Source organism: Photobacterium ganghwense (assembly GCF_003025595.1).
Taxonomy (GTDB): Bacteria; Pseudomonadota; Gammaproteobacteria; order Enterobacterales; family Vibrionaceae; genus Photobacterium; species Photobacterium ganghwense.
Map to the genome: position 1 here is coordinate 57,672 of NZ_PYMI01000002.1, position 115,343 is coordinate 173,014.

Annotated in this window: 108 protein-coding genes and 1 riboswitch (2 of these 109 cut by a window edge); of the genes, 52 read left to right on the top strand and 56 right to left on the bottom strand. The window is 51.3% G+C overall.

The features are described from left to right. The 17 genes from fliN to C9I92_RS06205 form a co-directional block, all read left to right on the top strand. Window positions 1-139, top strand: the final stretch of a protein-coding gene (gene fliN / locus C9I92_RS06125) for a flagellar motor switch protein FliN (protein ID WP_047885096.1). The gene continues 239 nt to the left of window position 1, outside the view; only the last 139 of its 378 coding nucleotides appear in the window; its start codon lies beyond the left edge, outside the window; its stop codon occupies window positions 137-139. A 60-nt stretch (window positions 140-199) separates the two neighbouring features. Continuing rightward, entirely contained in the window at window positions 200-940 is a 741-nt protein-coding gene (fliP, locus tag C9I92_RS06130; protein ID WP_047885171.1) for a flagellar type III secretion system pore protein FliP, read from the top strand. An 11-nt stretch (window positions 941-951) separates the two neighbouring features. Then, entirely contained in the window at window positions 952-1,221 is a 270-nt protein-coding gene (gene fliQ / locus C9I92_RS06135; RefSeq protein WP_047885095.1) for a flagellar biosynthesis protein FliQ, read from the top strand. Further along, complete coding sequence (gene fliR / locus C9I92_RS06140; protein WP_047885094.1) at window positions 1,221-1,997, top strand: flagellar biosynthetic protein FliR; 777 nt, start codon at window positions 1,221-1,223, stop codon at window positions 1,995-1,997. Before fliQ ends, fliR begins: the two co-directional genes overlap by 1 nt. Further along, window positions 1,994-3,121: a flagellar biosynthesis protein FlhB gene (gene flhB, locus C9I92_RS06145; RefSeq protein WP_047885093.1), complete on the top strand. Its 1,128-nt coding sequence runs from the start codon at window positions 1,994-1,996 to the stop codon at window positions 3,119-3,121. Before fliR ends, flhB begins: the two co-directional genes overlap by 4 nt. A gap of 145 nt (window positions 3,122-3,266) precedes the next feature. Beyond that, the gene (gene flhA, locus C9I92_RS06150; protein WP_047885092.1) at window positions 3,267-5,360 is read left to right on the top strand and encodes a flagellar biosynthesis protein FlhA; all 2,094 of its coding nucleotides are present in this window, start codon (window positions 3,267-3,269) and stop codon (window positions 5,358-5,360) included. Continuing rightward, window positions 5,353-6,162, top strand: a complete 810-nt coding sequence (locus tag C9I92_RS06155) for an EAL domain-containing protein (protein ID WP_047885091.1) — start codon at window positions 5,353-5,355, stop codon at window positions 6,160-6,162. The genes flhA and C9I92_RS06155 overlap by 8 nt, the downstream gene beginning before the upstream one ends. Window positions 6,163-6,479: 317 nt before the next feature. Beyond that, entirely contained in the window at window positions 6,480-7,352 is an 873-nt protein-coding gene (lafA, locus tag C9I92_RS06160; protein ID WP_047885090.1) for a lateral flagellin LafA, read from the top strand. Between the two features lie 552 nt (window positions 7,353-7,904). Next, a complete protein-coding gene (gene fliD / locus C9I92_RS06165; protein ID WP_047885089.1) occupies window positions 7,905-9,245 on the top strand; it encodes a flagellar filament capping protein FliD in 1,341 nt (446 codons plus the stop codon). 12 nt (window positions 9,246-9,257) lie between these two features. Further along, window positions 9,258-9,647, top strand: coding sequence for a flagellar export chaperone FliS (fliS, locus tag C9I92_RS06170; protein ID WP_047885088.1), 390 nt, complete (start codon window positions 9,258-9,260; stop codon window positions 9,645-9,647). Further along, entirely contained in the window at window positions 9,640-9,954 is a 315-nt protein-coding gene (locus C9I92_RS06175; protein ID WP_047885087.1) for a hypothetical protein, read from the top strand. The genes fliS and C9I92_RS06175 overlap by 8 nt, the downstream gene beginning before the upstream one ends. A 3-nt stretch (window positions 9,955-9,957) precedes the next feature. After that, window positions 9,958-11,166 carry a flagellar hook-length control protein FliK gene (locus C9I92_RS06180; RefSeq protein WP_053061812.1) on the top strand — a complete coding sequence of 403 codons (1,209 nt, stop codon included), beginning with the start codon at window positions 9,958-9,960 and terminating at the stop codon, window positions 11,164-11,166. Window positions 11,167-11,218: 52 nt separating this feature from the next. Further along, window positions 11,219-11,704: a flagellar basal body-associated FliL family protein gene (locus C9I92_RS06185; protein ID WP_047885086.1), complete on the top strand. Its 486-nt coding sequence runs from the start codon at window positions 11,219-11,221 to the stop codon at window positions 11,702-11,704. A 7-nt stretch (window positions 11,705-11,711) separates the two neighbouring features. After that, entirely contained in the window at window positions 11,712-12,440 is a 729-nt protein-coding gene (locus C9I92_RS06190; RefSeq protein WP_047885085.1) for a FliA/WhiG family RNA polymerase sigma factor, read from the top strand. An 8-nt stretch (window positions 12,441-12,448) separates the two neighbouring features. Beyond that, entirely contained in the window at window positions 12,449-13,306 is an 858-nt protein-coding gene (motA, locus tag C9I92_RS06195) for a flagellar motor stator protein MotA (RefSeq protein WP_047885084.1), read from the top strand. Beyond that, complete coding sequence (locus C9I92_RS06200) at window positions 13,306-14,436, top strand: flagellar motor protein MotB (protein WP_084712539.1); 1,131 nt, start codon at window positions 13,306-13,308, stop codon at window positions 14,434-14,436. Before motA ends, C9I92_RS06200 begins: the two co-directional genes overlap by 1 nt. Before the next feature lie 264 nt (window positions 14,437-14,700). Continuing rightward, window positions 14,701-14,991, top strand: coding sequence for a hypothetical protein (locus tag C9I92_RS06205; RefSeq protein WP_047885083.1), 291 nt, complete (start codon window positions 14,701-14,703; stop codon window positions 14,989-14,991). 128 nt (window positions 14,992-15,119) lie between these two features. Here C9I92_RS06205 and C9I92_RS06210 read toward each other — a convergent pair whose 3' ends face one another. The 13 genes from C9I92_RS06210 to flgB all read right to left on the bottom strand — a co-directional run bounded on the left by C9I92_RS06210 (window position 15,120) and on the right by flgB (window position 26,677). Beyond that, window positions 15,120-16,310, bottom strand: a complete 1,191-nt coding sequence (locus C9I92_RS06210; protein ID WP_047885082.1) for a sugar transporter — start codon at window positions 16,308-16,310, stop codon at window positions 15,120-15,122. Window positions 16,311-16,436: 126 nt separating this feature from the next. Next, window positions 16,437-17,492, bottom strand: a complete 1,056-nt coding sequence (locus tag C9I92_RS06215; RefSeq protein ID WP_047885081.1) for a hypothetical protein — start codon at window positions 17,490-17,492, stop codon at window positions 16,437-16,439. A 14-nt stretch (window positions 17,493-17,506) separates the two neighbouring features. Next, a complete protein-coding gene (flgL, locus tag C9I92_RS06220) occupies window positions 17,507-18,403 on the bottom strand; it encodes a flagellar hook-associated protein FlgL (protein WP_047885080.1) in 897 nt (298 codons plus the stop codon). Window positions 18,404-18,429: 26 nt separating this feature from the next. After that, window positions 18,430-19,797, bottom strand: coding sequence for a flagellar hook-associated protein FlgK (gene flgK / locus C9I92_RS06225; RefSeq protein WP_047885079.1), 1,368 nt, complete (start codon window positions 19,795-19,797; stop codon window positions 18,430-18,432). Window positions 19,798-19,802: 5 nt separating this feature from the next. After that, window positions 19,803-20,381: a rod-binding protein gene (locus C9I92_RS06230; RefSeq protein ID WP_047885078.1), complete on the bottom strand. Its 579-nt coding sequence runs from the start codon at window positions 20,379-20,381 to the stop codon at window positions 19,803-19,805. A gap of 9 nt (window positions 20,382-20,390) precedes the next feature. After that, a complete protein-coding gene (locus C9I92_RS06235) occupies window positions 20,391-21,524 on the bottom strand; it encodes a flagellar basal body P-ring protein FlgI (RefSeq protein WP_373689499.1) in 1,134 nt (377 codons plus the stop codon). Beyond that, on the bottom strand, window positions 21,524-22,201 hold the full coding sequence (gene flgH / locus C9I92_RS06240) for a flagellar basal body L-ring protein FlgH (RefSeq protein WP_047885077.1): 678 nt from the start codon (window positions 22,199-22,201) through the stop codon (window positions 21,524-21,526). Before flgH ends, C9I92_RS06235 begins: the two co-directional genes overlap by 1 nt. Before the next feature lie 10 nt (window positions 22,202-22,211). Further along, window positions 22,212-22,997: a flagellar basal-body rod protein FlgG gene (flgG, locus tag C9I92_RS06245; protein ID WP_047885076.1), complete on the bottom strand. Its 786-nt coding sequence runs from the start codon at window positions 22,995-22,997 to the stop codon at window positions 22,212-22,214. A gap of 197 nt (window positions 22,998-23,194) precedes the next feature. Beyond that, a complete protein-coding gene (gene flgF, locus C9I92_RS06250) occupies window positions 23,195-23,926 on the bottom strand; it encodes a flagellar basal-body rod protein FlgF (protein WP_047885075.1) in 732 nt (243 codons plus the stop codon). Window positions 23,927-23,953: 27 nt separating this feature from the next. Then, entirely contained in the window at window positions 23,954-25,150 is a 1,197-nt protein-coding gene (flgE, locus tag C9I92_RS06255) for a flagellar hook protein FlgE (protein WP_047885074.1), read from the bottom strand. A 41-nt stretch (window positions 25,151-25,191) separates the two neighbouring features. After that, window positions 25,192-25,875 (bottom strand): flagellar hook assembly protein FlgD, encoded by a 684-nt coding sequence (gene flgD, locus C9I92_RS06260; protein WP_047885073.1) that lies wholly within the window; start codon window positions 25,873-25,875, stop codon window positions 25,192-25,194. Next, complete coding sequence (flgC, locus tag C9I92_RS06265; RefSeq protein WP_047885072.1) at window positions 25,872-26,309, bottom strand: flagellar basal body rod protein FlgC; 438 nt, start codon at window positions 26,307-26,309, stop codon at window positions 25,872-25,874. Before flgC ends, flgD begins: the two co-directional genes overlap by 4 nt. Before the next feature lie 5 nt (window positions 26,310-26,314). Next, window positions 26,315-26,677: a flagellar basal body rod protein FlgB gene (gene flgB / locus C9I92_RS06270; protein WP_047885071.1), complete on the bottom strand. Its 363-nt coding sequence runs from the start codon at window positions 26,675-26,677 to the stop codon at window positions 26,315-26,317. 60 nt (window positions 26,678-26,737) lie between these two features. Between flgB and flgA the strand changes: the two genes are divergently transcribed. From flgA to C9I92_RS06290, 4 genes are all read left to right on the top strand, one after another. Continuing rightward, window positions 26,738-27,640, top strand: a complete 903-nt coding sequence (flgA, locus tag C9I92_RS06275; RefSeq protein ID WP_053061811.1) for a flagellar basal body P-ring formation chaperone FlgA — start codon at window positions 26,738-26,740, stop codon at window positions 27,638-27,640. Between the two features lie 203 nt (window positions 27,641-27,843). Then, window positions 27,844-28,125: a flagellar biosynthesis anti-sigma factor FlgM gene (flgM, locus tag C9I92_RS06280; protein ID WP_047885070.1), complete on the top strand. Its 282-nt coding sequence runs from the start codon at window positions 27,844-27,846 to the stop codon at window positions 28,123-28,125. Further along, on the top strand, window positions 28,118-28,603 hold the full coding sequence (flgN, locus tag C9I92_RS06285) for a flagellar export chaperone FlgN (protein WP_053061810.1): 486 nt from the start codon (window positions 28,118-28,120) through the stop codon (window positions 28,601-28,603). The genes flgM and flgN overlap by 8 nt, the downstream gene beginning before the upstream one ends. Beyond that, entirely contained in the window at window positions 28,603-29,685 is a 1,083-nt protein-coding gene (locus C9I92_RS06290) for a lytic transglycosylase domain-containing protein (protein WP_053061809.1), read from the top strand. The genes flgN and C9I92_RS06290 overlap by 1 nt, the downstream gene beginning before the upstream one ends. 11 nt (window positions 29,686-29,696) lie before the next feature. Here C9I92_RS06290 and C9I92_RS06295 read toward each other — a convergent pair whose 3' ends face one another. Both C9I92_RS06295 and C9I92_RS06300 read right to left on the bottom strand, forming a co-directional pair. After that, on the bottom strand, window positions 29,697-30,116 hold the full coding sequence (locus C9I92_RS06295; protein WP_047885069.1) for a GNAT family N-acetyltransferase: 420 nt from the start codon (window positions 30,114-30,116) through the stop codon (window positions 29,697-29,699). Between the two features lie 199 nt (window positions 30,117-30,315). Continuing rightward, window positions 30,316-31,053, bottom strand: coding sequence for a complement resistance protein TraT (locus C9I92_RS06300; RefSeq protein WP_047885068.1), 738 nt, complete (start codon window positions 31,051-31,053; stop codon window positions 30,316-30,318). A 767-nt stretch (window positions 31,054-31,820) separates the two neighbouring features. Between C9I92_RS06300 and C9I92_RS06305 the strand changes: the two genes are divergently transcribed. The 7 genes from C9I92_RS06305 (at window position 31,821) to C9I92_RS06340 (ending at window position 39,933) form a co-directional block, all read left to right on the top strand. After that, window positions 31,821-32,981, top strand: coding sequence for an endonuclease/exonuclease/phosphatase family protein (locus C9I92_RS06305; RefSeq protein WP_169776022.1), 1,161 nt, complete (start codon window positions 31,821-31,823; stop codon window positions 32,979-32,981). Between the two features lie 360 nt (window positions 32,982-33,341). After that, complete coding sequence (ectA, locus tag C9I92_RS06310) at window positions 33,342-33,881, top strand: diaminobutyrate acetyltransferase (RefSeq protein ID WP_242551929.1); 540 nt, start codon at window positions 33,342-33,344, stop codon at window positions 33,879-33,881. A gap of 23 nt (window positions 33,882-33,904) precedes the next feature. Beyond that, on the top strand, window positions 33,905-35,173 hold the full coding sequence (gene ectB / locus C9I92_RS06315; RefSeq protein WP_047885065.1) for a diaminobutyrate--2-oxoglutarate transaminase: 1,269 nt from the start codon (window positions 33,905-33,907) through the stop codon (window positions 35,171-35,173). A 9-nt stretch (window positions 35,174-35,182) separates the two neighbouring features. Further along, on the top strand, window positions 35,183-35,572 hold the full coding sequence (locus C9I92_RS06320) for an ectoine synthase (RefSeq protein ID WP_047885064.1): 390 nt from the start codon (window positions 35,183-35,185) through the stop codon (window positions 35,570-35,572). A 66-nt stretch (window positions 35,573-35,638) separates the two neighbouring features. Further along, window positions 35,639-37,090: an aspartate kinase gene (locus C9I92_RS06325; protein WP_047885063.1), complete on the top strand. Its 1,452-nt coding sequence runs from the start codon at window positions 35,639-35,641 to the stop codon at window positions 37,088-37,090. 294 nt (window positions 37,091-37,384) lie between these two features. Further along, window positions 37,385-37,554: riboswitch (Lysine riboswitch) on the top strand. An 84-nt stretch (window positions 37,555-37,638) separates the two neighbouring features. Next, the gene (locus tag C9I92_RS06335) at window positions 37,639-39,231 is read left to right on the top strand and encodes a Na+/H+ antiporter NhaC family protein (protein WP_047885061.1); all 1,593 of its coding nucleotides are present in this window, start codon (window positions 37,639-37,641) and stop codon (window positions 39,229-39,231) included. 285 nt (window positions 39,232-39,516) lie between these two features. Next, window positions 39,517-39,933, top strand: coding sequence for a hypothetical protein (locus C9I92_RS06340; protein WP_146149667.1), 417 nt, complete (start codon window positions 39,517-39,519; stop codon window positions 39,931-39,933). Window positions 39,934-40,080: 147 nt separating this feature from the next. Here C9I92_RS06340 and C9I92_RS06345 read toward each other — a convergent pair whose 3' ends face one another. Further along, a complete protein-coding gene (locus C9I92_RS06345; RefSeq protein WP_047885059.1) occupies window positions 40,081-41,436 on the bottom strand; it encodes a GntP family permease in 1,356 nt (451 codons plus the stop codon). Between the two features lie 316 nt (window positions 41,437-41,752). On the opposite strand from C9I92_RS06345, the gene C9I92_RS06350 reads away from it, so the two are divergent. From C9I92_RS06350 to C9I92_RS06365, 4 genes are all read left to right on the top strand, one after another. Then, the gene (locus C9I92_RS06350) at window positions 41,753-43,342 is read left to right on the top strand and encodes an acyl CoA:acetate/3-ketoacid CoA transferase (RefSeq protein WP_047885058.1); all 1,590 of its coding nucleotides are present in this window, start codon (window positions 41,753-41,755) and stop codon (window positions 43,340-43,342) included. 103 nt (window positions 43,343-43,445) lie between these two features. Continuing rightward, on the top strand, window positions 43,446-44,390 hold the full coding sequence (locus C9I92_RS06355; protein WP_047885057.1) for a LysR family transcriptional regulator: 945 nt from the start codon (window positions 43,446-43,448) through the stop codon (window positions 44,388-44,390). Between the two features lie 240 nt (window positions 44,391-44,630). Next, window positions 44,631-45,638 carry an HlyD family secretion protein gene (locus tag C9I92_RS06360; RefSeq protein WP_047885163.1) on the top strand — a complete coding sequence of 336 codons (1,008 nt, stop codon included), beginning with the start codon at window positions 44,631-44,633 and terminating at the stop codon, window positions 45,636-45,638. A gap of 31 nt (window positions 45,639-45,669) precedes the next feature. Further along, window positions 45,670-47,196, top strand: coding sequence for an MFS transporter (locus C9I92_RS06365; RefSeq protein ID WP_047885056.1), 1,527 nt, complete (start codon window positions 45,670-45,672; stop codon window positions 47,194-47,196). 32 nt (window positions 47,197-47,228) lie between these two features. On the opposite strand, the gene C9I92_RS06370 is transcribed toward C9I92_RS06365, so the two are convergent. Then, the gene (locus tag C9I92_RS06370; RefSeq protein ID WP_047885055.1) at window positions 47,229-48,152 is read right to left on the bottom strand and encodes a LysR family transcriptional regulator; all 924 of its coding nucleotides are present in this window, start codon (window positions 48,150-48,152) and stop codon (window positions 47,229-47,231) included. 75 nt (window positions 48,153-48,227) lie between these two features. Then, on the bottom strand, window positions 48,228-48,860 hold the full coding sequence (locus C9I92_RS06375; RefSeq protein WP_248827373.1) for a TetR/AcrR family transcriptional regulator: 633 nt from the start codon (window positions 48,858-48,860) through the stop codon (window positions 48,228-48,230). A 207-nt stretch (window positions 48,861-49,067) separates the two neighbouring features. Here C9I92_RS06375 and C9I92_RS06380 point away from each other — a divergent pair, with 207 nt between their 5' ends. Beyond that, on the top strand, window positions 49,068-50,213 hold the full coding sequence (locus C9I92_RS06380; protein ID WP_047885053.1) for an amidohydrolase: 1,146 nt from the start codon (window positions 49,068-49,070) through the stop codon (window positions 50,211-50,213). 375 nt (window positions 50,214-50,588) lie between these two features. Here the strand turns inward: C9I92_RS06380 and C9I92_RS06385 are convergent, their stop codons facing one another. From C9I92_RS06385 to C9I92_RS06470, 17 genes are all read right to left on the bottom strand, one after another. Then, window positions 50,589-50,978 carry a hypothetical protein gene (locus C9I92_RS06385; RefSeq protein WP_047885052.1) on the bottom strand — a complete coding sequence of 130 codons (390 nt, stop codon included), beginning with the start codon at window positions 50,976-50,978 and terminating at the stop codon, window positions 50,589-50,591. Between the two features lie 413 nt (window positions 50,979-51,391). Then, the gene (locus tag C9I92_RS06390) at window positions 51,392-52,117 is read right to left on the bottom strand and encodes a 3-ketoacyl-ACP reductase FabG2 (RefSeq protein ID WP_047885051.1); all 726 of its coding nucleotides are present in this window, start codon (window positions 52,115-52,117) and stop codon (window positions 51,392-51,394) included. After that, window positions 52,114-52,593, bottom strand: coding sequence for a hotdog family protein (locus C9I92_RS06395; RefSeq protein WP_047885050.1), 480 nt, complete (start codon window positions 52,591-52,593; stop codon window positions 52,114-52,116). The genes C9I92_RS06390 and C9I92_RS06395 overlap by 4 nt, the downstream gene beginning before the upstream one ends. Next, window positions 52,593-53,795 (bottom strand): beta-ketoacyl-[acyl-carrier-protein] synthase family protein, encoded by a 1,203-nt coding sequence (locus C9I92_RS06400; RefSeq protein WP_047885049.1) that lies wholly within the window; start codon window positions 53,793-53,795, stop codon window positions 52,593-52,595. Before C9I92_RS06400 ends, C9I92_RS06395 begins: the two co-directional genes overlap by 1 nt. Further along, window positions 53,795-55,387: an HAL/PAL/TAL family ammonia-lyase gene (locus tag C9I92_RS06405; RefSeq protein ID WP_047885048.1), complete on the bottom strand. Its 1,593-nt coding sequence runs from the start codon at window positions 55,385-55,387 to the stop codon at window positions 53,795-53,797. The genes C9I92_RS06400 and C9I92_RS06405 overlap by 1 nt, the downstream gene beginning before the upstream one ends. 98 nt (window positions 55,388-55,485) lie before the next feature. Next, on the bottom strand, window positions 55,486-55,878 hold the full coding sequence (locus C9I92_RS06410) for an ApeI family dehydratase (RefSeq protein WP_047885047.1): 393 nt from the start codon (window positions 55,876-55,878) through the stop codon (window positions 55,486-55,488). After that, window positions 55,875-57,602, bottom strand: coding sequence for an AMP-binding protein (locus C9I92_RS06415; protein ID WP_084712536.1), 1,728 nt, complete (start codon window positions 57,600-57,602; stop codon window positions 55,875-55,877). Before C9I92_RS06415 ends, C9I92_RS06410 begins: the two co-directional genes overlap by 4 nt. 452 nt (window positions 57,603-58,054) lie before the next feature. Then, complete coding sequence (locus C9I92_RS06420; RefSeq protein WP_047885046.1) at window positions 58,055-58,324, bottom strand: phosphopantetheine-binding protein; 270 nt, start codon at window positions 58,322-58,324, stop codon at window positions 58,055-58,057. Between the two features lie 58 nt (window positions 58,325-58,382). Further along, window positions 58,383-59,138, bottom strand: coding sequence for a beta-ketoacyl synthase chain length factor (locus C9I92_RS06425; protein WP_047885045.1), 756 nt, complete (start codon window positions 59,136-59,138; stop codon window positions 58,383-58,385). A 698-nt stretch (window positions 59,139-59,836) separates the two neighbouring features. Next, the gene (locus C9I92_RS06430; RefSeq protein ID WP_047885044.1) at window positions 59,837-61,078 is read right to left on the bottom strand and encodes an anhydro-N-acetylmuramic acid kinase; all 1,242 of its coding nucleotides are present in this window, start codon (window positions 61,076-61,078) and stop codon (window positions 59,837-59,839) included. Window positions 61,079-61,121: 43 nt separating this feature from the next. Then, the gene (locus C9I92_RS06435; protein ID WP_047885043.1) at window positions 61,122-62,132 is read right to left on the bottom strand and encodes a M23 family metallopeptidase; all 1,011 of its coding nucleotides are present in this window, start codon (window positions 62,130-62,132) and stop codon (window positions 61,122-61,124) included. 9 nt (window positions 62,133-62,141) lie between these two features. After that, entirely contained in the window at window positions 62,142-62,522 is a 381-nt protein-coding gene (locus tag C9I92_RS06440; protein WP_047885042.1) for a PilZ domain-containing protein, read from the bottom strand. 580 nt (window positions 62,523-63,102) lie between these two features. Continuing rightward, a complete protein-coding gene (gene fabV, locus C9I92_RS06445) occupies window positions 63,103-64,302 on the bottom strand; it encodes an enoyl-ACP reductase FabV (protein ID WP_047885041.1) in 1,200 nt (399 codons plus the stop codon). A 219-nt stretch (window positions 64,303-64,521) separates the two neighbouring features. After that, window positions 64,522-64,980 carry a methylated-DNA--[protein]-cysteine S-methyltransferase gene (locus tag C9I92_RS06450; protein WP_047885040.1) on the bottom strand — a complete coding sequence of 153 codons (459 nt, stop codon included), beginning with the start codon at window positions 64,978-64,980 and terminating at the stop codon, window positions 64,522-64,524. Then, a complete protein-coding gene (locus C9I92_RS06455) occupies window positions 64,980-66,401 on the bottom strand; it encodes a DNA-3-methyladenine glycosylase 2 family protein (RefSeq protein ID WP_047885039.1) in 1,422 nt (473 codons plus the stop codon). Before C9I92_RS06455 ends, C9I92_RS06450 begins: the two co-directional genes overlap by 1 nt. Before the next feature lie 229 nt (window positions 66,402-66,630). After that, a complete protein-coding gene (locus tag C9I92_RS06465; RefSeq protein WP_047885038.1) occupies window positions 66,631-68,394 on the bottom strand; it encodes a SulP family inorganic anion transporter in 1,764 nt (587 codons plus the stop codon). Window positions 68,395-68,802: 408 nt separating this feature from the next. Further along, window positions 68,803-69,255, bottom strand: coding sequence for an Lrp/AsnC family transcriptional regulator (locus C9I92_RS06470; RefSeq protein WP_047885037.1), 453 nt, complete (start codon window positions 69,253-69,255; stop codon window positions 68,803-68,805). Between the two features lie 111 nt (window positions 69,256-69,366). On the opposite strand from C9I92_RS06470, the gene rarD reads away from it, so the two are divergent. Continuing rightward, complete coding sequence (rarD, locus tag C9I92_RS06475; protein ID WP_047885036.1) at window positions 69,367-70,266, top strand: EamA family transporter RarD; 900 nt, start codon at window positions 69,367-69,369, stop codon at window positions 70,264-70,266. 561 nt (window positions 70,267-70,827) lie between these two features. Here rarD and C9I92_RS06480 read toward each other — a convergent pair. Genes C9I92_RS06480 through C9I92_RS06495 form a run of 4 tightly spaced genes read right to left on the bottom strand, consistent with a single transcriptional unit; the run spans window position 70,828 to window position 73,682 of the window. Beyond that, window positions 70,828-71,109 carry a SemiSWEET transporter gene (locus tag C9I92_RS06480; RefSeq protein ID WP_047885035.1) on the bottom strand — a complete coding sequence of 94 codons (282 nt, stop codon included), beginning with the start codon at window positions 71,107-71,109 and terminating at the stop codon, window positions 70,828-70,830. Continuing rightward, on the bottom strand, window positions 71,106-71,876 hold the full coding sequence (locus C9I92_RS06485) for an inositol monophosphatase family protein (RefSeq protein ID WP_047885034.1): 771 nt from the start codon (window positions 71,874-71,876) through the stop codon (window positions 71,106-71,108). Before C9I92_RS06485 ends, C9I92_RS06480 begins: the two co-directional genes overlap by 4 nt. Window positions 71,877-71,884: 8 nt before the next feature. Then, on the bottom strand, window positions 71,885-72,937 hold the full coding sequence (locus C9I92_RS06490; RefSeq protein ID WP_047885033.1) for a LacI family DNA-binding transcriptional regulator: 1,053 nt from the start codon (window positions 72,935-72,937) through the stop codon (window positions 71,885-71,887). Between the two features lie 4 nt (window positions 72,938-72,941). Continuing rightward, window positions 72,942-73,682, bottom strand: coding sequence for an MBL fold metallo-hydrolase (locus tag C9I92_RS06495; RefSeq protein ID WP_047885032.1), 741 nt, complete (start codon window positions 73,680-73,682; stop codon window positions 72,942-72,944). A gap of 181 nt (window positions 73,683-73,863) precedes the next feature. On the opposite strand from C9I92_RS06495, the gene C9I92_RS06500 reads away from it, so the two are divergent. From C9I92_RS06500 to C9I92_RS06520, 5 genes are all read left to right on the top strand, one after another. Beyond that, complete coding sequence (locus C9I92_RS06500) at window positions 73,864-74,871, top strand: ABC transporter ATP-binding protein (RefSeq protein WP_047885161.1); 1,008 nt, start codon at window positions 73,864-73,866, stop codon at window positions 74,869-74,871. 44 nt (window positions 74,872-74,915) lie between these two features. Then, complete coding sequence (locus C9I92_RS06505; protein ID WP_047885031.1) at window positions 74,916-76,064, top strand: ABC transporter substrate-binding protein; 1,149 nt, start codon at window positions 74,916-74,918, stop codon at window positions 76,062-76,064. 68 nt (window positions 76,065-76,132) lie between these two features. Further along, window positions 76,133-76,966 carry an ABC transporter permease gene (locus C9I92_RS06510; protein ID WP_047885030.1) on the top strand — a complete coding sequence of 278 codons (834 nt, stop codon included), beginning with the start codon at window positions 76,133-76,135 and terminating at the stop codon, window positions 76,964-76,966. A gap of 17 nt (window positions 76,967-76,983) precedes the next feature. After that, complete coding sequence (locus C9I92_RS06515) at window positions 76,984-77,829, top strand: ABC transporter permease (protein ID WP_047885029.1); 846 nt, start codon at window positions 76,984-76,986, stop codon at window positions 77,827-77,829. A 127-nt stretch (window positions 77,830-77,956) separates the two neighbouring features. Then, window positions 77,957-79,060 carry a hypothetical protein gene (locus C9I92_RS06520; protein ID WP_047885028.1) on the top strand — a complete coding sequence of 368 codons (1,104 nt, stop codon included), beginning with the start codon at window positions 77,957-77,959 and terminating at the stop codon, window positions 79,058-79,060. Between the two features lie 336 nt (window positions 79,061-79,396). On the opposite strand, the gene C9I92_RS06525 is transcribed toward C9I92_RS06520, so the two are convergent. Next, complete coding sequence (locus C9I92_RS06525; RefSeq protein WP_047885027.1) at window positions 79,397-81,376, bottom strand: alkyl/aryl-sulfatase; 1,980 nt, start codon at window positions 81,374-81,376, stop codon at window positions 79,397-79,399. Between the two features lie 182 nt (window positions 81,377-81,558). Between C9I92_RS06525 and C9I92_RS06530 the strand changes: the two genes are divergently transcribed. Further along, window positions 81,559-82,443 (top strand): LysR family transcriptional regulator, encoded by an 885-nt coding sequence (locus tag C9I92_RS06530; protein WP_053061805.1) that lies wholly within the window; start codon window positions 81,559-81,561, stop codon window positions 82,441-82,443. A 199-nt stretch (window positions 82,444-82,642) separates the two neighbouring features. On the opposite strand, the gene C9I92_RS06535 is transcribed toward C9I92_RS06530, so the two are convergent. The 3 genes from C9I92_RS06535 to C9I92_RS06545 form a co-directional block, all read right to left on the bottom strand. Further along, the gene (locus C9I92_RS06535; RefSeq protein ID WP_047885026.1) at window positions 82,643-84,211 is read right to left on the bottom strand and encodes an ABC-F family ATP-binding cassette domain-containing protein; all 1,569 of its coding nucleotides are present in this window, start codon (window positions 84,209-84,211) and stop codon (window positions 82,643-82,645) included. Window positions 84,212-84,731: 520 nt separating this feature from the next. Next, window positions 84,732-85,046 carry a YbjQ family protein gene (locus C9I92_RS06540; protein ID WP_047885025.1) on the bottom strand — a complete coding sequence of 105 codons (315 nt, stop codon included), beginning with the start codon at window positions 85,044-85,046 and terminating at the stop codon, window positions 84,732-84,734. Window positions 85,047-85,134: 88 nt separating this feature from the next. Beyond that, complete coding sequence (locus C9I92_RS06545) at window positions 85,135-85,875, bottom strand: dienelactone hydrolase family protein (RefSeq protein WP_047885024.1); 741 nt, start codon at window positions 85,873-85,875, stop codon at window positions 85,135-85,137. 238 nt (window positions 85,876-86,113) lie between these two features. On the opposite strand from C9I92_RS06545, the gene C9I92_RS06550 reads away from it, so the two are divergent. Continuing rightward, complete coding sequence (locus tag C9I92_RS06550) at window positions 86,114-87,088, top strand: glycosyl transferase family protein (RefSeq protein ID WP_047885023.1); 975 nt, start codon at window positions 86,114-86,116, stop codon at window positions 87,086-87,088. A gap of 195 nt (window positions 87,089-87,283) precedes the next feature. Here C9I92_RS06550 and C9I92_RS06555 read toward each other — a convergent pair whose 3' ends face one another. From C9I92_RS06555 to C9I92_RS06575, 5 genes are all read right to left on the bottom strand, one after another. After that, the gene (locus C9I92_RS06555; RefSeq protein ID WP_053061804.1) at window positions 87,284-89,302 is read right to left on the bottom strand and encodes a methyl-accepting chemotaxis protein; all 2,019 of its coding nucleotides are present in this window, start codon (window positions 89,300-89,302) and stop codon (window positions 87,284-87,286) included. Window positions 89,303-89,803: 501 nt separating this feature from the next. Continuing rightward, window positions 89,804-90,361 (bottom strand): GNAT family N-acetyltransferase, encoded by a 558-nt coding sequence (locus C9I92_RS06560; protein WP_047885022.1) that lies wholly within the window; start codon window positions 90,359-90,361, stop codon window positions 89,804-89,806. Window positions 90,362-90,475: 114 nt separating this feature from the next. Next, window positions 90,476-90,949, bottom strand: a complete 474-nt coding sequence (locus C9I92_RS06565) for a GrpB family protein (RefSeq protein ID WP_047885021.1) — start codon at window positions 90,947-90,949, stop codon at window positions 90,476-90,478. A 301-nt stretch (window positions 90,950-91,250) separates the two neighbouring features. Continuing rightward, complete coding sequence (locus C9I92_RS06570; RefSeq protein ID WP_047885020.1) at window positions 91,251-91,901, bottom strand: response regulator transcription factor; 651 nt, start codon at window positions 91,899-91,901, stop codon at window positions 91,251-91,253. A 118-nt stretch (window positions 91,902-92,019) separates the two neighbouring features. Next, window positions 92,020-94,386 (bottom strand): PAS domain-containing sensor histidine kinase, encoded by a 2,367-nt coding sequence (locus C9I92_RS06575; protein WP_047885019.1) that lies wholly within the window; start codon window positions 94,384-94,386, stop codon window positions 92,020-92,022. A 231-nt stretch (window positions 94,387-94,617) separates the two neighbouring features. Here C9I92_RS06575 and C9I92_RS06580 point away from each other — a divergent pair, with 231 nt between their 5' ends. From C9I92_RS06580 to C9I92_RS06610, 6 genes are all read left to right on the top strand, one after another. After that, complete coding sequence (locus C9I92_RS06580) at window positions 94,618-96,237, top strand: acyl-CoA synthetase (protein WP_047885018.1); 1,620 nt, start codon at window positions 94,618-94,620, stop codon at window positions 96,235-96,237. Between the two features lie 94 nt (window positions 96,238-96,331). After that, window positions 96,332-97,702 (top strand): solute carrier family 23 protein, encoded by a 1,371-nt coding sequence (locus C9I92_RS06585; RefSeq protein WP_047885017.1) that lies wholly within the window; start codon window positions 96,332-96,334, stop codon window positions 97,700-97,702. 143 nt (window positions 97,703-97,845) lie between these two features. After that, window positions 97,846-98,712 carry an MBL fold metallo-hydrolase gene (locus tag C9I92_RS06590; RefSeq protein WP_047885016.1) on the top strand — a complete coding sequence of 289 codons (867 nt, stop codon included), beginning with the start codon at window positions 97,846-97,848 and terminating at the stop codon, window positions 98,710-98,712. Between the two features lie 730 nt (window positions 98,713-99,442). Next, window positions 99,443-100,417 (top strand): TDT family transporter, encoded by a 975-nt coding sequence (locus C9I92_RS06600; RefSeq protein ID WP_047885014.1) that lies wholly within the window; start codon window positions 99,443-99,445, stop codon window positions 100,415-100,417. Window positions 100,418-100,554: 137 nt separating this feature from the next. Continuing rightward, complete coding sequence (locus C9I92_RS06605; protein ID WP_053061803.1) at window positions 100,555-100,941, top strand: DUF2799 domain-containing protein; 387 nt, start codon at window positions 100,555-100,557, stop codon at window positions 100,939-100,941. 367 nt (window positions 100,942-101,308) lie between these two features. Next, a complete protein-coding gene (locus tag C9I92_RS06610; protein ID WP_047885013.1) occupies window positions 101,309-101,614 on the top strand; it encodes a monooxygenase in 306 nt (101 codons plus the stop codon). 869 nt (window positions 101,615-102,483) lie between these two features. Here C9I92_RS06610 and C9I92_RS06615 read toward each other — a convergent pair. Both C9I92_RS06615 and C9I92_RS06620 read right to left on the bottom strand, forming a co-directional pair. Further along, entirely contained in the window at window positions 102,484-103,365 is an 882-nt protein-coding gene (locus tag C9I92_RS06615; RefSeq protein WP_047885012.1) for a bile acid:sodium symporter family protein, read from the bottom strand. Between the two features lie 73 nt (window positions 103,366-103,438). Beyond that, window positions 103,439-104,131, bottom strand: coding sequence for a Crp/Fnr family transcriptional regulator (locus C9I92_RS06620; RefSeq protein ID WP_047885011.1), 693 nt, complete (start codon window positions 104,129-104,131; stop codon window positions 103,439-103,441). A gap of 107 nt (window positions 104,132-104,238) precedes the next feature. Between C9I92_RS06620 and C9I92_RS06625 the strand changes: the two genes are divergently transcribed. From C9I92_RS06625 to C9I92_RS06635, 3 genes are all read left to right on the top strand, one after another. After that, the gene (locus C9I92_RS06625; RefSeq protein WP_047885010.1) at window positions 104,239-104,862 is read left to right on the top strand and encodes an HD domain-containing protein; all 624 of its coding nucleotides are present in this window, start codon (window positions 104,239-104,241) and stop codon (window positions 104,860-104,862) included. A gap of 117 nt (window positions 104,863-104,979) precedes the next feature. After that, window positions 104,980-105,729, top strand: a complete 750-nt coding sequence (locus C9I92_RS06630; protein WP_047885009.1) for a class II aldolase/adducin family protein — start codon at window positions 104,980-104,982, stop codon at window positions 105,727-105,729. Between the two features lie 247 nt (window positions 105,730-105,976). Beyond that, window positions 105,977-107,149 carry a PDDEXK-like family protein gene (locus C9I92_RS06635; protein WP_047885008.1) on the top strand — a complete coding sequence of 391 codons (1,173 nt, stop codon included), beginning with the start codon at window positions 105,977-105,979 and terminating at the stop codon, window positions 107,147-107,149. A gap of 81 nt (window positions 107,150-107,230) precedes the next feature. Here C9I92_RS06635 and C9I92_RS06640 read toward each other — a convergent pair whose 3' ends face one another. Genes C9I92_RS06640 through ltnD form a run of 6 tightly spaced genes read right to left on the bottom strand, consistent with a single transcriptional unit; the run spans window position 107,231 to window position 113,399 of the window. Next, entirely contained in the window at window positions 107,231-108,724 is a 1,494-nt protein-coding gene (locus C9I92_RS06640) for a GntP family permease (protein WP_047885007.1), read from the bottom strand. Beyond that, a complete protein-coding gene (gene denD / locus C9I92_RS06645) occupies window positions 108,724-109,692 on the bottom strand; it encodes a D-erythronate dehydrogenase (RefSeq protein WP_047885006.1) in 969 nt (322 codons plus the stop codon). Before denD ends, C9I92_RS06640 begins: the two co-directional genes overlap by 1 nt. Window positions 109,693-109,731: 39 nt before the next feature. Then, window positions 109,732-110,508: a 2-oxo-tetronate isomerase gene (otnI, locus tag C9I92_RS06650; protein WP_047885005.1), complete on the bottom strand. Its 777-nt coding sequence runs from the start codon at window positions 110,506-110,508 to the stop codon at window positions 109,732-109,734. Continuing rightward, entirely contained in the window at window positions 110,508-111,140 is a 633-nt protein-coding gene (gene otnC / locus C9I92_RS06655) for a 3-oxo-tetronate 4-phosphate decarboxylase (RefSeq protein WP_047885004.1), read from the bottom strand. The genes otnI and otnC overlap by 1 nt, the downstream gene beginning before the upstream one ends. Further along, a complete protein-coding gene (gene otnK / locus C9I92_RS06660; RefSeq protein ID WP_047885003.1) occupies window positions 111,133-112,392 on the bottom strand; it encodes a 3-oxo-tetronate kinase in 1,260 nt (419 codons plus the stop codon). Before otnK ends, otnC begins: the two co-directional genes overlap by 8 nt. A gap of 5 nt (window positions 112,393-112,397) precedes the next feature. Then, entirely contained in the window at window positions 112,398-113,399 is a 1,002-nt protein-coding gene (gene ltnD, locus C9I92_RS06665; RefSeq protein WP_340643636.1) for an L-threonate dehydrogenase, read from the bottom strand. A 175-nt stretch (window positions 113,400-113,574) separates the two neighbouring features. On the opposite strand from ltnD, the gene C9I92_RS06670 reads away from it, so the two are divergent. Further along, the gene (locus C9I92_RS06670; protein ID WP_047885001.1) at window positions 113,575-114,333 is read left to right on the top strand and encodes a DeoR/GlpR family DNA-binding transcription regulator; all 759 of its coding nucleotides are present in this window, start codon (window positions 113,575-113,577) and stop codon (window positions 114,331-114,333) included. Between the two features lie 879 nt (window positions 114,334-115,212). Then, a protein-coding gene (gene alr / locus C9I92_RS06675; RefSeq protein WP_047885000.1) for an alanine racemase crosses the window boundary here: on the top strand, window positions 115,213-115,343 show its beginning. It continues 949 nt past the right edge of the window; the window shows 131 of its 1,080 coding nt (coding positions 1-131); it begins with the start codon at window positions 115,213-115,215; its stop codon lies beyond the right edge, outside the window.

Consider the following 115,343-nt stretch of genomic DNA (forward strand, 5'->3'; position numbering starts at 1 on the left):
CAAACTGAATGGCGAACCGCTGGATGTGAAAGTCAACGGCTCGCTGATGGGACACGCCGAAGTGGTTGTGGTTAATGAAAAATATGGCCTGCGCCTGATTGATGTGGTGGATTCACCAATCAACTCCCTGGAACACTGATTGATGGCAACACCCACAATGACTCCTTTCAATGTCTCCCTTGCGGCCAAACGCCGCCTGATGATTGGCAGTGGTGTCCTGATCGGATTGCTGGCGCTGAGTGCCAGCTTTCCCACTCTGGCCGGTGACGGCGGCTTGTCCTTCCTAACAGTCACTGACGGACAAACTGAGCAGGAATACAGCGTTAAGCTGCAAATTTTGCTGCTGATGACGGCACTCAGTTTTCTGCCGGCTTTTTTGCTGATGGCAACCAGCTTCACCCGAATCATTATTGTTCTGGCGATTCTGCGTCAGGCATTGGGCTTGCAACAAAGTCCGCCTAACCGGGTACTGGTCGGGATTGCCCTGGCGCTGACCATACTGATCATGCGCCCGGTCTGGACCGACGTGTATCACAATGCATTTGTGCCATACGATCAGGGAGACATTACCCTGATGCAGGCTTTTGACAGAGCTGAGAAACCGGTCAGCGACTTTATGCTGCACCAGACACAGCAAAGTGCCCTTGAGCAAATGCTGCGAATTGCCAACGAGCCGCTTGATCAGAAAGCAGAGGACGTCTCATTTGCTGTCCTGTTACCAGCCTTTGTCATTAGCGAACTGAAAACGGCGTTCCAGATCGGTTTTATGCTGTTTATCCCGTTTCTCATCATCGATCTGGTAGTGGCCAGTGTGCTGATGGCAATGGGGATGATGATGCTGTCGCCATTGATCATTTCCCTGCCTTTCAAACTGGTGATTTTTGTCCTGGTCGACGGCTGGGCAATGACCGTGGGCACCTTATCCGCCAGTTTCGGCTGAGGGAGAATGACATGACGCCGGAACTTGCCGTTACCCTGTTTTCTGATGCTGTATGGGTCATTATCAACATTGTGCTGGTGCTGGTTTTGCCCGGCTTAGTGGTGGGGCTGCTGATTGCTGTATTTCAGGCGGCAACCCAGATTAACGAACAGACCCTGAGCTTTTTGCCTCGTCTGATTGTCACGCTGCTGATGGTGATTTTCGCCGGCCACTGGATGCTTCGTCGCCTGATGGAGCTGTTTGATTACCTGTTCCACAACATTCCCGGGATGATCGGCTGATGGTCATCACGTTCGCGGAATTCAATGCCTGGCTGGGCCAGTTCTGGTGGCCGTTTTTCCGAATTGGAGCAGCGTTGCTGGCCATGCCGTTTTTTGGGGATGCGCTCATCCCGTTATGGGTACGGGCATTATTCGCCTTGTCACTGGCGGTGATCACGGCGCCCTTAATGCCTGCCATGCCAGCCGTGGATCTGCTATCCCTGTCAGCCATTGCACTGGCGTTCGAGCAAATGATATGGGGCATTTTCTTTGGCCTGATCATCCATTTGCTGTTCACCGTACTTACAATGCTGGGGCAGATTGTCTCTCTGCAGATGGGGCTCGGCATGGCCATGATGAATGACCCGGTCAATGGGTTGTCAGTGGCGATTCTCGGGCGAATGTTTCTGATCTTCTCCACCCTGCTGTTCCTTGCGCTGGAAGGCCACTTGGTGGTGATCGATATTCTGGTGCAAAGCTTCTACCTTTGGCCGGTCGGCTCGGGACTGGCCATGCCGTCCCTGCACAATGTCGTTGATCTTATCACCTGGATGTTTGCTTCTGCGCTGGCGCTGGCGTTACCGGCCATCGTTTCCATGCTGCTGGCTAACATCAGTTTTGGTGTTATGAACCGTGCCGCACCCAGCCTCAATGTGTACGCACTGGGTTTTCCGATGACCATGATTCTCGGCCTGTTCAGTATCCTGCTGTCTGTCAGCGGGGTGCCGGGACGCTATACCGAACTGGTTCATACCACACTGGAACAACTCCAGCTGTTTGTGACGGGAGGCGTATGAGCGACCATTCAGCCCAGGACAAAACCGAAAAGGCATCTCCCCAGAAAATCCGCAAAGCCCGTGAGCAGGGACAGATTCCCCGCGCCAAAGATTTCACCACTGCAGTGATCTTTCTGGTGGTGGCCGTCTATTTTTCGACGCAACTGGCCGACATCTGGCAAAGCATGGCTGGCATCTTCCGTTTTAACATGGCACTCACCCATGCCGATCTGGAGAACCCATGGCAGGCCATCGAACAATTGGGTCAGAGTCTTGGTCTTATCATTGAGCTGTTGCTGCCGTTGTTTGCGGCCATCCTGGTGGCCACCTTCGCCAGTTCACTGGTACTGGGGGGATGGCTGTTTTACCCGGCCGGGGCACTGCCTAAACTCAGTAAGCTCAACCCACTGGCGGGTATCAAACGGATGTTTTCCAGCCGCTCGCTGGTTGAGCTGTTGAAATCAGCCCTGAAAGTGACGGTCATTTTTGCGCTGTTGTATTTCTATCTGGATCAGCACTTGGCTCAGTTGCTGGGGATGCAGTCACTACCGCTGGAGCAGGGCGTAGTTGCCATCATGGTCATCCTGTATGACGGGGTATTGCTGATGGGGCTGGCACTGCTGCTGTTTGGCTTGATTGATATTCCCTACCAGCGCTGGGAGCACCTCAAGCAGCTGAAAATGACCAAGCAGGAACTCAAAGAAGAATTTAAGAATAACGAAGGGCGTCCGGAAGTGAAGCAACGCATCCGCCAGATTCAGCAACAGTTCGCCCGCCGTAAGATTGAAAAAACCGTGCCGCAGGCGGACGTGGTGATCGTCAACCCGACCCATTATGCCGTTGCCATCAAGTATGACCCGGCGCTGGCAGATGCTCCCTTTGTGGTCGCCAAGGGAATCGATGAAACCGCCATGCACATTCAGCGTATCGCCCGCGAAAATGGGGTGGAGATTCTCAGCTCGCCGCCCCTAACTCGTTCGATTTACCACACTACCCAGCTGGAACAAGCAATTCCGAGTCAGCTGTATATTGCTGTCGCCCATATTCTCACTTATGTGTTGCAACTCAGGGCGTTCCGAACTGGCCAGGGCAATCAGCCTCAGCCGTTGCCGACATTTGTCATTCCAAAACATTTACAGCATTGACGCTTCCTGTCGTGCTTTACAGAGTGACCGACTTTGTTTGAACACCAACCACGTAACGCAACCAGATTAACGCAATTCAACCGGACAAGAGATAACAAGATGCTGACTTTGACTACAGCACGAAACGCCGTAAGAAGGACTACGCATGTTTAATTGGCTAACCCAACTCCGACAGTCGAGCAAAGGATATATCGGTATCCCGTTTGCTTTGCTCATGATCCTGGCTATGGTGATCCTGCCACTGCCACCGATGCTGCTCGATGCCCTGTTCACTTTCAACATTGTGCTGGCCATTCTGGTTCTGCTGGTCAGTACAACAGCCAAACGCCCGTTAGATTTCTCGGTTTTCCCGACTATCCTGCTGGTCGCAACGCTGATGCGTCTGACCCTGAACGTAGCCTCAACCCGGGTTGTCTTACTGGAAGGCCATAACGGCGGCGATGCGGCCGGTAAGGTCATTCAGGCATTCGGTGAAGTGGTTATCGGCGGAAACTATGTGGTCGGTATGGTGATTTTCGTCATCCTGATGATCATTAACTTTGTCGTGATTACCAAAGGTGGTGAACGTATTTCAGAGGTGGCTGCCCGTTTCACTCTGGATGCCCTGCCGGGTAAACAGATGGCGATTGATGCCGATCTTAACGCGGGTCTGATCGATCAGGAACGCGCCAAGCAGCGCCGACGGGAAGTGGCGAATGAAGCCGACTTTTACGGTTCCATGGACGGTGCTTCCAAATTCGTTCGCGGCGATGCCATCGCTGGTCTGCTGATCCTGTTTATTAACATTCTGGGCGGGATCAGTATCGGGGTGTTCGAGCATGGTCTGGGGGCGTCAGATGCCTTTAAAACCTATGCCCTGTTGACCATTGGTGATGGTCTGGTCGCACAAATCCCATCACTGTTACTGGCAACGGCCGCAGCCATTATCGTCACCCGTGTTAACGACAGCGATGACGACATGGCCGAGACAATGCGTAATCAGCTACTGGCCACCCCAGCGACTCTGTTCACAGTCGCCGGGGTGATGCTGGTGATCGGGCTGGTTCCGGGCATGCCACATCTGGCCTTCTTCTCTTTTTCTGCGGTGCTGGCCTTTGCGGGTTGGCGTCAGCTCAAAGCCCCTGTTCGTGACACGCAGCTGGACGAAGTGCAGGCCATATCCGATGCCATGCAGCGCGATCAGGAGCAGCCACTGAACTGGGACGATATTCCGCATATTCACAGCCTGTCACTGGCTCTGGGATTTCGGCTGGTGCACCTGGTCAACAAAGAGCAGGGTGCGCCACTGACCCAGCGTATCCGCGGGGTGCGTAAAAACCTGTCCGAGCAGGTCGGTTATCTGCTGCCGGAAGTCAACATCCGCGATAACCTGAGCCTGAAACCTAACCAGTACACCTTGTCGGTCAACGGTGAAATCATTGAACAGGGGATGATCGAACCGGATCGCCTGATGGCGATTGCCGTCGGGGAAACCTATGGTGACATAGACGGTATTCTCGGCAGTGACCCGGCCTATCAGCTCCCAGCGGTATGGATCCAACACGATGACAAAGCGCGCGCGCTGAACATGGGCTATCAGGTTGTGGATGATGCCACCGTGATTGCCACTCATCTGAGCAAAGTGATGAAAACGCACCTTGCCGAGCTGTTCACCCATGACGATGTCGACCTGATGAACCAGCGTCTCGCTCACCAGGCCCCAAAACTGGCCGAGGCATTGAGCGCGGCACTCAACCCGGCACAACAGCTGAAAGTTTTCCGCCAGTTGTTACTGGATCAGGTTCCCCTGAAAGATATTCGAACCATCGCCAACACCATGCTCGACAGCAGCGAAAACACCAAAGACCCGATTCTGCTTGCCGCTGATGTGCGATGCAGCCTGCGCCGAACCCTGGTGAACCTGATCAATGGCGACAAACGGGAACTGAGCGTGTACACCCTCTCCGATAACCTGGAACAGATGCTGATGACGTCGCTGCAACAGGCTCAGGCAGGCGGACCTGTGATGCTCGACAGTTTCCCGATTGAGCCGAATATTCTGAGCCAGTTCCAGCAAAATCTGCCGCTGATTCGCCAACAGCTGAAACAGCAGGGCCTGGCACCGGTTCTGCTGGTGATGCCGCAACTGCGACCATTACTGTCACGGTATGCCCGCACATTCGCCCAGGGACTGGCGGTGCTGTCATATAACGAAATTCCGGAAAACAAACAGATAAACGTGGTAGGCAACCTTGGATAACCTCACACAACTCAATACACTTCGCGCGTTTGTGCTGGGGCTGATGCCAGCGGCGGTAAGTCACAAGGATGACAGCATTGTGCTGGATGCACTGCGCTATAATGACATCCGCCATGTCTGTCAGGCCATTCGGCATACCCAAAGCGATGACGAATATTTTCAGCATCTGACCCTGCGCTTTGGCGGAAACAGCGAGCAGAGTGTTTACCGCTTTGCACTGTCAGAGACCATGCGCATCAGCTTAGATCTCTACAGCCTGTATCTGGCAGTAAGGCTGATCCGTTGTCAGCTGGATGTTTATCGTCCGGCCACCATTCATGCCGTTGTCGTGCCCTTGCAGTCTGAGACGGTGAGCAGCCCGCAGGGACAGCAATTTCTGCGAGAAATTTACCGCCAGCACAGTGCAGCCATGGCGCACATCATTCCCTGCATCCAGCTGATTCACTCACTCCCGCCAGTGCCAGCCCTCACGCAGCAACTGCATTGGCTGCGGGCACAATCCGACAGGCTTTGGTTCGAGTTGAACACGCCCAGTGAACATCTGGTTTATACCCGCGCATTCCACCCGGACGCGATTAAAGTTTCCCAGCCCTTAACCAGTGAGGCCAGTCGCGACGGACTAGAGCCGATCGCCGCTTTCACCCGTGAACAGCAGATTGATTTCATCGCAGGTCGTGTTGGCACAAGACAGGATCTTCACCACTACCGGTCACTCGGCGCGTCCTACTATTTCGGGTATATCCGGGATATTCCAAGCACGGTCAGAGAGATGCCACTGCGACTGGTAGCGTCAAACAACTAACCTGCCACATCATTTTTTCAGCCCCGTCAGCGGGGCTTTTTTTCGCTCTGAATGCCACTCCCCGTGTCTGCCTCTGCCTCTGCCTCTGCCTCTGCCTCTGCCTCTGCCTTCCATCAAACCTTTCTGATTATCTAAAGGAAAACATTAAATTTTTTTTGACTAACTATCATGGATTTGCGCTCAGGTTCACCAATTCTATTCTCTCGCCGTTATTTATAGATTTATTTTTAATTCTTGATTAATCATCGCCAGAAGACGTCCGCATACAGTGGTTGAGCAGGAAAACATCCAGATAGATTTGAACGAGGAGAACTATCATGGCTCTATCAATGCACACTAACTACGCGTCACTGGTTACTCAAAACACCCTGAACAATACGTCTAACCTGTTGAACACAGCGATGGAACGTCTGAGCACCGGTTACCGTGTAAACTCAGCCGCTGATGACGCAGCAGGCCTGCAGATTGCAAACCGTCTGGACGCACAGTCTCGCGGCATGTCTATGGCAATGCGCAACGCCCAGGACGGCATCTCGATGATGCAGACTGCCGAAGGTGCGATGGACGAAATGACTAACATCGTTTACCGCATGAATGACCTGGCAACTCAGGCATCAAACGGTTCTGTGACGGCGACTGACCGTACAGCCATGAATGCAGAATACCAGCAACTGGGTGAAGAACTGGCTAATGTTATGGCTTCTACCAGCTTTGGTGGTCGCACCCTACTGGCTGACGGCGGCGGTGCTTTTGAAGCTGCAGCAGTGAACTTCCAAATCGGCACCAACGCTGGCGATCAGCTGGCAGTGAATGTGTCTACAGAAGTTCAGAAGATCAATACCACTGTTGGTACTAAAGGTACTCTGGCTCTGGGTGATCTGACTTCAGAAGCTAACGCTCAAACGGCACTGACAACACTGACAGGCGCAAAAGGTGATGCTGGTCTGCTGGCTGATCTGGGTGCTGCACGTTCAGCACTGGGTGCGAATATCAACCGTCTGGAGCACACCATCACTAACCTGGGCAACATGGTAGAAAACACTTCTGCTGCAAAAGGCCGTATCATGGATACTGACTTTGCAGTGGAGTCATCAAACATGACCAAAAACCAGATGCTGATGCAAGCCGGTACTACCGTTCTGTCTCAGACTAACCAGCTGCCAGGTATGGCAATGTCACTGCTGCGTTAATCAAGTCGCTCAGACACTCCTTTGGCAAGGCCTCCTTAACGGAGGCTTTGTTTTTTGTACATCAGCTGACCCATGTACCCGTCCGGTTTACCTTCTTCATTTTTCACTTTGACTATCGACACGCGACACCTGTAAGCAATTGACTGAAATTAAGTTTTCCCCAAAGCCAGTGCATTTTGCATTGCCCACTGTTAGTTGTTCACTGTGCACATTGCCTGATATCACACCCGCCTGCTTTGCCCCCTGTGATGCCAGTTCCGTTCGGTCGCTTAACGGTTAATTCCCGCAGCGCTCTGGTCGCCTCATTGCCTGGTGACACCAGCAAAATCAACGCTTTCCCATTGTATTTGAGAATCAACCCCCGCTCTCTGGAGACGAAGCAAAGACAGGAAAGCGGAATCAGCGGAACCCACAGGCGGAAGCGAATAGCGGAAGCTTCACTTCCGCGCCGAGTGTTTATTGTGCGTAAACAGCTGATTTTTATTACTTAAATGCAGTTTAAAGCTGGCACGGTTATTGCCAAACAACACTATCTCAATTAGGAGTGCTGACATGAGCTCAATGGATCCAATTTCAATGGCAACCCAGTTCGCCACCCTAGATGTCAAACCTTTCCAGACGCGTTACCAGCTCCAGGCTGATAAATACCAGAGCCAGCTGAAAGCGCTGGGTGAGGTAGAAACCGCGCTGCGGGAGTTCCGCACCGCGGTCAACAAGATGAATACGGCCACGTCGGGCATTATCACGAACGCAGCCACATTGAGCGAAGAAGGCTTTTTTACCGCCAGCACCAATGCCAACGCCCTGACCGGTAACTACCAGATTTTCGTAGAGCAGGTCGCCACCGCGCATCAGATGTCGACCGGTATGCCAGCGGGGATCACGTCAACGACCGAGATTCCGACAACAGGTACGCTGGACTTCACCATTGACGGCGAAACATTCTCGGTTGATCTCTCCACCGTCGACAACGACGGCGACGGGAAAGCCACCATGGCGGAACTTGCTACCGCAATCAACACCAACAGCAATAACAAAGGGGTGAATGCCACGCTGGTTCGCGCAGATGGCGAAACCCATTTCATGCTGTCGAGTACCGAAACCGGCGTCGCCAATACGATTCAGGTGTCCGCCTCGGGCACCGGCCAGGCTTGGTTCGACGACGCCTTTACCAATACCACGGATATCAGTACCCCACAGGATGCTGTGATCTGGCTGGGGCCACAAGGCAGCGGACTGAAACTGACCAACGGCAGCAATACCTTCAGCGGTGTCATTGATGGTGTCGATATCACCGTTAACAAGGCCCAGAGCGCCGGTGACACACCGATTAGCATGGGTATTGCCGCCGACAGCGAAGCGACTAAAGAGCAGCTCAACACCTTCATTGACGCCTACAACAACCTGGTCTCAACCATCGATCGCCTGACCTCAACCGGCTCAGAAGACAGCAAACGGGGCGCACTGGCCGGAGACCCGACTACCCGTTCAATTGAAAGCCAGCTCAATAACGTTCTGCGCAGTCAGTTTGAAGGCAAAAGCCTGATGGAAGTGGGCCTGAGTATCAATCGGGAAGGCAAGCTGGAACTGGATGAAAAACGCTTTACGGCAGCGCAACAGAACAACGGTGCCGCACTGGAAGCCATGTTCAACGGCGACGGTAACCTGTTCGACTCGCTGGACAGTGCTATGGAGCCGTACCTGAAATTTTCCAGTGGCCTGTTTTCATCTCGAAAAGACGCGATTAAGCAGAACCTGTCACGAATTGACACCAAACAGGAAGCGTTGCAGCGCAAATATGACATGGCGTACGACCGTTACCTGGCCCAGTTCACCCAGATGAATCAAATCATGACTCAAATGAATCAGACCAGCGGTCTGTTCGCAATGTAAAGGACCCTTTTTATGTTAATGCAAGATTCCGGTTTTAACTCTTACCAGCAAGTTGATCTGGATGCCCAGGCTGCCTCTGCTTCCCCGCATCAGTTGGTACTGATGCTGATTAACGGTTTTATGGATGAACTGGTACGAATCAAAGGCCACATCATCGCGAAGCGGTTTGCCGAAAAAGGCACGGGGATCAATAAGTGTATGAACATTCTGACGGGTCTGGACAGTGCGCTGGATATGGAACAAGGCGGAGAAATTGCAGTCAACCTTCACGATCTGTACGAGTTTGCCCAGTTTGAACTGTTCCGCGCCAGCCTCAACAACGATCTGAACCGCCTCGACAACGTCGAAAAGGTCATGACCAATATCCGTGAAGGCTGGGAAGGGTTCGGTACGCATGTTTAATGTCACTGCCGCCATGCTGAAACAGTGTCGCCAGCAGCTATTCCTGGCCGCACAGCGACAGGATTGGCAAGTGCTGAGCCAGACCGATCTGAAGCTTCGCCGTCTGTTGACAGCATGCCGTCAACAGTATCGGCAATCCGGCCTGAATCCCGAGATTCAGGCTGAACTGGCACGTCTGCAACTGGAACACCAACGCGCGATGCAGGCCCTTTCGGAAGCCCGAGAGGAAGTCCAGATCCAGATCGCTGCCACCGGCGATCAGAAAGAGCGCTTTGAAGCCTATCAACTGGCTCTGAACATGGAGTAAAGGATGCAGACTTCCATTCTTCCTAACAATGGCTCCAACGCAATATCCGGCTCGGTATCCGAAGGCCTGGGTCTAAAAAATGCGTTCAGCCCGAAAAAAAGCCCGGTGCCTGAAGCCGGACATGACAGTTTTTCGTCAGCACGCGAGATAGCTCAGCGTCGCAAGCAATCGGACAACGCCACCCGCAATGATAAAGCACACGCATCGGCTGAACGAAACTCCCGTACTGCCGAGGATGATTCATCTGCCGCCGATACGCCTGCTGCCGGTATGTCTGCCTCTCATTCGATGCCAGCGAATCCGAAGGCATCGCCACATACCGGGAATTATGCAGGACAAGCAACATCAGCTATGTCAGGAGAGATAGCAGCCGTTCCCGGCGTCATGTCCGCCACGACGGTTGGCACAGCCATGCCGACAGGCCTCACTGCTGGCTTCTTGATGACAGGTTCCTTATCTGCTGACGCCGTCAGCGCCAGCAATGGGCTGACCAGTACAGGCCCTAATGGCTGGACATCCGGCACATCGCCGGGTTCAACATTTTCGGGTACACCTCTGACAGATGGGATGCTGGCAAGCCAGCGCAGTGTAAGCAACGGGCTGAGCGATACCCTGCTGCCGGGAGCGGACAGAACCGCCACATTCACCGACACCCTCGGCACGGCCAATAACTCATTACATGGCTCATTACATAACTCATTGCACGGCTCGCTGGGCAGTGCAGGCACAACTGGTGCCGGTCCGACAATGCCCGCTCAGGCAGCCGGTCCCGTGACTTGGGCAGCCATGCACCTTGACGGCAGCCAACCTGCCAAATGGGGCGAACAGATGCTGCAAGTACTGCACGACAAAGTTTCTCTTCAGGCTACTCAGCACCTTCAGGAAGCCCGTATCCGTCTCGATCCGCCGGATTTGGGCAAACTGGATTTGCTGGTGCGCGTGGAAGGTGATCGACTCAACATTCAGCTGAATGCTAACAATGCAGCCGTTCGGGATGCTCTGGTACAGGTCTCTGAACGACTGCGTGCCGAGCTTCAGCAGCAACAGTTTGTGCACGTCGATGTGAATGTCGGCCAGGGTGATCAGAGCTCGTCACACTCTTCCTCACAACCGGAAGATGAAAGTTTCCAGCCATGGGTTCGGCAGGCGAACGACACCGCTGAACACAGTGAGCAGACTTCTTCAGATCACTGGCTGTCCCTGACCGCCTAAGCGTGTCGCTTTTATCGGCCAACCAAAGACCGCCAAGTAAGGACTTGCATTCATGACCAAAAAACAAATCACTACATTGCTTTTCGCCTCGCTGCTGATAAGCGTCATTGCTTCGGCGCTCACCTTTTCCGGGACGGTCTGGTACATGAAAAACCACCGCCAGTTCAACCTGGACGAGATGTTGACTACCTTCAGTTTTCAGACTGAGGAAGCCCCATCCGATCAACCGGTGTTTCATTCTCTGGACAAACTGGTACTGAGTGTCAAAGGCAGCCGCCAGACGCACTTCGTGATGCTGGAACTGGCCATTGCAACCTACCAGCCAGAGCGCATTAAAAACATCGACAACTACATGCCGGTGGTACGCAATGCCCTGCTGAAGCTGTTTAGCAACAAAACGTATGAAGAGCTGCAAAACCAGCCAACCATTGATGCCCTGCAGGAAGAAGTCAAACAAACCCTGCTGACGGCATTCGCCGACACCCACATCGCGCGAGATATCGACGATGTCCTGCTCACCAAGTACGTGATCCAGTGAGGCTACCATGCTTGATATGAACCCTGCCGATCATTATTGCGCCGAGCAGCCTGTCAGCGCTCAGCGTCCGGCGTTCAACGAAGACCGCCTGATACGCAAACACCTGATTCTGGTTAAACGCGTGGTGAATCAGCTGCGTAGCCATACCAGTACCCATTGCAGCCTGGAAGATATGCAGCAATTGGGCATGCTCGGTCTGCTCGAAGCGGCCCGCCGCTATGAAAATGTGGATGACCCGAATTTTCCGGCCTTCGCCGTGTGCCGGATTCGCGGTGCCATTCTGGATGAATTACGTCGTCTGGACTGGCGCTCTCGTCAAACCCGTCAGCAGGCCCACGAGCTCAATGACATCACCCGTGATCTCACCAAGCAGCTTGGCCGCCAGCCGAGCGAAGCCGAGATCATTGAGGCACTGGGTACAGATAAAGAAGATTACCAGCAGCGGCTTCACGCCAGTCTGGCGAGCGAAATGCAAAGCCTGGATCAACTGATTGAAAACGGGGCGGATATGGCCCACGACAACCATCAGGATGCCATTCAGCACGAGCAGATAAAGCGAACCCTTGAAGTTGCACTGACCAAACTGAAGCAACGGGAGCAACTGCTGCTCACGCTGTTCTATCAGCATGATATGAACCTGCATGAAATTGCCCTGGTACTGAATCTGACCCCACCCCGCATCTGTCAGCTGCACAAACAGGCGCTGAAACAGTTAAACCAATACCTGTCGTCTTAGGAGATCCCATGCAAAAGTTTACAGGTGCCCTGATTATCATTCTCTGCGTCTTTGGCGGTTACCTCTGGGCCGGGGGCAAGCTGGCCGCTATCTGGCAACCGGCGGAACTGCTGATCATTGCTGGTGCGGCCATCGGCTCCCTGATCATTGGCAACCCACCTCATGTGCTCAAAGACATGCGCAGCCAATTGCGTGAGGTGTTATCCCCCCGCAAGGATGAATCAGAGTTTTACATGCAGCTCATGGCTCTGCTGCAAGTGTTGCTGGAAAACATTCGCACCAGCGGTTTCAAGTCGCTGGATCGCCACATCGAAGACCCGGCCAATAGTGAGCTATTTCACCGCTACCCGCTGGTCGCAGAGCATCCGCAACTGGTGTCGTTTATTACCGACAATTTGCGTTTAATGGCAATGGGGCAGATGTCGCCTTTTGAGTTAGAGGGACTGCTGGAGCAGGAAATTGCGGCTATCGAGCAGGATTTGCTGTTGCCTTCCCGCTCACTGCAACGTACCGCGGAAGCCCTGCCGGGATTCGGTATCCTGGCAGCCGTTATGGGCATCATCATCACCATGCAGGCGATTGATGGTTCCATCGCGATGATTGGCTACCACGTTGCAGCCGCTCTGGTGGGCACATTCTTAGGTATTTTCGGTTGTTACTGCATTTTTGACCCAGCCAGTAATGCCATGGCGCAGCGCGTAAAACGTGATATGACCGCTTTTGAATGTACCCGCGCAACTTTGGTGGCATACGTAGCAAAAAAACCAACCTTACTCGCTATCGATGCCGGACGAAAACATATCCAGCTGGACATCAAACCTTCCTTCAACGACATGGAGAAATGGCTGGCTGATCAGGAGGGGTAATGCAAAAACAAGAGCACATCGTCTTTAAACGCGCCAGTAACCGGCACCATGAAGAACATCATGGAGGCGCATGGAAAGTGGCGTTTGCTGATTTCATGATTGCTCTTATGGCCCTTTTCCTGGTGCTGTGGCTACTACAGGTGGTGGATCAGAAAGAGCGGCGGGCCATCGTCGCTTACCTGAACAGCTCCAGCATTTTTGACGAAGGTGCCGGTAACCCTTTCGATACTGCCAACAGCCTTTCTCCGATTGATTTCGGCGGTGAAGCCGCCGATCTCAGCTCTCACGATGCCGCGCAGACTATCACCTCCTTTTTTGACGGCAACGGTGACGGACCGGAAAGCGATGCCCTGATCCCCGGCAGTTTTGAAACTCAGGAACAGCTGACGCTGCTGGCTGAAGTAGTAGTAGAAATGGCCAAGCAGGCTGCCGCCCAAGGCAATGTAATGGTAGATGTTACCCCACAGGGACTGCGGATCATTTTGCAGGACGATTTCCGCCAGAACATGTTCAGTCGGGGCGGAGCCCAGCTCACACCGTTTTTCGAAGATCTGCTGCTGGCCATTGCCCCGATTTTCAAACAGATCAGTAACCAGCTGATCATCAGCGGGCACACCGATGCTACCCGCTTTAAAGGTCATTTCAGTAGTAAATCTAACTGGGAACTGTCTGCCTCACGCGCCAACGTGGCACGCCAGACACTCATCGCTGGCGGTATGCCCGAGAACCGGGTACTGCAGGTGGCTGGTATGTCAGATCGCGCCCTGCTCAATCATGAAGAGCCGGATGCAAGCGAAAACCGCCGGATTGAACTGTTTATTCTGACGACACCGGCAGCTCAGGTGCTCGACACCCTGTTTGGCAGCAAAAAACCGGATAACCCGGTCAATAAAGCGCGCCAGGCTGCAGAGCAGAACCAGCCGGTGCTCCGACGCCAGTTGGTTCAAAACCACCCGGTCAGCGATTCATACCGTCAGCCAGCGGCCACGTCGATGCCGGATCAGGAGCCAGGCCTGGTTCTAGATAAGGGGCTTGGGCCAGATCAGGGGCCAGGACATATTCAGGCAACTCATCAGGCAGAGGTGCACTTACTCACCGCTAGAATTAGCCAACCATCACCGCTTTCCTGAGCCGACCGGTTGGACATGTTCCGAACGTTCTATGCATAACAATCAATACTTAACGTTCGGAACATAGCGTTCAGAACATAGCGTTCGGAACCGCTGAGGACAGTAAACATGAATCAGGCAGTAAACATAAACTTGTGGAACTGAATGGGGACAAAGGGATTTTTTGACACCATTCAACCATTGTGGAATAAACAGTGACTTTGCACCCTCCGCTACACGGTTATAATCGCCACCGTATTTTCAAGGAAGTCAGACAGGTCAACCATGGCGCACATTGAACGACGGACACGCAGACCCGATACCCTGCAAAAAACCTTTCTCTGGCTGATTGTGATAGATTATTGCCTTCTGGCAATGTTTCTCCTGAAGCTGAACGCCCTCACGCTACGACAAGGTACGCTCATCAGCCTGTTGCTGGTGTTCTATAACGTCATCCTGACCTTCTTGTGTTTTCAGCGGGCCAACCGCCGGGATGATTCTTATATTGTGTACCCGACCCTGTCTGCCACATTGCTGGCATTTATCTGTTTTCTGTATTTCTTTTTTCTGGCCTGACGAGGTCTTATCTTCGGGCTACCGGTCTTTTACCGGATTACCGGCAAAAAAAACCCGAGGGGCAAGCACACCCTCGGATTTTTTATGGCCAGCATAGTCCATGTGTCGACCGGCTGAATTCACCTGACTCAGCGTATGGTAGGGAACCTCATCAACAACACCATTATCAACACCAAAGACAGGCACGCAAACCCAGACCCGACGTAACCAATTTCCTCCAGCGAACGCCACTGGATTACTTTGCTGCCAATCAGTGCCCCGGCGCCAATGCCCAGATTGATGATGCCAGAGAACATCGACATGATCATATCAGAAGCATGAGTATCGATATTGAGTACCTTGACCTGCATCGCCAGACACACAATCATTAGCGCCGTACCCCAGAACACTAGCACGGTACTGATTGTCCAGGGATGTGAAACAGCCAGCAGCAACAGTGCCATACACACCATCACAACCACCGTGTTACCAACGAGCAGGCGGGTATTGGCCTTCTCTCCCCAGTAACCGAAAATGACGCTGCCCAGAATGCCTGCAATACCAAACAGAAGCAGCAGGAAAGTAGTGAAGTGCTCACTTACCTCGCCAATCCCTTTCATAAAAGGCTCAATGTAGCTGTACGCCGAATAATGAGCGGTAAAGATCAGAAAGATAAACAGGTACAGCCCCATCAACGTTGGCTTACGCAGCAATTCCGGGAGTTTTTTCATCGAGCCGGTGAAAAGACTTGGCAATGGCGGCAACAGCCTGAACAGCGCCATCATGATCAGCAACGCCACGACAGCAATCACCCCAAAGGTGGTTCGCCAACCCAGCCATTGACCAATAATCCGACCCAATGGCACCCCGAGCACCATCGCAAGCGAGGTACCGGTCGCCAGCACGCTGAGTGCCAGCGTTTTCTTACCCGGCGGTGCTACCCGAATCGCGATAGAAGCGGTAATCGACCAGAACACAGCATGTGCAAAGGCAATACCGATCCGACTGGCTACCAGCATTTCAAAATTCCAGGCAATGACCGAGAAACCATGGCTCACAATAAACAGGGTGAAGACCATCAACAGGAGCTTTTTGCGCTCAATATGGCTGGTCAGCATCATCATGGGTAGCGACATGGAAGCCACAATCCAGGCGTAAATTGTCAGCATCCAACCAGTAGTAGCCGGCGTCGTGTCAAAATCACGGGCGATGTCAGACAACAACCCGACCGGCACAAACTCAGTGGTATTAAAGATAAAGGCACTAAAGCCCAGCGCGAACACACGCAAATACTGACGATGGCGCGAAGGCTCATTCGTCACGGCAGCAGATAACGTCATAGTTTTAAAAAGAGATAAACAGAAGAGAACAGGAGGCGGGGATTGTCTCGCCCTTTCGGTGTAAATGAAAGACAAAACCAGCCGGCAGGCTGGTTTTCATTCGCTGGCACATCCCAAAGACGGGCCTCAGCTGCGCAGCAAGGCAACCACTGTGTGTCGGTGAACATTGGCCTGCGCCGTGATCGCCTGATAGGTCGCGCTGAACCCACCGGAAAACTGGGCGGATAAATGGCTCAGTCGGCCTTCAGCGGCAGCCACATCGCCCTGAGTGCCCAGCCTTTCCAGTTGTTGCTCCATTTGCTGCGCCAACTGAGCCTGGTAGGCTTTAATATCATCCAGGCTCTGCTGAACCTGGCGCAGATGCAGATTCACTTTACTGAGGGTCTGACGGATACCGTCACGGTGCGCCGTGCTGATGGACAGGTCTTCAACCCCTTCAGGTTCAGGTTGCAGACGGATCTGATTGGGTTGCCCTGCCGGGTATCGATGTCCCTGCCCGGTAACCAGCACCTGCTGATGCATCTGCAGATACGCACTGTCTGTCGTTTTAAACACCAATTCGCCGCCATCCGTGGCGGCTGCCCGCATTCCCAGCGGAATCAAATTCCGATCGAGTTGGCGTACCAGCTGTTTGTCATCCAGTCGTGGATCAAACTGCAGGGTAACGGCCCCCGCTTGCGGAAAATCGAGCCTGAGCTGCTCTGCCTGATGGCGTAACCGGGTCAGGTTCAGGCCGGGAATGGTAAAAGCGCGGCCGGCCTGACCGTTCAGCTGAACCTTCAGTTGAGCATCCAAGACCCGCCCTTCCTGCGTGCGGGCACTGTCGAGAGTGTGACGAATAACCTGCTGGCTGTGTGCCAGCTTGTCATTCGACGATGGCGGTGCCGGTTGCTGGCTGCTCAAAGACTGTGCCAGAACTCGCTTCATCGATTGCAGTTCTCGCCCGACCTGCAGCAGCGCCTGCTGCGCCACCTGCACTGTTGTCGCCTGGTGCTGACCTTTTGCCAACACGGCTTTGGAGACTGAAAAATGTCCCTGCGGCGCTGATACCATCCGGGCCGGACGAGTGGCCGGCACCTCAGCAGCGGAACGTTCCGTCACGGCCGACGGGGTAATGGTGGTTTGACCTTGTCCGGCCAGCCGGACGCTCTGAGGGCCAACGTCAGCCGTTGCATTAACCATACGTCCCTGCCCTCTTACAGCTGTCCGAACAACGATAGTTCATTAATTTTCATATAACTGGCCTGCGTGGCCTGTAGCGCACTGATGTAATTATTCAGCCTGACCGACGCTTCGCCGTAGTCCAGCGCTTCGAGATCACCCGAGACCTTGTCGACAAACAGTTTGTTTTCACTGTGGCTGTTTTCCAGCAAATCCAGGTTGTTCTGACGACCACCGATGGTCGTCATTGCTTCCAGCACATTGGACAGCGTCGCATCAACCGCATTCAGCGCACTGTTCACTTCATCATGAAACGCCGCGGTTGGCTGTTTGAACTCGGCTATCACCTTATCGATGCGGTTGATGATGTTGTCGCCGCCAAGCTCAAGGATTTCACCAGCCGTGACATTGGATTCCATGGTCACCCCTTTCGCCACCGTCACTACGCGTTTATCGTTATTGCCGTTGATGACATAGTCGCTACCGGCGGCAACCAGTGACGGCTGATCGGTCTGGGTACCGGAAAACAGATAATTGCCTTCCTCGTCCTGAGCATTAAAGGTCGACACCAGGCTATCACGCAGGCTTTCCAGTTCGGTGACAATCCCAATTCGGTCATCCTCACTGAGCGATTCATTTGCGCCCCACAGCACGAGATCCCGCATACTTTTCAGGCTCTCATTGGCGGCGTCCAGATACGTTTCCTGGCTCGACAGCGTCGTTTTAACATTGCTGATGTTATTGCGGTACTGATCCAGCGCCTGTCCTTCACGTTCCAGGTTCAATAATTTGATCGAGTCGATGGGCGCATCAGAAAGCTTCGTCAGACGCTTGCCCGTTGACATTTGCTGCAGAACTTCGCCCAGCCCGGCATTATTGCTTTGCAAACTTTGCAGCATCATCTGACTGAACTGGGTATCACTGATTCTCATTTCATCACCTTTTCTGTGCGACGCCGTTAAAATAGCTGCAAGACCGTATCGAACATCTGATTGGCGGTACTGATCACTTTCATGTTGGCCTGATAGGCATTGGCAAACACCATCAGATTTGCGGCTTCTTCATCACTGTTTACCGCACTCAGATTGTCGCGGGCTGCCAGCGCTTGCTTATTCAGGCTTTCTGCTGCCTTGTGATCGGCACTGGCCTGACGGGTTTTAATGGCGGTCTCGCCAACCATCGAAGTAAACGCATCATTGATGGTGACATTGCCAAACCCACTGATGGCAAAAGACTGGTTACCAATCGCCACCAGCTTTTGCAGCACTTCGCTGTTGCCCGGCGTACCATCAGCTGAAAACGCCAGGTCTTCCGGAGACAAATCGGCCACCGTCAGACTGGCTGCCGGATTAGCCGGGTTGTAGGTAAACAGCGGTGCCCCCTGATTGCCGTTCAGATCCTTACCGGTAGCCAGCACGCGGTTGAATTCGTCCGCCAGGTTCGCAGCCATATCATTCAATGCTGCCAAATTGGGCTTGAGGGTCTCCAACTGATAATCATCAATCGCCCCCAACTGCCCGCCGACTTTTCCGTTCACCGGAAAATGCTGGCCGGAAAATTCCAGATTGAGCGTCGCCAGATAAGGATCTGTGTTGTCAGGCACCGTATTCAGCTGAGCGGCTTCCGAGCCCAGTACCAGTGGCTGGCCGGAAGCCAGGGTCACCTGCAGGCTGCCGTCCGGTTGTTCTGTGGTTCTGACGTCCATCAGCTTCGACAGCTCGCCAATCAGGTTTTCCCGGGTATCCAGCAGCTGCGCGGCATTACCGCTGGTCGCTGAAGCTTCAACAATCTGGCGGTTCACATCAGCCAGATTGCTAAGCAGACTGTTGGCATGCTCTACCGCCGCACCCCGCTGATCGCTCATGTTTTTGTGCTGAGCGTGAAGTGATTCGGTCAGCGTATTGAAACGGCGTGACAGCGCTTCTGCTTCGTTAATCACCTGCTGGCGCAACGGAATCGACTGTGGTTTCACCGTGGCATCGTTGAGCGCCGCATACAATGTATCCAGTCCGCCAGACAGGCTGAACGCATCCGCGCCCAACAGGCTTTCCAGCTGGCTCATGTTCGACAAATAGCGCGAAGAATACGCGGCCTGGCTGTTGGTCTGCCAGGTTTGCTTGACCAGAAACTGATCGGCCACACGGCGAATGCTGGTGACTTCCACGCCCCCTCCGGCACTGTGGCGCCCCTGGCCGCCCAGCGAGCTGGTCAGTACCTGTTGCCGGCTGTAACCCGGGGTGTTCACGTTCGCCACATTCTGGGCGGTCACATCAAGCGCGACTTTGTTGGCATTGAGGCCAGACAACGCGATGTTAATCATGGACATGGCAATTAAAGCTCCACTTTATGGATCAGGGGCTGCTGGAAAGCAACGGTGCCCATGGATTCCTGAAACATTTGACGGAAGGACACTCTTGGATCGTAGGCGGCGGCCAGAGCCGTATCATTAAACGCGGCCAGCCCCTCGTCAGAAGAAGGCGTGGTGACTGCGGCAGTGCCCAATCCATCGCTATCGTTAGCTGCCGTTTGCGGCGCCGTGGCATGACTGACCGGCATTTTTGACAGCGCCTGACTGGCATGAGGCAGGGTCGGACTCAGCTGTTTAATCAGCATGTCAGCGATCCCGCTGCGCTGCTTTTTTGCCAGTTCGATGGCCAGCTGACCGTCGTAAAAATCACGGTATACCCCCTGCTCCTTGCTGGAAAACGGATTGTCCTCCGGCGCCAGCACATCGCTGCTGCTGCGCATCTGACGCAGCACCATTTGCAGGAACATGGCTTCAAACTGGCCAGCGACCGTTTTGAGCGCCCCCTGCTGATCGGCCTGTTGCCGGATAGTGGCCAACGCGCTGTTGTCGTGGTAAAGCATGGCGTTCATCTGTGCCATGTCACCATTACTGTCTACTTTCATGCCCCCTCCTTAAATCACAACCAGTTCGGCGTTCAGTGCACCGGCTTCCTGCAACGCCTGTAGTATCGACATCAGGTCATCCGGCGTCGCACCCAGGCTGTTTACCGCACTGACAATGGTGTTCAGCTCCGTACCTTCCGGCCAGATATACATCTGCGCCGTATCCTGGTTAATGTCGACACCGGACTCATTCACGACTCGGGTTTCACCATTGGAAAACGCATTCGGCTGGCTGACCTGCTGACTCTCGGTAATCGTCACAGTCAGGTTGCCATGGCTGACTGCCGCTTCGCTGACTTTGACATGCTGGCCGATCACTACGGTACCGGTCCTGGAGTTGAACACCACCCGCGCCGGACGACGCCCTTCCACCACCGTGATATCTTCCAGCATCGACATCAGCGTGACCCGCTGCTGCGTGTCTTTCGGTGCCAGCATCTCAACCTTGCCCTGATTAATGGCGGTTGCCACTTCCGGGCCAAAAATGCCGTTAATGGCACGGGCAATATTTTTAGCCGTCGTGAAGCTGGGCTTACGCAGGTTCAGGGTGATGGTGTCTTTGTCATTAAAGTCAGACGGAATCTCTCGCTCCAGGGTAGCCCCGTTCGGGATCCGCCCGGTGGTCGGGGTATTGATGGTGATTTTCGAGCCGCTGCGGCCCTCCGCCTGCACCCCGCCAACCACAACGTTGCCCTGTGCCACCGCGTACACTTCACCATCGATACCGCGCAGTGGCGTCATCAGCAGCGTGCCACCCCGTAAGCTTTTCGCATCCCCTATCGATGACACGACGACATTCAACTCCTGGCCAGAGCCGGACATTGGCGAGACATAAGCCGTCACGCTGACCGAGGCCACGTTCTTGAGTTTGGGATCAGTCCCTTCCCCAATCTGCACCCCAAACTGGCGCAGCATATTCGTAATGGACTGGCTGGTGAATTTCACCTGGTTTCGATCGCCCGTGCCGTCCAGACCGACCACTAGGCCATAGCCCACCAATTGGTTGTTACGAATACCCTGAATATCAACCAGATCCATAATCGGCATCGGGGTTTCCGCCTGTACCAGCGGCGTTATCAATACCTGGCTGCCTAACACGGCGGTGCAAGCCAACGCGCGGAAAAAGGTTCGGAGTGTCTGCATCAGAATGGTACCCATGGGCTATTGAAGAACTGTGTTAGCCAACCGGCAGCATTGCTGTCGGCCAGCGCGCCGCGGCCAGAGTAGGTGATGCGGGCATCACCGATACGCAGTGAGGACACCTGATTGCGACGATCAACATCATCCACCCGGACAATGCCAGTCAGTCGAATGAACTCATCTCCCTGATTCAGGCGAATCCATTTTTCACCGCTGATACGCAGTACGCCGTTTGGCAGCACTTCGTGAACCGTTACCGTAATTCCGCCCTGCAGTTTGTTGCCCTGCGAGCTGGAAGCTGCACCGTCAAAGCCTCGATTGGCCTCAATGTTGGCTGACAAATCATCCAGGGTGGTATTGCCAAAGGTCGGAGCCAGGAAATTCAGGGAAGAGTCCTTGCCGTATTTGGTGTTGGCTTTTTTGCTCGACTGGGTTTCTTCATCCAGCAAAATGGTCAGCATATCCCCAACCCGGTAGGCACGGCGATCCTGAAACAGTGTCATCATGTACTGGTGGCGGTATAAGCTACCGTTCTGCGCCTCAGGCAGCGCATAGTTGAGCGGCGGCGGCGCATAAGCCAAATCGTCAGGCTCAGGCGGCACAAATTCCGGACGGATGCTGCAGCCGGATAGCACGGCTGCAGACACACAGGCCAGCAAAGAGAAAGACAGACCTTTCATCATTGGCCCCTTACACCGACTGGGCGACAAACTTCAGCATGTCGTCAGCCGCGGACACGACTTTGGCGTTCATTTCGTACGCGCGCTGAGTGGTGATCATGTCCACCATTTCCTCGACAACCTGCACGTTCGAGCCTTCCAATGCCCCTTGTTTGATGCTGCCCGCGCCATCCTGACCGGCGATCAGCTCTTCGGCAGCGCCGCTGGCTTCCGTTTCACGGAACAGGTTACCGCCGATGGCTTCCAGACCCGCCGGGTTGATAAATTTCGCCAGCGTGATTTGTCCCAGATCCTGAGGTTGCGGGTCACCGGCGACAACGGCGGTCACGGTGCCATCAACACCGATATTCAGCTTGGTGGCATTCTCCGGCACCTGAATCTGCGGCTGCAACGGCAGCCCCTGGCTGTTCACCATCAGGCCTTCAGAATTCACATGGAACTGGCCGTTGCGGGTATACATGATTTCTCCGTCAGAATTCTCAATCTGGAAAAAGCCCGCGCCCAGCACTGCCATATCCAAGTCCTGCGTCGTGTTCTGTGAGTTTCCTTGTGTAAAGACTTTCTGAGTACCGACCACGCGTACCCCGCTGCCCAGCTGTACCCCGCTTGGCAACTGATTCACCTGATCCACCTGAGCGCCAGGCTGACGCTGGATGCTGTAGAACAGATCTTCAAAGACCACCCGATCACGTTTGAAACCGACGGTATTCACGTTCGCCAGGTTGTTGGAAATGGCAGTCATCTTGGTGTCCTGCGCTGCCATCCCGGTCTTACTGACCCATAATGCTGAATGCATTCCTGCTTCTCCTCGTTGTTTGTTTCGTCGCGGATGCTGTGATGCTAATGCTTGTCACTTAAGCTTGGTTGCTTATGTTTCGTTGCTTATGTTTCGTTGCTTAGACTTCGCTGCTTAGACTTCGCTGCTTAGGCTTTGTGACTGACGCTTGCCGCTTGCTTTTCGTCGCCTGTCTGCAGTAACCATCCCGCCTGAATTTAGCGATTACTCATTAACCGGTTTCCGGCCTGAGCCAGGGTTTCGGCGGTTTTCATCATCCGTACCTGCATTTCAAAATTGCGCGTCAGAGACATGACATTTACCAGCTCATCAATGGCGGACACGTTACTGCCTTCCAGATGCTCTGCCGCCACCAGCACCGTCGGGTCTGCCGCTAAAGCTTCCCCCTGCACAGCATGGAACAGGCCGTCGCTTTCCTTTTGCAGCTCCGTCGCCGCCGGTTTCACCAGCTTGAGCTGCCCGACTTCCACTTCCGCTCCACCGCCGGGCGGAATCACGCTGATCACACCTTTATCGCTGACTTCCACTTTCTGGTACGCAGGCAGCACCAGAGGATCGCCATCCGCCATCAGCGGGAACCCATTGACGGTCAGGTTACCCAGTTCATCAACCCGGATATTACCGGCCCGGGTATAAGCCTCATTGCCAGCGGGCGTCTGCACCGTAAAAAAACCCTCGCCATTAATGGCGATATCCAGCGGTCGGCCGGTTTTGATCATGTCACCACTGTCAAAACGGGTAGACGCCGAGTTCGTGGCAACCAGAGTGCGACCGGCAAAACCGTTGCCCTGCAGTTGCATACTCTGCACCCGCTCCAAATCCGCCCGAAATCCGACCGTATCGGCATTCGACAGGTTATTCGAGTGCACATGCTGGGCCTTCATCACCCGGCTGGCACCACTGGTTGCGGTAAATAACAAGCTATCCATTACACTGATTCTCTCTGTCTTTCAGGCTTAAACCGCGTTGAACAGGGCCTGGGTCAGCTTATCGGAGGTCGAGATAGTTTTTGCGTTTGCCTGATAATTACGCTGGGCGGTCATCAGGCTCACCAGTTCACTGGTCAGATCCACGTTAGACCCTTCCAGTGCACCGGAGGTCAGGCTGCCTAAAGTCCCGGCCCCCGGATTACCGTTAATCGGCGCACCAGAGCTGTAACTTTGCATCCAGGAGGTGTTCCCTGCTTTCACCAGTCCCTGCGGGTTGGCAAAATCCGCCAGAATCACCTGTCCCTGCAACTGGGACTGACCATTGGTGTACGTCGCGAACACCATGCCGTTATCTTCGACCCGCACACCGGCCAATTCACCGGAGGCATGGCCGTTCGGTGAGTTGGTGCTCACGCCAAAATCCGCCCCAAACTGAGTGCTGCCCTCGAGATTAATTGCGACGTCCATCGGGTTGGCACCGCCCGGTGTCAGCGATACGGTAAATGGCTTGGTTGGTGCCGCCAGCGTACCGTCAGTGTTAAAGGTCACTTGCTGGGTTTTGGCTGGCTGATCAGCGCCGTCTACCTGCACATTGACTTGCCAGGTGTTATCCCCGGTTTTGGTGAAATACTGGGTCACGGTATGCGGGTTACCCAGCGAGTCGTACACCTTGGTGGTATATGACGAACTGAATGAGTCGGTATCGGTCGGAGAGAACGGATTCTGCGCCGTATCAATCACGGTCGCGCGGGCGTCAAAGTTCGCCACAAAGTCCACACTGTCCGTTGCTTTGGCCGCCAGGGATGAGGTTTTGATTTTCAGATCAGTGACAGCACCCGTTTGCAGGGTGTTGTTATTGTCCACGGAGTAACCCTGCAGTTTCATACCGCCATTGGTCACAATGTTGTTGTTCCGATCCGTCCCGAAAATCCCGGACCGGGTATAGAGAAGCTGCCCCATGTGATCTTTCGTCACGAAAAAGCCGCTGCCATTAATCGCCAGATCCAACGCACGTCCGGTGCCGTTAACCGGGCCATTTTTGGAAAAGTTCTGGGAAATCGCGGCCACTTCAACCCCACTTGGCTGCATACCGTTATACACGGCAGAAAACTCAGTACGGGATTCCTTGAAGCCGGACGTTGAAACGTTAGCAATGTTATTACTGATGGTGTTCAGTTGTGTGTTTGTGGCATCCAGACCACTTAATGCAATATCAAAACTCATGAGTGACTCTTTTTAGTACTGTCTTATTAAGTAATGTCTGGTTAAGCACCAAACTGACTAATCTGGTAGAAAGGAACACTGCCGACCCCGGCAACATTGACCAGCGTCGCGCCGCCGTTACTGGGCACCCGCACCTGAGAGACTTCACCGGCCATCAGCATGACCGGCTGCCCCTGGCCCTTATCAACATTCACCGATACGGTGTACTTACCCGGCTTCAGCCCCAGAGCTTGCGGATCAATGGCAAAATCCACATCCCCCTGACCGTGTGCCCCTAACGGCAAAGAGGTCTCCTGACCATACTCATCGGTGATCGTCAGCGTGACCATGTTCGAGGCATGCGCCAGTTCCAGCTTGCCGTGCTGCGGGCCGCTGCCCAGCTCCACTTCGTTGGTGTTCACAAACACGGTTTGCCCAACCAGACCAGCAGTAGAAAGCACCTGCATGTTATCGAGCAGTACCATGCTGTTTTGCATCACCTGCGCCATGTTCTCGGTACTCTGCACCTGAGAAAACTGCGCCAGCTGGCTGACATATTCCGTGCCATCCAGTGGATTTAACGGGTCCTGATTCTGCACCTGCGCCACCATCAGGGTAATGAACTCGTTCTGCAGCGAGGTCGCACTGTTTCGGTCAGCAGGGTTGGCCGTGACCGATCTTTCCTGACCGGCTGTCGCCGATACCGGTGAATCCGCAGTCAGGGCGGTAAATTGCGCCAGACTCATCGGCCACCCTCCCCAAGTCGCAGAAGCCCCTGCTGCATGCTTTTCACATTGCTCAGCACTTCAACATTGGTTTCAAAGCTGCGGGTTGCGGACATCATGTCGGCCATTTCAGCCACCACATCAATGTCCGGGTAATAAACATACCCTTCCCGATTAGCGAGCGGGTTACCCGGCTCATAGCGTTTCTCGGCGTCGCCGCGACTTTGCACAACGTCCACAATCCGCACTTCCGCATTCGGATACGCGTTTTCACCGGAAGCCAGTTGCGTGTTGCTGTACACGGTGGCAAAAACCGGCTTCAGTGCCTTGTAGGCATCCTCCGGGTTAGCAGACACGGCATCGGCGTTAGCCAGGTTACTGGCAACGGTGTTCAGACGAACGGTCTGAGCATTCATGGCCGAACCGGCAATCGAGTAGATATCGGTAAATGACATAGTGATTAACGTCCCTCTATGGCTTTGGCTAACCCGCTGAATTTCATGTTCATAAAAGTCAGACTGGTCTGAAAATCCATGTTGTTCTGAGTAAACTTCGCCTGCTCAACCCCCAGCTCAACGGTATTGCCGTCTTTGCTGTTCTGGTACGGCATGGCATACAGCGAAGAGATTTTGAAGTCCGGTACCGGCTTATCCACTTTCCCCGGCACGGTATTGCGCATAACGGTTTCAAAGCGCAGGTCTTTCGCAAGGTATCCAGGGGTGTCAACATTTGCTAAGTTACTGGCCAACACCTTGGTGCGTTGTACCCTGAAATTAAGCGCATCCGGGTGAACACCGAGCGCACTGTCAAAACTGATCGCCATTGAAATTCCTCAGGTCTGGCTGGTCCACGAAGCATTAATCAAGATACATGCCATCTTTTTATGATTTATTTATCAATACGTTACAATGCGACACGGAAGCGGAACTTCCGCCCAACGGAAGCTGGACGGAAGCGCCGTCAATCTCGTATTTGCTTTCTTTCCGCCCTGTTCGGCAGTGCCCTGCTGGGGATAAGCCATCCGCCCGCTTTCAGCGCTATTACCGAGCAGGCTCTATCTAAGAAAACTGAAATCGAGCAAACTGAAACTAAAAGCGAGCAGACGAGAACTGAACAGGCTATTGCAGCACAGACCATGACCGAGCAGGCGCTGGCAGATTTTGTCAGGCAGGAAATGCAGGCAGAGGTCGATGCCTATGCCCGGCAGCACCATTGGCAGAACGTGCAGACCGACATAGCAATCACGGTTCCCGCGGCCGTGCAGCACCTACCGGTATGCCCGGTGCCGTTAACCATCGCGGCCAGCGACCTCAACAACCAGCCAGTGGGGAATCTTAAACGTCAGGTACGTTGTGACGGCGGCACGTACCCTTGGCGAATAAATACCACTGTCAAAGTTGAAGTGCAGTTACCGGTTGTGGTCGCCCGAACCGCCCTCAACCGGGGAACCAAACTGGCAGCCGATATGCTGAAAATGCAGGTGATGCGCTTTAACCGAGCGACTGATTTCGCCACACAGATTCCAAGCGTAACGAGCAAACGCACCGAACGCCGTATTCGCAGTGGACAGGTGATCCGTCCCGCTTCGCTGCAACAGCGCTGGCTGGTTGAAACCGGAGATGAAGTGCTGATCACCGCAAGGAAAGACGGAATGCAGGCCAGTACCCGGGGAATTGCACTGGAAGACGGGGGCAAAAATGAGCAGATTGAGGTTAAAAATTCCCGGTCAGAGAAAGTGATTAAGGTTCGCGTAACCGACTACGGCAAAGTAGAAACCGTTTTCTGACCCCTGTCTCTGACGTTGCTCTCTAAGAGACCTAATGTGAGACCTAATGCGAGACCTGACGCTGTTAGCTGATAAGCTGCGCTCAGTGAAAGGATCAATTCCACCACGGCGGTTGGCCCGCAACAGCATGCCCTGAAAGATTTAATTAATCCGATTTTTCGCCGCCTATCTTAATCAGACTCCATCAGCAACAGGAACTCAGGATGAAAATTGATAAAGTGGCTGGCAGCGCTATTACCCAAACGCAGTTTGACCATTCTTCGCGTCGCACTTCAACCACGGCAAGCAGTCAGCCGCGTCCGGAGCCTGGCGTTCAGGTTGATACCCAACGCATGGCCAACATGCAGGAGCAACTGAAGCAGCTACCCAGTATTGATATGGACAAAGTCGCGGCAGTAAAAGACGCACTGGCACGGGGTGAGCTGGAACTGGATATTCAGGCGCTGTCTGGTGCCATTATGCAATTCCACACTGGCCATGAGTAAGACTGTGGAATCCGGTAAATCAGCCGCGCAAACCACCGCGGTCAGACAACAGCTTGTCATGCAGCTTCTGAAGGGAATTCAGCAAGACATTCAGCAATATGACGAACTGCAGCAGATTTTACAGGCACTGCAGGCCAGTTATCTGAATTTCGATGGCGAAGCCATGCAACGAATGATGCAGCGCCAGCAGCCACTGCTTGCCGTCTTAGCACAACGTTCAACACAACGAACAGTGCAACTGCGGCAATTGGGACTGCCAGCCACTCCGCAAGGTATTCGCAGCCTGTTTCAGGCTCTGCCACCGGCATTACGGGAAAAAATGCAGCAGCAATGGCAACGTCTTGAGTCCGTCATTGTGGCCTGTCGGCAACTCAATCAGCACAACGGGCAATTGTCCGCTTCGTTTGGGGAACTGTTAGCCGAAATCAGTCAGGGCTCACAGCGCCACTATGCCCGTGACCAGCTGATGCAGATGTGATGTCGTTTGCCTCATCGCCGCCTTCGAACATGACAGCTCAAGGCATTACCGCTCCAGCAATTCATGCGACAACCCGTGCGACAAACTATGCGGCAACCCATGCGGCAACCGCAGGGGTTATTGGCACCCTTACCGCCCCCCAACATCGTCATTTCCGCTCAAGTCATTTCCGCTTAAAGCGGCACTTACTGCCATTGCTGGCAAGTCTGCTCCTGATGCCGGTGTCCGCCGCACCGCTATATACCGAGGCACAAACCGCTATCCCGGCGATGGACTGGGCAACCCGACCACTATTTTCCCCATCACAACCTGCGTTTTTAGGACAGCGTTCACCCCAAAACACGGGCCGTCTGCGTTTTCCGGCAGAGTCTGAGGAATTCAAGCAACAGGTCAAAGCACAGCATGCGCGCCTTACCCCGCACCAACAGCGGATTCAGCGTCATCTGTTGCGTCAGCGGCACACGATCGAGATGATTTATCGAGAGCTGGACAAGCGGCAGTTGCCCCGACAGCTGGTGTTATTACCTATGCTGGAGTCCACATTCAATCCGCTGGCAGTTTCACCTGCCAAAGCAGCCGGGTTATGGCAACTAATGCCAGCCACCGCCAAACGTTTTGGCCTGAGCGTTACCCCAGAGCGGGATGACAGGTTTGACGTTAGCCACAGCACCCAAGCGGCGCTGGACTACCTGACTTTTCTGTACCGGAAATTCCATCAGGATCTGAACCTCACCCTGGCAGCATACAATGCCGGTGAAGGCAGGGTCAGCCGGGCGCAAAGCAGTGACAAACAGCGATTCAGCCAGCTTAGGTTACCGGCAGAAACGGTCAACTACGTGCATAAATTCCACGCCTTGTTACAGCTGGTGGATGTGGCAGAACTGGCAACGCATCGCCCATATTCATCACACCCTATCGCCGGGCTCTTGGCTCCACAGCGGAATACCGTTGACGCTCATGAAACCCGAAATGCAGAAGAAACCCAGGATACCCAGATCTTAACGACCCTGTTTGCCAAACGCACAGTGATCAACATGAAGCCGATCTCCCCACTGATACCGGTGATATCGCCTGACGCTTAGTCCGTACGGCCTCAGCAGCGATAGCAAAAATGATGGCTACTGATTGTAAATCCCTCGGTCAGATAAAACTTATGCGCCGCAAAACGCTGGACACCGGAATCAAGATGAATTTCATCAATATGATTCACTTCGGCATAGTCCTTAAACCAATCCATCAGATACTGGCCCGCGCCCTCTGAACGATGCGCCTCGTCAGTAACAAAATCGTCGATATAAAGATACTGACCACAGGATAACTTCTGCCCGGTCACAAAACCTGCCACCGACAGCACGTTACCGTCGCGCATCACGTATGCCAACTGATACCCCGACTTCATCTGCTGTATCAGCAGACCGATAAGTTCATTCAGCTCATACTGAGGACGCAATTGCTGAATAACCGGCGCCACGGCTGCCACTTCTTCCTGGTTTGAAACCAATATCACTTCCATCTTCAACCATCTCGCTTATTGTCTGTTTCCGTTAAGGATACCCACAGAGAAAAACGTACAAGCCTGATACCGGATTACGGTGAGTCCTCAGCGTTCACCTCAGGGAGCCCTTAAAATAGGTCAGGATAGCAAGCAGGTATGACAATACGCTGAAAGTATCGCGAAAAAAACCGCCTCCGGAGAGGCGGTCAGCATGGCATCAGAACACACCGGATATCGAGGTTGCCAGACCATCGACCAGTACCGGTTTAGCCTCTTCAAAGTCCAGGTTTACTTGATTGGCCGTTGATACAATACGGGTGTTGTAACGCTTTTTATTTTCGGTCAGCGTCGTTTTGCTGGTGGTGTGGCTGGATGAGCCATTTTTCACATCTGCCGTCTGCGTGGTGTTCACCTTCAGGTTAGTTTTCTCCACAATCTGAATATCGGTGATCATGGCGTAGTTGACATCCTCCACCAAGGCATCAGCCGCGATACCAATGGCCGCACCAATCAGGCCTCCCGCAGCAATGCTGTTTCCGCTGGATGAGCGCGATGCGACTGCCAACATACCCAGTGTGCCACCCGCCAGCGCGGAACCATAGCCGTTGGTCAGAAAGCCATTCGCTTCACGTAAATCCATTTTATCGAGCTTGAGGATGTTAGACTGAAGCCAGTAATGCGCAGTCGCCGGATCATTCACAATCCGGTAGCCTTTCGCCACCAACCTGTGTTGCAAAGCGTCCGAGATATCAATTTGTTTATCCGTGGTATTACGGATCTGAACATAAATGGTTTTCTTATCCGCGGAAACAGGATCCAGCCAGATGGTATCTGACATTTGCGTCTGCACTTCCAGATTACGTTTTTTCACCGCCGTTGATACCGCAGAGCAACCGGATAAAACCATTGTTGACGCCAATACCACTGCCACTAACTTTGCCTTACTTGCCTTCATTCTCGGAATAATCCCTTGCTGTTAAGACTCAACATATGAAATAAGTTGCGCATGATAGAGCAAAAAGGTGCTTACCGATAGTGATCAACTGAAAATTTTTTGTTAATCAGCGACATAAGTACAAGAACACCTTTTTGACCAAGATCGATGCAACAGCAAACCCCGCAACAAAAGCACTCACGCCTGGGCAGTTTGATGGCCGCAGCAGACAGCGCTGTAACAAAATCCCCCTGTTCAAAAGGCTGCGAACCATCCCTCAGGCCTAACAGTGCGGTACGAACTGGGCTGGTAGCGACTCACGATATAGTGCAAGCATACCTCTTAGATCCCGTAAATTTTGGAGCCGTTCCTTGCCAGCTCTCCCCCATTGCCTGCAATCTACTGTGTCATGCTCACAGATTTGCCGCACAGTGAAACGGCATTCGCAACGAGCCCGAAGAGGGATAAAAAGGATGCGGGTTCGAGTCTCCTGGAGCCTCGCTTCGCGCACAGTGGCAGCCTTCAGGTTTTCGCCAGCCATGTATTCATTCGCATTCACAGCACAGTTACCGGCTTCCTTACTTGCTGCTTTGCTCAGCTTTTCCTGGTGCGCTTTCTTTTGGAACGCTGTACTTTGGAAAGCTATTCGTTGGAGTACGCTATCATGGAAACTAATGCCATGGAGAACTGTGCCTTGGAAAGCTGAGCCTTGGAGAGCAGTACCATTGAGAGTCGTGCCATGGAGAGCCGTTTCTTGGAGAGCTGCCCCCGGTAAAACAGTGCTGTGGATGAGTGTTTTTGGGGCTGTAATTTGGGCAACGGGCACCACACTGACGGCGGCGCACGCATCAGGGGCCAACGCAACAGAAGCCAACGTAACTGAAACCAACAAAGCAGGTACCATAGAAAATTCAGTGCGACACGGCGAACAATGGCAGGCAAATGGCCATTCACAGGCAGATGGCTATTCATATGACAGCCCGATTGCCCGTTTTCAAATACCCCACATCCGGGTTGCCAGCTGGAATTTGCAATGGTTAAGCAGCCTATCCCCCGCTGAACTGCGGAAAAGCTACCCTGATGTTCCCCGTCGCACTCTCCCGACCCGCCATGCCGCAGATTTTCGTGTCCTGGCAGCCTGGGCTGAAAAACTAAACACCGATGTGCTGGCTTTTCAGGAAGTGGCGGATTCCAAAGCCCTGGATAAGCTACTGGGCGAGGGGCGTTTCCACTATGTTTTTTCTGATCGTCAGGCAATATCGGGAGCTTCAAACAGGCATCGTCCCTGGCCGCAGTTTGTCGGTTTTGCCCTGCGCAAAGGATTGGACTTTCAGCGTCACCCAGATTTAACCGCACTGGATCTGCTTGGGCGTCATACACTCCGCTATGGCGTGGACATTTCCCTGATGGAGGGCGGTAAGCCGGTGCTTCGGCTTCTGGCAGTGCATCTGAAAAGTGGTTGTTCATTCAGCCAGAAGAAGACCCCAAATAAACAGGGTAAGCCACAAAAGAAGGCGAACCGGAAAGCCTGTCACCAACTGTTCCGCCAACAGCAGATCCTTGAACAATGGGCAGAAGAGCGGGCCAGAGAACCGGTTCCTTTTATCATTCTGGGGGATTTCAACCGCCGCCTGAGTGCAGAAAACGATCGATTCTGGCAGCAACTTAATGATGGTCAGCCTGCTGAATTGGCACTCAACCGTGCCGGTTATCCGTCCCACAGCCAATGTCCCAGCCGATTTTATGATCGCAACAAAAAGCGCTGGGTTACCCGCACTTTCCCCCATTTTATTGACCATATCGTGCTTGATAGACGCGCCGCTTTACTCATGCAGACAGACTCATTTCGCGAAGTCGTACCCGAAGCGCACTGGTTACCTGACTACCAGTTGTCCGATCACTGCCCAGTGCAAATCACTATCCGGCTTAATGCATTAAATCATCCCTAACGCCAACTTTCTGAGCCGGTTTTCACCGATGAAGGCCTCAACTACAGCGCCCTCGACTACAACCTCTAAAACAACCTCGAGAACCACCTCAAGAACAACAGCTTAAACCGCCGTTTCCTCATCAACAGCATCTCGTGCTGACGCAGCCTCTCACCCAAAATAAATTAGAGAAATAAACAAAAACAAAGAATAAAAATCAATAAAATTGTCATTAAAAATTAAAACAAACAAATTAATCAAATAAAATCATATAGATAATAACATCAAACACAAACCGGAAAACATTTAGGGTTGAAACAAATTTTTAACGTCGTATGATAAAAACAAATTAATTAGAACTCTAAACATATGTGGCGACCAATGATTACGATGGCACCCTGGGTAATGAACCCGCATACCACAGCGAATAAGCAGGACGCGCTGACTTTTCGTAAACCCAGCAAGGAAGACGGGCTTGAGGTACACGAACTCATCGCGTCATGCCCACCGCTGGATACCAATTCCTCTTATTGCAACTTCCTGCAGGCAGAGCACTTTCGTGATACCTGCGTCGTTGTCGAGAAAAATGAAAACATCGTTGCGTTTACTTCGGCGTATCAACCGCCAAATCGCCGGGACACCTTGTTTATCTGGCAAGTGGCCGTCAGCCCGAAAGCACGAGGATGCGGTGTCGGCTTCCGAATGCTGGAAGCTTTACTCGACCGTCCGGAAAATGCCGGTATCCGCTATATCGAAACCACCATCACTGACGACAACAGGGGCTCGTGGGCGCTGTTTCACAAATTCAATCAGCATCACGGACGTCACGGTGACGTGACGACGTTTCTCGATAAACACGCTCATTTCGATGGTCATCATGACAGCGAATACCTGTTCAGGATCGAGCTCAAATCTAGCTAACTCTCAACCCAAAAGGTTAAAGAATGACAATTTTTCAAAGTCATGAGTCAAACGTACAGTGCTATGCACGCAATTTTCCGGTCATGTTCCAGCATGCCAAGGGCAGCTGGTTATACACAGAACAAGGAAATGCCTACCTTGACTTCCTGGCGGGCGCCGGAGCTCTTAATTATGGCCACAATAACCCGGTCATGAAGCAGGCGCTGCTTGATTACATCAGCCAGGACGGCCTGACGCACGGACTGGATATGCATTCCACGGCCAAGGCTGAATTCATTGCCCGCTTTAAAGATTTGATCCTCAGTCCGCGGGATCTCGACTACAAGCTGCAGTTCACCGGGCCGACCGGTACCAATGCGGTTGAAGCCGCCTTAAAGCTGGCACGCAAAGTAACCGGTCGCCAGAACGTCGTAGCCTTTACTAACGGCTTCCACGGGGTATCAGTTGGTGCACTGGCTGCAACGGGTAACCAGCACCACCGCCAAGGTGCGGCACAGCCATTACAGAACGTGACCCGCCTGCCGTATGAACATTATGCCGATGGCGTTGATGGCCTGACGCTTTTTGAAGCCATGTTGAACGATCATTCCAGCGGCCTGGACAAACCTGCCGCCGTGATTCTGGAAGTGGTTCAAGGGGAAGGCGGACTGAACGCTGCTTCTGATGAATGGCTACAGCGTCTGGAGGCAATGTGTCATCAGCACGATATCTTACTGATTGTCGATGATATTCAGGCGGGCTGTGGGCGCACCGGTACATTTTTCAGCTTTGAACCAGCCGGAATCAAACCTGATATCGTCACCCTGTCAAAATCCATCAGCGGCTATGGCCTGCCGATGGCCGTCGTTCTGCTCAAACCCGAGCTGGATAAATGGCAGCCCGGTGAGCACAACGGGACGTTTCGCGGAAACAACCATGCCTTTGTCACCGCCTCGAAAGCCATTGAAATTTACTGGCAGGACGATCAGTTTGAACAGCATATCCAGGCCCGTTCGGCACAGCTGACAGACGCTCTCCAGCAGTTAGTGCCTCAATACCCGGCTTATTTCAGCGAGCTAAAAGGCCGCGGACTGATGACAGGCATCGCCTGTCGGGACGGCGAGATCGCCGGTAAGATCGCACGCGCTTGTTTTGAACAGGGCTTAGTGATCGAAACCGCTGGCCCGGACGACGAAGTCATTAAATTCTTCTGTCCCCTAACCATTACCGAACACGATATGGCCAAAGGGATCGCGCTGTTTGAACAAGCCGTGGCAACAACAGCAGCCAACTTCATTAAAAAAGCCTCATAAGGAAAAATGATGATCGTAAGAACACTGGAAAACTGCCGTCAGACTAAACGCCGCGTGGTCGCAGAAAACTGGGAAAGCGTCCGTATGCTCCTGAAAGATGACAACATGGGCTTTTCTTTCCACATCACCACGATTTATGCCGATACCGAAACCCACATTCACTACCAGAACCATCTGGAGTCGGTGTTCTGCATGTCCGGGGAAGGCGAAATAGAGGTCGTTGGGGGTAAAACCTACCCAATCAAACCCGGTACGCTCTATATCCTGGATCAGCACGATGAACATTTTTTACGTGCCTATGGCGGCGATATGACCATGGCTTGCGTGTTTAATCCGCCGTTGACCGGTCAGGAGACTCACGACCAAAACGGCGTGTATCCACTAATGGAAGAAACCTGAGATTCCAACGACACAGACACCTTCACTTTGACAGTCACGCTGTGACCGTAACCAAAAGGATGAACTATGTCTCACACCGTAGAAAAAATCGGTGGCACGTCGATGTCAGCGTTCGATGCTGTGCTCGACAATATTATTTTGCGTCCCTCGCAGCGCTACAACCAAGTATTCGTGGTTTCGGCCTATGCCGGGATCACCAATGATCTGCTGGAATGTAAACGCACCGGCAAGCCGGGCATCTACCAGCTGATCGCCAAACGTTCACCGGACTGGCGCCAGGCCATGAACGATCTGGAGCAGCGCCTGCTGCTGATCAACGACAACCTGTTTGCCGACCCGGTGAACCGTCTTCGGGCAGATAAATTTATCCGCGCCCGGGTTCAGGATGCAAAACAGTGCATCACCAACATCCTGGAAATGTGCGAATTCGGCCAGTTCACGCTGCGCCACTATCTGCCTCAGGTCAGAGAGTTTCTCTCCTCCATCGGTGAGGCGCACAGCGCCTTCAATACCGCCCTGAAGCTGAAAACGCTGGGTATCAATGCGCGCTTTGTTGACCTGTCCAGCTGGAACAATCAGTACACCGGTGATCTGGATGACGTCATTCGTCAGGCGTTTGCCAATATCGACCTGAGCCAGGAACTGCCTATCGTCACCGGATACGCCTATTGTGACGAAGGACTGATGAAAACGTACGACCGCGGTTACAGCGAGATGACCTTCAGCCGCATCGCGGTGCTGACCGGCGCGCGGCAGGCCATCATCCATAAGGAATATCACCTCAGCAGCGCAGATCCGCGCATCGTGGGGCCAGAGTCGGTTCTGCCTATGGGGGAAACAAACTACGATGTGGCCGATCAGCTCGCGAATCTGGGGATGGAAGCGATCCACCCCAATGCCGCTTCCGGACTTCGCCAGAACAATATCGAGTTGAAAATCAAGAACACCTTTGAGCCAGAGCACACGGGGACGCTGATTTCAAATGCCTTTACTCCCTCGCAGGATCGGGTTGAAATCATTGCCGGGCGGGACAAAGTATTTGCGCTGCATCTGTTTGATCAGGCGATGGTAGGTCACGTTGATAATGTCGGTTACGACATCATGCAACTGATTCGTGAGTCGAGCGTCAACCTGATTGGCAAAGAGATGAACGCCAACTCAATCACCTACTACCTGACCGGTGGTGCCGATAACCTTAATCAGGTGTTATATAAGGCGGAGAAACGGTATCCGAAGGCCGCCATTACCGGGCGACTGGTCGCAATGATTTCTGCCATCGGGGCCAACATAAACACCAATGAGGCACTGCGGCGGGGAATGCAAGCGCTGATGCAGGCAGAATGTTTTCCGATTGCCGCCCACTCATCGGTACGTAACGTCAACGTGCAGTTTGTGGTCGATGACAATGACTACCAGAGTGCCATTTGCACGCTGCATGAGCAGTTCTTCGCCCTGCCTGCAGAGACGCACACCCAGCCGGACTCCCTGGTTGATTGCCAATCGGCCCACGTTGCCTGATACTACTAACGGCATATCAACCAACTAATCAACCAACTGCCGGGACTTTTGCCCCGGCGGTGTTGTCTCTAAACGGTCAGTCTCTTCCCTGTGCTGAATTGAGGTTTGAGGATTCACCGCTCTGTCAGCCGGCGTTTTTTCCGCCACAGCGCTTTGTTCAACAGTTCCTTGATCGAAAGCAATTCATAGTGCTGAATTAATAGTCATTGAAAGTGAATTGTATGCTGACATCGCTAAATAGCCGTATATAATAACATTTGCTGTGGGCAGACCCGTGTCTGCTCGCAGCAACCCTAAATCAGTAGAGGCGCGCTGCCTATCAGTAACCGAGCAGAGGGTGATACCGATGAAGCCGGGGAAAGGAGTCAGCGCCGAAGTGACTGAGTCATCAAACTCAGCCGCTGGGGCTGCGTCGAACAGGCGCAGCACTGCCATAGTTTTTCCTATGGAGCGCTACCTAAGGGGTAACACGTCATGCCTTGGTTGTCGATTTCGTTACATGTCCTTTTGGTAGATCTCCACCTTTAAGTTGTAGGTGAAATGAGATCATGAACCTTGTTCCTTTTGCGGATTCTGCCTGGTCCGTGCTTCCCCCCTTGCTGGCGGTGTTGCTGGCTGTCGTCACCCGACAGGTACTGCTGTCACTGGGTGCAGGTATCGTTGCCGGTGCCCTGATGCTGAACCAATTTTCCCTGTCCCAGACCCTGAACTACCTGTATCAGAAAATAGTGGCTATCTTCTGGAGCGGCGGTGCCCTAAACCACGATAACGTCAACATGCTGATTTTCATGTTGTTGCTCGGTGCACTGATCAGTCTGATGAGTGTGTCCGGTGCCACTCAGGCCTTTGCCGACTGGGCAGCCGTACGGTGCAAGGATCGCCGTAGTGCCAAGTCCCTGACCGGGCTGATGGTTTTCATCTTCTTCATTGATGATTTCTTTCACAGCCTGTCTGTTGGCGCTATCTGCCGACCAGTGACCGACCGGTTTCAGATTTCACGCGCCAAGCTGGCCTACCTGCTGGATTCAACCGCCGCACCAGTGTGCGTCCTGATGCCGATTTCCTCCTGGGGTGCCTACATTATCGCACTGGTCGGCGGTATTCTGGCGGCCCACCAGCTAACGGACCAAAGCCCGATCGCCGCCTTTGTCGAAATGATGCCGATGAATCTGTACGCGGTCTTTACCCTGCTGATGGTGATTTGTGTTATTGCATTCCAGCTGGATATCGGGCCGATGCGAAAGCATGAAGCCCGCGCCCAGCAAGGTCAGCTGTGGGATCACAGTAAAGGCCGTCCGCCGGGTCTGGATATGGAAACACCAGAAACCGCTCAGGGCGGGATGATTGATATGGTGTTGCCGATCCTGACCTTGACCGCTGCAACCGTCTTTTTCATGGTTCAGTCCGGTGCGGATGTGTTGTCCGATAAAGGACAAGCCTTCAGCCTGATCGGCGCGTTTGAAAATACCAACGTTGGCCTGTCGCTGGTATACGGTGCAATCTGCAGCCTGGTGGTCTCGATGGGTCTGGCATTGCGCCTGAAACTGTCGGCAAAAATCTGGTTGAAAGCCGCGCCGCAAGGGATCTCAGCCATGATGCCTGCGATCATTATTCTGCTGTTTGCCTGGACAATCGGCACCGTAGTACGCGACATGCAAACCGGCGTTTACCTCGCGTCACTGTCACAGGGCAGTCTGCCGGTAGAACTGTTGCCAGCCGTCGTCTTCCTGCTGTCATGTGTCATGGCGTTTGCCACCGGCACCAGCTGGGGAACATTTGGCATCATGCTGCCGCTGGCCGGTGACATTGCGGCAGCCAGTGACATCACCATGTTACTGCCGATGCTGTCCGCCGTACTGGCTGGCGCAGTTTTTGGCGATCACAGCTCACCGATTTCCAGCACCAGTATCCTGTCGGCAACGGGTGCCGGTTGTCACCATATGGACCACGTGCTCACTCAGCTACCTTATGCCGGTTCAGTCGCGTTCGGTGCACTGCTCGGCTATCTGGTCATGGGCTTTACCCATTCGTCCTGGCTGGGTGTCGCCGCCAGCAGTGTCTGGTTTGTGGCCTTCTGCCTGTTTGCCCTTCGCCGTCGTCAGAGCGACCCCGAGCTCAGTCTTGCATCGTCTGAAGCTTAACCGGTAAATCCGCCCTCTTCATGCAAAGCCTCCGCACGTTCAAGTGCCGGAGGCTTTTTTCTATTCGCTTTGCTGTCATCGCTTTTTTGCGTGGCTTTTTTGTGTTGGCATTTTTGTTGTGGCTTTCATGCATCAGCGGTGTCTCTTTTCTTGTCCGGACAAGCCACAGGGCCGCACTATAGTTAAATCTATCACCGTCACTTCGTGATGAGTTGTTATGACAGCTAGGTACCTATTCATAGTCGGTGTCTATGAGCGGTAGGTATCTATTCATAGTAGGTGTCTATGAGCGGTAGCATCGAAAGACCTATCCCAGCGATGGCAAGATTCAGGGCGCTGCGGGGCGCTATGATTGCGGTCGGGATGAGTGTGTTTTCCGCAGTGTTTCCGGTGCATGCTGCCCAGAAACTGGATTATGTCAGTGCGGTCACCACACCGGGGACAGGTCGTCTGGTAACCATGGATGATTACTGGCTGCTGGCATTCAGCGATACCTATGACATTCGTCTGCCCGAACACGTCAGTAACGGCGAAAATTTGCAAATTCGTATCCGGGAAGATGGTCAGTGGCACACCGAGAATTTTCGGGTGCAGGCGATCAGTATCCATCACGACTTATGCCGATTACACAGCCAGCATCCCAGCCGGGATGGCCGCTTTCCGACAGACGCGATTTACGTGCAGCCCTGCCAGCAAGAATAAAGCCCCTGTCAGCAGACCGCATATCGCGGTAAGCGCAGGGGCATTTCAGTGTGAGAATAGCAGCCAGGTTTTGTGGCTACGCTTAAGTGAATAAGCGTAAGTGGCTAGGCTAAAATCACTTGCACATCAATTGATTACAGAGGCTCGCTACACAAGCCCGGTCGTCAGGTGTACCACTATCACCGTAAAGGCAGCCAGCAGTGGAATCGCCATGGTCACCACAGCAATATCCCCGTAGCTTTGGCGGTGCGTCAGACGGCAGACCGCCAGCAGCGTAATGACCGCGCCACAGTGAGGCAACGTATCAAGGCCACCCGCCGCCAACAGCACCACACGGTGCAGCACTTCAGGGTTAATGCCCATGCTCATGAAGTCATTACCCAGCATGGCCAGCACCATCCCGGTACCGCCGGACGATGAGCCGATGATCCCCGCCAGGCTGGTTGAGGTAATCGCCACCTTAAACAGATCCGGAATATCAATCGCCGCAATCCCGGCTTTCACTACCACGAAGGCTGACAGCGCAGTAATCACCGCCCCGTAACCGACTTCCGAAGCCGTGTTAAAAATCGGCAGCAACGAACCCACAGAACCATCAAACACCTGCTTGTTTGGCTCAAACAGATACTGACGAAATGCCGCCAGCATAAAGACGATCGCCACGCCCAAAGCCAGAATCACCGGCCAAGTGCCGTTAATGTTCACCTCCAGCGCCTTGTAGTTATCGACCACTTCCGGTGACTTGAAATACACATTCGTCAGCAGGAAGTTGATGATAAACACCAGCACAATTGGTACCAGCGCCATGATCACCCCCGGCGCAGGATCCGATTCCTTACCCGCAGATTCAGCATCCGACTCTTCCCCATAGCCTTCACCGGCAGCCATTGCTTTACGCGCACGCATTTTGATCCAGAGCGTGCCAAGCACCAGCATCATGGTCGCCGCCAGCAAGCCCAGTACCGGCGCAGCATAAATCGTAGTGCCAAATGGAATGGTCGGCATAGTGTTCAGGTACTGCGGAGTTCCCGGCAATGCCGTCATGGTAAAGGTAAACGCCCCCAGCGTGATAGCTGCAGGCAGCAGACGCTTCGGAATGCCTGCCGCACGGAAAGTTTCCGCCCCAATGGGATACATGGCAAACACCACCACAAACAGTGACACCCCACCGTATGTCAGCAGGGCTGTCGCCAGCACAACAGACAAAATCGCGTGGCGTGGCCCCAGATTTTTAATGATGAATGCCGACAGAGTACGTGCCGCACCTGAGGCTCCCATCAACTTGCCGAAAATGGCACCGGCAATAAATACAGGGAAATAAAGTTTAATGTAGTTCGCCGCCGCAGGCATGAACACGTTTGAAAGTGCGTAGAGGGAAGGGAAATCACTGGTTAACAACGCCGCCGCCATTGCCAGAATCGGGGCAAGAACCAGAACAGACACACCACGGTAGGCAAAGTACATCAGGCCCACCAGGGTGAGTAAAATTACAGCAACATCCATATTTTTTCTCCGGGTCACGTCATGTGTAACAGGTCATTAACATGCTAGACCGAGCAGCCATGATTGAAAATACCGCTTTTTTCCGTCTCAGCGCCGGACGGACCCAAACTGGGATCCCAGTCAAGGTATTGCCCTATTCCCTGGCAGATTACGAACAGGCGAAAGACATAAAAACCATTTTTTATCAGATGGTTATTTCTTACACATGACGGTTAACCGACAGATATGAAAATAACAATTTCATCTGTGGATATTAATTCGGCATGAAACACTTCATACACTTTTTTGACAACTTAATCGTGAAAAGGAAGTACGAATGCCAGTCAGCCAACTTACCGCCGAGCAGGCGGCCGCCTGGGTTGAGAACGGACACGCTGTGATGCTGGGAGGATTCATTGGCTCCGTGGTGCCGGAAATGCTTGTTAAAGCACTGGGCGAGCGCTACCGCCAGACGGCCAGCCCACAAGGCTTAACGCTGATTTTTGCCGCTGGTCAGGGAGACGGAACAGGGCGTGCCGCCAACCATCTGGCCAAGCCAGGATTGGTGAAACGGGTCATTGGCGGACACTGGGGGCTGGTACCCGAACTTCAGAAAATGGCACTCAGCAACGAAATCGAGGGGTATAACCTGCCTCAGGGTGTGATTTCCCATTTGCTGCGGGATACTGCCGCCGGTAAACCAGGCACACTCACCACCACGGGTCTGGATACTTTTGTCGATCCCCGGCTGGAAGGCGGAAAAATCAATGCGGTGACCACGGAAGATCTGATCAGTGTGGTCAATCTTCACGGGGAAGAGTACCTGTTCTACCAGCGCCTGCCGGTTGATATCGCCATCCTTCGCGGCACTACCGCTGACGAAAACGGCAATATCACCATGGAAGACGAGTGTCTGGTGGTTGAAAATCTGGCCGCTGCCCAAGCCGCACGTAATCAGGGCGGCAAAGTGATCGTTCAGGTCAAACATATTGTTCCGGCTGGCACCTTGGATCCGCACAGCATCAAGATCCCGGGGATCTTTGTCGATGCGATCGTCAAGTGCGACGACGAAGGCGATCACATGCAAACTTTCGCCACCAGCTTCAACCCGGCCTTTGTCACCGGTCCCTCACACCGCCATGCCGCTCCCCGCTCTACAACGGCAGCGGGAGCAACAACACTGGATCCTAAAACCCTGATCGCCCGCCGTGCCGCGATGGAATTACAACCGGGGGCCGTGCTGAACCTCGGAATCGGGGTACCGGAGTACATCGCCACCGTTGCTGGTCAGATTGGCCTGTTGGAACACCTGACGCTGACGGTCGAGCCCGGCGCGATCGGCGGATTACCGGCCAGCGGACTCGACTTTGGGGCCAGCCACCATCCGGAAGCCATCATTACGCAGGATCAGATGTTTGATTTCTACGACGGCGGTGGCATCGATCAGGCGTTTCTCGGTCTGGCCCAATGCGCGCAAACCGGGGACATCAACGTCTCGCGGTTCGGTGACAAACTGCCCGGCTGCGGCGGGTTTATCAACATCACTCAGCATGCCAAATCGCTCTACTTCTGTGGCACATTCACCGCCAACGGACTGACTATTGACGTTGCTGATGGCGAGCTGAAAGTGTTGCAGGAAGGCAAGCTGCACAAATTCGTGTCCGAGGTTGAGCAAATCACCTTCTCCGCCAAGCGGGCCATCGCAACCGGCCAGCCGGTCCGGTACATTACGGAACGGGCCGTTTTCCGGCTAGATCCGACCGGCCTGGTGCTGGAGGAAATTGCCCCGGGCATCGATCTGGAACGTGACATCCTGGCGCAAATGGCGTTCCGCCCGCAGATTGATCCGGCCCTGAAAACCATGCCGATTGACATCTTTCAACCTGAGTTTTCCTTCACACCCGCTGTGAGCTCGACCAAAGGCTGAGCAGGAACTCTGTGAAGCCCACTGCAACTTAGCCCTGCCTTGGTTGTCTGCACCTATTCTCCGGGCATCATACCCCCGGAGAATACTGCAACAAGGATGTCCTATGTCTCAGCACCCGGTCGGTATCAACGCCCGCCAGCAACAACTGGATAAAATTGTCTTTTTCTGCTCAGTCATCCAGCACGGTTCATTTCGTGAGGCGGCTGACGCCTGGGGAATTTCCGCCGCAGCGGCCAGTCGCTGGGTCAAAGAGCTGGAAACTCTGATGGCCGTCGAACTGGTGAAACGCAGCACCCGCCAACTGATCCCGACCGATGCTGGGGAACTGCTTTATCGCCGATTTTCGGCATTACTCCCTGAAATTGATACCATCTGCTCAGAAGTCGAGCATATGGCCGATGAGCAGCGCGGGGTGATTAGCATCTCTTCCACGCCCCTGTATGCTGCGTACTTTCTGCGCGAAATTATCGCGGAATACATGGAAATGCACCCGCAGGTTAACTTCCGCCTGTTTATTGAGGCCGGCGAAACCGACCCGCTGCGCGTTGATTTTATGATTCGCGCGAAGGCCACCAATCGCGAAACCGAAGAAAAAGACTCTCTGCTGATCCGCCGCCCTTTGCTGAGTGAGCCACTGTACGCCTGTGCCGCTCCCAGCTACCTGGCCCGTTGCGGCACCCCGACCGAGCCGGAAGCCCTGCGCGAACATCGCTGTCTGTATGCCAGTACGCTGGTTGGCGGCAACCGCTGGTACTTCCGCCTTGATGGCGTGAACAGGCCTGTCACCATCAGCGATGCCATGGAATGTGACAACAGCGAAATTCTGCGGGATATGGCCATCCGGGGAGCTGGCGTGGCGTACCTGCCCCATTCGGTAGTACGGGAAGCACTGGCAGATGGCCGCCTGAAAGTCCTGCTGACCGATTTTGTTGCCAGCCGGTTTGACATCAACCTCTATTATCGCCCCCGTCATCCGATGCCAGCCCGTTGTCAGGCGTTTAAAGATTACCTGATTCAACGTACAGAAGAGATCATGGCACAGCGCTAGCGCTACACCGGTTTTCACACCGCATTTTTCCAGCCGTGGTGACAACTCACCGCGGCTTTATTTTTTTACATCGCACGGCTCTCACCCTGTTTGTTCTCATCCTGTTTAACGGCTTATCAGGCTCACAGCGGCTGATCGTTCCATTTTTTGGTCAGTAACATTCCACTCTTTTCTCTCGCCCATTATCGTACCAATAAGTACATTTTCTACATTAGTCAGCCATAAGAAGTCACGACGATGATGAAGAAAACCCTCATAGCTCTTACTGCCCTTGCTACCTTGTCCTTCGGGGGCTGGAAATACTGGGCAGAACAAGACTATGTCACAACCGACAACGCCTACGTAAAAGCCGATATCACGGTCGTTTCACCGGAAGTCAACGGACGGGTCGTTGAGCTGTATATCGCAGATAACCAGTGGGTAAAAGCCGGTGAGCCGCTGTTTGCCATCGACAATCAGGACTATCTGGCCAATGTGAACATTGCCAATGCCGCCATTGAAGTCGCCAAGTCCGCATTGGCCAATAACCAGTCCCGCATCAGGCTGCAACAGGTCAGCATCGAGCAGGCGAGCGCCGCCATTCAGGGTGCAAAGGCCAATGCCAACCTGCAGCATTCCGAACGCGCCCGATTCAGCAAGCTGCTTCGCTCTTCGTCGATCAGCCAGACTGCATTTGATAGTCAACACACCAAGGCCATTGAAGCCGATGTGGCGCTGAAAAATGCCCACCTCGCGCTGGAAGCCAGCAAGAAGCAGCTCGACACCCTGTCTGCCGAGCGGGAACAACTCAAAGCCCAGCTTCAGCAGGCGGAATCGAAACTGGTACTCAATACCATTGCGCTTAACCGCACCATCGTCAGGGCTCCGGTGGATGGCTTTGTGGCAAACCGTCAGGTTCAGACCGGGAAATTTGTCCAACCGGGGATGGGGGTTGTCACCCTGGTTCCCCACAATGTCTGGCTGGATGCCAACTTTAAGGAAACCCAGCTTACCCATGTGGCGGCGGGTCAGTCGGTGGAAGTCGTCCTGGATATGTTCCCGGATACACCAATTACCGGCACGGTGGATTCCGTTACCCCGGCAACGGGTGCTCAGTTCAGCCTGCTGCCGCCGCAAAACGCCACCGGGAACTTTGTCAAAGTGGTGCAACGAGTGCCGGTGAAAATTCACCTGACTCTGCCGGATCATTTACAGGGCCGGGTGTACCCGGGACTGTCGGCCATTGCCAGCATCAAAGTCACCCCGTAATGCCTCTCGTCAGCCCCATAGGATCACGTGTATGAAGCGTTCGCTTTCCCTGGCCGTTCTGGCGTTGTCAGCAATGCTGCCAGTCGGCCTGACTTCGGCGATGTTCAAGGCTATATCTACCCATATGGCCGCCAGTAATGGCCTTTCTCTCGATGAGATCAACTATCTTAATATCGGATTTACCATTGCCCAGATAGTCACTCTGCTGTTTACCCCGCTCATTATGCGCCGTTTTCGGCCCAACAGCGTGCTGTGCCGGACATTAGTGCTGGCAGCACTGTCGCACCTGGTGCTGGCAAACACCATTCAGATGCCGGGGATCCATGGCGGGGTATGGCTGGTGCTCGGCGTCTGTGCGAGCCTGATCATGGTCAGTGTGAACCTGCTGGTACTCGATGGCTGTAACTACCGGGAAATGACGCTCATCACGGCGCTGATTCTGCTGTGTTCAACCTTATTACCTATGGGTGTTTACCCTTGGCTGTTGTCCTGGTTGGCAGATACGATTGAGTGGCAGCTGCTTTCATATCTGCTCGCAGGCATACTGCTGATTGCCCGTTTTCAGGCCGACTTTATCGCCGATGTTGCGCCATTTGATAGCGCGAAAAAATCCCATGCCCTGCCCTATCTGATCATGGCCGGCGGCATAACACTCGCGGTGTTTCTGCTCATGCGCGGTAGCTATTACAACTGGTTTGATCATACTTTCTTTCAGCAAGCCACACTGGTGGTGGCGTTACTGGCGCTGGGCGCAATGGCTCTGATGAAAGCTGCTCAGCGCACCGGTCACACCATCAATCACAAAGTGCTGACCAATTTGCATAATAACGTCTTTATGTATAACGGGTTTCTGGCGGGGTTCGCTGTCACGGCCAGCGGGGCGCTGGTGGCTAACTTTCTCAGCCATGTAATGCACTACAGCCACGAAAACGCCGGGCTGATCCAACTGCCGTCGTTTCTGGCAATGTGCGTCGGTATGTTAATCAGTGTGGCGGCCGCCAACCAGAATCGGTTTCCCAGCGACATGATCACGCCTATCGGGGTGGTTTTGATGATCATTTCCATCGTCATGTTCAGCCATCTGCCGAGCTATGTCGGCCCGGAGGCCCTACTGTTCCCCCTGTGTCTGCGGGGACTGGGAGTGGGGCTGCTCAATGTGTCCGTGACCATCGCCATGCTGGCACATTTTAAGCCGGAGCAACGCCCGGAAGGGATAAGTGTCTTCTACATTTGCAGGACATTCGGGGGACTGATTGGCTCTGCCATTTTCGCCCGAATCATGCAGGTAACCAGCTCAGAGTCGATGACCGAGTTGTCCCGGACGCTGGATCACGGCAGCCAGACCATTGAGCAATACACTCAAGCCGTACAGCGTGCCGTTCTGACCCAAGGCTTTTTGCCTTCCGGCCAGTTAAACGCCGGTCAGCTCAGCCAGACCTTACAGCTGGAAGTGTCAACCCTGTCGCTCAACAACACGTTCCTCTTTTTTGTGCTGGCTGTATTGCTCATGGCGCCGGTGATCCTGATTGGCAAGAAAATGGTCAAAAAGCAAAAATAGACGTTCATTTCCACTGTAAGACTAAAATGCCCCTAACGTTGAGGCAGTGAGTATTTAGCCGCTGCCTCCGCAAAATTGACCGTCAGAAAATCAATCAGCAACCTGACACGACGGGGGATATGTTCGCGATCGTGATACACCAGATTGACCGGTAAACACCTGCGATGTCGCTGACCGAACAGAGGAACCAGTTCCTTATCTTGCAACGCCGGAATCACCTGGATATCCGGCAACATTGCAATCCCGAAGCCCTGCCGGGCCAGGGTCAGTGCCATATCTGACGAATCAACCACCGTCATACTGGCTGGGCCCAGATCCATCACGCGCACTGGGTCCTGAAACCACCACTGCTTAAGCTGATCTTGCGACAGCTCGCGAAAAATCAGCTTATGGCTGAGTAATTCTTCCGGCTCAGTCGGACAACCGAACTCCGCGAGGTAATCAGGGCTCGCATAATAATCGGCATACATGTCACCGATGGTTCGAGCGATAAGGTTGCTGATCACCGGTTTTTCAAGCTGGATGAGCAAATCAAAACGCCGCTTGGGAATATTCCGCTCCACAACTTCCTGCGCATGGAACTCCAGTTCGATGCCCGGGTACTGGCGACAAAATTCACGCAGATGCTCACCGAGACATTTCAGCAAAGGCGATACACACAAAATGCTGATCTTACCGGCAATTTCCTGACGATGAACCGCCATTTCCTGCTCCAGCACCTCAACCTGAGAAAGCACATCAAGACTGCGGGCATAAAATATTTCACCAGCCTCGGTTAACGCGAAGTAACGCGCACTGCGGCTGATAAGCTTGACGTTAAACGCCTCTTCCAACTCTTTCATTTTCCGACTGACGCTGGACTTCGGCATCGCCAGAAAATCAGCCGCCTGTGTAATGCCGCCCTGCGCGACCACATGCTGAAACAACTTCAGCGAGTCCAGTTTTAATGATGACATAACGCGTCCCCTGTTTGGGATTCTGCCCAGTGAAACATGAGCTGCCTGACTTAAACAAACAGCTTGGTAATCAACTTACCGAGCTGGCTGGTACATCCGAATAAACGCCGATACCGACTGGCGGATCTGTTGATCCAGACACTTCTTATCGGGCAAAGGTTTACCCAGCAGCGTGGTATAAAAAAAATCCTGCTTTAACAAGGCCAACAAGTTGCAGCATGCCTGCTCTGGCGACGGAATGGCCAGCTGCTGTGCCACCTTATCTGACGCCAGATACGCGATCAGATACTGATGTTTTTTATCCGGCCCGTTGGCAAGAAAGAAATCCGTAATATCTGCGTGCTGATGAAAATCCGCCGCGACGATCCGATACAATCCCAGCACCGGATTAGTACACAGCCGATGAATGTAATCCTGCCCGAAACTCACCAGGCACGATTCCACCGGCAAAGACGCTTTTTCTGAAAAATCGAACACGTCTTCCAACGACTCAAGATTGTGAGCCAGTACCGCTTTGAACAAGCCTTCTTTGCAGCCGAAATAACGATAAAGGGTTTGTTTGGAGCCACCGCAACGCTGAACGATTTGATCCAGTGCTGTATCTCTATAGCCCTGCTCAAGAAACAAGATCGTGGCAACTTCCAGGATTTTTTGCTGTTTGACGACCGTTGAAGGACGTACAGCGAGTTTCAGAGATGGTTGCATCATGCCTCCCGCCCGACCAAAACTGTACCAATTAGTACAGTTTTGATTATAATCGCCGTCCCCCCAGAATGATACCTTTCCGCTCACGTAAGTACGGCAATGCTTTCTTCAACACGCAGCGTCTCCTAAGGTTGCGATCCCGCTCACAACCTTCTCACCCCACCGGGCGTAACCTATTCAACTTGTTCACTATTTCGATTGTGATGCGCTATGGAAAAGACGTTACCGACACAGAATTTTGACCCCATCCTGTTTCGCCGCACCCTGCACCAATTCCCAGAACTATCGGGAAAAGAACAGACAACGGCGCAACGCATCATCAGCCAACTTAACGCATTCGGGCTTACGCCCAGGACAAACATTGGCGGTCACGGTATTGTGTGTGAAATCCGCGGTACCCGGCCCGGCACGACAACCTTGCTGCGCGCTGATTTTGATGCCCTGCCGATTGTGGAAAAAAGCGACCATGCACACTGCTCGCAACATCCCGGAGTCATGCATGCCTGCGGCCATGATGGCCATACTGCCAGCATGATGGCGGTTGCACGCCACCTCGCCAGCCACCCGCCAGTCTCTGGCAGCGTCCTGCTACTGTTTCAACCGGCGGAGGAGACGGGCACCGGTGCGGCTGACATGTTGCGAGATCCGTGGCTGGCCGGTCAGGCCGTCAATAATGTATTCGCGTACCACAATCTGCCGGGTTACCCGCTCAATACCGTGATCACCCGTCCCGAAACGTTTGCCTGTGCTTCAACCGGTGTCACCATTACCCTGGAAGGCAAAACCTCCCATGCTGCCAAACCGGAAAACGGCATTAACCCAACCAACACCCTCATCGCGCTAATGCAGGAGTTACAACAACTCCCGACCCGTTTCCCTGATGTGTTCTCGTTAGTGACCATCATTCATGCCACACTGGGTGAGCCCGCGTTTGGTACCGCGCCAGGCGACGCCCAACTGCTCGCTACTCTGCGCAGTGAACAGAGTGATGTCCTCAAGGCAATGCAGCACGCGGTAGAAGCCGCAACCCGGACATACAGTGAGCAAACTGGGCTGCACTATCAGGTGAGTTGGCAGGAATCATTTAACGCAGCGGTTAACACACATCACCACAATGAACTGGTGCAGCGTGCCGCCAGTGAACTGGGGCTTCCTGTCTACCAGCTGCAAGAGCCGATGCGCTGGTCAGAAGACGTTGCCGAATTTCTGGCCTGTTGGCCTGGTGCCTTGTTTTGTGTGGGCAGTGGTGAAAGCCACCCGCAACTGCATAATCCGGACTACGATTTTCCGGATGCCCTGATTGAGACAGCCAGCGCACTCTTTCTTCATCTGATTGAGATGCTGCATAACCGCTAACCACTTCAAATAACATTGTTAATAGGCCCCTTTTCTTAATGACAAAGGGTTAAGAAATGGGGCTAAAATACCGAACGCCGGGGAAGCGCTGAATCTGAGGAAAAGGGAAGATGGAACAAGAGAAAAGCCCAAACAAGAAGATAGAAGATAGAAGATAGAAGATAGAAGATAGAAGATAGAAGATAGAAGATAAGACTATGCAGTTAAACGGATGTCATGCCGTAGATAGCGCGACGGGGTTAAGTGCCCGGCGTTAATTTTCCTGCATTAGATTCCCTGCGCTCTATGTCAGGTGTAAAGCACAGGGGAAAACTGCCACGCGAGAGACAGAGAGCGGGTACATGAAAGGAATGGGGACAAAAAAGGTGCCGCGAATTAGAAACCAAACTCAAAGTTTACCGAGCCACTGTCAACATCCAGATCCCGATCATTTCGGACTTCACCTCCCGCTTTGACGGAAATACTGAAATCGTCAGTGGCCCGAAAGCGCATGCCCGCACCAAATTCGGTCGGGGCTACCGTGTTCACATTTTGATTAATACTGTTTTCATCCACCATCCGGTTATGCACCGGTCGGCTGCCTTCACCAATAAATTCAAAGGTCTGGGATGACTGGCGGGACGCATCAATGAACACATCACCAAGGGCGCGTTCTTCGCGTTGTGCCTGCTGTTCAGCCAATATTGGCCCCAGCGGCAACGCCTGCTCCTGAGCCTGACTGACCAACGGCAAACAACAGATCACGATTCCCAGTTTCCAGTTCATTTTTCGTCCTTTCCCCTGTCCTGAGCCTTGATTCAAGGTGTTGATTCAAGGTATTGAATCATGGTGTTGATACAAAGTGTTAATTGGCGGTGTTGCTTTGAAGTGTTCATTTAATGCCAAAGCCTGATTACATCCGCAAACCAGCCACTTATCTGGCCATTATCTGTGCTATATCCGGCAAACCCATTTACCGAAACACCGGCACTCACTGTGGCTCAAGTGCTCGCGTTGTTAAAATTAAAAACTGAGAAAGAATCTACACTTACCGCCATCAATCAGCAAGCGAGGTATAGCCTGGCAATGTGTGAACAGTTGTAAATAACCGCGCTTGATCACTGTTACGCGCACATATTTTTCAGGTTTCAAGGTTTCAACATATCTTCGGCATCCGGCTTGCTACTACCATAACCCGATTACAATAACCCGCCATTCACCGAAATCACCTGACGTGTCACGTATCCTGCGATGTCTGACATTAAGTAGCTGACCAGCCCCGCCACTTCTTCAGGCTTTCCGGCACGCCGTATTGGGATCTGCGGCAAAACCTGCGCTTTGAGATTATCATCCACCAACCCGGTCTCAATCAGCCCCGGTGCTACGCAGTTCACGGTGATATTTCGCTTCGCCAGTTCCAGTGCCAACGCTTTGGTCGCACCAATGACTCCGGCCTTGGCAGCGCTGTAATTGGTCTGGCCGCGGTTTCCCATCAGCCCCGACACGGACGCCAGCGTGACAATGCGCCCACCTTGCCGGTTTTTCACCATCGGCATTACACAGGGATGAAGCACATTGTAAAAACTGTCCAGATTGGTGTGTACCACACCGTCCCATGCCTCTTCGGTCATCGCCGGAAAAGCCATATCCAGTGTGACACCGGCGTTGCTGACAATACCGTAATAAGCGCCGTGCTGCTCAATGTCGTTTTCCAGTTGCTGGCGACACTGCGCCCGATCCCGAATATCAAACTGAATCAATCTGCCTCGACCTCCCAGATATTGAATCTCATCCAGCGTCTGCCTGGCCCCGGATTCATCTCGACCGTAGTGCACCACCAGCGTAAAGCCGTCTTTGGCCAACTGGCAGGCGATGGCCCGACCAATGCCTTTGCTGGCACCGGTTACTAATACCTGTCTGGTCACGTTCTTTGCTCCTTGTCATGCGGATTAACCACCATTTGCGCCAGTTTCGCCGTCGCTGGGACGTACACATTCAACTGACAGGTCGCCACACTCTGTCCCTCAATCTCAATACGGCATGAAAATACCGCCATGCCCTGATTGTCCAGAATGCGTTCACCGTACAAATCCAGCACGGTGCCGACATCAAAAGCCGAAACCTCAGAGTGATAACGGCGGCTGCCCAGTAAGAAACCGATATCGGGCTGTCGACCGGCCTGCCAGGCCTGATAGCCGGCCCAGCCAGCCACCGTTTGTGCCAGCAGCTCGATCCCGACATAGCCCGGCAGATGCTGACGCTGCGCATCAAAAAACGGGTTAAGGCCGGACACACGCGTACGGCAGTGAACCTGTTCCGGCCCCACCGCCACCAGCTCATCAACCATCAGCATCGGTTTGGTATGAGGTAATAGATAAGACAACTCAGGCAGTTCTCGCATCACAACACTCCAAAAATCAAGCTGACGTTATTGCCGCCAAAAGCAAAAGAGTTACTCATAATAGCCGGCTGACGCAGTGCCATCCCCGGTGACACCTGTGAAATCGGTATATCACCGAGCTCGCCGTCGTTTACCTGAGCTGGCAGGGGCAACTGATGGTGTAACACATGCCAGCAAATGGCGGCTTCCACGGCACCAGCCGCTCCCAGAGTGTGGCCAGTCAGGGGTTTGGTGGAACTGACCGGCGCCTGCGACCCAAACACCCGGGCAATGGCGCGGCTTTCCATCGCATCATTCAGCTGCGTGGCGGTTCCGTGGGCATTGATGTAACCAATCTGCGCGGGCGATAAGCCCGCATCAGCCAATGCACGGCGCATCGCCCTTTCGGCGCCCAGCCCATCCGGATGGGGCGCGGAAATATGATGCGCATCGGAACTGTCTCCGGTTCCCAGCAAAGCTATATGTGGCGTATTGGGATGCCCCTCATGGTTTCTCGGCTCACGACTCAGCAACAGAAACGCCGCGCCTTCGCCGATATTGATCCCGTTCCGGTTCTGACTGAACGGATTACAGCGTTCTGAAGAGAGTGCATCCAGCCCATGGAAACCGTTCAGTGTGAGCTGACACAGCGAATCCGCTCCCCCTGCCAACACCGCATCAACCAGACCGGACTCCAGCAAGCGCTTAGCCGAAATCAACGCCCGCGCACTGGATGTACACGCCGTTGACAAGGTGTATACCGGCCCCAGGATATCGAAATAGTCAGCAATAAATTCCGCCGTATTGTCCGGCTCTTGCTGGTGATAGTGGTAATCGTCCGGGAACGCGCCATTTTCCAGAAACGCGGTCATCGCCGCTTCCCCGTCAGCCATACCAAAGGTGCTGGTGCCGACGATCACCGCGACCCGTTCACGCCCATAGCGGGCGATAGCATGTTCAATCTCCGGCTTAATATCATTCAAAGCAGACAGTGCCAGCCGGTTGTTGTAAGTATTCTGATGGCTAAACCTTGCCGGAATATCCGGCAGAGGCTCAACAGCTCTGCCAACCACCGTTTGTCCGCCACTGTTCAGGCTGTCTGTGGTCACTTGCATGCCGGGGGCATCGCCGCTTTGCAAGCTGTGATGAATCACCGAACGGGATAACCCGAGGGCACAATGGATGCCGCAGGCGTGAATATAAATGGGTTTGTTGCTATTCATCATCCGTCCTTATGACCGGATACCCGGTTCCGCGGCTCCTGGGGATGCGGATAGAGCAACCACTGCTGGTGTTGAATCATATGCACCACGCGGCGTAAATCGGTTTCAAGCGGGCGGTCTTCAACCACCGGCTCGAAATCCTCCAACACGGCGTACAACATTCCATGAAGGGTCGGGCTGAGTTGCTCCGGCTGCAACTCGCCCTGACGCAGACGCAGTACCATCGCCTGCGTTGACGCCAGCAAAGCCGCCGACGCTACCTGCTCGGTCAACTCCAGTACCCGCAAACAGTCGCGGGACGCAATAGTCCCCATGCTGACTTTGTCCTGGTTGTGGCACTCGGTGGAACGTGAAAAGACACTGGCCGGCATCGTGTGTTTCAACGCTTCTGCCGTCCAGGCTGAGATCCCGATTTGTACTGCCTTGAAGCCATGATTAATGGACGCTCGATTTCCTTGCGCACCACTCAGGTTTCTGGGCAGGCCGTTATTGAATTTATGATCCAGTAACTGCGCCATTTGGCGATCCAGCAGATCTGCCAGATTCGCCACTGCCGTTTTCAGGGTATCCATAGCCATAGCAATGTGACCGCCGTAAAAATGGCCACCATGCAGCACCCGTTCGTTATCGCCATCAATAATGGGATTGTCGTTGGCACTGTTCAGCTCATTTTCGATCAGCTGGCGCAACCAGGGCAGCGTGTCTTGCAACACCCCAATCACATGAGGCGCACAACGCAGTGAATACCGGTCCTGAAGGCGGTCGCTGTTTGCCGGCGGGGCATCGCTTTGCAGATCAGCCCGCAGCCAGGCGGCAATCTGCTGTTGACCGGGATGAGGTTTAACCGCGAAAAGCGCTTCATCAAAATGGAAGTCATTCCCCTGCATCGCAACCGATACCATGGCGGTGATTCGTGTCGCCAGCTGCGCCAGATATTCCGCCCGGCTGAATGCCAGACAAGCCAAAGCGGTCATCACCGACGTGCCGTTCATCAGCGCCAGTCCTTCTTTCGGACGCAAGGTCAGCGGAGTAATGCCAAGTTCAGCAAAAACCTCTGCCGTGGGGCGTACCGCATCGCGATAAATGACTTCCCGTTCGCCAACTAAGGCGGCAGCCAGATAAGACAACGGCGTTAAATCCCCGCTGGCTCCCACCGAACCTTCCTGTGGGATATAGGGCGAAATCCCCTGATTGAGCAAGGTGACCATCTGATTCAACAGCTCATGGCTCACACCGGAGACCCCTTGTGATAATGAGCACAGCCGGGTTGCCAGTACGGCGCGAGCCTGATGTTGAGTCAAATGTTCACCCAGTCCGCAGCCGTGAAAACGGGTCAGATGCAGCGGTAATTCAGGCACCAGCTCTGGGGGGATCGCGACCGTACAGGAGTCACCATAACCGGTTGTCACCCCATAAATGACTCCGTCGTCCAGCAGTAATCGCTCCAGAAAAGCAACACCACGGTCAATTTTGGCGGTAAACGCCGCGTCCTGGTTCATGGCTGCCGGGGCACCATCAGCAATGGCAATGACATCTTCAATCGTCAGCCGCCCGGCACCAAATCGAATGGGTTGAGGTTTCTGAGTCGTCATAACATGTTCCTTGTTCTGCCTAGCCTTGTTCGTTCTGTCTCGCCGGGTTCGTTCTAACTAACTGTTCTCGTTTTAATAGCAGTCAACAGGCTGAGCAGTTATATCGCTGAGCGGCAAGCGGGCAAAAGTGAGATAACCCCTGAGGCATGCTGGTGGTGACCATCCGGGGAGCGGTAGGCAAATTTAAGCTTGTGCTTTTCAGGGAGCCATTCAACCGCCAACACAACCGTTGCGGCTGGTAGGATCGGTGCCTGAAACTTTACAGACTCCATCCCGCCAAACTGATCCGGGGTCTGCAGGTAAGTCACAGCACAGGTGACCGCCCATTCGAGTTGCGCCACGCCGGGTAACACCGGCTGCGCGTCAAAATGGCCGGAAAAATAGATAATCTCCGGGTCTATCCGGCATAACAGTTCACAGACATTGCCACGAACGGTTTCTTGCAACACGGTCGGAAAACGTGTCTGTTGATCTCGTTTTTCCCTGTTCATTGCTTCCCTTTTCTCATTGGCTCGTCTTTGTCATTACTCACCGCCGGACGCAAACCGTCCGTTGCGGAGAATAAACTCACCAGTTCTGACCACTGACGCTTTCCTTGTGCATTAACCGGAATGGCCTCAACAAAACGGAAACGCCGAGGAATACCGACCGGTTCCACCCACTCCCGCATGGCCTGACGCAATGACACGGCAAACGGCCCTTTGCCCAGCCGTTCAAACGCAGCCAGCCCATCGGGTGACAATGTCAGCACGGCGGCTAACTGCGCACGTTGGTACTGCTTATCTTCAATGACTGCTGCATCCGCAATCCAGCGATGTTGCGAAAGCCGCCCTTCCACCTCCGGCAGCGAGATGCGCTTTTCTTCGATTTTCACTACCCGATCGACCCGTCCTTTGAGATGAAACTTGCCCTCAGGCCGCAATTCACAGGCATCCTGAGTGACATACCAATCGCTTGAGGGCAAATAGGGAGAACGCAGCATTAGGCATTGTTGCGGACTGAGTCGGGCTTCCAGCCCCGGGAAAAGCTGCCACGCCTGTTCATTCTCATCAGTCTGGACGGTCGCCGATTCGGCACTCTGCGTACTGTTCTGAGTGAGAGCTTTCTGAGTAGGAACTTTCTGAGTAAGAGGTGGCTGAGTAATGGCCTGCTGAATAAAAGCTTGCTGAGCGACGACCTGCTGGCGGTGAGCAATTCCGCCAGTCTCAGTACTGCCGTAAATTTCAATCGGTGGCAGCCCCAACAGCTTCGCCACCCGCCGAGACACCTCGACTGACAGTGGCCCGCCGGAGGAAAATATACCGCGATAGGATTGGGCTGATGCCGTTGTCAGCCGTTTCAGCAACGCCGGACTGGTGATCAAAACGGCATCCGGTGACGCGTTCTGAATAACTTGCTCCGGGTACAACCAGTTAGTGCGGGCGAAGCATCGTCCGGTGCACAAGGGCCATAACACCCGGAATAACAAGCCATAGATATGCTGGTGGGAAACCGTACTGGTGATCAATAAGGCCCCTTTGCTGTCGCCACTGCCGCCTTGCCTCCCCGCCTCAGGAGACAAAGCGTCATGCTCGTCAAACATTGCCCCCCAACAGGCTTCCAGCCCCTGAATTTCCGCATCCAGTAAATCGAGTGTTTTATAAACAGGCTTAGGCGCACCACTGGAACCAGACGTAAACAGAATCAGGGAAATGTCTGACAGTGCCAGCGGCTCAAACAGCTCAGGCCGTTCCGCCGATAAACTTGGCAGCAACGCAACCGGGGACAACAGAGTGTCTTCCCTTTCCGTTCTGACATCCTGCTCTGTGGTGGTATTAAGGCCACAAACAACAAGTAACGGTACTGATGCTGACCCGACGATTAATTCTGTATCACTAAGCACACCATCAAACTGATCCGCTAATTCTGCCAGTGCACCAGGGCGTATATTGCCGGGCAGCACCAACACTTTACCGGCACAAGCCGCAGCCATAAATGCCACGGCAAGCCAATAGCTATCGTCAAAACACAATGCCCAGCGTTGCTCTGATCGTTGGCGCAAGACCCGCTGCCAATACCCGACATCACAGCAATAGTCCTTCCACTGCTTTGTGCCCTGAATACCAGATGCCACCCGAAGCGTCCGTGGACGTTCCGTCCCCAGCAAAGAGGACAACGATATAGAAAACGGCGATCTGGGTAACGGCGATCCGATTTGCTGGTGATTCAATACCATTCGCTATCCTTAGTCTGTATTACCGACGCAACATTCTGCCAGTGATTAAAGACAGAATGTCTAGCCTTCAGAAACGGTGAAAAGTCAGAAATCAATAGCTGCGTGAAGTGGCGCCGATTGAAGACGGCTGGCCCATATTTCATCATCACATTGATAAACTATTGCTTAACTGCCATCGCTAAAAATGTGGCGGTTTAACATAATTGAAATACGGCCTAAAAGCATGATCTTAAATACCAGTTTCTTCAAATCCAGTGTCTTAAAATCCAGAGGTTTAAAATCCAGATGTTTAAAATCCAGTGCATTCAAACCAACGCATAAAACTAGCACCGAAAAACTAGCGTCTTAAAATAAACACATTTATTACGGACATGAAAGTGCGCTATAAAAAATGGCCGTTAAATGCCAACGCCTTCCATCTTAATTTTCTATTGTTCGTTGACTTTTCAGATTCAGAGTGACGCTGACGGACGATGTTCAGAAATAAATTTGGCCAGATTTTCTACCGATGCGAAATTAGTCCGCGTATTACTGTCATCCGTATCGAGAATAACACTGTACTGATTTTTAATTGCCAGGCCCAGTTCCAGCGCATCAATGGAATCTAATCCCAGCCCATCACCAAACAGCGGCGCGGTCGTTTCAATATCCTCAATCGAAAGATCTTCCAGATTCAGCGTTTCAATAATGAGTGCTTTCAATTCCTGATGTAATTTTTCCATGATCATTTCTCCTTTCTATTTCATGTTCTTGCCCACCCAGTCGGGTAACGCAGAAAATTCAGGTTCTGGCACGTTGCCAATGCCAGCAATACCGGGGTTCCCGCATCGTCCAGCGCCGGGCTTTCGACACCAGTGCGTCTACGAGCATCAAGCCTTGCGGTAAAGGGCTGCAATCCGGTGAGTCAATCTGAAATCCTGCGTGGCGGTTTGATTGTCTTTGCCCCTGGACCAGAAACTCTTGCCCAGACGTCAGCAACAATCCCAGGGCATAACCGCGGAAATCCTGCGTTTCATACTGACCGTAAGGATCAGGCAGAGGCTCATCAAAATCGACCAGCAGTACGCGATGCGTCGGATTTGAGGCCAGATAAGCTGCGGCTTCAATGCAAGCAGCGTGCAACGATGAACGGGATGCCGATACCGATGTCGCCGCAACAGTCTGACCGGCAATAATGGTAAACAGTCCTGTCGCGGTATTATGGACTGACTGAGAAAACGCCATCGGCGATGCCGGTTGTCCGGCTAACACCGATTGCAACAGCTGGCTAGTTCGGGTCAGTTCGCCATGGCGGCAGGAAAACACAATATAATCAACCGATTGTTCACGAGTCAGAGACACGGCCACCTGAACCGCTAACCGGCTCAAGGTGCTCATTCGCCGCTTTTGCATCGGAGGGATCGCATCACTGGGGACAAAATGTTCATTATCTGGCCAGGCATATCCATTAGCCTGCCAGTCGGCCCATTGTTCAGGCTGACTGATGCCCGGCGATAATGCCATCCAGTCTATTACATCAAATTGAATGCCTTGCATGAAATGAAACCCAGCCAGTTAATAACAATTATGTTATTTGTATTTTATTTATTACCTCTATTATTAATGCATTTAATTTAGTATGACAACTATTGCAAGCTTTTATAACCCAATCAATTTTAAAAACTCTGCGTTATACCGCAAACCAAGTGGCTTATTTGATAAAACACTGCTTTCGCACAGAAATATTTCACTCACTTTCTGATATTTAGAAACCTACTGGCTTCATGCAGTAAGTCGCTATTACGCTAATAAAATCTAATCCCTGAAATGAAAAACATTCATTGATAGATTTATAATACCTCTATACTCATTTAATAAGGCGATACTGTATTTAACGCACAATTTTTTCTTCCATCATGGAAATAGTATCAATTGACACTGCTGAGATTAGTATTTATTGAAGCCAAACGTCTGTAGCCCCGACGATATTTTTATGAAGACTGGATGGTGGTGACCGGATGATAATTTTACGAAAGCGGAAGCCATAAGGTTTCATAAGCCGGCGTTTAAAACCGGCTTATTTTCTCTCATATGCGATAACTCATTGCTCGTCCAGTTTAGGCTGCTGGGGCACCTGAAATTAACCCTGCGGCTACCCCAGAATAAATCCAACAATTAACCAGGTAATCAACTCAGCAATCACACTGGTAAACAACCTGGCAAACAACCTAGTAGCCAAGTCGACCTAAGGCACATCAATCTGCCGGATAAATCACACCTAATGATGCAGGGCGGCTTGCTCCGGTCACTTCCGGCACGTTACTCGGCTGGTTGTGTATCCGCTGCCGGGCCAGCCAGGCAAACGCCATCGCTTCCATGTAGTCCGCATCTACCCCTTCATCACGGGTATTGCCCACCAGCCATTCCGGCAGCAACGCAGACAATCGTGCCATCAGCGCCGGATTGTTCGCACCGCCGCCGCAAACCAACAGGCGTGGGCTTGGGCCAAACTTAAAGGTATGTACCTGATCTGCAATCGTTCGGGCGGTAAACTCCAGCAAAGTCGCCTGCACATCTTCCGGAGCCAACCGTTCACCTGTTGCCACAGCAACAAGTGCCAATTGCTCGTTCAACCAAGGCAGGTTGTAATGCTCCCGACCAGTGCTTTTCGGATAGGTTTGGGTCAGATAAGGATCGCTCAGTAACTGAGCCAACAAGGTCGCGTGGCAACACCCAGACCGGGCATACGCGCCGTCCCGATCATACTTGTCACCCTGCTGCTGATAAATCCAGGCATCCATCAACATATTACCGGGTCCCGTGTCATAACCGACAACCTTCCCGCTGTGAACGCCCGTTATGGCTTCCGCTTTTGAGTCTACCCGAGCATTCTGCCCTGAGCCCCCTACTGCGCCAGCCATGCCAGCCACAGTACGGGATGGCGGTAGCACAGAGATATTCGCAATACCGCCAATATTGAGGACAACTGTCGTCGAGTTAGCCTGGGCGAATAAAATGCGGTGAAAAGCCGGCACCAGAGGTGCTCCCTGGCCACCCAGCGCCATATCTTTGCGACGAAAGTCCGCCACCGTGGTGATCCCGGTTTTGGCCGCGATAATGTTGGCATCCCCGAGTTGGGTGGTAAATGGGTATTCACTCTCCGGATGGTGATACACGGTCTGGCCATGGTTGCCAATTGCGGTAACATCCTGAGGAGAGATTCCCTTTTGCCTTAACAGCGCATTCACCGCATCCGCAAACAGGTGGCCGAGACGGTGATCCAGTTCACCGATCTGACGCAAGTTGGTGGCTTGCCCGAGACAGACTTCCAGCAAAGCATGTTTCAGCTCATCCGGCATCGGGTGATCGTAGTGAGCCTGCAGGCTAACTGACACCGGCTGTGCGTCGGACGCCTCATGCTCTATCGCCACCAGCGCCACATCCACTCCGTCCAGACTCGTGCCTGACATCACCCCAACATATAATTCCCGGCTCATCCGCTACCCTTCATGATGACTTACAGAATAGTCACTCACAGGACTACAGCTTTGACACTTGAACCTGGTCACCGTCCGAATGTTGCTCAGCCAGATTGTTGGCCGTCTGCAACGTCGGGTTGTAACGAGGCGTTTGAGTCAGCTGTACCTGCATCGAAACCATATTATTGATCATCTCCAGCAGCGACGCCCACTGAACCTTGTTTTCTTTCTCAAACAGGCTTTCGAAATTATCCGGCGTCCATTCAACAAACAAACGCGGATTCAGGGTTCGATCCAAAAAACGGATCTCATAATGCAGATGCGGCCCGGTCGATAGTCCCGAGTTGCCCGTCCAGCCCAGCAAGTCACCTTTGTTGACATAGTTGCCGCGTTTCACATTGAACTTACTCATATGGGAGTAAGAACTGGTAAAACCAAATGAGTGGTTCAGGCGGATGAAGTTACCGTAACCTTTGTTACCCGAGCGCACGACTTCAACAATCCCATCTGCCGGTGCATAAATCGGTGTGCCAATTCTGGCTGAAAAGTCGAGACCGTGGTGGAATTTTTGCTTGCCGGTAACCGGGTGTACGCGGGAGCCATAGCGGGAAGACATCCGCGTGTCCGGCGTTGGGCTGCCGTTGGGGATAAGACGGAACAATGTTGCCCGCACCGCCGAACTAACAGCCGCACTGTCAACCCGCGCTTGCAGCGACATATCTTCACCGTCTTCACCGTTGACACCAAGTACCGCTTCAACATCGTCGATACGCTGTGTCAGCAGCGCCAGTTCGGCTCGCTTTTCTTCCAGCTCCTGACGTAGTGCCCGGTTCGCTTCACTCTCTTCCGACAAAGACGCCATTAAATGGCGGGATTGCTTATTCAGCACATTTAATTGCTTGGATGACAGCTGGCTTTCCTCGTAAAGGGAATACACGCTGTAACTGCCGCTTCCTGCTAATACCAGCACAGAGGCAGCGGCCAAAGCAAAATATCGTTTCTTAAAGCGGTTGATTAAATAATGCGAGGTGCCTCGGCTATGAGACACCGAAATACAAATGTTTTCTGACATGGGGACCTGCTACCGCTCTTCATCATGATGTAAATCTGCGAGTTGCTCTAACTCTCGATGTAAGAGCGCATCAGTGCCCACGTTTAATTCGACCAGACGCCGAAGGTGACTGGCGCTTTCTATATCAATATGGTGTATATGCATATGGAGATAATTAGCGTCATGACTGACCAACCGGGCCTCCAGCCTCAGTTCAATGTCACTTTCGTGCAAACAAAAAGCAATAACATATTGGTTATCTTGTGAATTATATTGCCAGTCGTGAGGACAAGTCATCAGCAGTCCCTTCAGGGACAAATCCAGTACTTCTGCTCGCCACTCTCCGGATGCCTGTTGCAGCATAGCCGGAGCACGGTAAAGAATGCGACGAAAATGACGACGTTCAATCATGAGCCCTTCATTTTGTTGTTCTTTTATAAATTGAATTGTAAAGATAAATATGCATATTCACCAGAAATATCCTCACATAAAAAGATATTATTAATAAACTGATAGTTAAATCACACAGATATATTCAGTCTAGCCTATCCCACAAAGCAAAATAACGTGATATTGATCGTCACTTCCCAAAAAAATATGACGATTTATTAACCAATGCTCGTCATATATTTGACAGCTATAGCGGTTAAACCCACCAATATGAAGCTACTCCTGGCACGGTAAACCTCTCCCCATCACCAATCGATACACAAGCAGAATCGGGCATACCAATACAGATAAAGATACAAAGATAAGAAAGAAAGAGAGAGAAGGTAGAAGGTAAAAGACGAGGCAATCAGAGATGAAAGAGGCAGAACAGAGATAAAAGAGACAACGCAAAAGAAGTGCGAAACAGGCTGTCAGAACAGCCCACTTTCATAAAGATAAAGCCATCGAAAACCACTCGGCTAGTTAAAACTCTGACAGTCCCCGTCAGCGCAATCAAGAGCCCTGTCAGCCAATAAAAACAGGGCACAGTCAAAACGACAAACTAAGGTTCCAGCACTTTTAGCTCTTGAAAATCAATCTCTTGATGGTAATCGACGTCTTGCAGACCAAACCCGTTTAATTTCAGGAAATCTTCCCGATAACCGGCATAATCTGAAACGGATTGAAAGTTTTCCGGCGTTATCATTGCAATTAGCTCAGTGACGGCCAGCTGTACGTCTTCTGCCATTTCCCAGTCATCCATTCTAATCAGCCCTTGCTCATCCCGCCCGATGTGCTGCTGCCCATAGAGACGGGACTGAAACAGCCGTTGCATCTGCTCGATGCATCCTTCATGAGTTCCGCTCTCTTTCATCACCTTAAACAGGGCCAGAATATACGGTCCAAGTGCAGGGATAAATACACTGGCTTTGGTCACCAGAGCTTTGCAGACAGCCACATCCGCCCCGCCACCAATGGCATTCAGTCGGCGGTTAATATCAGCCGCAGTGGCATGCAAATGCACTTTCGCCCGCCCCAGTGTGCCCTGATGATAAATCGGATATGTGATCGCCGGTCCGATATAGGAATACGCCACAGTGCGGCATCCGGGAGCCAGTACACCGGCCTGCAGCAGCGTATCTATCCACGCAGCCCAGTCATCACCCCCCATCACTTTGACAGTCGCTTCGATCTCGGCGGGCGTCGCCGCATCCACCGTGACGGTGTCCAGCTGCCCGGTTTCGAGATTTACCGTCTGACCGGTCAGTGGTTCCCCCACGGTTTTAATCACAGAGCGCCACAACTCGCCGGTTGTGGGATCAGGACGCACGCCCGTTGCCAGACTATAGACCACTAAATCAACCTGGCCACCCAAATCGGTTCTGATCGCTTTGATGACCTGATCCCGCACCTCCGGCGAAAACGCATCTCCGATAATATTGGTTGCCACCCGACCGGCTTGTTCCGCTTCCTGACGGAAAAAAATGTTGTTATACCAGCCTGCTGAGCCCACACCTTTTTCGCTCGGTCCTCGTTCAAAAGAGACTCCGACAGTATCGGCCTCTGCGCCCCCAAAAGTCAGGGCGATACGCGATGCCAGTCCAAAACCGGAGGACGCACCCAGGATCAGAACCCGTTTCGGTCCGGCTTGAATTGGCGGGGCTGAGCGGACATATTCAATCTGCTCCCGCACGGCCTGGCGGCAACCGTAAGGATGAGCCGAACGGGCTATCACCCCTTGAATCACAGGTTCAATGATCATAAAAACCTCGCTTGCTGGCACATAGCTCTATTGTGGCGTTACAACTGGCTCATGAAGCCGACTAGACAATGAAATGAATAGACAAACAAATGAGTTGACGAATAAATAGACAAACAGTATCCCCAATCATTCAGACTACAAGCGGCTTAAACGGCCACTGCCGGTCAAATTGAAGGGCACCAGCATAGCGACAGTACCAACGTCTCGTTTTGCGCCATATCAAGCTCGTGACGGGTCTTCATGCGTCAGTAACCAAACTTTTATGTCCAGCCCGCCCGCGTAACCGGTCAGCTTGCCCGAGCTACCAATAATGCGATGACACGGTACAATGATTGGCACCGGGTTTTTACCGTTCGCCGCCCCAACCGCCCTGACGGCTTTAGGGTTACCGATAGAACGGGCAATATCACCGTAAGAACAGGTTTCCCCAAATTTCACGGTATCCAGCGCCTGCCAGACCTGATGCTGAAATTCAGTACCCGCCATATTCAGCGGCACCTCAAACGTCTGCCGTTCTCCGGCAAAATATTCCGCCAGCTGCTGGCAACAATGGCGTGTCACGTCACTCGGCTGCTGCAGCGTATCCGGAGCGGCGGCAAACTCAATGGCCTTCACGCCATGCTCGTCAGCAACAACGTTTAACATCCCGATCGGGGTTTCAATCAATTGATTACTCATTACAAGGTATTCCATAAATGTAGGGTCAGGTAGCTACGCCAGGGTGCCGCTAGTGCAGGTTGGCATTCGCAGTGCTCAAGCGCTTTTTTCACGCCGAGATCGCCGTCCAGGAAAATGTCCGGATCGCTGCACCCTCGCATACGCAAATAGTTTACCGTCCAGGGTCCAATGCCCGGCAACGCCAGTAAGGCATCGGGATTATCCAGCGGATGCTCTGCCGCAAACCGGGCAAACTCCCGCAGTGTCTGGCGTCGTCTTTCCGGCATTCCCAGCTGGTTCAAATCATACTCCAGCAGTTGTTCCGGGGTCGGGAAAAAACAATGGGCGTCAGTGTTTTCAGGATTCATTGCCACTATCTTGACCACCAGGTTTCGCGCGGCTTTGACTGACACCTGCTGACCCAAAATGGCGCGAATACCTGCTTCAAACGGGCTCCAAATCCCCGGTAAGCGCAACCCCTCCACCGGTAGCGGTAACACCGTTGCTCGCTCCAGTGCAGTATCTATCACGCTCGAATCGGCATCCAGATCCAAACATCGCCGGATGGTAGCCAGCACCTGCGGCAGCACGCTCAGATCATCGAGTGAAATAGTGACGATAAAACGGGTATTGTCAGCATCATGGCGGGCGGTAAACCACCCGTGATAGATACGGGCTGACTGAGCCGTGCCATCGGTTTTATCCTTTTCACCAACAACATCATCAGTATGGAAGAACTGAAACGTGCGACCGTAAGAGGTGTCATCCAGCCATTCCAGCCCTTCAATCAACCGCGAGGCGTAAAAATTACGCACTCCCGCCCAATGATAAGGAGGACGATACGCCAGACTGACAGAGAATGTCACCGCCCCGGAGACAGGCTCTCCCGGTTGTTTACGAACCTGAGTTGGCGCCAGCGAAAAATGCTGTTTAAAGCAGTCATTGAACCGACGGATACTGCCAAAACCACTGGCCAGCGCAATGTGGGTAACCGGCAGGCGTGTTTCATGCAATAGTTTTTTCGCCAACAAGCACTGCTGATACAGGCTGTACGCCTTGGGCGACAACCCCAGTTCGTCCTGAAACAGCTTACGAAGATAACGATCCGTCACCCCTAACCGTTCCGCGAGCCTGGCAATGCTACCCGCAATCAGCGCCCCTTCATCTATCAGACGCTGTGCGCGGCGGAGTGTCGTGTTTTTCCCCAGCCAGGCGGGCGACCCCGGCGCACTGTCCGGACGACACCGCAGACACGGGCGATACCCCGCCTGCGCGGCCGCCACCGCCGAATCAAAATATTCCACGTTTTTTTCCAGCGGTGGCATAGCGGGACAAATTGAGCGACAGTAGATCCCGGTGGTTTTCACCGCCGTAAAGAACAAACCGTCATAACGGCGATCACGGGCCATTCTGGCCTCATGACATTGCATTGGGGTTAGCATGCCTGCTTCCTTTGTTCAGGCTGAAGTCATGCTTTTAGTCTACCCCGTCAAAAAGGCAATACTAGCCATTTTCGGAACTGAACGTTACTCAGTGGATAATCATTTCCAACAGAGGAATACTGGCAGCTTCTGTGTTGTCATCTTCGGTGCTCGTACTATACAGATGCTGGCACCTAGCATTTAGCACTTAGCACTTAGCACTTAGCACTTAGCACCGAATAATGGCACGTTAAGCGACTTCAGGTATCGGCTTCGGCGCTGGCTCCAAATCAGGTTCTTTTTGCACGGTTGGTACTTGCCCTTCGCCAACAGCACTGAGATAACAGCCACTGAGTTTAATCGCGAGGTACATATCGGCACGAAGTAAGATACCGCCTTCGCTGGTGCTGATACCTGTCAGCTCACACCACTGCCGCAAGCGACGTTTTCGCCCGGCCAGGATTAAGCGAATACCCCGTTTTTTAAGGGTTTCATGAACTTCAGCCAGCGTTGCCATCACGCTTAAGTCAAGGTGAGTAAAACTGGATACGGCATCTACCACCACACACCCGACATCCTTCGTATGCTCCGTATGCTCTAACAAACGGCGTTTGAAATAAGGGGCATTAAAATAGGTCAGCGGAGAGTTAAAGCGATAAATCACCATGCCCGGAATTGGCGAGGCTTTGCCTGTGCCATCAATAGTGCGAATGGTGCCTTCTTCATCCAGACCGAGGATCTGATCGCTTGGACGCATGACGATGCGCAAGAACTGAAACAGCCCCAGAAGTACCGCTAAGGTGATACCCGGAATCACGCCAACCACCAACACAGAGACAAAGGTGATGGTGGCAAGATAAAAGGCGTCTTTGTCGCGTTTCCTTAATGTCCATATCGCTTTGAGATCGAGCAGCGACAGGGAGGCGATAATCAATACCACCCCAAGTGAGGCGATCGGAATAAATTGTAAAGGCTGATAGATAAACACGGCGATCACCGCAATCGTAATCGCCGCAATAATCGAAACCAACTGTGACTTTCCGCCATTGGCGTCGTTTACTGCGGTACGGGAATCTGCGCCACTAATCGCGAAGCCTTGTGAAAACGCGGAAGCGATATTGGCAAAGCCCAGCGCTCGAAATTCTTTATCAGCATCAATGTCATAACCATTTTTCGCCGCAAAACTGCGCGCCGTGAGCATCATGCTCACAAAGCTCACAATGGCAAGGTTCAGGGCGGGCACCACCAATTCACGCACCACGCCCAGTTCAAACTCCGGTGTTTGAAATTGGGGCAAACCACCTTGAGTAACACCGACAACGGAAACGCCCTGTTCTTCCAAATGAAGCAACCAAACAGAGGCGGTCGTGACAAGTATCGCGAGCATCGCGGCTGGCCAGGTAGGGCGAAAGCGCTTCGTCACCAGATAAATCAGCACCGTAGCGATACTTAACCCCAGAGTCGGCCAGTGGAGTTCAGCCAACCGTTGGGGAGCCTCCCACAAGCGTTCCAGCAAATAACGTTGCTCGTATTTCAAGCCCACGACTTTGGCAAACTGGTTAACGATGATGGTCAGTGCCACACCGTTGAGCAACCCGAGAAGAATCGGACGAGAGAGAAAATCAGCAAAAATGCCTAATTTGAGGCGGCTGGCCAGTATGCACCATATCCCTGTCATGGCGGTCATGGTCATCACCAGCTGCCAGTGTTTGATAGGGTCGCCTGCAGCAAGCGGTGTAACTACGGCAGCAATCACCGCACAGGTCGCGGCATCGGGGCCAACGATGAGTTGTCGGGAAGTGCCCATGAAGGCATAAACCAGCATCGGCAACACACATGAATAGAGGCCGATAATCGCCGATACGCCCGTTAATTGCGCGTAAGCGATGGCGACAGGTAATGCAACCGCCACCACAGAAAAAGCAGCTCGAATGTCATTGGCGAGCCATTCATTTTGGTAATGCTTAAGCTGAACGAGCCCGGGAAACCACTGCGAGAATAATGTTTTGGTCAACAGATTTACCCATATATACGGTTAAGTTACTGTAAAGTATACATCATACTATTGTAACGTCCGTGAGCTATTTATCAGTCGACAAGCGTTAGGGCTGACACAGTGAGATTGCTCCGAGCCCAGAGGAATTAAGGGGATTAAGAATTAAGCAGGTCACGGATAAGCAAGCGCGGTCCCATCCTTACAAAGCACTCACCTCAACGAAATTACGTGCATCCAAGCGACTTTTTTCCATTATTTTTATTAATGGGTTACTCATTTAATGAAGGTGCTAAAAGGGGGCTATTCACTTTGGTTGAGATGCTAGTTTTACGGGTTCCACAAATTGACGCTCTCGTTCAGCGAGCTTCCCTCAATCTATTCCCCCACAGCATAACTTTTCAGCATGATCTCCTACATCCCTTACAACTAGAGCACATCCAGCGTCGCCTTGACGCGATCTAATACCACGATGGTTCTGAACCATTTCACATTTGGGTTACTGTGAAACAATTTATCGCAGATCTCCTGAAAACGCTGCATGTTCGGCACAAGCAACACCAACATAAAGTCTGCCTCACCGGTCACGTAGTAACATTGCTGAATTTCTGACCCGGAAAAGCTGTCCTTTAGTAACTGCAAATCCACCATGTGCGTTTTATCCGCCTGAACCTCGACCAAAATTGTAATCACCTGATTCAGCTTATTTGGGTCTAAGATCGCGATATTTGCCTGGATATAGCCGTTATCTTTGAGTTTTTGAATACGACGCTGCACAGAGGCCGTGGACAGGTGAACCGCCTCCGAAAGTTCGCGTAAAGGGATCTGGCAATTCTTCTGCAACAACTCAAGCAGTGCATAATCATATTTATCCAGTGTCATGATGATTTTCCGGGTGAGAAATTTTCTCACTAACAGTATGTATTTAGAGCACCTTTATCAAGAAGCACGCAATAAAATACAGCCATCTACCCACTCACTCGATATCAACGTATGCAAACTCGCACTAATACCACTGTCGGTGTCACCCTGAATGTCATTGCGTCGGCTCTCTTCGCCCTGATGTTCGCTTACACCTCACTGCTCAAAGACCTAGAGGGGCTGGAAATTTACGGCTGGCGTATTTTTCTCACCTTCCCACTGTTAACATTATTCATTCTGATACAGGGCTATTGGCCTCAAGTTGTCATCATTTACCAACGATTACGCAATGAACGCCATTTTTGGCTCACTCGTCTCGCCTCATCCTTTCTGGTCGGGATTCAATTGTGGCTGTTCATGTGGGCTCCCGGAAACGGATACGGACTCGCCGTGTCCCTAGGGTACTTCATTATGCCCATCACTATGGTGGTTGTCGGCCGGTTTGCTTTCAAAGATAAAATGTCTCGGTTCCAGCAACTGGCTTGTCTGTTTGCTGTCGTTGGAGTGGCCAATCAACTCGCGATCTCTCAAACCCTGTCGTGGCCAACACTGGTAGTATGTTTAGGTTATCCCGTCTACTTCTGGTTACGGTACAAAACCGATACCAATAACATTGGCTGTATCTGGTTTGATATGATGCTCAGCCTGCCTGTCAGCCTCTACTTTATTTTTCATAGTGGCCATGTGCTTTCCGAACTACCAATGAGTTTTGATTTGCTCTGGGTGGTGGCAGGCTTAGGAATCATCAGTGCCCTTGCTCTCGCGTTTCAATCGTTATCAGCCCCGCATCTCAACCTCAGCCTGTTTGGCTTGCTCGTGTATGTGGAGCCTGTCCTGTTGTTAGTGGTTGCTTATTTGCTGGGGGAAACCATCAGTCCGAAAGAGTGGCCTACCTATATCGCGATTTGGCTGGCGGTCGTGGTCTTAATGCTGGAAGGGGCCCGTAGCCTGAAAAGAGCAAAACATAAATAAATCAATGTTACAAAGCGATTACCCAAGCAGGAGGATATTCACAGCTTGCTTGGGCGCTCTCAGACAAATCCAACAGCATCGATTAGCGACCACAATTAAAAACAGCCCCCGCTAAACGGGGGCTGCTGACGGTACGCGATGATGTGCGAAACGGATTCGTGCATGAAAAAATCAGCGAACTCAACTATAAATAAGCCAAGCCTAAATTGAAGTCATTGTCAGCATATGATGGAGACGATAGTTAAAAATATTAACATTTTAATGAATACATATGCCGCAATATTTTCGCATCAATTATCGAGTTAATTAGGAAAATTGTAATTTTAATTTTCACCCTAAAAATCAGGGTGAATGAATAATTTAATAATCATGTATAGAATTTATTTCCCAAAGACAGCACGACCACAGCCATCATGTCATTATTAATTTTCACATTAATGGAAAACTTTCTAACTAGGCATGATAAGTTCCATTTGATAACGCAATTAAAGTGCCGAATGTTACGTGACAACCCACGTACTACCTCTACTCGGACATAACCTGATTGTGTATGGAAGTTAACTAATTGTCGACCTTACTTGTTGTATCACGGAGCTTCATTGCAAGTATGAGGCCCGACAGAATGAGCGTAATGAGATTGGCCATAATTAAAGGTAAATCTCTGACTACCACACCGTAGACACACCAGAGAAAGACACCAAAGACAAATATACAGTACATCAAGAGTGAAATGGACTCGGTATTTCTTGACTGAATGACCTGCCAAACTTGAGGAATAAACGAGCAGGTTGTACAGATGGCTGCACCATAGCCAACAAGGGAAATTTTATCGACAGCGATCATGAAAATTGTTCCATATAGGTGTTGAGGACAGGCCACAGACGCTGAGTACTGACCCAAACAGGATTCCCATTAATTAATCCATCATTGGCCAGAAAGTCGGGGACACATCCGCCAGCTTCCTCGACCAGAAGTAACCCCGCAAGCGCATCCCAGCTGTTGAGGTGCGCTTCAAAATATCCATGAACGAGTCCTGAAGCAACATGAGCAAGCATCAGCGCACCAGCGCCAAATCGTCGATGATCGACGTTGTTTTCATCTAAAATGGTCAATAGGTTTATTACGTCTGAAAGTGGTCTGCGGTTAGAGTGGCCAAGCCCAATGATAGACTGGCCTTCCGCTTCATTTTCCATCTTTAAACAACGTCCGTTCAACCAAGCGCCCTGCCCCTTTCGAGCCGCAAAGAATTCATCCCTTTCCGGCGCATAAATATAACCCAGTTCAATTTGATCATTATTTACATAGGCAACGGAGATACACCAATAATCCATCCCTTGTATATAGTTGGTCGTGCCATCAATTGGGTCGATCACCCAAATCCCTTCTTCTCCTGCGCTAATGCCGCTCTCTTCACCCAAAAAGCCATCCTCAGGGAACAGATGACTGATGACGCTTTTAATTTCTGTTTCAACTTCCCTGTCGACCTGAGTCACAAAATCATTCTTACCTTTGACTTCGATCGTTAAGCCTTGTTTGCGAAAAGACAGCGCTTTGTCGCCTGCGATTCTAATTGCGTTTTCCAGCGCTTCCAGTTTCTCTGCTGCTTTCATTTTCTTACCTATGAATCCTGCGAGTGGATTGGTGATGTGTTTCTTGTGATGAGTTTGACCGGAATCAGCTCAACTCTTTGTTCCATGTCCTCATGACGCGCTCTGCTTTCCAGACACCATAAGGCACGCTTAGCCGTTTCGACGACATCATGCTCTATCGTGGTCAGCCGGTAGCTATATTGAGCCGTTAAAGGCGTATTATCGAAGCCAATAATGTGAAAGTCTTTGGGCGCATCCAGCCCATTTTTTCGCATGCCATCGAGAAAACCGCAGGCCATGAGCGCTGTGGCACAGAAAATCCCATCGAGTCGTTGACCAGAGGCTATCAACTGCTCAGCAGCAAGAAATCCACCTTCATATCCATTTCTTTCCGATTGAATCTCAATATATTCATGGTCCTTGTTTTCTAACCAGCCCTTGAGTGAACTTTGAAAGCCCTTTTCCCGATCTAAACCCGACCAGGTCGAGTGTTTGTAATTCAGCCAACCGATTGAACGGCATCCGGCAGCAATCAGCTGATCGGCTGCCAATTTGGCGCCAGCGTGGTTATCAGAGCAAACGACGTCGACTTTGGGCAGATCTATTTCTCGGTTAATACCGACAATCGGAATACTGTATTGAAGACACTCTTTAACCAACGCCTCCGGCGGCTGACCGGAAGTTACGATGACACCGGATACTCGGTATTGCGTAAATCGGCGCATGGTTTCATCAAGTTCATCCCCCGGACGGACCTCAGTCACCATGGACTGGTAGCCTCGTGCCTGGATCTCTTTTAACAGGGCTTCCAGCAAAAGGCTTCTGAAAGGGTCATTGATATGCGCGACAACCACCCCTATCAGCTGGCTACGGCGCCGGTTTAAACCTTGTGCCAGAAAGTTCACCTGATAACCGAGTTGTTCAGCCGCTTTCAGTACTCTTTGCTTCGTCGCTTCCGAGAGACTGCCGTTTTCAGTAAACGTCCTGGAAACAACTGATCGTGATACGCCGGCCAAATTCGCCACATCCTGCGCGGTCACGACATTGGGTTTATTTTTGGTGCTCAACTTGGTATCCACCATTTTGTCATTCTGATAAATCGATGGTTAAACCATCGTGACTCACAAACAGATATTCGATTGTTGCTGCGCTCTGTTTTATTTCCGCAATGGCTTCATCCCAGCAATGATAGAGGCCGAGCCGTTTTATATTGGATTTTTCTAACAAAGCTTTACAAGCGTAGAAGTCGCCGTGGGATGAAGTTTCATCCAGGGCGTCAAATGAAGCACACTCCTGGAATGCCAAATCTGTATGTTGCATTAAATCAATCGAAGCCTGAGTCGGCCTGCCATCACCACTATAAAACAACTGCTGCCCATCAGCTGAAATTCGTAATGCCCTATTCGTCAACTCATGCTGTGTTTCAGCCGTTTCCAACTGCCAGTGATTCCATACAAAATGATCCGTGATCATTTGCCAGTGAACTTCGAAGCACAGTTCTTTGGCTGGCCAGTTGGCAAATAAGGCGAGAAACTGCAACGGAGATTTATTTTCTTCCTGACAAAAAATAGTCACAGGCTCAGTACGGTGATGGCTTTTCCAATAATTAAATAATGCCGTGAGTCCCGTGCAATGATCCGGATGAATGTGAGTAAAATATATAGCGCCTATTTCGTTGACGCTTGTAGAACGATTATATAAAGCCCGAGGAACAGTCGGACCACAATCTATCAATAACTGGTTACCTGTATTGTCTGTTACAAGTAACGACGATGTATTGCTTATTTTTGAGAAAGCACTTCCACATCCAATAACTTCAATTTTCATTGTTTAAACCAAACTTTCTTCTTTCATTAATTAATTTGTCATAAAGCGAGCTCAAAGTACGCTCATATAATGTCTGTTAATTTTTGCATTTTTTTTACACGTCAATGAACACGTGTTCATTGACGAAAAAAATCTAAGCATCAGAAGTGAACTTTATATATTTCTGATTTTCGAGGTAACAATGACTAGTTTGAACATTCAGGGCTTATGTGCCGGTTACGGAGATAAGCAGATACTCTCAGATATAAATCTGACCGTTCATCAAGGCGAGATGATTGCTCTGCTTGGTCCTTCCGGTTGCGGTAAAACGACGCTACTGAATGCGCTGTGTGGCTTTCTTCCTGTTTCTGAAGGCGAGATCCGGTTTGGTGATAAAAACATGACCAACCTACCGGCAGAGAAACGAAATATCACCATGGTTTTTCAGAGCTACGCACTATGGCCGCATATGACTGTTGCGCAGAACATCGGCTATGGCCTGAAAGTGAGAAAGGTTCCCGCCCAACAAATTGATCAAAGGATCGATGAGTTTTTGGCAATCGTAAATCTAGAAGGGCTAAAAGATCAGAAAGTCACGGATTTATCCGGCGGCCAACGCCAACGCGTTGCTTTGGCAAGAGCTTTGGCAATTCGGCCAGACATTTTGGTTCTCGATGAGCCGCTGTCAAATCTAGATGCAAAAGTAAGACTTCAGGTACGCCATGAGATTAAATCTTTGCAAAAGCAATTTGGTTTTACATCCCTCATCGTGACCCATGATCAGGAAGAAGCCCTGGTCATGGCGGACCGCATTGCTGTTCTGAATCAGGGGAAAATAGAGCAACTGGGTACATCTGAGGAAGTATACAACCAGCCAAAAACGCCTTTTGTCGCAGACTTTATGGGGGCGGACAATCTGGTTGTCTGGCCTGAAAACAGCAAAGGGCTGCAAATTTATTTCCGAAGCGAGAAAGCGCAATTGGTGGAACAGAATTGCGAAACACCCCGTCGCTCTCTTTCTGAAGAGAACGGGCTGCAGCTTTCCGGAAGGGTTTTGCAAAGTGCGTTCTTTGGTCACAGCTATCGCGTCAGCGTAGAGTGTGATGGTCAGCTGATTCAAGCGATTCATCCGACTCCTCTTGAACCCGATTTAAACGTTTTATTACGCGTACCCCACCATTCGCTCCATATGTATAGCGGGCAACACTGACGATTCACTAACCCACGAGTAACTACCTAAATTAAGGACTAGCTATGTTTGTAAAAACCAATATGACTTTACTGACAGCTATTGGTGCAATTCTTGTTTCCGGCGTAAGCCAAGCGGAAACAACACTGAATGTCGCATCTGCAGGAAGCCAAAACATGGTCGACTACGTAAAAACTTACTTAGCGCCAAAGTTTGAAGCCGCACACCCAGGTGTCAAGATTAATGTTGTTGGTACCGGCCCTGGCGATGCAGGCTCTCATAAAATTCTGGAAAAGCTCTCTGCTCAAAATAAGAGTGGCCTGAAAGCGTGGGATATCGATGTCGCGGTTGTCCATCAAAAAATTGGTGGAGAGATGGTTCAGCAAGGGCTTTTAAGTCGCTACCGGGACGATATCAATACAGGCGCGATGGTTACTCGTGATAGTGCCAGAAATGCGCTGGGTACCAATGTTGATGGGTATGTCATGCCAATGTTCCACAGCCAGACAGCTATCGCGTATAACAGCGACCTGATCCCGACACCCCCAAAATCATATGATGAGCTTGTTCAGTGGGTTGAAAATAATCCGAAGGCATTCGGCTACAACGGCATCAAGAACGGTATGTCTGGTGTGAGTTTTGTGACGGGTTGGGTTTATGCATATGGCTCGGATGCAGATAAGCTGTCAACCAAGCCATACCAAAAAGGTGTTCAATCTCAGTGGGATACCGCGTTCGAAAAGCTGAAAGTGTTTAACAAGAACATCACTTTCACGCCGGGTAACGCCGGTACGCTAGACATGCTAAACCGTGGCGAAATCTTCATGGGACCAGTATGGGTCGATATGTTCTATAGCTGGAAAGAACAGGGCAAGATCCCGCCTTCACTGAAACTAACTTTGCTTGCTCCGGGCATGCCAGGACAGCCAATGTACTACGTCGTGCCGGACAAAGCGGCCAATCCAGAGCTCGCTCGCGAGTTTATCGAGTTGGCTACCAGCCCCGACATTCAAGCTGAGGGCATCGTGAAACGTTTCAACTGGTATCCGGGCATTGATGCCACACACGTGAAAAAACATCTGGATAAGCAGAGCTGGCAGAAGTTATTCGCAGAAATTACACCGGATGAGCTCTCTAAGTACGGTAAGAGTTTCCCTATCGCACCCTATTTTGATGATATCAAAGAAGGTTACGAGCGTAAGGTTGCAAATTAATCGCTGTATGCTCGAGAGGTCACACACCTCTTGAGCTTTATATAGTGGCTGTTTTCACTGGAAATATTATGTATTACAACCCAATAAAAAACATCTGGATGGTTCTGCCGGCGGCATTAATGGTGGGGCTGTTTTTCCTCTATCCATTAATCTTTTCTCTTTTTTCCGCGCTATTCACCGATGAAGGTGCATTGACGAAAACGCATCTGGAGAATGCGGTCGAACTGTACTCCAACGATATTCTGTTTACGATGATTATCGTGCTGAGTTCAATGGTCATTTTATGTGTGCTGTCGATATTCATTGCAGCAATATTACGCCTCTCTCCCTTTACATCGCTCGTTCGGGTTTTAGGTGTACTTTATCGACTGCCTTTGTTCATCCCACTCATCGTGACAGCTCAGATGATGAGAACCTTTTTAGCTAAAAATGGGTTGATGAATAACGTTCTCATTGAGGCCGGGCTATTTACACCTCTCGAAACCATTTCATTTCTGGGCTGGAGTGGAATCATCATTACTTTTGTCTGGAAACAACTCGCTTTTTCGACGCTGCTTATTTCCGGGGCGATGTCAGCCATCGATGAATCCCAGGTCCGTGCTGCGAGAAACTTAGGGGGCTCAAGAACTCGGATCCTGTTTCAGATTCTCCTGCCTCAGATTGTCCCAACAATTGGTGTCGCCATGGTCCTGTCTGTCGTGACGATGATGTCAGCATTATCTGTACCGCTGATGATAGGCACAGGCACACCCACCATGATGACCGCCGACATGGCATTTCGAATCAATTCTTACGGTGATTACCATACCGCAAATGCACTGGGCCTTATTTCTTACTGCATTTGTGCTGCGTTTGCCTGGTTCTATCTTCGTCAGAATCTTAAAGATAAGGCTGGTGTATAGTGAGTAGAGAACTAACAATGCGCTCTTTGACCAGAGCAAATACATTCCGATTTTCAAACTTAATACGTCTGGATGCCTTTCCACAGCTTGTCTTTGTGATATGTCTGGCATTGATCATGTTCGGCCCGATCATCAATTTGCTTATCTGGACTGTGGCCGAGGTTTGGTATTTTCCTTACACATTACCCTCCCAATGGGGACTTAAATACTGGGATCAGGTGTTCAGCCCTTATAGTGATGTTTCCGGCTCACTAACAACCAGTATCTTGATTGCTTTGACCACGGTTGCGGTCTGTCTCTCCGTCTCAATACCTGCGGGTTATGCGCTTTCTAAGCAACAGATGCCTTTCAGAATATTCTGGATGCTTTTGTTTCTGATCCCTCAGGCGTTTCCTAACCTGACGGTGTACATGAACATAGCAAGAATATTCTACGACTTCGGACTCAACGGGACTTTTCTCGGGGTCGTCTTGGTACACAGTGTCCATGGTCTGATGTTTTCGGTTTGGATTAGCGTCGCCGCTTTTTCCGGCATAGACCCTTTGATGGTCCGGGCATCCAGAAACTTGGGCGCAGGCCCTGTCTATACCTTCTTCCATATCACTTTGCCTCAAGCGACACCGGGTATTGTGGCCAGTGGTATCTTCGTGTTCCTTGAATCACTTGATGAGTTCACCGGAACATTCTTTGTCGGTGCGCCAGAGATAAGCACCTTACCGCTCCTGTTATATACGGCAAGCATGGAAGGCAATTATCAAATCGCATCGATTACGGCGCTGATACTACTCGTCCCATCGATTCTGTTCATGTTTATTATCAGCCGATTTATATCACCAGAGATGTTGTCAAAAATTGGGCGGTAATAATAAATAAAACAGCATGATAAAGATCTAAACATTAAATTTAACCATTATTTTCCCGGTTAGAATTCAACGTCTCACCATTTAAATATCTGTAATTAATCTGAATATTAAAGATGGAACTTTAAAAATGAAACATATAATACCAACTGTTATCTTGGGTTTAAGTAGCTCAGTCTATGCAACCTCTGATGCTTATCAACAGCCTCGGTTAAATCTTTCCATGGTTCAAGTGTTGTCCAGCCTGGCAAATAGCTGCCAAGCGTTTGTCGCTGATACTGAAGTTGATCACAGTTTTGAGATTAGTGACCACCATCAATCTTTTGCACTGTCACACCAGTGGAGCAATGGTACCCATACCGCGTTTATTTCCCACTCCGAAACAGGCTCAGATGATGAGGGACAAATTCTCGCATTTCAGGTCACAGAAAGTATGTTTGATCCAAACCAAGACCTCATTTCCGGCCACGAAACCATGCCTCTTGAAGATAAAATTTATATTAGTGAGCAACACCCATCCGGTATTGCCTGGTTACCTGCGCCCACGAACAGCGCAAAGGATCAGGGTTATTTACTTGTCGCCTCTCAATATGAAAAAACGGTTCGCTTTCGTAAATTCACCATCGACGGCGACAAAGGACAGGTGGCGACATTGACTCAAACGGATCATAAAATAGAAGAAATCACAGATGTTTGGATTAACCGCCATGAAGATGACTATTGGTTAATTTTACACGACATGGACAATGCACAAGGTGCGGCGTACAAGGCATCGGTGGCAGATTTATTTCAATATGGCACCGATAACGAGGGTGAAATTAACATTCGCGCTTTCTCCTATGTCAACAGCTATACCTCACCATCCAATACAGGCTGTAACAAAAGCCTCGGTCAAAATGCTCAATTAGTCGAAGATAGTACGGGGAACTGGTATATCGTTCACGCCTATACAGACACCACATGTGGCGCAAATATGGGGACAAACCAAGTCAAAGCTTACCCTGCTTACTTTAACGATGACGGCACATTTAGCGTCGCAACCAGTCCTACCCCGGCAGCTTCAACCAGCGTGGGCTATTCCATCAGTGTTACCGACGAAGGAGCCGATGGCGCGACTGGATTTAGAGTCACGAACGACGGACGACTCGTGGTCTATTTGGGGGGACAATATGCATCTTTAGACGGGTTTGACTATAAAACGTATTTGAAAGAATGCCGTTCATCAAAATATTGACCACTCCTTAACTGCTTAACTGCTTAACTGCTTAACTGCTTAACTGCTTAACTGCTTAAAAATAGAATAGACGCTCACATGTTTTGAACGTCTATTCTTATTAACACCTTCAAATATAGCGTTATTGCATAATAACCAAGTAACTAAAAAGCGAATGAAAACTATCCCTAATTAGCTAAGCGGAGAATTAGCGTTTCCATTCACAAAAAACACTGCCAGATACTCCCATGGAATCAGTAAATCAAAGGAACAATAGCAATCGTATTCACGCACACAGTTTTCTGTTTAATCCCGCTATCAAGAAGTCCATCGCTTTGAATCAAGCTGGGCGTCAGATTACGGCGTGACAATCCCGAAATCATTCGCGAAGGTATCAAAAATACTCATCAGTTCGTCCAGCTTCTGGCTGTCTGAAACCTTGAATTTTCCGGCTTTGATCAGCTCTTCAAACGACGCTTTCCGAGCAAGTAAGTCCGCCAGATCCGATTGACTGAACGTCAGCGTTAAATCGGCGTGATCCAGTTGGCGATCCTGATACGTTTTCAGCACTGAGTTCGACAACAACATGGCATACTCACCCGATTCAGAATTCTGATCTCCCGAAACCTTCAGATTCACGGCCATGGTTTTACCTGCCGCTTTTTCAGGGTTCACCCGAACAGTCAGCGACTCCAGAACAGAGCGCACTGGCATATTTTTCGCGATGGCAGTGGTGTCTGGCGTAGGCGCAGGTTTAAATCCTTCCCGCAATTCTTTCGCACCTATCAGGTAGTTATTCCGCCACGGACCAGACTCAGACTGATAGCCCAGTTGCTCCATGGCATCGGCTTCTAAATACCGGGCCTGGGCATTCGACGGATCAGCAAAAACAACGTGATTTAGCAAAGTCACCGCCCAGCGGTATTCGCCCCGTTCAACCGCTCTTTGAGCAATCTGGACTACCTGATCAGCCCCGCCCATGGCTTCCACATATTTCGCCCCGGCTTCTTCAGGCGGCAGCGGGTTCAAATTGGCTGGGTTGCCATCCCACCAGACACCAAAATAGAAGTCGTAGGTTGCGCGGGCATTATGCGAAACCGTGCCGTAATAACCACGGTTGTACCATTCTTTATCCAGGGATGTCGGCAATTGGATACTGGCTGAAATCTCATTCGGGGTGTAGCCCATGTTGGCCAGACGCAACGTTTGGTCATGGACATACTGATACATGTCGCGGGTCTTCTCCAACTGATCTTTGATCTTCGCTTTCCCCCAGGTTGGCCAGTGATGCGATGCAATCATGGTGTCGGCTTTGTCACCATACAGCTGAATGGTCTCATCAATATAGTCCGCCCACTTGCTGGCATCACGGGTCTGCGCGCCACGTAGGGTCGAAATATTATGAATGGTATGCGTCATGACTTCTGAAGCCAGCAGAGTGTTATATTTCGGCATAAAAGCCATGAATTCTGCCGGCGCTTCCGAGCCATTCGCCATCTGGAAATCAAACTCGATCCCATCAATCTTGTGTTTTTCACCGGTTTTGTGAATCAGCAATGTTGGCTCAACAATTCCCGGCACACCGGTCGATGTCGTTTTGCCTAAACCCGCATCGACCAGGCCTCTTGGCCCAGGCTCTGCAAGGTTTCCGTACATGAAACTTGCACGGCGTGACATCAGGTTCCCGGCCAGCACGTTTTCAGAAATGGCATGCTCATAGAAACCTTCTGGTGCGACGACGGCGACTTGACCGGCATCGTACGCTTCCTTGGTGGTCACCCCCCAAATGCCGCCGAAGTGGTCGATGTGTGAGTGGGTGATCACCACCGCCGTCACCGGCAATTTCTCAACATGCTGATTCAATAACGCCAGACCGGCTCTGGCCGTTTCTTCGGAGATAAGCGGGTCGATCACAATCCAGCCTCTTTCACCCCGAATGAAAGACATGACCGACAAATCAAAGCCGCGTACCTGATACACGCCGTCCGTCACCTTAAATAGGCCCGCCTTGTTATTCAACTGAGCCATGCGATGCAATGACGGATTGATTGTGTCGATCTTCTGCTGCGCATCCACAAACTGATAAGCATCGAAATCCCAGACCACATTACCGGCTTTGTCGCGTATCGTTTTTTCTGGCCAGGTCGCAATAAAGCCTCGGCTCGCAGCACTAAAGTCATCGCGATTATCGAAATTCAAAGAGCTTCTGACCGCTTCATTTTTCTCAATGGTATAAATACTGGCAGGCTTGCTGTCAGGTGTAATCTCCATTGAGGCCATTACCGATTGCGAAATCAATGCAATCGACAGATAAACAACAGACTTTTTCAACTTCATTTTCTATCCTTATTTCCAGCAGCGCTTTTGTATTCATCACTTAAATATGTCGATACCCGTATACCCCGGATCAACACAGGTCAGGACGTCACAGATTCAGCCGAGGCTCAGTTGACGCTCTTAAAATGTCTGTTTAGTCTATCGACTCTCAATTGAACTGTTGGAAAGGCGTATTTGACTGAATGGAAAGTCATGTTGATTTAAACTTGTTACGGACCTTAATCCTGGTCTGTAAAGTGAAAAGCCTGAAGCTTGCATCTGTCAGGCTGGGGATTTCTGAAAGCGCCGTCAGCAAACAACTTTCCCGCCTGAGTGAACAATTAGACGAAGTTCTGTTTGAACGAACCCCGAGTGGACTGGAGCCAACACCCTATACGCAACACATTTTACCTCAGCTTCAGTCCTCACTGTCTGCCATTCAGACAACGCTCCGGAAGAAGTCGTTTGATCCAGCCCAATGTCACGATACCCTGACTATCGCCTTGCCGCTGATCACGCTGGATAAATTTGGTCAGCAAATCTATCAAAGCCTCAAACACGCTTTACCCAAAAGTAAGATCGTGCTCTCGAGCTGGAATCCAACCACCCTCACAGCTATGGCCCAGGGTGAAATTACATTGGGCGTCCATTACTGGAATGCTGATATTTCTGGTGAGATTTATCAGAGAAAAATTACCGATGATGAGTTTATCGTTGCGATCGCACAATGTCATACAACGGCCAATTTTGATGTCGTCAGAAACTGGCCGTTTATTATGCTGCGCAGCAGCGGTTGGAATGATTACAAATCGCCGTATTATGAAAAGTTCGTAACTTTGGGATATACCTTTGATTTTGAATATCAATTAGACAGCCCGCAATTGGCTTATCAGTTTATGAACAATGAACGCGTCGCGATTCTCACCACGCTAAAAAATATTCCGGCAGGTTTTAAGCGTATCCCGACACCGGACGCATCACGTTTTCAGGGCACGCTGTCCAGCTACACCCAACTTGTCAATCGGTCTAACCCGTTACACCTGTTTCTGCACCAGAAGCTGGTAGAAATTTTTACGGCAGCAGAGTAGCGTAGCAAAACCATTCCAAATCAAAAACACACGCCTATCGCGGTGTATTTTTAATATTCAACAACTTAATAGAAATTCACTATGGGGAGTTTCTAACAGTAATTACGGTTTTGGGGTGTAGCGATTAGCTTCAGTCAGAGAGGGGCCGTTTCATGCCCCCTAAGACTAGATGTGTGCCCTAACTTTGCATTTAAAGAATTTACAAAGTCACTTGTCGACTGGCCCCAGATTCACGAATAAAGTCATGATCATGACTAATGAGAATGAAGCCGCCACGATACGTCAGTAAAGCCTGTGCCAACATGATTTTCGACTCGATGTCGAGGTGGTTATCCGGCTCATCAAGCAACAACAAAGGTTGGGATGGTTGATGACTAACAATCAACATCGCTAACTTCATCTTCTCGCCGCCACTAAGCATGTAACCAAGACGAAATACACTGTCACCACGAAATCCAATACCTGCCAGCAATGTTCTGGCATCGCTCTCTTTCATTCCGTCGCAATGTTGTATCAAGTTATCCAGCAACGATAGCTCGCGACTAATTGTCCCGAAATGTTGGTCGAGATAATACAATGGCGTATTCAACTGCAGTTCCCCTTGTTGCAGCGAGAACTCACCTATTAGCGTTTTCAACAACGTTGATTTGCCACAACCATTTTTACCCATCAGATGTATCTTATCACTGGCATAGACTTGCAGCGTTATAGGTCGAACGCGACCAAAAGGTAATACGCCTTCAAGTATCGAGACCACTTTACGCAAGCGACTTTGACTGTCTGCCAGATACAGCTTTTGGCTTTTCATTTGCTCTTTTCTCGCTTGCAACGTCTGCTCTTTTTCTTGTAAGTGAGCTTGACGACGTTGCTCGTTTTTTTTGCGATTCGCCGCACGTGCCGTTGCTTTGTCTTTCTTTCCATCAAGTAAAATCGTCGCCTGGCTGCCCTCTTTACGTAACTTGTTACCTTGGGCTGCTCTTTGCTCAGACTTTTCTCGATTTCGCTGCGCCTGCTCTTCCAACTTTTTTTTCTGCTTATCAATGCTGGCGAGTTGTCGCTCTACGGCTTGTAACTCGATACGTTTCTGTTCGGCGTAAACATCGTAATTTCCGCCAAACACCTGCACGCCAAGCCCAGAAAGTTCCCAGATTTCGTCCATTTCACGTAATAACCCGCGATCATGGCTGATAAGTAAAATCGCCCCCTCAAAAACTCGTATCGATTCAATTAACCACTGCTTTGCATGAGTATCAAGATGGTTAGAAGGCTCATCAAGAATCAGCAACTCAACGTCGCTTTCAAACAACTGCCAAAGCTGTAATCGAGCTAGTTGGCCACCGCTCAGATGAGAGCATAAAAAATTGGGTTCTGGTGGTAAGCCCATGTCTATAAGTTGCTGAGTCAGTCGCAAGGATAAATCCCATTGCTCACCAATCACGTCGAACCATTGCTCTGCGCAATCACCTGATTCAATCTGTTTTAACGCTTCAATCACGTCGGCTTTACCTAAAAACTGCGCAATAGACAGCCCATCAGATAATAAATGCGATGGTTGCTGGCGATACACCGCGAAGGACTTTGGTAACGTGACCGTGCCACTTGAAGGTATATATTCACCACTCAATATCGCAGCGAATACCGATTTACCAACACCATTGCGACCGACCAACCCCACTCGGTTCTTTGTCATGGAGCATGACAATTGTTGAAACAACGTATCACCGTTATCAAATTGATGACTGATATTGTACGCCTGTAAGACTGGCATAATTTGCCTCCCGTATGACAGGGACAACAGCCGCAGCTAGACAGTTTTAGAGATGAGTTCTATGCAAACACACGCGCTTATTCAAGCGATGCAAATACCCAAAAATATGATTGCACAGAAATATCGGAAAGTGAGCTACGCCTACTAACCCTGTAAATCCAAAAATAAAATGAAAAATGGATGACAGGTTTAGTTATTCATGTTGGCGTAATCTCCTAAAGAAATGTTGGATGTAGAGTATGTATTTGGGAATAGCAAGTCAAGGCTAGCAACCATAACACCTTTCTGTACATATCCAAGTTAGCCATTCCCTAGATAAGTCACTCATAAATTGTATTAAGTATATTAAAACCGCCTCATAACTAGTCTTTGATTAAGTGAGATTTTTAATTTCCCCATGCCTGGCTAAGCTCAGAACATGCTCAAAATAAAGCCCCCGATTAGCGGAGGCTTTGATTCGTACACTTTTGCGCTGTAACAGCCTGTAGGGCAGATAGAAGTGCAAAACCAAAAGCATTCATTACTTTAGTTTTACAGCGGTGCCATACACCATAATTTCAGAGGCGCCTTCCATGATAGCGCTGGTCGTGAAACGGACATTCACGATAGCATCAGCCCCCAGAGCCACGGCTTCATCAATGGCTCGCTGGGTTGCGGTTGCACGGGCTTCATTCAGCATTTCCGTATAGCCACGGATTTCACCACCGAAGATGTTCTTCAAACCGGCCATAATGTCGCGGCCGACATGCTTCGACTGCACCACATTACCGGTAACCGTACCCAGAGTTTCGGCAATTTCTCGCCCCGGAATATCCGGAGTTGTCACATACAACATATCTGAAGCCTCGCTAATCAATTGTTATGATGCGGAATTTGACCGTTGATGCCACTTAAGGTTCAGGCTATCGCTTCACGGGCCGATTTTATTTTTCCGCCAGATACGTCAGAAATCGCGCCCATGACTTTCGGTCAGCCTCTTCCCGATAGCGATCAGACCCGAATACCGTGAATGCATGAGGCGCGCCACTGTAAACGATCAGTTCATTGTCCACCCCGGCTTTTTCGAGCGATTCCGACAACGCCACCAGATCTGTCATGGGAATGGCGGTATCGGCCGCCCCGTGGAACACCAAAATATCCCCTTTGGTCTGGCTGTAATCCTGCCCTTCAGGGGTTGCCAGACCGCCGTGGAAGGTCACAAAACCTTTCATGTCTGCGCCGGAGCGAGCCAGCTCCAGTACCGCTGCACCACCAAAGCAATATCCCATTGCAACGGCATCATTGGTATTGCCGCCCAGATTTTTTGCAGCAGCCAATGCCCCTCGCATCAGGGCGCGCATTTTCTCACGGTCTTTATACAACTCACCGGTATGCTGACGACGATCTTCGACCTCGGTCGGCCGCACACCGGCCCCAAACAGGTCTGCAGCAAACACCGCATATCCTTTGTCGGCCAACATCTGCGCCCGCTTCACTTCGTAATCAGTCAGTCCGTCCCAGTCATGCATCAGCAACACCAACGGCGCGTCTTTTCCCGGTGATATGTAATAGCCCTGATAAGGCTGGCCGTTAACTTCATAGGCCACTTCTTTGCCTTCAACGGCCCATCCGCTGGCTGCATACAACCCGCATATTGCCACTAAACACGCTGTTGCTTTTTTCATGATGCCTCTCCTGTCTGTGGTCGTCACTGCAATTAAGTGTAGAAAAAAACGGCACCTGTGAAGGTATAAGCTATAAAGGTTATTTATTAAGTGGCTGAATTGTGAGGTGGTAGCATAGCCGTCCTATCGCGTCGCGACGAAGACAGCTAAAACGTATAACGTTGCCATTTACCAAGCTGTCTCGAAACTCAACACTCCACACAGACTGGCCTGATGCCAGCGATAACACGGAATTACTATGACTGCGTTCTCAGACTACATCAAACTCGTTGGCCGGGGTGAGAAAGGGCGCCGCCCACTGACCCAGGACGAAGCCCGTGACGCCCTAACGCTGTATCTCGACGGCAAAGCCGAGCTGTTGCAACTGGCCACCCTGTTAATGCTACAACGGGTTCGTTGCGAAACCAGCGAAGAAGCAGCCGGATATATTCAGGCCCTGCGCAGCCGGATTGATCCTGCGTGGCAGGCTCTGGATGTTGACGTCGACTGGCCCTGCTTTGCCGGTAAGCGCCGTCAACCACCTTGGTTGCTGCTCGCTGCCAAACTGCTGGCTCAGAATGGGATCCGCATCATGCTGAGCGGCCATAAAGCCGTCGATGCTGTCAAATATCAGGTCGAAAGCGCATGTCCGTCATTGGGTATCCGTCAGGCCAGTACCCCGGATGAGGCGCGGCAAGTGCTGGCGACAGACAACATTTGCTATATCCCACTTTCCAGTTACTGCGAGCCTCTGGTTGATTTGCTGGCACTGCGTAACCAGGTGGGCCTGCGAACCCCACTCAACACGGTTGCCCGCTCACTCAATCCAACCGCGGCCCAATTCGGGATTCACGGCATTTTCCATCAGGGGTACGAGCAACTGCATGCTGAAGCCGCCCAGCTGGTCGGTGATTTGAACATGGTCGCATTCAAAGGTGAAGGCGGGGAAAGCGAGCGCAGCCCACGCACGGCATGCCGAGTGGCCGGGGTCAGAAACGGAGAGGTCTACCAGGAAGAATGGCCGACCTATCTGGAAGGCGCATCGGGGAAACATGGCGAGATCAGTGGCGACTACCTCAACCAAGTGTGGCAGGGCGAAGCTGTCAATCACTATGGTGATCACGCAGTCATCAGTACCGCAGCTATTATTCTGAAAATGATGGGTGTATGTCCGGATCAAGACAGTGCACTTGAGCAAGCCAGTACTTGGTGGCATCAGCGTCATCAGGTTTAGCGGTCGTATGTAGCGATCACAATGTTCAGTGCCAGTAACCAGAAAACGGGGAACAATACTTACGCGCAACTAGTAGCTAGATTTAGCTTTAATCTACCGATTCAACACAAATTAAAAGGGGCTGACCAATCAGAGCCGCCCCTTTTCACATTTGTGGTTCAGAGCTTTTGGTTTTAAGTTCTGGGGTGTAACTTGTCAGTCTCGGATATTGCCGTACGTGCCAATTTTGAACTGATCCACTTCCGCGGACAGCTCTGCCATTCGCTGTTCAATCAACGACATTTCGGCATGAATATCGGCAATGGCCTGTTTCGTATTACCTGCCAGTTCCAGCAGGCCGTCTACATCACTGTCCACGCTGCGGGCGGTTTGCGATTGTTGCTCAGAGGCAGCAGCAATGCTGGTATTGAACTCCGCGATCTCATTGACATGGCTAATCAGCCCTTCCACCAGCCCTTTAGTCTCTGACACGACATCCTGCGTCTGATAACTGGCTTCCCGGCTCTGCTGCATGTTGTCATACGAGATTTTGGCATTCTGTGAGATCCCCTCCAGCAGCTGACGTATATCTTCCGTGGACTGCTTACTGCGCTGTGCCAGCACCCGCACTTCATCTGCCACGACAGCAAAGCCCCGTCCCTGATCACCCGCGCGAGCAGCCTCAATCGCCGCATTCAACGCCAGCAGGTTGGTCTGCTCAGAAATAGCATTGATGGTATCCAGAATGGCCGAGACGCTGCCCATTTGCTGCTCCAGCCCCTCAATGCAGGTGTAAGTGTTATTCACGTTTTCCAACAGGTGCGAAGTAGACTCCATCGACTCCTCACTGTGGGTATAACAGGATTCAGCCCGGCTACGCACCTGATCGGTACTGTGCTGCGCCTCACTGGTGATTTCCGCCACCTGCTCACTGGTTTGGGCCATTTCCGTCATCGCCGTCGCGATACTGTCGCAGCGAGTATGCGTCAGCTCACTGTCCTCCCGCGCCTGCGCAATAAGTGCGACCATCTTAGTCATTTCGTCCCGGGTTCGACTGGCAACATCATGCGCTTTCTGCAAGGTGTCGGTCATGCTACCGGACAGGCGGTCCAGCTGACAGGCGATGCGTTCAAATTCATCGTTTCGGCCTTCGGCCAGACGTTGCGACAGATCCTTGTGTTTGGCCATCTCAGAGAGCTTATCAACAAAGTTGTCGACTCGGCGACTCAAAGCGCGTAGCGCAATGATAGTAAGGCAGATCAACGGAACAATGATCAAGGCGATCATCCCGCCGTATCCCATCAAAGCCCACTGATTTTGCGATTTATCAGCCTGAACGTGATGGATTAATTCGGCCGACAACTCATCACGCATCGCTTTCACCAACCCGATACGTTCAGTAGCCAGACGAAACCAGTCCGGAGCCGTCGGCCCTTTCAATGCGCTAAGATTGGCTTTCTGAGACAGGAAAGACTGCTGAATAGACGCCACCTGTTGCCAGGTTGAATGCCGCTCAGCACTGTCAAGGCGCGACAGCCATTCACCGGTCAGCAGCAACTTAGCCTGACGCAAAGCATACTGCTCAGCCTGAATAAATTCCGCGATTTGCGCATAGCGATCCAACGAGCTTTGCCCGGCAGCAAACGCACCATTCAACGCTCCTCGTGCCATCCCGGCTTGCTCTTTAATCACCAGCAACTGTAACAGCCCCTGCATCTGCTGTTTCAGCTCAGGATCCGTAACAAGCGATAACATCACTGACAGATTATCCAGCACCAGATGATTCAGATTGGAGTAATAAGCAAATGGGGAATCCACCAATTGCAGGCTATCGACCTGACGCCGAATCGACTGACGGCGATCCAGCTCCTGCTTTACCGCGGCCTGCAGGGTTTGAGTCATTTGCGGTTCGAGGTACGCCGGTGAGAAGTCCAACAGCGCTTGATAGGCTTGATCCGCTTTAACCCGTTGCTGTTTCAGTTGTTCAACCTGCGGTCCCTGCCCTTTGGCACCCACGACCCCGGCGGTTAACCCTCGTTCCACCGCAAACTGGTGGGCAACCTCATCATAAAGGTTAAACAGCCGGACCGTTTCTTCGGCTCGTTCAGATGCATCAAGCTCGTTGAGCAAGGTTCGGATATGTATTCCCGTTACTGACAATAACAACACTGTCGGGATCAGGAAGACGATCAACAACGTGCGTTGAATCGTCAGGTTTCGGAGCAGGTTATTCATAAGTAACCTCTTCTAATTAAAGGCAATCCATTGACACATCCAATGTAGCAAACCTGACGCGGGTAGGGTCTTTTTTGCGCTCACTATTTCATCAATTCATGATCATGCTCACCCGCCGGCAAAGCCGTCAGAGTGCAGGTTCTCGCACACAGCTTTCATCACTTAAAAAGCAAATGAAAAGAGAAAGAAAATCCCACAGACATACAGACACAACTGAAAGCACTTAATCGCCACCACTCTGAAGTGGTCACAAAACAAACAGCGCGCTGTGAAATTTACCATAAAGTTACCCACCGTTTTTGTGGATAAAGTTATTTATATCTTTATAATCAACATCTTATAAAATGCAACAGCACAAAACCGTTTTATTTGCATAAAATTGACAAAAGGATTTTGACAAACTGAGGGGCAAATAAGTGTTGTAAGTATTGTGTAACTGTAGCCGCTTCGGCTCGGCGGCATGAATATACCCCACAGTGGCATTCCTTGCAGGGCTGTTTGTTATTTCGATTTTTTCAGCCACTGCTCTTTCGTTATCTGATATAAGCAGTGCCGCTCTAAAAGGTGTCCTTTCGCCACCAATGGGTGACTAAAATCTTGATGTGTATTAACCATGCCCAACTTCAGCATTACTCGTTGCGAAGGTGTATTTTGCAACGTGGTAAAAGCATAAACGGCGGGTGCAGCTATCTCTTCGAAAGCAAACTCTAACGCTTTTTGCGCGGCTTCTGGCGCATAACCTTGTCCCCAAAAGGCCGATGACAACCGCCAGCCGATTTCAATAAACGGGACATTGGGAAATCCACTGTTCTCATCCTGGTAATGTAGCCCGACAAAACCGATAAATTGTCCTGTCGATTTCAATTCAACGGCCCAAAAACCCCATCCTCGTTCTGTAATGAGACGCCGAAATTTATTGGCTTGCTCATCACTTTCTTCACGAGAAAGAGTGGTAAGGAAATATCTCATCACATGAGGATCGGAACATAATTCAGCATAAGGCTGATAGTCTTCACTCTTCCACTGACGTAAAATAAGTCTGTTTGTTTCCATTATCATTCTTATATTTCAAGGTGGACGTTAAATTTGAATATACACATTCATTGACGCGACCACGCAATATACAAGGTTATGTATAATGCTGCAGTTCGTAATAAAATCCTGAACATCCCGCTATATCTGAGCTAGAACTTGCTTAACAAAAGCCGATTTTTTTCGACGATATTCTTCCTGAGGCCAACCTTCACAAGACATTTTGAGTTCATTGTACTCTTGAATTAACGAAGAATTTGCACGCAATGTATCGCGAAACACCAAAAAACATTCAAATTCAGAGCCATTGGAAACAACCTGACATGCAACCTCCTCATCTGCGGTTGATTCCAACATACAAAGTTCGGAAGTTCTGAGTGTGTCCACTTTCTCTTGAAACCCTAAAGTCGTAAGTATTTGGACGGCAAGTTCTAACTCGTTGGCCTCTACGCCGACAAAAATATCCAGATCACCTTTCGACACCGCCTTCGGTATTGAATATGCACCTATATGCTCAATAATTGCATCAGAAAGTAACTGTTGTATTTCGCGCTTGTATCGAAAAAACAACGCCTCACAAGAGGCTTGATATTGGTCCGCTCTGTAAAATTTCATATTTCCTCGGAAGGGCAAAACACTCTAGATATTCGGCCCCGTACCTGTGAGTCTGATTGATTGGGTGCTGTCGTGTAGTCCCCATTCAATCCTTAACATGAACATGCTCTTCAATAGCCTGCGCTTTTCACTCAATCAGGCTTTCATATTTATATCGAGTGTTTGATTCTTAATGAATAATGCCTCATTACCGAACGCAATGAAGCTTTAGGGAGCAGACTTAAAACAGGTTGCTTCATCGCCTTCATGTTTTCTTCTTACATGTTTGCTGCCGACATGTTTATGGCTTATGCGTCGATGCTTAAACGTGCGATACTTGCTGACTTGCCCGCAAGTCGAGCGGATCAACCATCCCGGCGGCAATAGCGATACCGACCAGAGCTGGCAGGTGATCGGCTTCAAGACGTTTCATGACTCGCGAGCGGTATAAATCGACGGTTTTGACACTGATTCCCAGCTGTTCGGCGATTTCTCTATTGGTATACCCTTTGACCAGCGGCAGAAAAATATCTTGCTCGCGAGGTGTGAGGGCAGACAACTTTTCCTGTATCGCCTGCTGAGTACCGTTACCTGTAACGGTGGGTTTATGATTGAGTGCCTGCTGAACACTGTCGAGCAGCAGTTGCTCATTGTAGGGTTTTTCAATGAAATCGACCGCGCCGGCTTTAAACGCCCGCACCACAATGGGTACATCAGCATGGCCACTAACGAAAATAACTGGCAGGTGGATACCCCTACGATGCATCTCTTCCTGCACATGCAGCCCACCCATGCCCGGCATGCGAATATCCAGCAATACGCAGGCATTAGCCTTGGGATCACACGCCGTCAGAAAATCCTGACCGCTGGCAAACGGCACGGCTTTTAGCCCCACCGACTCAAACAACCAAAGGGTTGAATCACGCATTCCCTGATCATCATCAACCACATATACAATCTGCTCACTCGGCATGTCATGCTCCTAACATCAAAGGCGAGGGGTTCCTGATACCCCGCGGCTTATCCTTGTCTGGCCTCTTCATCCTGACACCGGCTTTTTATGCAAAGCCAGCGACTTCCATTTTCTGGCATCACTTCTCTGTGTTGCTGCGCAGCGGCAACCAGCAACAAAACGTTAATCCTACCCCATTTGAGGATTCAACATCGAGACCACCGCCAAAACCTTCCACAATGGTGCGGCTCATTGACAGCCCCAGCCCCAATCCATCCGGCTTACTGGTATAAAACGGGGTGAACAACAGGTCATGTTGATCCGACCGGAGTCCGGGGCCTTGATCGGAAACCCGAATATACAACCAGTCGGCACAGGTACTGACTGTAATATCAACCTGCGATTCCTGCTGCGGGCGATGCTCCCAATTAGCTTCAATGGCGTTGCGCAGCAGGTTAATCAGTACTTGCTCCAGCAAAACAGCATCACCATAAACTGGTGGCAGCGTTTCCCCCTCTCCAGTTTTCATGGCACTCAAAATGGTCTTGGCGTGCAAGGTCTTTTTTTGCATGTCACCGTCTTCACCCTTTTCACTATCGATGGCACGATACTGAATAGTCACTTTGTGCCGACTGGCCTCCCAGGCACAGAGATCCATGGCTTCCCGGATAACCGTATCGATATCCAGCAATTGAATATTGCGAGACCCTTTGCGCAGAAAACTCCGCAGTCGACTAATGACTGCCGCCGCGTGGCTGGCCTGATCACTGATTAACCGAAGTCCCTCAGCCACTCGCACGGTATTGTCGGGAGTCTGCGGGAGGGTTTTCAAGTATCGCTGACTGGCGCTGGCATAATTCATTACTGCGGCTAGTGGCTGGTTTAACTCATGGGCAATCCCGGATGCCAGTTCCCCCATCGTCACTAGTCGTGCCGTGTGTGCCAGTTCGTCCTGATGGCGTCGTTGCTCAGCCTCGCGTAATTCCCGCTCTGTCATGTCCCGTGCCACCAGCGAAAAGTAATATTGCCCCCCGGCACCTTTGTGAGCCAGTAACACCAGTGAGGCCACGAAACCGGTTTGCTGGTTGAGCGGTAGCAGTTTCACTTCGGAAGTCCACGCCCCCAGCCGGATAGCCCCCGGCCAACCTTCCTGACGCAGCCTTGCAAAATCCTGTGGGGTCAGTAATTGCGCGAGATTTGGCAGAGGGCTCTGCTCGCAAATACCCAGCGCCTGACGAGCAGAAGGATTCACCATGGTCAGCTGCCACTGTGAATCAGTAAACAACACCAAATCAGTATTGGCCCTGACGACTTCCGCCAGTCGTCGGTTTTTCTCTTCGGCCCGCACTCTGGCCGTGATATCCCTTGAAATGCAGACGATTTCCACCACGTCACCGGTGTAAGTTTCCCGAATGCCGCGACATGCGGTTTCAAACCACAGGTAGTGCCCATCGTGATGGCGAATGCGGTAAGTCAGAGTCAAATAGCCGTCGCGTTCCAGTGCGTCGGCAGCCAGCGAAAGTGAGTGCCCCCTATCACGCGGGTGCAATAATTTTCTGACCGATAATCCACGTAATGCTTCTGGCCAGTAGCCCAGCAATGTCCACGATGCCGGCGAGGCATCCAGAAAACGGCCATCGGGAGTATGGCGAGAGATCAGATCGGTGGTATTTTCGGTGATCAGACGATAGAGCCGCGAGGCAACAGCGGCTTCGCGTTTACTGCGAATTTCCTCGGTCGCATCGCGACAACGCACCAGTACCGATGCCAGCGACGGTTCGGGAAGAAACTGCCAGAGTAAGTACTTACCTTCCCATTCCGATTCCACTTCCCCTATCGCCCTCTTCTGGTGGAGACAAGACGTGATCAGCTGTACGTAATTAACCGGTAAGAGGCTCTGCAGCGACGATTCTGGCCGGTGGGCCAGCAGATTCTGCATGGCGGCATTCATGGCTTTCGGAGTGGCTTGCCGGTCAAAACGCACGCCGGGCAACGGATCACTTTGCAGCAGCATCACTGCAGGTGGTTGCTCCGGGCGATTGGCCAATAACGCTTTGAGCATGGTTCCCATCGCGCCCAGCGGCTCGGCATGGCAAGACTGTTCAGTGGCGACAACCAGTACACCATGTCCATCTGCCGTTTGTCCGCCCGGCATCAGGGCAATCGCTCCCCCTTGGGTTATTCCGGCACGACGCAAACGCCCCGCCAGCCAGGTCTCGCCCTGACGGATATCAGGCAGTGGCACACAAACCTGTCTCAGTAGCTGCTCATGCAGAGTCGCGTCGCTGGCTTGAAGCGGATCGCCCTGTCCCGGAGGTAAGGCTGGACCGCCACCATCATGGGCATAGATCTGCTCATTCGGCTGCCAGCTTAACCAGTATGCCTGTTGTACACCGGGCCAGTAAGAGGCATAGCGACACAAGGCGGCAGCCTGTTCCGCTGCCGACCCTTGCTGCAATAAACGCAACCATAAATCGAGATAAAGCCGTGCCTGCTCGCTTTCCATGCCACCTTCCTAAGCCGCTGTTATCAATAACATTCTGTCTAAAACTTCCGAGGACTTCTGTATTCGGAGCCGAGATATAGTAAAAACACTATAAGACTATAGGCTATTTCCATAATCCTTACAGACTTGCTATAAATTACCACATGTTAAAAAAACATTAAATTTACGAAGCCAGTTTGATAACAAACTTTATCTGATAACGGAATAACCAGTAAGTAAGAGGGATATTACATGTCAATGTATGATATGGGTCTGACACCTTGCGCAGTTAACCACATCGCACTCACCCCGTTGAGTTTTCTGGAGCGCACCGCTGCCGTCTACCCTGAGTACCCAGCCGTCATTCACGGTTCCATTCGCCGCAACTGGTCAGAAACCTATCAACGCTGCCGTCAACTCGCCTCGGCTCTTTCCGGCCGTGGCATTGGCAAAGGGGATACCGTCGCAGTCATGCTGCCGAACATTCCGGCTATGTTGGAAGCCCATTTCGGCGTGCCGATGATCGGGGCGGTTCTGAACACGCTGAATGTGCGCCTGGACGCGGAAGCCATCGCGTTTATGCTGGGCCACGGCGAAGCCAAGGTACTGATCTGTGACCGCGAATTCCATGAAGTAATCCGCGACGCGCTGGCTCTGCTGGACAATCCGCCTCTGGTTATTGACGTTGACGATCCGGAATATGGTGAAGGTGAAGCAACCAGCGAACTGGACTATGAAGCTTTTCTGGCTGAAGGCAATCCGAACTTTGAATGGCTGTGGCCGGAAGACGAATGGCAGGCCATTTCTCTCAACTATACCTCTGGTACCACCGGCAATCCGAAAGGCGTGGTCTACCACCACCGCGGAGCTTACCTGAACTCGCTGGGTAACCAGATGACCTGGTCAATGGGACAGCACCCGGTCTATCTCTGGACCCTGCCAATGTTCCACTGTAACGGCTGGTGCTACCCATGGACCGTAACTGCTCTGGCTGGCGTCCACGTGTTCCTGCGTCGGGTTGACCCGCAAAAAATCCTGACCTTGATCCGTGAACATCAGGTCAGCCACCTGTGTGGCGCACCGATTGTCCTGAACGCTCTGATCAATATGCCCGATGAAGCCAAAGCAGCAATTGATCACCCGGTCAACGCTATGGTCGCCGGGGCGGCACCACCCGCCAAAGTCATCGGCGATGTGGAAAAAATGGGCATCAAGGTTACCCACGTTTATGGCTTAACCGAAGTCTACGGGCCTGTCACCGTCTGTGCATGGCATGAAGAGTGGGATGCGCTTACCCTGGAAGAACGAGCCACCCTGAAGTCCCGTCAGGGGGTTCGTTACCCGACCCTTGAAGGCGTAATGGTGGCCGATATTCAGACCCTCAAGCCGGTAGCCAAAGACGGCAAAACCATCGGTGAGATTTTCATGCGCGGTAACACTGTGATGAAAGGCTACCTGAAAAATCCGGAAGCCACCGCAGAAGCCTTTGAAAGCGGCTGGTTTCATACCGGCGACCTGGGCGTGTGCCACCCGAACGGCTATATCGAGATCAAGGATCGCCTGAAGGACATTATCATTTCCGGCGGCGAGAACATTTCGACCATCGAACTGGAAGACGTGCTCTACAAACACCCGGCCATTCTGGAAGTGTCCGTCGTTGCTAAACCGGATGAGCGCTGGGGCGAATCACCTTGTGCTTTCATCACGCTCAAGCAAAGCGAATATGCCACCGAGCAGGAAATTGTCGAGTACTGCCGCGAACATCTGGCTGGCTTTAAGATTCCGAAGACCATTATTTTCACCAACCTACCAAAAACCTCTACCGGAAAAGTGCAGAAGTACGTCCTGCGCGACTGGGCGAAAAAGCTCTGAACCACAACGCAAAACGGGGAGCACCCGCTCCCCGCTCTTTGCGGAAACGCAACGCATAACAATCATAATCCAACACGTGAACAAGGAAGACACCATGCAAGTTTATAAACGACAGCAGGGGTCCGAGCAGCCGTTCTGGCTACTGGGTCCTTTTAAGGTTCGCCTGCCTTTCATCCATTACCGCTGGGAGTTTGCGGAAATGCTTCAGGCGCTGATCATGTTTGTGGTCAGTCTGGCGATGATCCCCCTTTTAGAGAAATACCTCGGTCTGCCCTACGACATCGCACTGGCCTACGTTGTGGTCTGTGGCATCGGCTTCATGCTGCCGGCACTGCTTGGCGTTCCGTTTGTTCCGGGCTGGATTACTCCCGGCATTCCGGTCGTTCTGTTGTTCCTGGGTGACTTTAAGCCAGGGCCGGAAGCGATACAGGCCCTGTTTGCCCTGCAACTGTTGGTGTTTATCATTTTCCTGGTGCTTGGCCTGACCCGTTTAGGCTCCGTCATGGTCAAACTGGTACCGAATTCACTCAAGGGTGGGATCATCATCGGCGCGGGTATCGCAGCTCTGATGGGAGAGATTTCCAGCGGAGGCCGCCTGGCCGCCACGCCGATCTCACTGGTTATCGGCAGCCTGATCTGTCTTTACCTGATGTTCTCAGTCTCGTTCAAAGGGCTGCTGGAACGGGTTCCGATGGCGAAGAAAATTGTGAATTACGGCATGGTACCGGGCATGATTATCGCGATTCTGGTGGGCATCGCGGTGGGCGAATACCCAATGCCCGATATCCGCTGGGGCATTACTCAGCCAGATTTTGCCGGCATGTGGCAGTATCTGCCGTTCAGTGTCGGATTCCCGGGGCTGGATGTCTTCCTGATGGCCGTTCCAACCGCAGTGATTGCTTACATCATTGCGTTTGGTGACATCATTGTGGGCCAATCACTGATGCAACGTGCCGATGAGCTACGCACCGACGAAGTGATTGAAAACAATATCGATCGGGTACACCTGGTCACAGCGATTCGTAATGCCCTACACGCATTTTTCGCACCTTACCCGGGTTTGGCCGGGCCACTCTGGACCGCCGTTGCGGCAACAATGGCCGAGCGCTACAAGCATGGACGCGAAGCAATGGACTCTATTTACAGTGGCTCAGGTACTTTCTGGATCACCGGTTTTATTGCCCTGTTCGCGCTGCCGCTGGTCAGCTTCTTCCAGCCGGTACTGCCGATAGCCCTGTCTCTGACACTGCTGTTGACGGGCTATATCTGCCTGATGGTAGGATTGGAACAGCTGAACAACAACACCGAACGCGGCATCGCAGGAACCATGGGTGTCGTACTTGCTGTGTATGGTGCCAGCTGGGGTCTGGCGACCGGCGTCATTCTTTATATACTCATCGAACGCACGCATCTCCTGCGCTTTCGGGTCAAAGAAAAAGACAGTGAGGCCCTGAATAACGGCTGAGTGCCGAAAACAGGATAACGCCAGATTTGGCAAAACAAACGACTGGGACAGGCACAACCTGTCCCAGTTGCGTTTACCGTATGATGACTATTTAAACTATCAATAATAACGATTTCAATAACCACACTTTCAAGGAAGACAGTATGCGTATTCTCTCTACCCTGACCGGCAACAGCCAGAAACTGGACGGTGGTGCCATGTTTGGCAATGCGCCCAAAGCCCTGTGGAGCCGCTGGATGGAAGCCGATGAACAGAACCGTATTCGTTTAGGCTGCCGTGCCCTGCTGGTACAAGAAGCGAACCGCAATATTCTGGTTGAAACCGGTATCGGTGCATTCTTCTCCCCTGACCTGAAAGCCCGCTTTGGTGTTCAGGAAAATCACCACGTGTTACTGGAAAGCCTGGCGGCCCATGGCCTGAGCCATGAAGATATCGATATCGTGATACTTACCCACCTCCATTTTGACCATGCCGGCGGACTGCTTTCCGCCTGGCAATCGGACTCACCCAGTGAGCTGCTGTTCCCTAATGCCCAGTTCATCACCGGTGCCCGACAATGGACCCGAGCACTGGAGCCACATTCACGTGACAGAGCCTCTTACCTGAGCGATATCATGGAGCCACTCGCACTAAGCGAACGGGTTATTCTGGTCAACGACGATGGCTACGTGCCGGAACTGGGGCCTGACTGGCGCTTCCATTTCAGTGATGGCCATACCCCGGGGCAAATCCTGCCGGAGATCATGATGCCTGACGGCCCTGTCGTCTTCACCGGCGATCTCATTCCCGGCGCGCCATGGGTCCATTTACCTATTACGATGGGGTACGACCGTTTCCCGGAAGGGTTGATTGAAGAAAAAGAAGCCCTGTTGAGCGATTTGCTCTCCCGTAATGGCCGCATCGTCCTGACTCACGATCCGGATGTTGCCATGGGGCGAGTAGTTAAAGATGAAAAAGGGAAATTCACGCTGAGTGAAGCGGTGGCGGAAGTCAATGACCTGACTGCGTAGCCAAAACCACGTCAACAAAGCCCTGGACCATCTGCGTCCAAGGCTTTGGCGTTATAAACTTAAAAACATCCATAAAAACCAATAAATAGGTACCATCAGTGGTTTCACATAGAACGCCAGTCATCAAACCGACGAAGGCAGACACGGCAATCACAACAGCCACACAGCAATCTCGAGAGCGCTAAAAAATGAAAAGCCGCACCATTGCAGTGCGGCTTGGATTAAGAATTACTCTCTATCTCTATTCTGTTGTGCCTCATGTACCCGAACAACAGCACATCAAGGACGTTGATAATAACAACTTGAGGCTTCGCCACTCATTACGTTGAGTATGCCGGGTCCGATGCAGTCAATTCTTTAAATCGGACAATTGCGTCTTTGGCGAAGAAGTATAAACGTTTTGTTTTGTCACTTTCCAAATTGTCATCCAGGTTTGGTTTTTCATGCCTCTCCCGGTAAGGTTGATTCACATCAACCCGCTTCCTGTCGCCCTGAGCCTCTCCAGAACACAGCCCATACATCCGCAGGCTTGAATCGAACAGCTCAATGACAGGTCACAAATTAAATATGGTACGAAATTCTATTTTTGGCAAACTGAGTTTCGATCCTCGCTGCTCAAATTGTGATCCCATCGTGTAATTCACCGACCATCAAGTGCCGATTTTCGTTAAATAACTGTGTAAAATATCGTTTTCTTTGTTCCTTATTTGTCAAAGGCGCATTAATTACAATGACGGCACTTGCCACGACATTACTACGCGTTCCTACCGCACAAGCGGCACTGGCTCTGGCTACGACCGGAACAGGGCTGGCATGGGCGTTGTTTTTTCCGGCTCAGGCCAGCTGGATCCGCGGTCTCTTTGCGTTAGCCGGCGCAGGGCTGCTGCTGCCGGTTATTCTGAAGTACCTGCTCAACCGGGATCGGTTCATTCAGGATCTGCGTCATCCGCTATACGGCAGCCTTATGGCTCCTATCTCAATGTCGTTGATGGTTCTGGCCGATTATTTGGCTACCATTCATATCGAATGTGCGCGGTTACTCTGGTATCCCGCACTTACGCTCCATTTTTCTATGATGGTGTTTTTCTTTTTCAACCAGTTAAGAAAATTCCGTCTGACCCATCTCTATCCAAGCTGGTTCCTTTACCCGGTGGGCGCTATCAGCGGAACGCTGGCCGGTCCACTACTGGGCCACCACCAGTTCGCACTGACCATGACCAACCTGTGCATCACCATTTACTTTCTGATGCTGCCGGTCGTGCTTTATCGCCTGTGTTTTGCCGGACGAATGCCCCGCCCTGCCCGACCTACGCTGGCTATCATGGCTGCGCCGGTTAACCTGTCACTCACGGCATACCTGCTGAACGTCAAGCATCCTGATCCGGTGCTGACCGGAGCTCTGGCAGGTGTTGGGATTACCATGACGATTCTGGTTTATTTGTGCTATTTCGATTTGCTGCGCCAGCGTTTTCAGCCATCTCTGGCTGCTCTCACCTTCCCCTCGGTGATCAGTGCAGTGGCCCTGGAACGTCTGACCCAGTGGCTAAGCCAGGATTTTCCACACTGGGCCTGGCTTGAAAACCTGGGCATTTTTGAAATCATGGTGGCGACCGGACTGGTGTTCTGGGTCGGCTGGAATTACATCGGTATGTACTGGCCGCACGCCGCACCAAGCAAAATTATGCAATCAAATCAAAGCAGTTAGTCTCAATAAAGGGTTTTCGATAGAAAGCCCTTTTTTATATGTGGCCTTATACTTAGGGAGAAAGTGCCGGACCAGGCGGCACGAAACACAATCGATAATAAACCTGGCTTACCTGTGAAACGCTGTGGAGGTAGAGAATGAAATACCTGATGTTACTTGTGGCAGCCTTCGTTCTGGCAGCTTGTTCCGGACAGTCTTACGATACCGAGCTGGCAAAGGAAAGCCGATGGAAAGCGCTGGGCATTAAGGACGGTGAAAACGGGCGCCTGGTCAGAACCAAAGATGAACTCAATCAGCTAACCCCGCTGAAAGAAGACGCGTATGAACTCTATCAGCTGGGATACAGGGAAGGGATTGAAGACTACTGCCTGCCTTACAAAACTTATAAACAAGGGAAAAAAGGAGCGCAGTATACCGGCCAGTGCCTGAATACGTCTCATGAGCGCCTGGCCATTGAAGGATGGGAAGCCGGCTACAAGGAGTATGTGGCTGATCAGGACAATCAATGGCTGAACAGGGATTAAGGAACGTTGTTATCCCGCTAACCTCTTGGCCTGCGATCCAAAGTCATCGGATAGACCCCAATAGAAAATAGCGACCCAATAAATGAATTTCAGGCCGGGCATAGCTTCTATAAAGGGGCATCATCGAGTAATGAAGCCCCTTTATCCTCTCTTGGATGTATTGTCATGTTGGTACTGCCATGCGGCCTGCAGATGAATCTGGCTTATTCAGCTTGATCTATTCAGTCTGAGTCTGCTTTTCTGAGCACCGGTTCCAATTAAAAAACCACTCACTCCTTCATAATAATGCCGAAACAAGCTGCTACTGAGCCAGTAGATAACCAGCTGGTTCTACAGACTCGTCGGCTCAATTAACAAGGAGTGAAACATGGCAAAATTACTACAGGTCGATTTTGAATTTAATGGCCCTTTTGGTGAAGAAATGGCGAGGGCACTGACCGAACTGGCAGAATCGATCAATCAGGAACCGGGTATAATCTGGAAAATCTGGACAGAAAACCAGGCCGAGAAACGCGCAGGCGGTGTCTACCTGTTTGAGGATGAAGAAAGCGCTAAAGCGTATCTGGACATGCACTCAGCTCGACTGACACAAATGGGCATTCGGGATATCCGGGGCTACATTTTTGATGTCAATCAGCCGCTGACCGCGGTTAACCAAGGCCCTGTGGCATAGAGTAATGTCGCGTAACGTCCTGTGGCGTAATGTTCCACAGCGAAAAGCTCCGTAGCGTAAAGCCCTGTGACATCAATATTGGCCACGCCGGTTTTTGTGGACAATATTTTCCATGACAAGGCTTGCAACTTCAGCCTCGTCGAGATTTTCAGGACTCATCCAACGCTGGTAACCAGGAGGTTGGTATCACGTCACCCACCCGGAATACGACAGCCTTTTCTGGTACAAAAATTTACGGATACATGAAAAAACGGCCCTGAGCTTGCGCTCAGGGCCGTTTCCCGTTCCGTAAAAATCCTGTGTTCCAAGCAGGATAGTCTGGGTGCCCCCAGTATCAGGCCAACACCATCTTTCAATGCTATTGAGCCTTATACCACCTCCCTGAGAGGGAAGTAGTGAAAATGCTTTCGATTTGAATGTCTCAAATCTGGAGCCAATTTATCACATAATTTTATTAATGCAAAAATTATTTTAATCATTAACTGATTTTTTGAATTTCACCTTACCATGTGAGAATAGGTAACTGGGGCGGGATACATAGCTAAACCATCGCATGCCCCATCCTCGCCCCAGAAAACAGATGAAAATTCATACAAAAACCCGTAATAATGATCAAAAAACACCATCCTTGCCAGACAGTCGGCAATACGTATAGTCGTGCAGCAAAACAAGACTTACAGAAAAAGTTGAATGGTGCCTTGATAAACCATCACCTCAAACCAATAAACAAGGCAACCTACTGCTGCCACACTCAACTACAAACACAAAAAATCAATTATTTTTTAGTTTATTGGATGGTATTCAACAATTTTGACTCTCACATCCCTCAGAACCCCAGTAACAAAGGTTTCCAAGCCACAGGATACACTTCACGCTTTGCTTGCCAGAGATGACCTCTGCACTTGTCGGCCACCGACCACCAGCAACGCGCCCAGCAGGAACATACTCAGGCTATACACCACAATCGGCAATGACATTTCACTGGAACCCAGTAACGTCAGTGTAACCATCAACGCCAGAGTGCTGTTTTTCACTCCCAACTCAACCCCTAAAGCCAGCGAGTCCGATGTCGGGAGTCTGGCCAGCCTTCCGGATATAACCCCGGCACAGACACCTAACCCGTTGAGAAGAAGCGCCGCCGGGCCAGCCTGAACCAACAGCGCCGGTAATTGTGCGCCAATATTCAGAACAATATTGATCACCAGCAAAAACAGGGTCAGTGCGCCTAACTTATTGACCCAGCTTTCAGCCCGTAGCGCCCAAGCAGACCAGTGGTAACGAATCGCCATACCGATCATGACAGGCAGCAGCACCACCCCAGCCATCATGGCGACCGTTTTACCGACCGGTAAAGTGAAGGTCATCGCCGTGCCACTGAACAGCTCCAGGGCATAGCCGGTCACTACCGGCAGTGACAGAATCGTCAGCAGACTGGCGGAAACGGTCAGTAAGATTGACAGTGCCACATTACCGCGAGCCAGCAAAACAAACAGGTTTGACGTTGTTCCTCCCGGACAGGCCGCAATGACGACCAGCCCGACAGCCATCGCCGGGGATAAATTCAACCCCCAGGCCAGCCCGAATGCCAGGATAGGCATAATCACGATCTGGGCGAATGTTCCGATGACCAGACCTCGTGGTTGCAGGGCAATCCGGCGGAAGTCAGCACTGGTGAGTGTCATGCCGATACCGGTCATGATAATAAACAGCGATACCGGTAATCCGATGGATATAAGTGGGGTTGATTCCATTCTGAGCCTCCTTGCTTCAATAATCACACATCGATGCTTTCAGCAAAGCAGCCTCAGGGGCTGGTTCACTGAACTATTCCAGTTTTCGTACGTAGTGGTCCATCACTTCAGGGTTCAGCACGGTGACCCGACCGTATTCCAGTTTCAGTAAGCCTGCCTGTTCAAACTGCTTCAGCACTTTATGCACGCCCTGCCGGGTCATCCCCATCATGTTGGCAATATGTTCACGGGTCACCCGCACACTGAATGGCAGATCGCCCAGAGACTGGCCGCGCTGATATTCCGCCAACAACAACAATCGACGGCCAATACGCGCCTCCATACCTCGGAGCGCATCATCTTCAATCACCGAGATCGCCGACCATAAACGCCGACTCAGCAGATCCAGTGCGACGGCGTAATTTTCAGGGTATTTGCTTAACAACTGGCGGAACTTATCACCCAGCAATTCAATCAGGGTGACGTTACTGTGTGCCGTTGCTCCGTAGACTCTTGCCATACCCGGCGAAAACACGTTATCGCCAAACCAGGTGCCAGCCTCAAAAATCATCAACGTGGCTTCCTGTCCGGTTGCGCTGACAGAATTAATCCGTACCGCACCTTCAGCAATCACCGATAACGCAGAATGCCGATCACCTTTGTCATAAATCAGCGCTTTCTCTTCAAAATGCCGCACTTTTGCGATGGCAACGGCTTCAGCAATCCCTTGCTCCGGCAATCCGGACAGTATCGGACACTCTTGTAACACCTTGTTAACATCTATCATGGACTCAGCCTACGTCATAATTACTCAGTACAATGTCAATGATTTAACATTTTGCCGGGCTTTTCTGTGCTCTCATTAAACAAATCGTTAACAAAAGGAAAAAGATGATGGCACTTTATGATTCCCCAAAAGCCGCTTTTACCGACATGGCGAACGGCACGGCTGAAGACTGGCAAATTATTGCGAAAGAATTTGGCGAGTTCGCCGCCGAGTTACCGGACAGAATCATGACTCACCTGAATTTACTGAGTGGCGATTTCGGCGGGTTTCCGGTTGATCGACTGACTCACTGTCTGCAAACCGCCACGTTCGCCTATCGCGACGGTAAGGATGAAGAATACGTGGTGTGTGCGCTGCTTCATGATATCGGCGATACACTGGGCTCATACAACCATGCCGACGTGGCAGCGGTTCTGATCGAACCATTTGTCAGTGAAGAAAATCACTGGATGATTAAGCATCACGCCATTTTCCAGGGGTACTACTTCTTCCATTACCTGAATATGGACAGGCATATGCGAGATGCTTATCAGGATCATCCCTATTTTGAACGCACCCTGGAGTTTGTGACCAAATACGACTCCCCGGCCTTCGACCCGAAAGGTGACACCCTGCCTCTTACCTTTTTTGAACCTATGATTCGTAAGGTGTTTGCCAAACCGGTGCGCTCGCTCTATAAGCCGGCGCAGGAAAAAATGCATCGGGCTACGGTGGACGCCGTTCAGAACTAAGCCTTACCTAGCCCACCAGCAAGTGACAGTACAATCAGACTTAGTGGACAGTGCCCATTTGGGGCTACACCACATCGTATAAAACATCATATGGAACATCGCCCACAGGAGGTGAGTATGAGCAATTCGTTGAAACATCAGGTCTCTGAAGAAGAATGGAAACTACGGGTCGAACTGGCCGCCTGTTACCGTCTGGTCGCCCTGTTCGGCTGGACCGATTTGGTATTCACCCATATCAGTGCCCGCATTCCAGGGCCAGAGCACCACTTTTTGATCAATCCGTATGGGTTGATGTTTGATGAAATCACCGCCTCCAACCTCATCAAAGTGGATCAGCAGTGCCGCAAGCTCAGCGACAGTCCTCATCCGGTCAATCCAGCCGGGTTTACCATCCACAGCTGTATTCACGATGCCCGCCACGACGTTGGTTGTGTGCTGCATACCCACACTAAAGCCGGCGTCGCCGTGAGTGCTCAGAAAGACGGCATTTTGCCGATCAGCCAGCAGTCTACCTTTGTTTTGTCGTCACTGGCCTACCATGACTATGAAGGAGTCGCCGTTCGGGAAGATGAAAAACCGCGCCTGCAACGTGACCTGGGAGATGCCACTTTCTTTATGCTGCGCAACCACGGTTTATTGACGGTGGGCAACACCATCGCCGATGCCTTCCTGGCGATGTATGCCTTCGAAACCACCTGTCAGATACAGCTGGCCGCCCAGTCCGGCGGAAACGAACTCATTCATATTGAGCCGACAGTCGTCAGCTCCATTACCGAAGCCCTGAAAGTACAGGGGCTCGACGGTGAATTCATCTGGCCGGCACTGATGCGTAAACTGGATCGCCTGGATCCGAGTTATAAAGAATGAATAGATTTATACTAGGGAGCTCACACTAACTCTCTAGCATCTGAAAAAGGTTAGATAGAAAACGAACGCTATCTAGCCTTTGAACCTTCACCATTCTTCATATAACATTCCTCGTTTTCCTGTCCATCTATTCTGTGACTCACTCATCACCACAAATTAAATCACTTTTCCATACACCACAAAATGCATACAATGTTTTTATTGAATTAAAAAACGATTCGCTAAGTTTTGAAATGGGAATTAAAACATGCTTAACAAGCAATTTTTCAGATACCTCCATTTATTAAATGAAAAGTATACAAAAAAACCAGATTATAATCTATTTAGAGTCCTTCGCTCTGAATCAGATGAAGTCAGATTACATTCGAAATTTATTTCTGACCTCCTAGACCCTCTTGGAGACCACAATTTTAAAGAAAAATTCATTAAACAATTTTTAAAACAGTTTTCAGATTATATTGATTTTGATTTCAATGAAAACATAATGGTTGATAGAGAATATCAAAACATTGATATATTGATTAGAAATGGTAAAACAGCCATTGTCATTGAAAATAAAATTTACGCTACAGATCAAGAAAAACAACTTTCAAACTACTACAAAAAGATGGTAGATGAAGGTTATCAAGATATTAAGTTGATTTATTTAACACTCACAGGCTACAGCCCAGAAGAACAAAGTATTGAGGAACTTCCTCATAAAGTGAAAGATAATGATTTAATTTTAGCAAGTTATGAAAGTGATATTTATAGCTGGATTTCAAAATGTATAGAAATATCAGCACGAAATGCACCACTAAGAGAAGCTTGCATTCAATATTTAGATATCATTAATAAACTTACTAACAAGGTTGAGGATCAAGATCACATGGATGATTTAAAGGAACTATTACTCATTGACAACAATCTTTCAAGTCTACCTGTATTGTTTGATGCTTACAATGAAGTAATCACTGACTTACAATTAGATTTATGGAATAAGATTGCTCTAGGTATTGAAGAGGAGTTTGGTGAAATTCATTCAGACTCTGTTACAAAGCACGACAACCCACGCGAACAAGTAAAAAAGTATGTTGAAAATAAAAGAAATTCAAAATACCTATCTATTAGTTCAGAAATAACTGGGTATGACAATATATATCTACATGTAGAGCAAGAAAACCATATTTACTTTGGTGTTTATTGCGATAAAGGAAATAAATCTCAAGAATATATTGATATAGAAAACAAAACAAAATACTTTAAAAATGCATATCGTTGGGGTTCAATGCCAATTGGATTATACGCGGAACCACAAATTAACTTCAAAAATTTAACACCTGAAGACCTAAAGTATTTATCAAAAGAAAAAAATCGCCAGATTTTCGCTGATAATATCGTTAACATGCTTAAAGATATTGCCACTACTTTGTCTAAGTAAACTAATTTAAAACAAAAAAGCCTCCACCAGTCTTCGGTTGAGGCTTTTTTAATCGATACACAGTCTTTCTTGCTTCAATTATTATGAAGCAATATTTTGCACCATCGGCTTACTTTGCGACTTTACGAAGTAAATGCAGCCAGCCAGTACCAGCAGAGGAACAACAGGGTCAAACCAGCTACCGTGAGTGCCAAACAGCAGGTTCAGAATCATCACCAGCGCACCGCCAATTGCCCAGGCAATTGTCGTTGGAACCGTCCAGATCACCAGTTGCTTACGTACTTCGGTTACGCCCATCAGACGGTTCACGATGTGGAACAAGCTGTCATTGAAGTAACCGGCAAACAGGCTGCCCATGGTTGCCGCAGAGGCAGCAAACAGCATGTTGATTCCTTCCATTTCAGCCAGTACAGGTGCAGAAATGGATGCCGCAGTAATCATAGAAACCGTACCGCTGCCCTGAATAACACGAACCAGAGTGGCGATAATAAACGGAATCATGATAGGTGAAATTGACAGCGCAGCAATCTGGTTGGCAATTTCAGCCCCGGCACCTGACTCACGCAGCACACTCCCCAGCGCACCACCGGCACCGGTCACCAGCAGGATAATCCCTGAAGTTGAGATCCCTTCTTCCAGCTTGTGTGTCGTCGTTGCTTTGTCCAGGTACGGTGTCAGGGTGTAAACCGCCAGTAGTGTACTGATTGACAGAGCAATTACCGGGTGACCCAGGAAGTTAATGGTCGCGCCCAAGGCACTGACCGACAGCCCTTCCATACCCAGCTGTTTTTCAGCCAGAGACATCAGCGATTTCACCAGAATCAGCAGAATCGGTACCACAATCGGCATAATAGACTTGGTCAATGACGGCAGGGTTTTCGACGCCTTCGACGCCATGTAGTCGTCATGAACTTTCTTCAGATCACCGGATTCGTGTGCCAGCGTTGGTGGTGCCATGTACTCAGGGAAGTGGTTCTCCAGCCAGCGAGCGTACATAACGATGCCGTAGATACATGGCAGAGCAATCAACAGACCCAGACCCAGCATAGAGGCGATATCAACCCCGAAAATGCTGGCCACACCCAGCGGTCCCGGTGTCGGCGGAATACAGTGGTGCGCCACGACCAGACCACCGGCCAGTGCCACCGTCAGCGTCAGAATAGAACGCTGTGACGTTTTCGCCAGCGACTTAGCAATCGGGTACAGAATAATGAGTGCGCTGTCGACAAACACAGGGATACTGACAATGTAACCGGTAATGGCCAGCGCCATTTCCTCACGCTTTTTCCCCAGCCACTTGATGAAATGGTAGGCGATAGATTCGCCGGCGCCGGACGTTTCCAGAATGGCGCCCATCATAACCCCAAGGCCGATGACAATCCCGATACCGCCCAGTGTGCCGCCAAAGCCTTTGCTGATTGCGGCCATGGTATCGTCAACACTCAGGCCGCCAATCAAACCGGCGATACAAGCTGCCGCCAACATGGCAATCAGGACGTGGACACGGGTACGCAGAACCAGAAAAATCAGAACAAATACAGCAATAATCAAACCGATAACTGAAATAGGTAACATTACACCGCCTCCTCTTCCGAGACCGGATACTGACTCAGGTACGCAGCCAACACCGATTGAAAATCACGATCGGCCTTAAAGCCCAGCGCCCGTTCTTTTTCATTGTTGAACGCTTGCGGCCAGCTCGCCACAATGCGTTCAATCGCCGGATCCGGCTCATTGCTGACCAGCTCGACCCGCGCAGGATTGACGGCTTCGGCCATCGCCGCCAGCATAGTGGCCGGGGTAACCTGAATCCCTGGCAGGTTAAAGGTACGGAAGCCCTGAATGGCATCCGCCGATAACTGGCTGGCGTGAATAATGTTGTCAATCACCGTTTCAGGACTGGAGATCCACAGCGGCAGATCCTGTGCAACCGGGCAGTTGGAACGCTCGCCTTTAAGCGGCTCGCGGATGATCCCGCTGACAAACGAGGACGCGGCTTTGTTTGGCGTGCCCGGACGGATACAGATAGTCGGCAGGCGCACGGTGATGGCATCGACCAGACCGCGACGGCCGTAGTCGTTTACCAGCAGCTCACACATGGCTTTCTGGGTGCCATAGGAGGAACTTGGCTGAGTGGCCGTCATCGGTTCAATCACCGCCGGTAGCTCGCCACCGAAGACCGCCAGCGAACTGGAGAACACAAAGCGGATGGCCGGATTGACCTGACGGCATTTTTCCAGCAACAGTTGAGTAGCGACCAGATTAACCTTAACCCCCAGGTCGAAATCTTCTTCCGCGTGGCTCGACACAATGGCCGCAAGGTGGAAAACATGGGTGGTTTCCTGGTCGACAATCATGTCGACATCAGCCGCATTGGTGATATCTGCAACCACAGAAGAAATGCGCGCGTCAGTGATCGCCGTTTCCGGTAGTGGCACCCGATCCACCACTTTCAGTGAGGCAATATCAGGGTAGCGGTTAAGTAGGGTACGGGTCAGCATGGCGCCTAAAAACCCGGCGCCACCAGTAATTACGATGTTCATAGGATTGTCCTTGTCGTGATATCTAATTTGTACTTCCTGTTACAGGTACGGTGTTACCCAGTTCAGGCCTTCTTTTGTGCCTGTTTTCGGGTTGTATTCGCAGCCAATCCAGCCGCTGTAGCCCGCCTGATCCAGCGCGGCAAAAATATGGGGGTAATTCACTTCGCCCTCTGACGGTTCATGACGAGCCGGTACAGAAGCAATTTGGACGTGACCAATGGTCTGCGCCAGATCCCCGAGCATGGTCGTCAGATCACCGTCCATGATCTGGGCGTGATACACGTCAAACTGCAGTTTCACGTTCGGGCGATCTATACGCTCGATAATCTTCGCCGCATCCCGCTGATGGGCAATGAAATAGTTCGGTACGTCCCGGCTATTTAACGGCTCAATCAGCAGCGTAATGCCATGCTGCGCGAACTGGTCGGCGGCGTAGCGAATATTGGCGACAAACGTTTCTAGGTGCTGCTCGTCGCTGTAGCGAGGATCAATGATCCCGGCCATGGCATGCACTTTCGGGCACCCTAACACCCTGGCGTAATGCAGTGCGGTGTCCACACTGTCACGAAATTCTGCTTCACGCCCCGGCAAAGCGGCCATGCCTCGTTCACCGCTGTCCCAGTTGCCCGGCGGCATGTTAAACAACGCTTGTTCCAGCTGATTTTCCTGTAACAGTGCAGCCAATTCATCGGCTTCGAATGCGTACGGAAACAGAAATTCCACCGCCTTAAACCCAGCCTCACGGGCCAGCGCAAAGCGCTCCAGAAACGGCTGCTCGGTGAACAGCATGGTAAGATTTGCAGCAAAACGGGCCATTATTTCCCTCTCCCTTTCAGGTCAATTACTTCACCGTCAGTCAGATAACGGATTGCCTTGCCGTCAAGCATCAGCGCCAGCTTGGCGGTTTCTTCCAATTCCTCGGCGTTATCCACGGCGTCACACAAATCCGTGCCGGTTACCACCGGGCCATGATTGGCCAGCAGAAACGCCCGGTAATCCGCCGCGCGGTTTGCCAGCTCAGTGGCAATCTGTGGGTCGCCCGGACGCAGGTACGGGATCACCGGCAGTTGTCCAACCCGCATCACGTAGTACGGTGTAAAAGGACGAATCGCATTGTCCGGATCCAGACCTTCCAGACACGACAACGCGGTCAGATAAGTTGAGTGCAAGTGGACGATGGCATTGCACGCCGGGTTATTACGATAAATCGCCAGATGGAACGCGACTTCTTTCGACGGCTTGTCACCGGAGAGATGCTGACCGTCGATGTCTACCACCGACAATCTCTCAGCGTCCAGACGACCAAACGACGAACCCGTTGGTGTTGCCAGAAAGTGACCGTCAGGCAGTTTCAGCGAGAGGTTTCCCGCGCCGCCAGTGGCATAACCCCGTTCAAACATGGAACGCGCCAGGCTCACCATCTGCTCTCTTAATTGTTGCTCAGTCATGGATATACCCTTGTGCTGTCGTAAAGAACTGTTCGTCACCAAAGTTGCCGGATTTCAACGCCAGCGAAAGTGGCTGGTCGATGGCTTTAACCCACGGTACACCCGGTGCAATTTGCGGTCCGATGTGGAAACCTTTTACCTTCAGGCTTTGCGTCACCACGCCGGAGGTTTCACCACCTGCGACAATAAAGTTGGTCACGCCGTGCTGTTGCAAACGCTGAACCAGCTGATGGAAAAACTGTTCAACCGCCTGACTGGATGCCTGCGCACCAAATTCCGCCTGAATTGCATGGAGCATTTCCGGCTCAGCGGTGGCGTACACCATCGGCGCCAGCTTGCCGCCCAGATGAGAGGCCACCCAGTCAAACACAACGTCAACATAGTTGGATTCACTCAGGCACCGTTTCACATCCAGCGCAAAGTGCGGTGCTTGCGGCTGGTAGGCCGCTACTTGACGGTTCGTCATGACCGAGCAGGAGCCGGATAAAATCACGGTGTGGCCAGAAACCGGCTGGCCAGCTTGCATCGCGTCAGACTGATCGGACAGGGACTCAGACCAGTTTTGCGCAATCCCGGCAGCCAGTCCGGAGCCGCCGGTGATCAGTGTCAGATGGCGGCAAGCCTCACCAATCGCAGCCAGATGTTGATCGTTAAGCGTGTCGACCACGGCATAGCGACAGCCCTGCTGTTTGAGTTCCGCAAAACGCGCCGCGACATTGTCAGCCCCCAGCTCAATTTCCCGGTAGCTCACCAGACCGGTTTTTCCGGTTGCCTGGGCATCCATCAGGCGCATCAGGTTGGCATCTTTCATTGGCGTAACCGGATGATTTCGCATCCCAGATTCACTGAGCAGATCGCCCTGCACAAACAGATGCCCCTGGTACACGGTACGGCCGTTGACCGGCAATGATGGACAGATAATGGTAAAAGCCTCGTCCAGCGCGTCCAGCAGCGCATCTGTCACCGGACCGATGTTGCCTTCCGGTGTACTGTCGAACGTCGAGCAATATTTAAAATAGAATTGCTGGCAACCCTTAGCCTGTAACCACTTCAGCGCGCTGACCGACTGCGCCACAGCCTCATCGACTGGGCAAGAGCGGCTTTTCAGGCTGATCACAACCGCATCCGCTTCTACTGGCACGGCTTCCTGCGGGACGCCGTTTAGCTGAATGGTTTTCATCCCGTTGGCGACCAGAAACCCAGCGATATCCGTCGCACCGGTGAAGTCATCGGCGATAACACCTAATAACATCGTCCTTACTCCTTGTTCGGCAGCGTAATGCCCGGGAAAATTTTGATGACGGCACTGTCATCTTCTTTCCCATAACCGGCATTGCTGGCAGTGGTAAACATGTTGAGAGCCGTACTGGCCAGAGGCAGCGGGAAGTGGAGTGATTTGGCAGTGTCGGCCACCAGCCCCAGATCCTTCACAAAAATATCCACCATGGATTTCGGGCTGTAATCACCGTCCACCACATGCTTCATTCGGTTTTCAAACATCCATGAATTGCCGGCAGCATGGGTTACTACGTCGTACATCAAATCCAACGGGATATTGGCGCGCGCCGCCATTGCCATGGCTTCCGCTCCCGCTGCAATGTGAACGCCGGCCAGCAGTTGGTGAATGATCTTTACCGTAGACCCCATGCCGATCTCTTCCCCAACGGTATAGACCTGACTGGCTACCGCCGATAGCACCGGCTCCAACTGGGCAAAGACAGCTTGCGAACCAGACGCCATAACGGTCAGCTCACCCGCCGCCGCTTTAACAGCGCCGCCGGAAATTGGCGCATCCAGCATCGGCAATGAGTAAGTCGCCAGATCAGCCGCAATCGCTTTGGCATCTTCCGCAGAAATCGTGGCGCACACCATCACCGGGGTCTGAGGCTTTAATGCCGCAACCAGGCCAGAATCAAAAAGGACGGTACGCACTTGTTGGGCATTGACCACCAGCACGACAACCGCATCCAGTTCCTGAGCAAAAGCAACAGCACTGGTTGAAGTCGCTTTGGCACCACAAGACGCCAACTCTTCTAACGCGGCGGGATTCACATCAACGCCATACACGTCAAAGTCGGCACGCAGGCAGGATTTCGCCACCCCCATGCCCATCGAACCGAGTCCAATCACCGCGACCGATTGCATTTTGCTCATCGAACTACCCTCATTGGTTGTTATATTTTGTGAATTAATGTTCATGTTTGTGATTCTAGCTGCTAATCGAAACATTACTGCAATACTCATCACAAAAATTAACATTGAGTGATTTGTTATTTGTGAATGTGTGTGAAAAAAAGAACGACACGAATGTTAAAAAATGCAATAACAATAGGTTACTGACACCATCACACTTTCACTTAACAAATATTCACATCACTGCGTGATATCGTGTTATGATTTTTTCGGGTTTGATAAATAAAGATGAGTGAGAAATATGATTCCTGCCGAGCGTCAACGAGCCATTTTGGCGTTATTGAGTAACCAGCAAGTCATCAGTATCAATGAGCTGACCCAGCAGCTGGATGTGTCACACATGACCATCCGCCGTGATATTGCCAAACTGGAAGCTGACGGCCGGGTCATGTCGGTATCCGGCGGGGTCCAGCTGACCGAGTCCATCCATCTTGAATTGCCGCATGACGATAAGATCACTCAGCAGCGGGAAGAGAAGGTAAAGATTGGTTTGCACGCTGCAGAGTTGATTCGCCCGCACTCCACCATCTATTTAGATGCCGGAACCACCACCCTTGAAATCGCTCATCAGCTGACTCAGCGAGCAGATTTAACCATCATCACCAATGACTTTGCGATTGCGGCGTACCTGATGGCGAATTCGGAATGTGTGCTTTACCACACGGGCGGAAAAGTCGACCGGCACAATCAGTCCTGCGTCGGCGAAAAGGCGGCAAACCTGCTGCGTGAGATGAATATTGATCAGGCGTTTGTGTCCACGTCATCCTGGAACCTGCGAGGGATCTCTACCCCAAGCGAAGATAAAGTACTGGTCAAAAAGGCTATTGTCGCGGCAGCACAGAATAACTATCTGGTTACCGACTCGTCGAAGTATGGTCGGGTAGCGACCTTCCATGCTGTCGATATCAGCGGCTTCGACAAAGTAATCACCGACAAATTCTTCCCGCAAAGCTGTATCCAGGACTTTGCCGAGCGAGGCGTGGAAGTTATTACGGTTTAGGCAAAAGTACGGTATAGGCGCTGTACGGCGAGATAGATAGCATAAGCTTCCCGGCGCAGGGCTTGCCATTCTCTTTGGCAGCTCTGCGATACATCCCCCCACCCAATACATCTCTTATCTTTTCATTTCACGCTCACCCGGCAGGCTTCTCCTCTCTTTTCCCCTTAGGCGGACCATATGTTGGGCTGATGTTAACACCCCTTCTTTCACCGACCTTTCTATCAATACTGCAAAACTGAGCTGTCCTTTTCTCATAATGACCTTCTTTACTAGAAGATGCTAAAAATTTCAGCAGACGCAGCATTTTCACCAAGCAAAAATCAAAACCGCAGCATTGTAAACATTATGAGACTTCAAATTATTCACAAAATAACGAACATTTAACTACATCAAGAAATAAAAACGGTATTAACGATTAACATTTGTTAAAAATTCAAAGTACCATTCTTTAAAATTTCGTATAGACTATGTCAAAAATAACTATTCACCAAAACGTAGAATACGTGAATGGGTGCCTGAAAAACGTAAGATCGAGTTGGTCGAAAACACTGCAGCATTGCAGTCAAGATGTCTTCATTCATAAACCGCGTCAGTTGGCTCAACCTGATAGCACAAAAATTAAAGAATAAGACAAACAGCAAACAGACCAACCAGTATTTCATGAAATTTCAGGACACTACTTCATGGATATATTCCCCATCAAACGGGAAATCGTCAGGTGAACACGGATGTCAGCCGTCGGAAAGTGAACCTTTTTCCCTCCTTTCCCATCGCCCACCCGTGAATTTTTATCCAGTAACAATACATAAAAGCTAGACATGAAAATCATAAGGCGTTCCTGTAAACGCTTGAGTGTAGTCAGTCGCACAAGGAAAGAACATGGGTAGAGCAGCCACCGCCACTATTAATTTAGATGCATTTCGTCACAACTATCGTCTGGCAAAATCAGTCGCACCAGAACAAAAAGCTATTGCGATTGTTAAAGCCGACGCTTATGGCCACGGTGCAGT

Coding starts and splice junctions, on each gene's coding strand:
- C9I92_RS06630 (WP_047885009.1), top strand. CDS start 104,980: ATGAGCAATTCGTTGAAACATCAGGTCTCTGAAGAAGAATGGAAACTA.
- lafA (WP_047885090.1), top strand. CDS start 6,480: ATGGCTCTATCAATGCACACTAACTACGCGTCACTGGTTACTCAAAAC.
- C9I92_RS06405 (WP_047885048.1), bottom strand. CDS start 55,387: ATGACGACTCAGAAACCTCAACCCATTCGATTTGGTGCCGGGCGGCTG.
- C9I92_RS06200 (WP_084712539.1), top strand. CDS start 13,306: ATGCAAAAACAAGAGCACATCGTCTTTAAACGCGCCAGTAACCGGCAC.
- flgB (WP_047885071.1), bottom strand. CDS start 26,677: ATGGCGATCAGTTTTGACAGTGCGCTCGGTGTTCACCCGGATGCGCTT.
- C9I92_RS06185 (WP_047885086.1), top strand. CDS start 11,219: ATGACCAAAAAACAAATCACTACATTGCTTTTCGCCTCGCTGCTGATA.
- C9I92_RS06305 (WP_169776022.1), top strand. CDS start 31,821: ATGAGTGTTTTTGGGGCTGTAATTTGGGCAACGGGCACCACACTGACG.
- ltnD (WP_340643636.1), bottom strand. CDS start 113,399: ATGTTAATTTTTGTGATGAGTATTGCAGTAATGTTTCGATTAGCAGCT.
- C9I92_RS06215 (WP_047885081.1), bottom strand. CDS start 17,492: ATGGTTAATGCAACGGCTGACGTTGGCCCTCAGAGCGTCCGGCTGGCC.
- C9I92_RS06380 (WP_047885053.1), top strand. CDS start 49,068: ATGGAAAAGACGTTACCGACACAGAATTTTGACCCCATCCTGTTTCGC.
- C9I92_RS06180 (WP_053061812.1), top strand. CDS start 9,958: ATGCAGACTTCCATTCTTCCTAACAATGGCTCCAACGCAATATCCGGC.
- C9I92_RS06425 (WP_047885045.1), bottom strand. CDS start 59,138: ATGCAAGGCATTCAATTTGATGTAATAGACTGGATGGCATTATCGCCG.
- C9I92_RS06290 (WP_053061809.1), top strand. CDS start 28,603: ATGTCGTTTGCCTCATCGCCGCCTTCGAACATGACAGCTCAAGGCATT.
- C9I92_RS06420 (WP_047885046.1), bottom strand. CDS start 58,324: ATGGAAAAATTACATCAGGAATTGAAAGCACTCATTATTGAAACGCTG.
- flgK (WP_047885079.1), bottom strand. CDS start 19,797: ATGTCCATGATTAACATCGCGTTGTCTGGCCTCAATGCCAACAAAGTC.
- C9I92_RS06590 (WP_047885016.1), top strand. CDS start 97,846: ATGCGTATTCTCTCTACCCTGACCGGCAACAGCCAGAAACTGGACGGT.
- C9I92_RS06450 (WP_047885040.1), bottom strand. CDS start 64,980: ATGAGTAATCAATTGATTGAAACCCCGATCGGGATGTTAAACGTTGTT.
- C9I92_RS06585 (WP_047885017.1), top strand. CDS start 96,332: ATGCAAGTTTATAAACGACAGCAGGGGTCCGAGCAGCCGTTCTGGCTA.
- C9I92_RS06365 (WP_047885056.1), top strand. CDS start 45,670: ATGAAGCGTTCGCTTTCCCTGGCCGTTCTGGCGTTGTCAGCAATGCTG.
- ectB (WP_047885065.1), top strand. CDS start 33,905: ATGACAATTTTTCAAAGTCATGAGTCAAACGTACAGTGCTATGCACGC.
- C9I92_RS06415 (WP_084712536.1), bottom strand. CDS start 57,602: ATGGTATTGAATCACCAGCAAATCGGATCGCCGTTACCCAGATCGCCG.
- denD (WP_047885006.1), bottom strand. CDS start 109,692: ATGAACATCGTAATTACTGGTGGCGCCGGGTTTTTAGGCGCCATGCTG.
- C9I92_RS06205 (WP_047885083.1), top strand. CDS start 14,701: ATGGCGCACATTGAACGACGGACACGCAGACCCGATACCCTGCAAAAA.
- C9I92_RS06470 (WP_047885037.1), bottom strand. CDS start 69,255: ATGACACTGGATAAATATGATTATGCACTGCTTGAGTTGTTGCAGAAG.
- C9I92_RS06375 (WP_248827373.1), bottom strand. CDS start 48,860: ATGATGCAACCATCTCTGAAACTCGCTGTACGTCCTTCAACGGTCGTC.
- flgH (WP_047885077.1), bottom strand. CDS start 22,201: ATGAAAGGTCTGTCTTTCTCTTTGCTGGCCTGTGTGTCTGCAGCCGTG.
- C9I92_RS06505 (WP_047885031.1), top strand. CDS start 74,916: ATGTTTGTAAAAACCAATATGACTTTACTGACAGCTATTGGTGCAATT.
- flgD (WP_047885073.1), bottom strand. CDS start 25,875: ATGAGTCTGGCGCAATTTACCGCCCTGACTGCGGATTCACCGGTATCG.
- C9I92_RS06440 (WP_047885042.1), bottom strand. CDS start 62,522: ATGATTGAACGTCGTCATTTTCGTCGCATTCTTTACCGTGCTCCGGCT.
- otnK (WP_047885003.1), bottom strand. CDS start 112,392: ATGTTATTAGGTGTTATCGCCGATGACTTCACCGGTGCGACGGATATC.
- C9I92_RS06480 (WP_047885035.1), bottom strand. CDS start 71,109: ATGATCGCTGTCGATAAAATTTCCCTTGTTGGCTATGGTGCAGCCATC.
- flgN (WP_053061810.1), top strand. CDS start 28,118: ATGAGTAAGACTGTGGAATCCGGTAAATCAGCCGCGCAAACCACCGCG.
- C9I92_RS06600 (WP_047885014.1), top strand. CDS start 99,443: ATGACGGCACTTGCCACGACATTACTACGCGTTCCTACCGCACAAGCG.
- C9I92_RS06620 (WP_047885011.1), bottom strand. CDS start 104,131: ATGATAGATGTTAACAAGGTGTTACAAGAGTGTCCGATACTGTCCGGA.
- C9I92_RS06350 (WP_047885058.1), top strand. CDS start 41,753: ATGCCAGTCAGCCAACTTACCGCCGAGCAGGCGGCCGCCTGGGTTGAG.
- C9I92_RS06370 (WP_047885055.1), bottom strand. CDS start 48,152: ATGTCATCATTAAAACTGGACTCGCTGAAGTTGTTTCAGCATGTGGTC.
- C9I92_RS06495 (WP_047885032.1), bottom strand. CDS start 73,682: ATGAAAATTGAAGTTATTGGATGTGGAAGTGCTTTCTCAAAAATAAGC.
- C9I92_RS06355 (WP_047885057.1), top strand. CDS start 43,446: ATGTCTCAGCACCCGGTCGGTATCAACGCCCGCCAGCAACAACTGGAT.
- flgM (WP_047885070.1), top strand. CDS start 27,844: ATGAAAATTGATAAAGTGGCTGGCAGCGCTATTACCCAAACGCAGTTT.
- C9I92_RS06610 (WP_047885013.1), top strand. CDS start 101,309: ATGGCAAAATTACTACAGGTCGATTTTGAATTTAATGGCCCTTTTGGT.
- fliD (WP_047885089.1), top strand. CDS start 7,905: ATGAGCTCAATGGATCCAATTTCAATGGCAACCCAGTTCGCCACCCTA.
- C9I92_RS06455 (WP_047885039.1), bottom strand. CDS start 66,401: ATGCTAACCCCAATGCAATGTCATGAGGCCAGAATGGCCCGTGATCGC.
- otnC (WP_047885004.1), bottom strand. CDS start 111,140: ATGACTGAGCAACAATTAAGAGAGCAGATGGTGAGCCTGGCGCGTTCC.
- C9I92_RS06605 (WP_053061803.1), top strand. CDS start 100,555: ATGAAATACCTGATGTTACTTGTGGCAGCCTTCGTTCTGGCAGCTTGT.
- fliR (WP_047885094.1), top strand. CDS start 1,221: ATGGTCATCACGTTCGCGGAATTCAATGCCTGGCTGGGCCAGTTCTGG.
- C9I92_RS06515 (WP_047885029.1), top strand. CDS start 76,984: ATGCGCTCTTTGACCAGAGCAAATACATTCCGATTTTCAAACTTAATA.
- flgF (WP_047885075.1), bottom strand. CDS start 23,926: ATGGATAGCTTGTTATTTACCGCAACCAGTGGTGCCAGCCGGGTGATG.
- C9I92_RS06520 (WP_047885028.1), top strand. CDS start 77,957: ATGAAACATATAATACCAACTGTTATCTTGGGTTTAAGTAGCTCAGTC.
- C9I92_RS06395 (WP_047885050.1), bottom strand. CDS start 52,593: ATGCGAGAACTGCCTGAGTTGTCTTATCTATTACCTCATACCAAACCG.
- C9I92_RS06550 (WP_047885023.1), top strand. CDS start 86,114: ATGACTGCGTTCTCAGACTACATCAAACTCGTTGGCCGGGGTGAGAAA.
- C9I92_RS06535 (WP_047885026.1), bottom strand. CDS start 84,211: ATGCCAGTCTTACAGGCGTACAATATCAGTCATCAATTTGATAACGGT.
- C9I92_RS06570 (WP_047885020.1), bottom strand. CDS start 91,901: ATGCCGAGTGAGCAGATTGTATATGTGGTTGATGATGATCAGGGAATG.
- C9I92_RS06635 (WP_047885008.1), top strand. CDS start 105,977: ATGCTTAACAAGCAATTTTTCAGATACCTCCATTTATTAAATGAAAAG.
- C9I92_RS06360 (WP_047885163.1), top strand. CDS start 44,631: ATGAAGAAAACCCTCATAGCTCTTACTGCCCTTGCTACCTTGTCCTTC.
- C9I92_RS06230 (WP_047885078.1), bottom strand. CDS start 20,381: ATGAAAGTAGACAGTAATGGTGACATGGCACAGATGAACGCCATGCTT.
- flgL (WP_047885080.1), bottom strand. CDS start 18,403: ATGAGAATCAGTGATACCCAGTTCAGTCAGATGATGCTGCAAAGTTTG.
- C9I92_RS06640 (WP_047885007.1), bottom strand. CDS start 108,724: ATGTTACCTATTTCAGTTATCGGTTTGATTATTGCTGTATTTGTTCTG.
- C9I92_RS06335 (WP_047885061.1), top strand. CDS start 37,639: ATGAACCTTGTTCCTTTTGCGGATTCTGCCTGGTCCGTGCTTCCCCCC.
- C9I92_RS06540 (WP_047885025.1), bottom strand. CDS start 85,046: ATGTTGTATGTGACAACTCCGGATATTCCGGGGCGAGAAATTGCCGAA.
- fabV (WP_047885041.1), bottom strand. CDS start 64,302: ATGATCATTGAACCTGTGATTCAAGGGGTGATAGCCCGTTCGGCTCAT.
- flhB (WP_047885093.1), top strand. CDS start 1,994: ATGAGCGACCATTCAGCCCAGGACAAAACCGAAAAGGCATCTCCCCAG.
- C9I92_RS06545 (WP_047885024.1), bottom strand. CDS start 85,875: ATGAAAAAAGCAACAGCGTGTTTAGTGGCAATATGCGGGTTGTATGCA.
- fliQ (WP_047885095.1), top strand. CDS start 952: ATGACGCCGGAACTTGCCGTTACCCTGTTTTCTGATGCTGTATGGGTC.
- flgC (WP_047885072.1), bottom strand. CDS start 26,309: ATGTCATTTACCGATATCTACTCGATTGCCGGTTCGGCCATGAATGCT.
- C9I92_RS06530 (WP_053061805.1), top strand. CDS start 81,559: ATGGAAAGTCATGTTGATTTAAACTTGTTACGGACCTTAATCCTGGTC.
- C9I92_RS06560 (WP_047885022.1), bottom strand. CDS start 90,361: ATGATAATGGAAACAAACAGACTTATTTTACGTCAGTGGAAGAGTGAA.
- flgE (WP_047885074.1), bottom strand. CDS start 25,150: ATGAGTTTTGATATTGCATTAAGTGGTCTGGATGCCACAAACACACAA.
- C9I92_RS06615 (WP_047885012.1), bottom strand. CDS start 103,365: ATGGAATCAACCCCACTTATATCCATCGGATTACCGGTATCGCTGTTT.
- C9I92_RS06435 (WP_047885043.1), bottom strand. CDS start 62,132: ATGTCAGAAAACATTTGTATTTCGGTGTCTCATAGCCGAGGCACCTCG.
- C9I92_RS06190 (WP_047885085.1), top strand. CDS start 11,712: ATGCTTGATATGAACCCTGCCGATCATTATTGCGCCGAGCAGCCTGTC.
- C9I92_RS06565 (WP_047885021.1), bottom strand. CDS start 90,949: ATGAAATTTTACAGAGCGGACCAATATCAAGCCTCTTGTGAGGCGTTG.
- C9I92_RS06625 (WP_047885010.1), top strand. CDS start 104,239: ATGGCACTTTATGATTCCCCAAAAGCCGCTTTTACCGACATGGCGAAC.
- fliP (WP_047885171.1), top strand. CDS start 200: ATGATTGGCAGTGGTGTCCTGATCGGATTGCTGGCGCTGAGTGCCAGC.
- C9I92_RS06485 (WP_047885034.1), bottom strand. CDS start 71,876: ATGAAAGCAGCAGAGAAACTGGAAGCGCTGGAAAACGCAATTAGAATC.
- C9I92_RS06300 (WP_047885068.1), bottom strand. CDS start 31,053: ATGAAGGCAAGTAAGGCAAAGTTAGTGGCAGTGGTATTGGCGTCAACA.
- C9I92_RS06210 (WP_047885082.1), bottom strand. CDS start 16,310: ATGACGTTATCTGCTGCCGTGACGAATGAGCCTTCGCGCCATCGTCAG.
- flgA (WP_053061811.1), top strand. CDS start 26,738: ATGATTTATTTATCAATACGTTACAATGCGACACGGAAGCGGAACTTC.
- C9I92_RS06410 (WP_047885047.1), bottom strand. CDS start 55,878: ATGAACAGGGAAAAACGAGATCAACAGACACGTTTTCCGACCGTGTTG.
- C9I92_RS06575 (WP_047885019.1), bottom strand. CDS start 94,386: ATGGAAAGCGAGCAGGCACGGCTTTATCTCGATTTATGGTTGCGTTTA.
- C9I92_RS06430 (WP_047885044.1), bottom strand. CDS start 61,078: ATGAGCCGGGAATTATATGTTGGGGTGATGTCAGGCACGAGTCTGGAC.
- C9I92_RS06525 (WP_047885027.1), bottom strand. CDS start 81,376: ATGAAGTTGAAAAAGTCTGTTGTTTATCTGTCGATTGCATTGATTTCG.
- fliS (WP_047885088.1), top strand. CDS start 9,258: ATGTTAATGCAAGATTCCGGTTTTAACTCTTACCAGCAAGTTGATCTG.
- C9I92_RS06325 (WP_047885063.1), top strand. CDS start 35,639: ATGTCTCACACCGTAGAAAAAATCGGTGGCACGTCGATGTCAGCGTTC.
- flhA (WP_047885092.1), top strand. CDS start 3,267: ATGTTTAATTGGCTAACCCAACTCCGACAGTCGAGCAAAGGATATATC.
- C9I92_RS06400 (WP_047885049.1), bottom strand. CDS start 53,795: ATGAATAGCAACAAACCCATTTATATTCACGCCTGCGGCATCCATTGT.
- flgG (WP_047885076.1), bottom strand. CDS start 22,997: ATGCATTCAGCATTATGGGTCAGTAAGACCGGGATGGCAGCGCAGGAC.
- C9I92_RS06295 (WP_047885069.1), bottom strand. CDS start 30,116: ATGGAAGTGATATTGGTTTCAAACCAGGAAGAAGTGGCAGCCGTGGCG.
- C9I92_RS06340 (WP_146149667.1), top strand. CDS start 39,517: ATGAGCGGTAGCATCGAAAGACCTATCCCAGCGATGGCAAGATTCAGG.
- C9I92_RS06175 (WP_047885087.1), top strand. CDS start 9,640: ATGTTTAATGTCACTGCCGCCATGCTGAAACAGTGTCGCCAGCAGCTA.
- C9I92_RS06500 (WP_047885161.1), top strand. CDS start 73,864: ATGACTAGTTTGAACATTCAGGGCTTATGTGCCGGTTACGGAGATAAG.
- C9I92_RS06555 (WP_053061804.1), bottom strand. CDS start 89,302: ATGAATAACCTGCTCCGAAACCTGACGATTCAACGCACGTTGTTGATC.
- C9I92_RS06235 (WP_373689499.1), bottom strand. CDS start 21,524: ATGCAGACACTCCGAACCTTTTTCCGCGCGTTGGCTTGCACCGCCGTG.
- C9I92_RS06670 (WP_047885001.1), top strand. CDS start 113,575: ATGATTCCTGCCGAGCGTCAACGAGCCATTTTGGCGTTATTGAGTAAC.
- C9I92_RS06580 (WP_047885018.1), top strand. CDS start 94,618: ATGTCAATGTATGATATGGGTCTGACACCTTGCGCAGTTAACCACATC.
- motA (WP_047885084.1), top strand. CDS start 12,449: ATGCAAAAGTTTACAGGTGCCCTGATTATCATTCTCTGCGTCTTTGGC.
- otnI (WP_047885005.1), bottom strand. CDS start 110,508: ATGGCCCGTTTTGCTGCAAATCTTACCATGCTGTTCACCGAGCAGCCG.
- C9I92_RS06320 (WP_047885064.1), top strand. CDS start 35,183: ATGATCGTAAGAACACTGGAAAACTGCCGTCAGACTAAACGCCGCGTG.
- C9I92_RS06490 (WP_047885033.1), bottom strand. CDS start 72,937: ATGGTGGATACCAAGTTGAGCACCAAAAATAAACCCAATGTCGTGACC.
- C9I92_RS06385 (WP_047885052.1), bottom strand. CDS start 50,978: ATGAACTGGAAACTGGGAATCGTGATCTGTTGTTTGCCGTTGGTCAGT.
- C9I92_RS06510 (WP_047885030.1), top strand. CDS start 76,133: ATGTATTACAACCCAATAAAAAACATCTGGATGGTTCTGCCGGCGGCA.
- ectA (WP_242551929.1), top strand. CDS start 33,342: ATGATTACGATGGCACCCTGGGTAATGAACCCGCATACCACAGCGAAT.
- rarD (WP_047885036.1), top strand. CDS start 69,367: ATGCAAACTCGCACTAATACCACTGTCGGTGTCACCCTGAATGTCATT.
- C9I92_RS06345 (WP_047885059.1), bottom strand. CDS start 41,436: ATGGATGTTGCTGTAATTTTACTCACCCTGGTGGGCCTGATGTACTTT.